This is a genomic window from Oscillibacter sp., from assembly GCF_028693505.1.
In the GTDB taxonomy this organism is placed as follows: Bacteria; Bacillota; Clostridia; order Oscillospirales; family Oscillospiraceae; genus Oscillibacter.
The window spans coordinates 80,596-163,468 of record NZ_JAQUVF010000001.1 but is presented as its reverse complement, the minus strand read 5'-3'; the positions used below and the strand labels follow the sequence as shown (position 1 = coordinate 163,468).

The window sequence follows — 82,873 nt, the reverse complement described above, 5'->3', positions numbered from 1 at the left end:
ACCGCTCCCATTTTCGAGATCGCCGACTACGGCATCTGCGGCGACCTCTTCAAGGTCGCTCCCATGCTGACCGAGGCCATCCGCGCCGCAAAGGCCGCGAAATAAGAAATCCCTTTGCATAGAAAAACCCCCGGGAGCAGCCGCTCCCGGGGGTTTTTTTACGCCCATTCCATTCACAAAAGTTACCGGTCCAGACCGTACTCCCGCTTCCACGCCGCCAGCTCCTCGGTATCCCGATCATCCAAGCCGTGAAGGCCGCCCCGGGACTCCATGTGGTGGGTCAGCTCGTGGGAAAGGGTGGTGCGCAATTCCGTCTCCCAGGTCTGGCGGTCCCAGTCCTCCTTCTCCGCCAAGGCGGTAAAGGAGCCAAAATAGAGATTGATGTATTTTCCCATCATATCTTCGCAGTATTCCCCCAGAATGTACAGCTCGCCCTCGGGAAACGCCGGGTCCGGCACCGTGTCCTCCAGCAGATTGATTCCTCCGTTGAGTCCCTCGAACAGCACCGGCGGAAAGCCGTCCGCCGCATCGTCCAGAAAGCTCCCCGCTTCGTCAAAGCTCAATTGCATACCATGCCTCCCAAAATCAGGGTTTCCAGCTCCGCTGCGGTGTCCGCCAGAGCCGTTGCGCCCGCCGCCGCCAGGGACGCCCGGGACCGAAAGCCCCATGTGACGCCGCAGGAGGAAATCCCCGCGTTGCGGGCCGTCTCCATATCCACACCGCTGTCGCCCACCAGCAGCGTCTTTGCGGGGTCTGCCCGCAGCTGCTCCAAAATACCGCGTATTCCAGCAGGGTTTGGCTTCACGGGAACCCCCTCCACCTTGCCCCGCACCAGCTGAAAGGTACTTGGAAAAAAGTGGTCGATGAGACTGCAGCTAAAGACGTCCGCCTTGTTGGAATAGACCGCCAGATCAATCCCGGCGGCCTTCAAATGCGTGAGCAGCGTCGAAATGCCGGGATAGGGCCTCGTCTGGTCCATGCTGTGGGCGCCGTAAAGGGCAGAAAACCGGGCCAGCGCCCCTTCCAGTACCAATGGCGTGCGGCGATCTTCCGGCGTGAAGCGGGAGACCAGATTGGGGATGCCGTGGCCCACCATTTCCCGAAACTGCTCCCGGGAAAATTCCGGCCAGCCGTTTTCCCGGCAGACCGCGTTTCCCGCCGCCGCCAAATCGGCAATGGTGTTGAGCAGCGTCCCGTCCAAATCAAAGATCACGGTTTCATACATCAGCGAACGTCCTCCCGCCTTTTAAAATCCCTGCCATTGTAACAGCCTTTTCCGCCTTTCACAATCCTTGATAAGGAAAAAGCACGGCGCAGCCGTGCTTTTTTGCGTTTAGCGCAGGGGACAATCCACGCAGCCGGACAGGGTCAGGAGGGTGGAGGTGCAAAATCCGGCCTGTACGGCCAGCGCGGATGCCTGCGCGTAACCGAAGGTAAGCGTGTCAGCGCTGTGGGCGTCGGCGGTCAAAATGATCCGTCCCCCCATGGCGCGCCACTCCCGCAGCAAAAAGAGAGCGGGGTAGGGCGTCTCACGGTAGCCCCGGGCGACGCCGCCGGTATTGATCTCCAAAAGCGTTTCCCGTGGGTCGGCGGCATGGAGCGCCGCCAGCGCGGCAGCGCGGTACCGGGGAGCCTGCTCGTCAAAAAAGCGACCGCCCGCGTTGAGCTTGGTGATGAGGTCCAGATGGCCCAAAATGGTGGGCTTTTTTGCTGCCACCTGCGCCACCTGCGCAAAGTACCCCTCCGCCACCGCCAGCGCGTCGCCGCCGAACAGCTCATCCCGGCAGGCGGAAAATTGCGCTTCGCCCCAGTCCGCGGCGTAGAACTTCCCATTGCCCCGCTGGTAATGGACGCTGCCAATCCAGTAGTCAACCCCCTCCGGAGAGACGTCGGCGCAGCTGTCCCATTCGAGGCCCAACAGCACCTCCATCCGCCCGCTATATGCCTCCCGCAGGCGCAGCGCGGTTTTCCGATACGCCGTCATATCCGCCGGGAGAACCGCCCCCTCGTCCGCAGAAATAGGGGTGTGGCTGTGGCAGGAGACGCCGAAATACCGCACGCCAGCAGCATACGCCGCAGCCGCCATGGTCTCCGGCGAATCCTTGCCGTCGCAGAGGGTGGAATGGGTGTGGACAGAGCAGGCAAAGGGCGTGAGGGTCATTGCATCCGCTCCTGCTTGACCTTATGATCCACCACGTGGCGGCCTTCCAGCTCCCGGGTGACGTCCTCCACGGAAATGCCCATCTGGACCATCAGCACCATCACGTGGTAGCAGAGGTCCGCGATCTCGTAGACCGTCTCCGCCCGGTCCTCCTTGCCTCCGGCAATGATGACCTCCGTGCATTCCTCGCCCACCTTCTTGAGAATTTTATCCAGTCCCTTTTCAAAGAGGTAGGTGGTATAGCTGCCCTCCTTGGGGCTGATCTTTCGGCCCTCGATCAGGCGGTACAGGCCCTCGTAGCTGAACTGCTTGAGGTCCTCGGAGAGGTACAGCTCGTTAAAAAAGCAGCTCTCTGTGCCGGTATGGCAGGCAGGACCGTCCTTGACCACCTCCACCACCAGGGCGTCGGCGTCGCAGTCCGCCGTGATGGAGACCACGTGCTGCACCGCGCCGGAGGTCTCCCCCTTGCGCCACAGCTCACCCCGGCTGCGGCTCCAAAAGCAGGTGCGGCGCTCGTCGATGGTGATGGCGAGACTTTCAGCATTCATATAGGCCAGCGTCAGGACCTCCTTGGTGTAGTGGTCCTGCACGATGGCGGGGATGAGCCCCTTTTCGTCAAATTTCAGTTCCATGGAATGTTCTCCTTTTTTGATGTGTGGGAAACTGGCTCAAAGGCGCATTTCTACGCCCCGGTCGCGCAGATATTGTTTGAGGTCCCGAATATCCACCTGCCGCGTGTGGAAGATGGAGGCGGCAAGTCCCGCGTCGATGCCGGGATGGGTGAACAGCTGCGCAAAATCCTCCATGGCGCCCGCGCCGCCGCTGGCGATGATGGGCACGCCCACCCGGGCGGCCAGCGCGTCCAGCATCGGAAGGTCAAATCCCTGCCGCACGCCGTCGGTATCGATGGAGTTGAGCACGATCTCCCCGGCCCCGGCGTGGACGCCGCGCACGGCCCACTCCATGGCGTCGATGCCGGTATCGTCCCGTCCGCCCCGGGCAAAGAGGCGAAACTGCCCGTCCACCCGCTTGACGTCCATGGACAGCACCACGCACTGGTCGCCGTATTTCCGCGCCGCCGCGCCGATGATGGAGGGGTCCGCGATAGCGCCGGAATTGACGCTGACCTTGTCCGCGCCGCATTTGAGCACCCGGTCAAAATCCTCCAGCGTGCGGATGCCGCCGCCCACCGTCAGGGGAATGAAAATTTCCGCCGCCACTTGGCGGAGGATTTCCGTAAAGAGGTTCCGCCCCTCGGCGGAGGCGGTGATGTCGTAAAACACCAGCTCGTCGGCCCCGGAGGTATTGTAGAAGCGGGCCATGTCCACCGGGTCCGCCATGTCCCGCAGGCCCTCAAAGTTGGTCCCCTTGACCACCCGTCCGTCCCGGACGTCCAGACAGGGGATGATGCGTTTTGCTAACATGCGCCCACCTCCGCGATCACGGTTTTCAAATCCAGCCGCCCGGTATAGAGGGCCTTGCCCAAAATGGCGGCGTGGGTCCCGATGGTTTGCAGCTCCCGCAGCTCTTTCAGGCTGCTCACGCCGCCGGAGGCGGTGATGGAAAGGCCGGAGATGCCCGCAAGCTCCCGGTAGAGGGCGAGGTTGGCGCCCTTTTCCGCGCCGTCCCGGCTGATATCCGTGTAGATGACGGTCTGGACGCCCGCTCCATAGAGCCGGCGGCAAAAGTCCACGCCACGCTCGCCCGACAGCTCCTTCCAGCCGTTGATGGCGACAAAGCCGTCCCGTGCGTCCACGCCCACGGCGATTTTATCGCCGTATGTCCGGGCCATGCGCTCCGTGAATGCGAAATCTTCCACGGCAACGGTGCCGAGGATGCACCGGCTCACGCCAAGGTCCAGATACTGCCGAATGCGCTCCTCCGTGCGGATGCCGCCGCCGACTTCGATAAAAAGCCCGCCTTGGGCGGCGATGGCGGCGATGGTGTCAAAATTTGCGAGGGTACCGTCTCTGGCGCCGTCCAGATCCACCACGTGGAGGTAGGCGGCCCCGGCGGCGAGAAAGTCCCGGGCCACGGCGCAGGCGTCCGCTGCGTAAACGGTCTCCCGGTCGTAATCCCCTTGATACAAGCGGACCACCCGGCCCCCCCGCAGATCGATGGCAGGAAAAATTTGCATGGTGCTCCTCCTTTACAGTTCCGCGAAGGCCCGCAGCAGCCTAAGCCCCGCGTCGCCGGATTTTTCCGGGTGGAACTGCGTTCCATAGACGTTGCCGCTGCGCACCACGCCGGTGACCGCCACGTTGCCGTACTGAGAGACGCCCAGCGTGCTTTCCGCGCAGTTTTTGGCATAGAAGCTGTGGACATAGTAGACGTATTCCCCATCGGAAACATAGCGGAACAGGGGATCGTCCCGGTTAATTTTCAGGCTGTTCCAGCCCATGTGGGGCACCTTGAGGTCCTTGTCCGCAAGATCGCTCCGCAGATCCGAAACCTGCCCGTCCACAAGACCGAGGCCCGCGTGCTCGCCGTATTCAAAGCTGCGTTCAAAGAGCAGCTGCATCCCAAGGCAGATGCCCAAAAGGGGCTTGCGGGCCGCCTCCTCCCGCAAAATTGGGACAAGGCCGGTGGCGTCCAGCTTGGCCTTGGCGTCGCCAAAGGCTCCCACGCCGGGGAGGATGATGCGCTCCGCGGCGCGCAGGCGGTCCACCGAGGAGGTGACCTCCGCCGAAAGCCCCAGCGCCTTCAGGCTGGAGGAGAGGGAAAAGAGGTTCCCTACGCCGTAATCAACAATTGCAATCATGGCGTCCTCCCCTTACAGCGTGCCCTTGGTGCTGGGAATGTCGTCCAAGTGCTTTTCGTCCATGGCCACCGCCATTTTTAATGCCCGGCCCGCGCCCTTGAAAACCGCCTCCAGAATGTGGTGGGTGTTTTCGCCGGAAAGCTGGCGCAAGTGCAGCGAACAGGGGCAAGAGCGCACGAACGCCAGAAAAAACTCCTTGGCAAGCTCCGTGTCAAAGTCGCCCACCTTGGCACAGGGCAGGTCCACGCTCCAGCCCAGATAGTCCCGGCCGGAGAGGTCCACAGCGGTCAGCACCAGCGTCTCGTCCATGGGCAGAAGGAACTGCCCGTAGCGGTTGATGCCCCGCTTTTCGCCAAGGGCCTTGGTAAACGCCAGCCCGAGGCAGATGCCGATATCCTCCACGGTGTGGTGGTAATCCACCTGCGTGTCCCCGTGGCAGGTGAGTGCCAAATCAAAGTCGCCGTGGCGGGCAAACAGCGTCAGCATATGGTCCAGAAACCCGCAGCCCGTGGCGACGGACGCTTTTCCCGTGCCGTCCAGATGCAGTTCCAGCGCGATCTGGGTTTCCAGCGTGTCCCGTTTGATGGTTGCACTACGCATAGAGCGCCTCCTTTATGATTCTTCCAGCAGCTGGCTCAGCCGCTCGATCAGCGTCTCCATCTGCTCCATGGAGCCGACGGTGATGCGCACATAGTCCCGGATGCGGTCGGCGTCAAACCACCGCACGAGAATGCCGTCCTCCTTCAGCTTGTGGTAAAGCGCCCCGCCGGAAATCCGGTCCGACTTGGCGAAGAGGAAATTGGTGAGGGAGGGCAGCACCGCAAAGCCCAAGTTAGATAGCTCCCCGGCGGTCCACTCCCGGGCCTGCACGATGGCGGCGCAGCAGGAGCGGAAATACGGCTCGTCCTCCACGGCGGCGGCCCCGGCGATCAGGGAAAGGCGGTTCACGTTGTAGGGGTTGAAGCTGTACTTCACCCGGTTGAGGTCCGCGATCAGCTCCGCCGCGCCCAGCGCGAAGCCCACTCTCCCCCCCGCCAGCGACCGGCTTTTGGACATGGTCTGGACCACCAGCAGATTGTTATAGCGAAAGAGCAGCGGCACGCAGCTCTCCGCGCCGAAGTCCACATAGGCCTCGTCCACAATGACCACCCGCCCAGGGTCGGCCTCCAGCAGGCGCTGGATGTCGGAGCGTGGCACGGCCATGCCGGTGGGCGCGTTGGGATTGGCAATGACGATGGTACCGGGGAACTCCATGTAATCGTCCACGCGGAGGGAAAAATCCTCCCGCAGGGGGATACGGGTGGCATCAAGGCCGAACAGGGGCGTCTGGGCCTGATAGAACCCGTAGGTGATGTCGGCAAAGGCAACGCCCTTTCCCGCGCCGCAAAAGGCGCGGAAGGCAAAGCCCAAAACCTCGTCGGACCCGTTGCCGGTGAGGACGTTTTCATTCCGCAGCCCGTAGCGCTTGGCGATGGCGTCGCCCAATCGGGCGCAGGTGGGGTCGGAATAGAGGTTCAGCTTCAAAAGCTCCGCCCGGGAAATGGCCTTCAAGACCTTGGGGGAGGGGGGGAAGGGGTTTTCGTTGGTGTTGAGCTTAAGATACTGGGCGTCCGTGGGCTGCTCCCCCGGGGTGTAGGGGGCCAGCGCCGCGGCCTCCGCAGAAAGAAAGGAACTCATGGCGTTACCTCCTGTTGTTTTTCCGCGCGGACGAGGACGGACCGGGCGTGGGCGTCCAGCCCCTCCCGCCGGGCAAAGTCCGCAATGCGCTCCGCCACGGGGGAGAGCGCCGCCTGATCGTAATAGAGAAAGCTGGACTTCTTCACAAAGTCGTCCACGCTTAGAGGGCTTGAAAAGCGGGCGGTCCCGGCGGTGGGCAGGGTGTGGTTGGGGCCTGCGAAATAGTCCCCCAGCGCCTCGGGGGCATAACGCCCAAGGAAGATGCTGCCCGCGTTTTTCACCCGGGGCAGCAGGGCAAACGGCTCGTCCACGCACAGCTCCAGATGCTCCGGCGCAATGGCGTTCACCGCTTCCACCGCCTTTTCAAGGCTGTTTGTGAGGAGAATTTTGCTGTTTTCCTCAATGGCCCTGCGGGCGATGTCCTGCCGGGGCAGAGCCGCAAGCTGCCCCTCCAGCTCCGCTTGCACCGCCTGCGCCAGCGCCCGACTCTCGGTCACCAGCACGGCGGAGGCGCGCACGTCGTGCTCCGCCTGACTCAAAAGGTCCGCCGCGACCCAGCGGGGATTGGACTTGCCGTCCGCCAGCACCAAAATCTCGCTGGGACCGGCGATCATGTCGATGGCCACCCGGCCAAACACCTTGCGCTTGGCAGTGGCGACGAAAATGCCGCCGGGGCCGACGATCTTATCCACCCGGGGGATGCTCTCCGTGCCGTAGGCCAGCGCCGCGACGGCCTGCGCGCCACCCACCTTAAAAATGCGCGTGGCCCCGGCGATCTTTGCCGCCGCCAGCGCGGCGGCACTGACGGTGCCGTCCTTCTCCGGCGGGGTCACCAGCACGATGCCCGAAACCCCCGCCAGCTTTGCGGGGATCACATTCATCAAAACCGTGGAGGGAAACGCCACCGGGCTGCGGGGCACGCACACGCCCACCTTTTCAATGGGGGTGTACCGCTGCCCCATCACGATACCGGGCCGGTCCGTGAGCACAAAGTCCTGATGGCGCTGCTTTTCGTGGAAGCGGCGGATATTGTCCGCCGCCTGCGCCAGCGTCTCCAGAAAGCTTGCATCCAGTGAAGCCCACGCTTGCTCCATCTCCGCCGCGCTCACCTGCAACTCCGCCACGTCCACGCCGTCAAAGCGTTTGGTATACGCCAGCACCGCCGCGTCGCCCTCGCGTCGCACCGCAGCAAGGACCTCGTCCACCGCCGCGCCCACGTCCGCCTCCGACTGAATGTCCCGGTTCAAAATCGCCTCCGGGGAGAGCTTTTCAAATTCTAAAATGGGAATCATCGCTCCGTCACCTCCGTGAGCTTTTTTAAAAGCGTCTCGATCTCCCGATGCTTAAACTGATAGCTGGCCCGGTTGGCAATGAAGCGGGCGGAGATGGGCATAAACTCCGTGAGCACCTTCAAATGGTTTTCCTTCAACGTGGTGCCGGTTTCCACAATGTCCACGATCACGTCCGAGAGTCCCAAAAGCGGGGCAAGCTCGATGGAGCCGTTGAGCTGGATGATGTCGATGTCCCGGCCCTGGGCGGCGTAATAGGCCTTGGCAATGCCCACAAACTTGGTGGCCACCCGCAGCGTCCTGCCCGGGTCGTCCACAAAGTCCTCCGGACCCGCCACGCACATGCGGCACTTGCCAAGCCCCGTGTCCAGCAGCTCGTAGACGTCCGCCCCGGACTCCGTGAGAATGTCCTTGCCCACGATGCCGATGTCCGCCGCGCCATGCTCCACATAGATGGCGACGTCGCTGGGCTTGACGAGAAAGTAGCGAATCCCGGCGGCGGGATTTTCCACCACCAGCTTGCGGGTGTCGTTGTAATTTTCCGGGCAGCCGTAGCCGACGCCCGCCAGCAGATCGTAAACCTTGTCGCCCAGCCGCCCCTTGGGCAGGGCCACATTCAGCATGGTCTGCCCGTCGGCCTCCCGGGGGGCGTCCCCCATGCGGTCCAGCTCGTCTAAGTACAGCGCAAAGCCGATGGCCTTGGTCCCGGGGCGGAACTGGGCGGAGAGGGGGTCGTACCGTCCGCCCTTTAAAACCGCCCGGGGAAGGCCCGCCAGATACCCTTGCAGCACCAGCCCGTTATAATACTCCATGTCGTTGACCAGTGACAAATCCAGCTTGATGCGCGCCGCCTGCCCCCGGGCTTCCAGCGCGGCGCACAGCGTGCGCAGCTCCGCCAGCGCGTCCCCCATGGCGGCGTTGAGAGCCAGCGGCTCCGCCGCCGTGAGCACGCTCTCCCACGCGCCGGAAAGCTCCCCCAGTCGGCGCAGCGCGTCGATGCCCTGCCGGGGAAGGCCCGCCGCCGCTGCGCAGCGCTGCAGCTCGTGGGCGTTTTTATCCCGGATGCAGGTGAGCAGCCGCGCCCGCACGCTCTCCGGCGCGCCCACGGCGTCTAAAAGGCCGGTGACAAAGCCCATGTGGCTGATCTCCAGCAGGGCGTCTTGCCCCGCCATGTCAAGGCTTTGGATGGCGAGGGACACCGCCTGCGCCGTCAAATCGTCGTCCACCGCGCCGATGCACTCCAGCCCCATCTGGCGGATCTCCCGGAAGGTGTGGCTCTCCTGACTGGGGCGGTAAACGTTTTCGCAATAGTAAAACCTGCCGCACTCGCCCGGCTCCACCTGCGCGTTTTTCGCGATGGACAGCGTCACGTCCGGCTTGAGGGCCAGCAGCCGCCCGTCCAGATCGGTGAAGGTGATGACCTGCTCGCTGGAGAGGAAGCGGCGGTTTTCCTGATACAGGCCGTATTCCTCAAACCGGCCCATGTGATACTGCCGGAAGCCCTCCCGCTCATACAGCAGCCGCAGCTGCAGCGATACCCGCTCCTGGGGCTTCAGGATATTCAGATCCAATTCCATGGGGTGCGTCCTCCTCGTGGGGCAAAAGGCCCGGTTTTTGATAAAAGCTATTTTACTTCATTTTGTTAGCAAAGTAAAGTGGTAACTCGCTACCTGCTTAAATTCTGCCATTTGCACAAATAGGACCGGTCGGAAAAAGCCGGGTACAGGAATTTTACACCCAGCACCCGGCTTTTGCAATCATTCTTCCCGCCTGATAGTGGAGGGCGCCGCCCCCACCGGGACGCCGCTTCGCTCCAGAAATTCTCTAATTTTCCCAAGGCAGTCCCCGTCGCTCTTCCGGTTTTCGAGCAGGACGGCGATGGTCCGCAGCGCCTTGCTGTACGGCTGCGGGCGGACGTAGGGTATCTCATCTTTCATAGTGTTACCTCCGTATATGGTCATTATAACAGGGTATCCTACGTATAATCAAGTTATAATTGTCTATATATGGAGGGTATTATGAATCGCAGTACGCCGAAACAACGAAATATCGGCAGAAAGGTCGCCCAGTATCGGGAGGCCCGCGGTCTGACGCAAAAGCAGCTGGCTGCACGGCTGCAAACCGTTTCCTGCGACATCACCTCTGAAATGATCTGGAAGGCAGAAAACGGACGGCGCAACCTCTCCATTTATGAAATCGACAAGCTGGCGGAGGTGCTGGGCGTGGATTACAACGCCCTGTTCGCGCAGGATTAAAAGGGCGGCTTTGCCGCCAAGAATACACCCCCCATTCTTTTTCGTCTTGCCGAAAAAGAATGCGCCGTGCACGGTCCAAAAGAAAAACGCTTTTTCGCTCCTCGCCGCGACGGCGAGGGGATGCGGAGTTTTCTGAATCGGTGCAGAGCAAAAGAGAACGCCCCTGCCGGGTGCGCTAAAAAGGATGTAAATTTGTTGGCTTGCCGCCGCAGCTGCGGAAGCTAGGTGGAAATTCGGGGTGGAAAATCGGATGGCCTTGTGTCCTATTTCCGCTGCCGCTCCCCTGCGTATTCCGCAGGCATTGCAATCTGGCACCCGCCAGCGGCAGCGACGCCAAACGCCGAGACGATACGATGACCACCCCAGACTTTAACAGCTGCGCACAAACGCGTCTATGGACTGCACCGAAGGTTTGCAGAAGGCGAAACCCCAAAGCGCCTTTTTCTTACACCGTGCACGGCCCGTTTTCTTTGGCAAGACCAAAGAAAATGGGGGGTGCATTCCATGGTAACACCGGTTTATTCCATGGTCAAAAGCCGCCGCAGCGGGTCCAGCGCGCCGCCGGGGGCCGGGATATACGGCTCTGCGCCCAGCACCTCTTTTGCAAGCGCGCCCACGGCGTTATCCCGCGTCAAATCCTCCACCGCCGCCGCCAGCGCGGCGGCAAACCGCTCCGACGCAAGGCTCTCGCTGTCCGGCCGGACCGCCGCCGCGCCGCTATAAAACCGCTCCGTCAGGGCCAGCACCGGCAGCTCCTCCCAGATGGCTCCGCTCCGGCCCAGCCCCGCCTCGCCCCGGGAATCCCGCTCCGTTTTCGCCAGCGTCCACGCCTCGGCCCAGTCGCTGCGCCCGGCATCGTCCATCGCCAGCAGATCGATCTCCCCGTTTGCCGCCGCCCCCAGCAGGGACGAAAGGTCCGCATACGCCGTCACGTCCGGCAAGTCCGCGAGAGTGTCGCCCTCATAGTGGTCCGCCAGATACAAATTCACCGCCCGGTACCCCGGCAGGGAATCCCCCTCCAGAACGCCCCAGCGGGCCCGGGAAAGCTCTTCCCAGCTCCAATCCCGCCGTCCCGCCAGATTTTTCCCGTATTCCGTGGGGGCCGCGCAAAGGAGCGTCCGACTGCCGGGGACAGCGGGCGTGTCCGCTGGCTCCCGGTTCCAGTCCTCCGCCCGCTCCCCCTGATCCCGGAATGTTGGGCCGCTGACCAGCAGCGCCTGCGGGGCGGTCTCCCCCTCCGCCAGCGCCTCCGCCGGGAGGAATGCCAGATCCACGCCGCCCTCTTCCAGCGCCTGCACCGTGGCGGCGTGGGAGGACCCCACCGTGATCTCCACACGCTCCACCGTGACGCCGTGGTTTGCCAGTGCCGCCGCCAGCGGCGCGGGGAGCTCTCGCACCGCGCTTAGCAAATCCTGCGTGGCTTGCCCCTCCTTGGAAAGCTCCACCGTGAGCGTCTCCCATGCAAGCGGCGCTTCCGGCGGCGGAGACGGCTCCGTTTCCGGCGCGGGCTTTCCTCCGCAGCCCGAAAGCGCCAGGGCCAGCGCCGCAGTTGTCAACAACAGCAAACCTCTTTTCATATACGCTCCTTTTGAAAGCAATTTCTGGACTTTCCCGCATTGCTTTGATATGATATATGATATCTGCAAAGTTATTTTACCATGCCGCCGCTTCCCGTGCAAGGGGCGGGCGGTCAAAGACACAAAGGAGGCAACTCTTCCATGTATACCACTTCTGAAAACTGCCCCCGCAAGGACGTTACCGTTTGGGGCGGCAACGGTCTGATCCACGTGAAGGACCTGACGGACAAGGAGGGCCTGTACGGACATGGCCGCCTGTTCACCCACACCGTGGTGGACCCCGGCTGCTCCATCGGCTACCACACCCATGAACATGAGACGGAATTTTACTACATCATCAAAGGCGAAGCGGTCTTTAACGACAACGGCACGGAGGTCCTGCTCCACGCGGGGGACATCGGCGCGACGGGGTACGGCGAGGGCCATGGATTGGAAAACCGCACCAACGAGCCGGTGGAGATGATCGCGCTGATCGTGATGGAGTAACCGTCTTTGCGTAGCATACAAGCTTTGCGCAGGAACCCTGTTTGCTTTTGAAATGTGATTTTACAGCAGGAGCTTTCCCACTTAGGGATTTTTCCGCTGTCTAAGAAAGGATTGTATATAGTTATGAGAGGTATTGAAGGTAAAATTACACTGGTCACCGGCGGCACCCGCGGCATCGGCAAGGGCATTGCCAAGCGCTTTTTGCAAGAGGGCGCTATCGTCATCATTGTGGGCGGCAAAAACAAAGAGGACGCCGACAAGACCGTTGCCGAGCTGAGCGAGCTGGGCAAAATCGAGGCCATGATGGTGGACCTGAGCGACGCCGCCGCCGTGGAAAAGATGGTGGACGACGTGGTCGCCAAGTACGGCCGCATTGACATTCTGGTGAACGACGCCGGTATCCAGATCCGCAAGTGGGCCACCGAGTTCCCCGTGGAGGAGTTCGACAGAGTCATCAACGTCAACATGCGGGCCTATTATCTGGCCTCCCGCACGGCTGCCCGCTACATGCAAAAGCAGGGCGGCGGCAGCATCGTGTGCATTTCCTCCGGCAACTCCCAGTGCTTCACCAGCCAGCGCTCCGCTTACAATATTTCCAAGGCGGCTGTCAACGGTCTGGTGGCCTCTTTGGGCGTGGAGTGGGCCCGCTTCAATATCCGCATCAACGCCGTGGCTCCCGGCTATGTGATGACCGAAATGATCCAAAAGGGCATCAACGAGGGCATCATCGACATTGAAAACATCATGAAGGTCATCCCCATGAAGCGCCTGCTGACGCCCGAGGAAATCGGCAACAGCGTGGTGTTCCTCGCCTCCGACGAGGCCAGCGGCATCACCGGCCAGACGCTGTTTACCGACGGCGGCTGGAGCAAGGCCGGCCTGCCCGAGGCAAAGGACCTGTAATTTTTAATTGCTTCCGGCGGAGCAACCGCCTCCTGACGTCATCAGGGGGCGGTTGCCTGTCGGAACAACGCCGCGCCTGTCACCATGGGCGGTATTTTAAAAAAATTAAAAAATTTTTGGCGGGAAGGCTTGACAAAACAGCCGACCATCTGGTATAGTAATTCGTGCCTGTTCAGGGCGTTTTCTACGGCGGCATAGCTCAGTTGGCTAGAGCATGCGGTTCATACCCGCAGTGTCCCCGGTTCAAATCCAGGTGCCGCTACCAATCCATGAAGCGCCTTTAGGCGCTTCATGGACCCCCCATTATAACTGGCCCGTTGGTCAAGTGGTTAAGACACGGCCCTTTCACGGCTGTAACATGGGTTCGAATCCCGTACGGGTCACCATCCCATAAGACGCTGTGGCACACGGCGTCTTATGGATTCCAAAATTTCATATCCATGTGGAGGCTTAGCTCAGCTGGTTAGAGCGCCTGCTTCACACGCAGGAGGTCACTGGTTCGAGTCCAGTAGTCTCCACCAAAGAAACGCTTAGCGCCGCAAGGCCCTGAGCGTTTCTTTTTATTTTGTCTTTGCTCCGCGTGACAGCGATTTAATCGCAGTCTCCTTCGGGCATACTAGTTCCGGAGGTGATTGCATGGCAAAAAAGGGCATGGCTCGTCCGAACTGGACGCACACACAGCCTCACAACGACGTTCCTCCCGTCCCGCTGATTCAGGGCAAGGCCAAACACGGAAAAGAACCCGCAAAGCCCATCATCGGGGGCACCAGCGGTCCGGAGCTCAAGGTGTATCACGAGCTGAAGGGGGACGGCTCCGTGGGCGAGACCAATCCGTAGCCTCCGCCCCATCCGGTAACGGATGCCCAGAGGCGCCGCAGCAGCGAAAGACCGATACCCACGGCAAAGCGGGTATCGGTCTTTGCTTATCGGGCGGTGGCATTCGGGTCGCAGCCCCGGGGACCAAAAAAATTCAGCCGCCGGTCCGACAGGCGCAAACGGGCTTCCTGCCAGTGGAAGCACTCGCCGTCCAGACAGGTGACAAACGGTTCTTCGCCGCGGATGGTGATCTCTCTGGCGGTGGAAACCCGGATCAGCTCCGGCGGCAGTTCCCGGTACCTTCCCGCGGAATAGGCGCCAAAGAGCCGGGCAAACGCCGCTTTGCCCACGTTTTTCACCAGAATGGTCCGCAGCACGCCGTCATCCAGCCTCGCCTCCGGGACCGGGGTGGAGCCGCCGCCATAGTAGCGCCCGTTGCACACGGACACCAGCGCAAAGGCGTCCTCCTCCGTCTGGCCGTCCAGCGTCACCGTCCACTGCCGACCAATGGGCCGGAACAGGAAGTTTGCGGCCACCGAACAAAGATAGCTGCCCCGGCCGCTGAGCAGCGGCCACCGACTGAACTGGTGGACGCTGTCGGCCACCCGGGCGTCGATCCCGGTGCAGGCGATGGTGAGGCAGAGGTGGCCGTTGCACTCGATCAGATCCAGTGGAAACACGTCCCCGTCCCACAAATTCTCAGCGTCGGAAAACTTGACGAGATCCGGGCCGAAGTTCTTGAGAAAGTCATTTCCGGTGCCTGTGGGGATGCAGGTCATGGCGGCGTTTGGAAAGCCCGCGATCCCGTTTGCGACTTCAAAAGCCGTGCCGTCGCCGCCGCAGGCGTAGATCCGCAGCGCTTCTCCGCGCTCCGCCAGCTTCCGCACCATTTCCGCCGCGCCGCCCTTTCGGTCCGTCAGCATACAGGCGCACTCCAGTGCGTGCTGCGTGCGCAGCCGGTTCGCCATGTCGTAAATGCGGGTCGTCTGATCGCGCTTTCCCGCTCTGGGGTTGATGACAAACACGTGCTTCATTCGGCGTCCTCCCGCGGTGCGTTATTTCTTTTTGTATGGCTTGGTCACTTTCCGTACATAAACAGGTCGCATTTCAGCATTCCGTTATACAGCTTGCGCTTCTTGTCCGCCATGCGGTCAAAGCTGCGCTCAAACTCCGTATGGGACGAGAGCACCAGAATGCGCCACTTGGGCGGCAGCGTTTTGCAGGCGGCGCCGAAGGAGCGGTACAGCGCCTCCGCCTCCGACTTTTCCAAAAGACGCTCTCCGTAAGGCGGGTTGGTCACCACTTGACCGTATTCGCTGTCCCGGTGGAATTTGCCCGCGTCCGCCACCTCGAAGCGAATGCAATCCTCCACGCCCGCAAGCTCCGCGTTGTGTCGCGCCAGCTCCACGCAGCTTGGGTCGATGTCGCCGCCCCAGATGTCGTAAGTGCCGTGGAATTCCCGGTCCTGCGCTTCCTCGGCGGCGCTGAGCCACAGCTTGGAGTCCATAGACTTCCAGCGCTGGGCCGCGAAGCTGCGGTCCAGACCGGGGGCGCGGTTTTTCGCGATGAGCGCCGCCTCGATGGGGATGGTGCCGCTTCCGCAGAAGGGGTCGCAGAAGGGGTCCCGCCCCCGGTAGCGGGAGAGGGTCACCAGCGCCGCCGCCATGGTCTCCCGCAAAGGCGCGCCCATGTTCTGGGCGCGGTAGCCCCGCTTATAAAGCCCCTCGCCGGAGGTATCGAGATACAGCGTCGCCACGTCCTTGATGATGGCGAACTGGATTTGATACCGGCTGCCGGTCTCCGGCAGCGTCTCACAGCCGTAAACGTTTCCCATCCGCTTAGCGGATGCTTTTTTTACGATGGCCTGACAGGCGGGAACGGAATGGAGGGCGGAGTTGATGGTATATCCCTTCACCGGAAACTCCCCGTCCCGGGGGATATAGTCCTCCCACGGCAGCGCTAAAACGCCCTGAAACAGGGCCTCGAAATCCGGCGCTGGGAAGGACCCCAGCTCCATCAGCACCCGTGCGCCGCAGCGCAGACCGATATTCAAACGGGCGATATCCGCCATTGTCCCGTCGCAGTGGACCCGGCCGTTTTCCGCCCGTACGTTTTGTAGTTGCAGGCGCTTCATCTCATCCGCCACCAGACTTTCCAGTCCGAACAGGCAGGGAACCGTCAGTGTCATGGCCCGCACCTCCTATCATCAAATTTATTTGGTAACATTCAGTATAACAGGAAAAAGAAAAATGTGCAATGCGGGGCTTTGTAACAGAAATGAAATAGTTTTTCGGAAATGAATATGATATACTGCAACTAATCGTATGAAAAAAACGTAATATCTACGGAAGGGAGGAATTTCCTGTGGATTGGATGATTTGGATTTGGCTTGGCGCGGCGGCGGTCTTTGGGATCGTGGAAGCGCTGACCGCGGGACTGGTCTCTATCTGGTTCGTGGCGGGCGCGCTGGTGGCATTGCTGGCGTCCATTTTAAAGGCGGAGCTCACGGTGCAGCTGGTGCTGTTTGTGGTGGTATCCGCGGCGGCGCTTGCGGTAACGCGGCCTTTGGTAAAACGCTTTACGGCAAACCGTCCCGTTGCCACCAATTTGGACCGGGTGATCGGTGAGACAGGAAGGGTCACGGAGACCGTGGACAATGAAAACGCCAGCGGCGCGGTGTATGTGGACGGCAAGACCTGGACCGCCCGCAGCGTGAACGGCAGCGTGATTCCTGCGGGAACGACGGTGCGGATTTTGAAAATGGAGGGCGTCAAGCTCTTTGTTGAAAAAACAGAAGTATTGGAGGAGTTGAACGTATGAATATCGGAGCCATTGCCATCATTGTTCTGCTGGTATTGGTGCTGCTGGTGGTCGTTGCCAACATCGTCATCGTGCAGCAGTCCCGGGCCTACGTGGTGGAGCGTCTGGGCGCTTTCCGCGTCGTGTGGAACGTGGGTCTGCACGTGAAGATCCCGTTTATTGAGCGGGTGGCCAAGAAGGTCTCCTTGAAGGAGCAGGTGGCGGATTTCGCGCCGCAGCCCGTCATCACCAAGGATAACGTCACCATGCAGATCGATACCGTGATCTATTTCCAGATCACGGACCCCAAGCTCTATACCTACGGCGTGGAGCACCCCATGAACGCCATTGAAAACCTGACGGCCACCACCCTGCGCAATATCATCGGCGACATGGAGCTGGACCAGTCCCTCACCAGCCGGGACATCATCAACACCAAGATGCGCATTATTCTGGACGAGGCCACAGACCCCTGGGGCATCAAGGTCAACCGGGTGGAGCTGAAGAACATCATCCCCCCCAAGGAGATCCAGAACGCCATGGAAAAGCAGATGAAGGCGGAGCGGGAACGCCGCGAGTCCATCCTGCAGGCCGAGGGCCAGAAGGCCAGCCAGATTCTGGTGGCCGAGGGCGAGAAGCAGTCCGCCATTTTGCGAGCCGACGCCGCCAAGCAGGCCTCCATTTTGAAGGCCGAGGGCGAGAAGGAAGCCCGCATCATGGCAGCCGACGCCGAGGCGCTGGCCATCGCCAAGGTCCAGCAGGCCACGGCCGACTCCCTGAAGCTGCTCAACGCCGCAGCCCCCAACGATCAGGTGGTGAAGCTCAAGGCGCTGGAGGCCATGGAAAAGATTGCCGACGGCAAGGCCACCAAGATTATCATTCCCTCCGAGCTGCAGGGCTTGGCCGGTTTGGCAGCCAGCGCCAAGACAGTTTTTGAAAGCGAGGACCCCAAGGCGGACGCCGCCCAATAACAGCGCCTAAAAAGGAGAGCGTCCGCTCTCCTTTTTATTGTGCCCTCAGAAATCCCGGACGGTTCCCCCGTCAAGGCAGCGTGAAAATTTTCGAAATGCCCGGCCTTCTATTTTCACCACTCGCTTACGAAGCCTTTCTTTGCGTAATCGTCTTTCCACGTATTTTCTGCAACTTTTTTGTGAAGTATTCTCCGTTTTTAAGCAGTGTAGGTGCAAATTTTTTACTGGACAAAGTTTCTTTCCCGTCGTATAGTAGTAATGGTAAATTGGTGGGACCAATCAATTTTTCCCATCTACTATCTCCGCTGATCGATTTGGATTCTAAAATTTTGAAGGAGGAACATCGTTATGAGTACTCTCTATCTGCCCGCGTGGAGCATTGGCCCTGATTGCTATCAGGAGGTTTATGACATTGTCCGTACATACGGCAAGAAGGTCGCCGTCATCGGCGGCCACACCGCCATGAGCAAGTCCCTGCCGAAGCTGAAGGCTGCGCTCCAAGGCACCGATCTGGAGCTGAGCGAGCCCATTTGGTTCGGCGGCGAGGCATCCTATGAAAACGCTGCCATGCTGGAAGCCCTGCCCGAGGTGAAGAACGCCGATATGGTGTTCGCCATCGGCGGCGGCCGCGCCATGGACACCGCCAAGTGCGCCGCCGGTCATCTGGATAAGCCCCTGTTCGCATTCCCCACCCTGGGCTCCAACTGCGCCAGCTGCACGACGCTGTGCGTCATGTACTATCCCGACGGCGCCATGAAGGACCTGTACTATCCCAAGCGCTGCGCCATCCACACGTTCATGGACAGCGAGATCATTGCCAACTCCCCCGCCGAGTATCTCTGGGCCGGCATCGGCGACTCCCTTGCCAAGGAGTTCGAGTCTGAGTTTGCCGCCCGCAACGATCTGGCAGACTTCAAGATTCAGCACGCGCCCCTGATGGGCACTGCCATTGCCCGCTGCTGCACCCCCGCCTTTTTGAACTACGGCGTCAAGGCCATGGAGCAGATCCGCAATCATGAGGACGGCTATGAGCTCCAGCAGGTCGTTCTGGGCATTGTCATCACCGCCGGTATGGTCTCCAACCTGACTGTGGAGACCCATAACAACGACTATTTCTACAACGACTCCATCGCTCACGGCTTCTACTACGGCTGCACCGTGTGCCCCGGCGCCCACAAGCATCTCCACGGCGAAGTGGTGTCTCTGGGCATTCTGGTCCTGCTGACGCTGGATAAGCAGTTTGCCCAGCGCGACAAGATGTTCCCCTTCTACAAGGCTCTGGGCCTGCCCATGACCATGGACGATATTGAGCTGCCCCTGTCCGACCTGCCCACGCTGGTCGACAAGTCCGCCACCATGTCCAACTGGAACTATGTTCCCACCCCCATCACCAAGGAACAGTTCACCCAGGCCATCCTCGACACCGACGCCGCCGCCAAGGCATGGCTCGCTGCCAACAAGTAATTTGCCCCTTCAAAAAGGTCCGTGCCGCGGCACGGACCTTTTTTGTGGGTTTGCGCATCAAATTGCGCGAAAAAAATTTCGTCTTTTGAAAATTGGATTTTGCACATCCGCTTTCATTCATTTTCTCCGCGTAATCGTCTTTCCTTCTTTTCTTTTGAACTTTTTTGCGGAGTAATTGTCGCTTTTTTTAATAAATCACGCAAAATTTTTACTGGACAAAGACTCCAACCTGTCGTATAGTATCACTTGTAAATTGGTGGGACCAATTATCCCGCTTACAGAAAAAATATCATAGGAGGTTGCATTATGAATTATCAGACTTTGTCTCCCGAGCTGATCCAGCAGCTGTCCGCCATCGCTCCCGGCCGCGTGTTTACCGGCAGCGACATCAACGAGGACTATGCCCATGATGAAATGCCCATTTACGGCAAATCCGTTCCCGAGGCGGTGGTGGAAGCCGCTTCCACGGAGGAGATCGCAGCGGTCATGAAGCTGTGCAACGAAAACCGGATTCCCGTGACGCCCCGCGGCGCCGGTACCGGTCTCGTCGGCGGCGCGGTGCCCATCTGCGGCGGCGTTTTGCTGGTGACCACCCGCATGAATCAGATCCTCTCCTATGATGTGGAGAATTTTACCGTCACGGTCCAGCCCGGCGTGCTTTTGAACACGCTGGCAGAGGACTCCGCGTCCAAGGGCCTTTTGTATCCCCCCGATCCCGGTGAGAAGTTTGCCACGCTGGGCGGCAACGTCTCCACCAACGCGGGCGGTATGCGCGCCGTGAAGTACGGCTGCACCCGGGACTATGTGAAGGCCATGACGGTGGTTCTGCCCACCGGCGAGATCATTCATCTGGGCAGCTCCGTCTCCAAGACCAGCTCCGGATACAGCCTGCTGAACCTGATGATCGGCTCCGAGGGCACGCTGGGCGTCATCACCGAGCTGACGCTCAAGCTGATTCCCCAGCCCAAGGAGACCATCAGCCTCATCATTCCTTATCCCGACATGGAATCCTGCATTGCCACCGTGCCCGCCTTCTTCATGCATCACCTGAATCCCCAGGCGCTGGAGTTCATGGGCAAGGACATCGTGATTTCCTCCGAGGCCTACGTGGGCAAGCAGGTGTTCCCCCGCAAGATCGACGGCGTGGAGGCCGAGGCCTACCTGCTGGTGACCTTTGACGGCAACGACGCCGACGAGCTGGACGCCGTGATTGAGAAGGCCTCCGAGGTGGTGCTGGAGGCCGGCGCTATCGACGTGCTGGTCGCGGATACGCCCGCCTTGAAGCGGGACGCCTGGGCCGCCCGCAGCAGCTTCCTGGAGGCCATTATGGCCGACACCAAGCTCCTCGACGAGTGCGACGTGGTGGTCCCTGTGACGCAGATTGCTCCCTTCCTGGGCTACGTGGAGTCTCTGGAGGAGACCGTGGGTCTGAAGGTGAGAAGCTTCGGTCACGCGGGCGACGGCAACCTGCACATTTATTGCTGCAGCAACGATCTGGAGGAGGCCGAGTTCCTCCCCCGTGCAGAGAAGTTTATGGAGGCCGTCTACATCAAGGCAACCGAGCTGGGCGGTCAGGTCTCCGGCGAGCACGGCATCGGCCGGGGCAAGGTTCCCTTCCTGGCAAAGTCCGTGGGCGATGTCAATATGCGGCTGATGGAAGAGATCAAGAAGGTGTTCGATCCCAACCTGATTCTCAACCCCGGCAAGGTCTGCTACAAGCTGTAAAATCATTTTTTGAATATAGAAAGGCGGAAACGAAACAATGGCATTTTTAATTAATCCCGAAGACCAGGACCTGCTGGACAGCGTCCGCGAATTTTGCGAAAAAGAAATCAAGGAGCAGTGCAAGGAGTACGACGTCTCCGGCGAATGGCCTGCCGAAATCTATGCAAAGGCCGCCGAGCTGGGCTATAACGGTCTGGAGGTCCCCGAGGAATACGGCGGACTGGGCCTCGAGCGCATCACCGTGGCCGCCATCATGGAGGAGTTCGCCAGAGCGGACGCCGGTTTCGTGACCACCATCACCGCCAGCAATCTGGCATTGAAGGCCGTTTTGATCGGCGGCAGTGAAGAGCAGAAGCAGCGCTGCTGCGACCTTTTGATGGAGGGCAACCACGGCGCCTTCGGCCTGACCGAGCCCATGGCCGGTTCCGACGCCGGCAACAGCAAAACCACCGCCGTGCGCGATGGCGACGAGTACATCCTCAACGGCCGCAAGTGCTTCATCACCAACGGCGGCGTGGCCTCCTTCTATGTGATCACCGCCATGACCGACAAGTCTCAGGGCATCAAGGGCATGTCCGTATTCGTGGTGGAAGCCGGCACGCCGGGCCTCTCCACCGGCAACCACGAGAACAAGATGGGCATCCGTACCTCCAACACCTGCGACGTCGTGATGGAGGACTGCCGCGTTCCCGCCTCTGCCATGATGGGCAACGAGGGCGACGGCTATAAGATCGCCATGAAGACGCTGGACATGTCCCGCACCTGGGTTGGCTGCGGCGCTGTGGGCATTGCCCAGCGCGCCATTGACGAGGCTGTGGCCTACGGCAAGCAGCGCGTCACCTTCGGCAAGCCCATTTTGAAGAATCAGGCCCTGCAATTCAAGATCGCCGACATGGAGATCCGCGTGGAGACCGCCCGCCAGATGGTGGCCCACGCCCTGAAGCTGATGGACGCGGGCCTGCCTTACAGCCGCGAGTCCGCCATTGCCAAGTGCTACGCCGGCGATGTCGCCGTGCAAAACGCGCTGGAATCCATTCAGATTCTGGGCGGCTATGGGTACAGCCGGGAATATCCCGTGGAGAAGCTGCTCCGGGACGCCAAGATCTTCCAGATCTACGAGGGCACCAACGAGATCCAGCGCATGGTCATCGGCAAGAGCGTCATCGGCAAGTTTTAATCAATTTCCAAGGGCGGAGTCCGGCGAAAAGCCGGACTCCTGCCTGTAATCTATTCTAAAACAGGAGTAAACGTGACATGGAACTTTTAGTCTGTATCAAGCAGGTGCCCGACGATACCGTCAACGTGACCATGGGCGCCGACGGCGCTCCCAAGCTGGACGATATCGCGCCTGTTGTCAACGCATTTGACACCTACGCGCTGGAGATGGCCGCCCGCTTCAAAGAGGCCAACGGCGGCTCCGTCACCGTGCTGACCATCGGCGGCGAGGGCGCTGTCCCGGCTCTGCGCAGCTGCCTTTCCGTGGGCGCGGACCGCGCCTGCCGCGTGGAGGAAGCGTCCGTCTGCGACCCGCAGGGGACCGCCTATCTCCTCTCTCAAGCCTCCAAAAAGGCGGGCGAGCAGCCCTTTGACGTGATTTTCTGCGGCAGCGAATCCACCGACGCCGCCTCCGGTCAGGTGGGCGCGCAGCTGGCGGAGACGCTGGGTCTGCCCGTCATCACCAATGTTTTGGCGCTGGAGCCCAAGGACGGCGGCATTTCCGCCAAGCAGGAGACCGAGGACGGCTACCGTGTGGTGGAAGCCGCCTGCCCCTGCGTCGTGACCATCGTAAAGCCCGACTACGAGCCCCGCTATCCCTCCATCAAGAGCAAGATGGCTGCCCGCAAAATGCCTGTTGCCGTACTCACCGCCGCCGACGCCCAAGCGGATGCGTCCAAGTTCGGCCCTGAGGCCGCCAAGGTCCAGCGCGCGGCAATTTCCGCCCCTCCCCAGCGCCAAAGCGGCGTGAAGATCCAGGAGAAGGAAGCCGCCGAAGCCGTGCGCCGCGCCATGGAGATCATGGTCGGCCAGAAGCTGATTTAAGGGGGAGAACGAAGATGGAAAATCAGGGAATTCTTGTTTATTTGGAAAGCACGGACGGTCAGATCCTGAAGGTCTCTTTGGAGGCCATGAACGCCGCCCGCAAGCTGGCGCAGCTGTCCGGTAAAAAAGTGGGCGCCGTGCTGATCGGTGACGCCTCCGCCGCCGCTGCCGCCGCTTCCTACGGCGCGGACGAGGTGCTGACCGTGGCTGCCCACGGCTATCAGCCGGACCGCTACACCGACATTCTGACCGCGCTTTGTGAGCGCTACGACGTCTCCTGCCTGCTGCTGGGTTCCACCCGGGACGGCAAGGAGCTTGCGGCCCGCGTGGCGGCCCGCACGGGCAGTGGCTGCATCTCCGACGCCATGTCCATGACGGAGAGCGGCGCATGGGTGCGCTCCGTCTACGGCGGCTCTTTGCAGGAGACGGTCTCCGCCAAGGGCAAGGCCGTTGTCACGGTCCGCTCCGGGACCTTTGGAAAGCCCGAGCTGGACGAGGGCCGCACCGCTCCCGTCACGGCGGAAACCGTGGATGCCACGCCCTTGCGCTCCGTCATTAAGGACGCTGTGCAGGAACTCAGCGAGAGCGTGAATCTGGAGGACGCTGAGATCATTGTGGCCGGTGGACGCGGCATGGGCAGTGCGGAAAACTTTCAGCTGGTCCATGAGCTGGCGACGCTGCTGGGCGGCGTGGTTGGCGCAAGCCGTCCCGCCATTGAGGACGGCTGGGTGCTTCGGAACCATCAGGTAGGCCAGTCCGGCAAGATCGTGGCCCCCAAGCTGTACATTGCCTGCGGCATTTCCGGGGCCATGCAGCACGTCTCCGGCATGTCCGGTTCCGGCTTTATTGTGGCAATCAACAAGGATGAGGACGCCCCCATCTTTGAAGTTGCCGACGTGGGCATTGTGGGCAATGTCACTGAAATTTTGCCGCTGCTGATCGAAGAAGTCAAGGCGCGCAAGAACTGATCGCATTACAAGGGGCGGGTCATGGATGGATGCCATGGCCCGCTTCCATCATTGCGATGATACGGAGGAAGTATGCAGGAAACAATCAGCAAAACGCAGGATTCCCAGCGGGCATATGTCCGGGTCATTGACTATATCAAACAGGAAATCCGCATTGGAAATCTGCACATTGGGTCCCGGCTCCCACCGGAGCGGACGCTGGTGGAGCAGCTGAACGTGGGGCGCAACTCCGTCCGCGAGGCCCTGCGTATTCTGGAGATCATGGGAACCACCGTCAGCACCCAGGGCGCCGGGCACTTTATCGCCGGAAACTTTGAAAACTCTCTGGTGGAGACCATGTCCATCATGTTTCTTCTTAAGGAGCTCAGCTTCCAGCAGGTCAGCCAGCTGCGTTACGCCATTGAAAAGCACGCTTTTGCGCTGTCCGTTGAGAATGCCACCAGCGTGGATCTCGCGGAATTGCAGACGATTATCTCCCGGTTGGACCTTGGCGTCAGCGAGGAGGAAAACGTTTTCCTGGACAAAAAGCTGCACTACACCATTGCCCGCGCTTCTGGCAATGTACTGTTTGTGGAAATTCTCCACGCGCTGTCCGACGTGATGGATCGCTTTATCGCCGATCTTCGTATGGATATCATGTCTGAGGAGGGGCGGAAGCGAAAACTCTTTGCGGCCCATCGCCGTATGGTGGAATGTATTTTTGAAAAGGATATCCCCGGCGGGTATGCCGCAGTGGACGAGCACTTCGAATTGGTCAATGAGCGCTTGGAGGTCCGCAGCAAATCTGTCCAGATATAAGTGAAACCAACTCTCTCCCCCTTATTGGAAAAGGCCGCGGAAGTTTTCTTCCACGGCCTTTTCCTGTATTTTGACAGCGCCGGAGCGCAGCAGGCTTGCAGCATCCGTCCTATTCCGCAAAAAAACCGGCCCGGAAATTTTCCGGGCCGGTTTTATGCCTATCTTGTAATAAAATCAGCTATACAAGCCGGGCAGGAACATCGCCAGAGGCTCCCAATAAGTAATCAGAATCAGGTCTAGGATCATCACGCCCAGGATAGGCAGAATGCCCTTGCAGATCTGTTCCAGCTTTGCATTGGCAACGTTGCAGGCCACGAACAGGTTGACGCCCAGAGGAGGCGTCACGAAGCCGATGGCCAGGTTGACAACCATGATGATGCCGAACTGAATGGGATCCACACCCATTGCCTGCACGACGGGCAGGAAGATGGGGGCCAGAATGATGATTGCCGCGTTGGTCTCCATGAAGCAGCCAACAATCAGCAGCAGGATGTTGATCAGCATGAGCAGCACGATGCGGCTGTCAGTCACAGAGCTGAAGAAGTTGGCAATCAGGGTCGGGACTCTCTGCAGCGTCAGGATACGGCCGAAGGTGGTCGCCGTGCCCAGAATGATCATGATGGTGGCGGTGGTCAGCGCGGCGTTGCCGAAAATACGATAGAGATCTTTCAGCTTCAGGTCGCGATAGACGAACAGGCCAACCACCAGACCGTAAGCCACAGCCACGGCAGCGGCTTCGGTGGGGGTAAAGATACCGCCGTAGATACCGCCCAGGATGATTACAGGCACCAGCAGCGCCCAGATGCCATCCTTAAAGACGTAAGCGACATTCGCCCAGGAGAAGGGAGCGGCCTCGTGATTGATATAGCCGTGCTTCTTGGAGTACCAGCTGCTGTAAATGCACAGAGAAATACCGATCAGAATGCCGGGGAGGAAGCCGCCCAGGAACATGGCGCCAACGGAAGCGCCGGTGGCCACGGAGTACATGACCATGGGGATGGAGGGGGGAATGATGACGCCGATAGAACCGGCAGCCGCGGTAATCGCGCCGGCGAAAGGCTTATCATAGCCCTGCTTAAGCATGCTGGGGATCGTCAAACCGCCGATAGCAGCCACGGTAGCCGGGCCGGAACCGGAAATGGCGGCGAAGAACATGCACGCCACCACCGTCACCAGTGCCAGACCGCCATACTTACGGCCAAGGAAGGCATCGGCAATGTTCAGCAGACGGCGGGAAATGCCGCCGGTAGCCATCAACTCGCCTGCCAGCACGAAGAACGGCACAGCCATCAGGGGGAAGGAGTCAGCGCCGGTAACAAGGCCCTGGGCCAGATAGGTGGGCTGCACCACGCCGCTGCTCAGAATGGAGACAAGGCTGGACATACCCAGGGAGATACCGATGGGGACCCGAAGAATCAGGAAAAGGGCAAAGGTGCCAAATAAAATTGCTACTTCCATAATTTCTTACTCCCCTTTCTCTTCCAGATCGCCGGACTTCATGGCTTTTACCTCGCCGCCGATGCTCTGGATCAGGCGAATCGTGGTAAGAATCATGCCCACAACTGGCGCCGCGTACACATACTGCATGGGAATGCCCATGGCGGGGGAAACCTGGCCGCTGGTGATTTGCATACCCACCACAAGGTCGCCATAGTAGACAATTGCAATGGCGAAAACCAGGAACAACCCATAGGCCACGATGGCATAAGGATGCTGTGCCTTTTTGGGCATGATGGCGTAAACAGCATCCACGCAGATGTGCTTATCCATCTTAACGCCGTAGCTGATGCCGATATAAATCATCCAAATGAACAGATAACGGGCCATTTCCTCAGACCAAGAGAGGGAGTTGTTCAAAACATAGCGGAAAAAGACCTGCACAACGATCAGGACACTCATTGTTGCCAAGCAGAGGACGCAAATCATTTTCTCAATATTCTCATCTAAAAAACGAATGACTTTCATTCCCTTCACTGACCACCTTTCTCTATAATGATACACTTGCTCATTTTAACAGTTTTTTAACAATGCCTTACTACCCGGAAGAGACTGCCATGATGGCAGTCTCTTCCCAGTGGGATACGATCATTGTTTGTTGCGAATCGCTTACTTCTGATAGTTGAAGCCGGCAGCTGCCCAGAAATCCTGTGCGTAGGTTCCGCCAGCCTTCTCGATGACCAGATCATAGATCCCGGCATCGGTACAGGCCTGAACCATTTCGCCGTGCAGCGCCTCGTTCACCTCGTAAACCTTGCTCTTGCCGGAATTGTTGATGCCCTCAATGCACTTCTGATTGTTCACAGCGCACAGCTCGCGGTTATAGGCAACAGACTCATCCACACAAGATTGAATCAGTTCCTGGGTTTTGGCGTTCAGACCGTCCCACACCGCCTTGTTGATGAAGATGATGTAGGGGGTGTAAACGTGCTGGGTCAGATAAACATGGCTTTGCACCTCATGGAGCTTATTGTTGTAAATCTGCTCGAGAGGATTCTCCTGTGCGTCGAAAGCCTTCTGCTGCAGCGCGGTATACAATTCGCCAAAGGCCAGAGGGGAGGGGTTGGCGCCCAGCGCCGTCCAGATCGCCAGATGGACTTCATTTTCCATCGTGCGGATCTTCATGCCCTTCAGATCGGCCAGCGTATTGACCTCTTTGTTGCAGGTGAGGTTCCGGAAGCCGTTTTCGTAATAACCCAGACCCTGCAAACCGGCAGAGCTCATGGAATCCAGCAGCGCCTTACCGGCATCGCTATCCATCGCCTTATACGCGGTTTCGTAGTCGGAGAACAAAAACGGTGTTTCAAACGCATTGAGGGAGGGCATCAGCGCAGCAACCGCCGCGGGAGAGGGGCTGCCCATGGTGACGTTGCCCTGTGTAGAGGCCTCTGTGAACTCACGGTCACCGCCCAGCTGCTGGTTGGGGTACAGGTCCACGGTCACGGCGCCGCCGGAACGCTCTTCGACCAGTTCCTCAAACTTCAGCCAAGACTGGTGCATGGATGTGGTCTCGGTTGCACCATGCGCCGCAATGATGTTCACAGTGTCGTAGCCGTCCGCCTGCGATGTCTCGGTAGAAGGCTTTTCGCTGGGCGCTTCTTCCTTTTTGGAACCGCCGCAGCCGGCAAGCAGTGTGGCACTCAGCCCCAAAACCAGGAGCAAGGACAGAAACTTCTTCATCTTTTTTCCTCCATCGTTCATCACTCAACATTTCTTTTGCCTGCACACGCCGTCAATTTCTGTTACGATTCAAATGGAGTCTCGTTGTAACATTGCCTCACACCGTGTCAGGCATTGTGGAAAAAGCTTACGGCTGGAAGTTTGCGGCAGCCCACAGGTCCTCGGCATAGGTGCCGCCGGCCTTCTCGATGACCATGTTATACACGTCCTTGCAGGCCGCGACCATTTCGTCATGCAGCTCGGGGCTGACTTCATAGGTCTTGCTCTTGCCGGAAGCGTTGACAGCGTCAAATGCCTTCTGCTCGTTCTCGGTGCAGATCTGGCGGCAATACTGGACAGCCTCGTCCATGCAGCTCTGGATCAGCTCCTGGGTGTTGGCGTTCAGACCATCCCACACAGCCTTGTTGATGTAAACGATGTAGGGGGTGTAGATATGGTTGGTCAGATAGACGTGGTTCTGCACCTCATAGAACTTGGTGTTGTAGATCAGCTCAGCGGGGTTCTCCTGGGCATCGAAAGCCTTCTGCTGCAAAGCAGTGTACAGCTCGCCGAAAGCCAAGGGGCCGGGGTTGGCGCCCAGAGCGGTCCAAATCGCCAGATGGATCTCGTTCTCCATGGTACGGATCTTCAGGCCCTTCAGGTCAGCCAGAGAGTTGATGTCCTTGTTGCAGGTCAACTGACGGAAGCCATTCTCAAAATAGCCCAGACCCTTCAGGCCGGCGCTCTCCAGAGAATCCAGCAGTGCCTTGCCGGCATCGCTGTCCAGCGCCGTGTACACGGTCTCACGGTCGGAGAACATGAAGGGCGTCTCGAACGCGTTCAGAGCGGGAACAAAGGGAGCGATGTTGGCGGTAGAGGGGCCGCCCATGGTCACGTTGCCCTGGGTCGCGGCCTCGGTGTACTCACGGTCGCCGCCCAGCTGCTGGTTGGGATACAGGTCCACGGTCACGGCGCCGCCGGAACGCTCTTCGAGCAGCTCCTTGAACTTCACAAAGCTGGCATGCTCGGAAGTGGCCTCGGAAGCACCGTGGGCAGCAATGATATTCAGCTTGTCATACTCTTCGGAAGTGGCGGCATCGGCTGCGGGAGCGCTGGGGTTGGCCGCGGGAGCCTCTTCCTTCTTAGAACCGCAGCCGGCCAGCAAGGTGGCGCTGAGGCCCAGGACGAGAACCAGGGATAAAAACTTCTTCATCATTCTTTCTCCTTTTTTCTTTCACAGAATAAAATGCCCTTGCGGGGAAACCCCGCTGCAAGGCAAAAGGTGCCCTTCTTCCGAACGCGGACTCCTCCACAAACAAAGCCCGCCCAGAATTGGAGCGATACTAAAATACCACATCTTTAAAAATCTTTCAAGGCAAAGCAGGATACATGAAAAATTTTTGGAACGTTTTACAGCCAGTGAAGTCCCATTTTGTACAAAAGCACAAGCATTTCCTGTCAAATTTGTCCTATCCTTGTTAAAATATAAACTTTGTGCATTCTTTTGGAAATTCGTGCTTATTGGAACCGGGAAGCGCCCAGTTCGATGTCGACAATCTTCTCCATGGCCTTCATGTACTCAAACCCGTTTTTGGCGCAGTCGTAGGCCGTGGGCAAGGGCACGCACTCGGTGGTGATGAAGCCCGTGTAACCGATCTCCTTCAAGGCGCGCACATGGGCCTTGAAATCCACGCTGCCCCCACCGGGATACAGCCGGGCCGTGTCGGAGAAGTGGACGTATTCCAGATTCTTCGCGCAGTAGCGGTAGCACCCCGCAATATCGTTGTCCTCCATGTTCATGCTGTATGTATCCAGATGCACGCCCACGTTGTCCTTCCCCAGCTCCACCACGAAGTCCTGCACCTCGCGCATGGTGTTGAGGAAGTTGCTGATATAGCTCAAAATATTTTCGATCCAGATGCGCACACCGGCGTCTTTTGCGTAGTCCGCCAGCTCCAAAACCGCGTCCCGGTGATAATTCCAGTACTTTTCCCGCTGACTCTGGTCCGGAATGTGCTTGCGCATGGAGCCAACGATCACCTGACACCCGGCCTCTTTGGCGCAGTCGATGTGCTCCTTCAGCCGCGCGACGGACGCCCGGCGCACCTTCTCGTCGTCAGAGAGCAGGCACAGCCCGTTTTCCCCCAGCTCCCGCCCGGTGGCGAAGGCGATGAGCTCCAACCCGTACTCGCCGCAGACCTTTTTGATGTGGTTCCAGTCGTACTGTCTGGGATTTGCCAGCTGGATCTCCAGGCCGTCGTACCCGATCTCCTTCGCCTGCTCGCACAGCTGCTCGATGCTTCCCCGCAAAATGATGGGGGCGGTGGTGGACACGTCGCTCAGTGAACAGGCCACGCCATACTTAAACATTGGTATCGTCCCTTTCCAAATTAAACTCCCCGAATTTAAAGAGGCCGGGGCCTCATGTCCCTCTTTTATATATGTTTAACAATATCAGTTTCTTCGTTAAAGTACAAGTAATATTTGTGCAGCTTCTCTTACATTGCCACCGCTTTTTTGTGATTTTTTTCACTATGAAATACTAACCAAATCCGCCCGCCGCAATTTGTCACATTCATAAAAAGGCGCCGGTTTTCTTGACAATCCCCTGAAATTGCCGTATTCTCAAAAAAAGTCATTTGTCATATTTGATAAGGTATGGACTTTTTAAATGCAGACATTAGATAATTTATGGAATGAGAGGATACGTTTTATGAAGCTGGAAAACAGATGCGCCATTGTCACCGGTGCGGCGCAGGGTCTGGGTTTTGCCATTGCTCAGCGCCTCAATGAGGAAGGCTGCAAGGTCGCCATGCTGGACATCAACGAAGAGAAGGTCTGCGCGGCTGCCGCTGAGCTGAAGGATTGTTTCGGCGTGAAGTGCAACGTGGGCAGTGCCGAGGATATTGGCCGCGCGGTGCGAGAGTGCGGCGAGCGCCTTGGCGGGATCGACATTTTGGTGAATAACGCCGGAATTCTTCCCAAGTCCCGGGTGTTCGACGTGACCGAGCAGGATTTTGACCGCACCATGGCCATCAACGCCAAGGGCCCCTTCTTTATGATCCAGCAGGCATTTCCCTATCTGAAGGAGTCCAAGCACCCCCGCGTCATCAACATCGGCTCTCTTGCCGGGCGCATGGGCGGGTTTGAGACCTGCATGGCGTATTCCGCCTCCAAGGGCGCCGTGGGCGCACTGACCATGGGTCTTGCCCGCCAGCTGGCCCCTTATAAGATCAACGTCAACTCCGTTTGCCCCGGCACCACGGAAACGCCGATCACCGCCGCTTTCTCCGACGAGGCGATGGCCCGGCTGCTCACCCGCATCCCTCTGGGCCGTCTGGGTCACCCCACCGACATGGCCGCTGCGGTGTGCTTCCTTGCTTCCGACGATGCCGAGTGGATCACCGGTATGCAAATGGATGTCAACGGCGGCATGTACATGGGCTAACAGCGTATTCTATAACTTTAAATCAGAATGTGAGGAACCACTATGAATTACCTGGAATGGATCAATCAATGCACGCCTACCCGCTGGTGGCATGATTCCGGCAACCCGGCCGAAATCGAGCTGGCGCTTGAGCGCGGCGCTACCGGCGTCACCACGAACCCCGTGCTGACCTTCCGCTCCTTCACCTCCGAGCCGGAGCTCTGGACACCCAAGGTTTTGGCGCTGGGCGACGATTTCCCCTCCACCGAGGCCCACGCCGAGGCCCTTTTGAAGCTGGTGGCCACTTACGCCGCCGACAAGGTCCGCCACATTTACGACGCCACCAACGGAGCCGACGGTTACGCGCTGGGTCAGCTGAACCCCGCCCGCGCCGGCGACGCCGAGGGGATGCTGGCGCAGGGCCGCCGGGTGCATTCCTGGGCGCCCAACATTGCTGTAAAGCTGCCCGCCACCGCTGCGGGCGTGGAAGTGATTGAGCATCTGGCGGAAGAGGGCATCCCCATCTGCGCCACCATCAACGTCTCCGTGGCCCAGGGCATTGCCGTGGCGCAGGCCTATGAGCGCGGCAAGAAGAAGGCCATCGCCAACGGCGTCAAGCCTCCTTTGTGCATTGTTGTCCAGCAGGTCGGCCGTCTGGACGACTATCTGCGGGACGTGGCGCAGGACATGAAGCTGGGCCTTCCGGAGGAAGTCATTACCCGCGCCGGTCTGGCCGTTGCAAAGCGGACATACGCCATCCTTGAGGACATGAAGTCCGACTGCGTCATCATGCCCGCCGGTCTGCGCGGGTCCTATCACATGACGGAGATGGCGGGCGGCAGACTGCTCTACACCATCAACACCCGGATTCAGGACATGATCCTTGCTGAGGACCCCCAGCAGGTGGAAAGAATCAACGAGCCCATGGACCCCAAGATTGTGGAACAGCTGATGCGGATTCCCGAGTTTGTCCGCGCCTACGAGCCGGACGGCATGAAGCCTCAGGAATTCATTACCTTCGGCGTGACGCAGAAGCTTCTGAGCCAGTTTATGGAAACCGGCTGGGCCCCGCTGGAGACCTATCTCTCCAATAAGACCACCGGCCGCTGGATCTGATGAAAAAAGCCGGCGCCGCTCCTGTGCTTTCTGCAGCGAGCGGCGTCGGCTTTCATTTTTTAACCACTTTCTGTCATTTTCTATCTTTTCTTTTGCCCGGTGTGGACGGCTGTTTCCCCCTCTGCTATGATGGCAAAGGAAAGAATCCCCGAAACGGAGGGGCAGCAGGATTTTATTGCATTCCCTAAATTTGAGTAATAAAGGAGCCGTTATCATGATTCAGGATTACAACAATCTCTTTTCTCTGGAGGGCAAGCACGCTCTGGTCACCGGAGGCGCGCAGGGTCTGGGTCTGAGCATCGCGGAAGCCTTTTGCGCCGCAGGCGCCGTAGTCACCGTTGCGGACATCAATGCCGAGGCTGTGGAGAAAACCGCGGAGGAGCTGCGCGCCCAGGGCGGCAAGGCCTTTTCCGTCGTCTGTGACGTCTCCAAGGAGGAGCAGGTCGCCAAGGCCATCAACGACTGCGCGGAGAAAATGGGCGGTCTGGAGATCGTGGTGGCCAACGCCGGCGTCAGCGTTCGCGCTCCCGCCGAAGAGATGACGCTGGAGCAGTGGAGCCGGGTCATCGACATCGACCTCAAGGGCGTGTTCCTGTGCGACCGGGAGGCGGGCCGTTACATGCTGGCCCACAAGGGCGGCTCCATCATCAACATGTCCTCCATTATCGGCATCGTGGGCAACACCACCGGCAACTCCAACTATGCCGCCGCCAAGGGCGGCGTGTCCTCCATGACCAAGGTCATGGCTGTGGAATGGGCCCAGCGCGGCATCCGCGTAAACGCCATCGCTCCCGGCCAGACAGCCACCAAGCTGATTGAAGGCCTGATGGAGGCCAGTCCCGACACCCGGAAGTATTTTGAGGCGCACATCCCCATGGGCCGTCTGGGCAAGCCCTGCGAAATTGCCTCCGCCGCGCTGTTTTTGGCCTCCGACGCCACCTCTTTTGTCACCGGCCAGACCATCGCCGTGGACGGCGGTATCACCATCGCCTTCTGATGAACGTAAAATAAGGAGTTTGACCGATGTATACGCTTTCTGAAAACTGTCCCGCAAGGGATTTCTGCATCCAAAACGGCAAGGGTCTGGTCCACGTGAAGGACCTCGCGGACAAGGCCGGACTGTACGGGCACGGCCGCATGTTCGCCCACGTCACCATCCAGCCCGGCTGCTCCATCGGCGACCATCCCCACGTCCACGAGACGGAGTTTTACTACATCGTCAAGGGCGAAGGCGTGTTCAACGACAACGGCAAAGAGGTCATTGTCCACACCGGGGACATCTGCGCCACCGGTTTTGGCGAAGTCCACGGCATTGAAAACCAGAGCAGCGAGGTTTTGGAAATGATTGCTCTGATCGTTTCGGAATAACCGTTTGCACAAAAAGAGCGGCGCTTCGCCGCTCCCCGCTGCCAGAAAGTTGCGGATTTACCCAAACCGACACGGTGGGTATGGGCGGCGAAAAAGCCGCGCATACCGTTTTCCCCTTGGACCACGGTCAAACAGCTGAGCCGACTCTTTCGGCACAGAAGGAGTGACGCATGAAACATTCCGTCGTTTTATTGGATGGGGCCTTAGGGACCTTTCTCTGGGAAAAAGCGCAGCAGCGCGGTCTTGAGCGGGTGCCGGTGTGGCGGTACAATCTGGAAGCGCCGCAGGTGGTCACCCAGGTGCATCAGGCGTATTTGGACGCCGGCTCGCAGATCCTGCTGACCAACACGTTCAGCGCCAATCGGAATACCGTCGCCGGCAGTCCCTATGGGGTCGACCGGGTCATTCAGGCGGGGGTGCGTCTTGCAAAAGAAGCGTCCGCCGGACGCGCCAGAGTCGCGCTGGATATCGGCCCGCTGCCCGTGCTGCTGGAGCCGTACGGCGATCTGGAGGCGCAAACCGCCCGGGATATTTACACAGAGTTGATCGGGGCGGGCATGGCAGAGCAGCCGGACCTGATCTTCCTCGAAACCTTTATGGATATTGAGATGCTGAAAATCGCGGCGCGGGCTGCCAAGCACTATTCCGTGCCGGTGTTTTGCTCCATGAGCTTTGAGCAAAGCGGGCGCACCCTGATGGGAAATTCCGTGCAGGATATGCTGGACGGGTTGACGCCTTTGGGCGTGGACGCCGTGGGACTGAACTGCTCCCTCGGCCCCGCCGCCGCCTTGCCGGTGATGGCGGAATTCCGCCGCCGCACAGAGCTGCCGCTGCTATTCAAGCCCAATGCCGGTATGCCGGAGATCGTCGGTGACGCCACACAGGCAACCGTTGCGGCGGAGCAATTCGCCCAGGACGTCCTGCCGGCAGCGGAGCTGGGCATTACCTATTTGGGTGGCTGCTGCGGCTCCGCCCCCAGCTATATCCGCCGACTCAAAGAACTACTGGAAGAATAAAAAGTAAAACGAATCCCCCGGCATAGCCGTGGGATTCGTTTCACTTTATGACGCAGGGATTTCGGTGCGCTTTCCCGCTATCTTAGTACATGCCGCCCATGTCGGGGGCAGCGGGGGCGGGGGCGGCAGGCTCAGGCTTATCCGCCACAAGGGACTCCGTGGTCAGGACCATGGAGGACACGGACGCGGCGTTTTCCAGCGCGGAACGCGTCACCTTGGCAGGATCGATGATCCCTGCGGCGACCATGTCGCAGTACTCTTCCTTATAAGCGTCGAAGCCGTAGCCGTTCTTGCCGGCGTCGCGGACCTTCTCCAGAATCACGGAGCCGTCCAGTCCGGCATTGGCGGCAATTTGGCGGATGGGAGCCTCCAGCGCCTTGGCGACGATCTGAATGCCCGTCTTTTCATCGCCGCTCACGGTATCCAGCAGCGCCTGCACGGCGGGAATGATGTTGACGAAGATGGTGCCGCCGCCGGCGACCACGCCCTCTTCCACAGCCGCGCGGGTGGCGTTCAGGGCGTCCTCGATGCGAAGCTTCTTTTCCTTCATCTCCATCTCGGTGGCAGCGCCCACCTTGATGACCGCCACGCCGCCGGACAGCTTGGCAAGGCGCTCTTGCAGCTTTTCCTTGTCGTAATCGCTGGTGGTGTTGGCAATCTGAGAACGGATCTGGGCGATCCGGTCCTTAATGGTTTGGGCATCGCCGGCGCCGTCGACGATGATGGTGTTCTCCTTGGTGACCTTCACCTGGCGCGCCCGGCCCAGCATGTCGATGGTGGCGCTCTTGAGCTCCAGACCCACCTCTTCGCTGATGACGGTACCGCCGGTCAACGTGGCGATATCCTGCAGCATCTCCTTGCGGCGATCGCCAAAGCCCGGGGCCTTGACGCAAACCACGTTCAGCGTGCCCCGCAGACGGTTGACGATCAGGGTGCTCAGGGCCTCGCCCTCCACATCCTCGGCAATGATCAGCAGCTTCTTGCCGGCCTGCACCAGCTGCTCCAGCACCGGCAGAATGTCGGCGATGACGGAGATTTTCTTGTCGGTGATGAGGATATAGGCATCGTCCATGCTGGCTTCCATCTTCTCGGTGTCGGTCACCATATAGGGCGTAATATAGCCGCGGTCGAACTGCATGCCCTCGACCACCTCGCTGTAAGTTTCAGCGGTCTTGGACTCCTCAATGGTAATCACGCCGTCGGCGGAGACCTTCTCCATGGCGTCGGCAATCAGCGCGCCGATGTTCTCGTCGCCGGAGGACACAGCGCCCACGCGGGCGATATCCTTGCTGCCGTCCACAGTCTTGGCCTGCTTCTTGACCTCGGCCACAGCCGCGGCAACGGCCTTGGCCATGCCCTTGCGCACCACAATGGGATTGGCGCCGGCGGCCAGATTGCGCAGGCCCTCGGTGATCATGGCCTGTGCCAGCAGCGTTGCGGTGGTGGTGCCGTCGCCGGCCACGTCGTTGGTCTTGGTGGCGACTTCCTTCACCAGCTGGGCGCCCATGTTCTCAAAGGGATCATCCAGCTCGATTTCCTTGGCGATGGTCACGCCGTCGTTGGTGATGAGGGGTGCGCCGTACTTCTTGTCCAGAACGACGTTGCGGCCCTTGGGCCCCAGAGTGACCTTTACGGTATCGGCCAGGGTGTCGATACCGGCCTTCAGGGCCTTACGGGCATCCTCGTCGCGTTTAATCAATTTAGACATGGTAAATTACCTCCAATAGAAGATGTGTTTTTGTGAGATACAGTCCGGACCCGTTTAGTCGACGATGGCCAGAATGTCGTTTTGCCGAACGACGACGTAATCCTCGTCCTCCAGAGAAACCTTGGTGCCGGCATACTGGCTGGTGATCACCTTATCGCCGGGCTTCACGGTCATGACGACGTCCTTGCCGTCCACATTGCCGCCGGGGCCCACGGAGATGACTTCAGCAACAGACGGCTTTTCCTTGGCGGAGCCGGTGAGGATGATGCCGCCCTTGGTGGTTTCCTCGGCTTCCACCATTTTCAAAATGACACGGTCTGCAAGCGGAGTGAGTTTCATGGGGATTCCTCCTTGTACATATAAAAAATTTGAAAAAGCAAAATCAGCGTTAGCACTCAGTTCTTTCGAGTGCTAACGCTGCTATCATAGTACACTCCCCCGGATTTGTAAAGGGGGTAATTGCGGAAAAGTTATGAAGAATTTGTAAATGTTGCCCAAAGGAGTCCTGCGGCGGCGGCATTTGGACCGCAGCCCCAGGGGAAGGCAATTCAAACGCCCTTGAGAAGATACTCCTGCACAAATTTGGACGCCACCGCGCCGTCCGCCACCGCCGTGACGATCTGGCGCAGGGGCTTGGCGCGGATGTCTCCCACGGCGAACACGCCCCCAACGCTGGTGCAGGTGGTCTCATCGGCGGCAATGTAGCCCTGCTCGTCCATTTCCAGCGCGCCGCGCACCAGCCAAGTGTTGGGCGTGCGGCCCACCGCCACAAAAACGCCGTCGCAGGCCAGGGAATACGTCTTTTTTGTCACCGTGTCCGTGATGGAGAGTCCCTCAAATTTTTCGTGGTGTAAAAACGCATCGATCCGCGCATTCCAGACAATTTCGATGTTGCCCGCGGCGCTGATGGCATCCAGATAGACCTTGTCCGCCCGCAGCATATCCCGCCGATGCACAAGATACACCTTTTTGCACAGCTTGGAAAGGGTGAGGGCGTCCGCCACGGCGGAGTTTCCGCCCCCCGCCACGGCCACCGTTTTGCCCTTGTACTGCATCCCGTCGCAGGCGGCGCAGTAGGCAACGCCTCGGCCGGTCAAAAGCTCCTCTTCGGCAAGGCCCAGCTTTTTGGGACCGGCTCCCATGGCCAGAATGACGGTTCTGGCGGAAAAGTCGCCGTCGGAGGTGTGGGCGATTTTTTCCGCGCCCTTCCATTCCAGCTTGGTGACCTCCGCAAAGCGGGTTTCCGCGCCGAAGCGTTCCGCTCCCGCGAGCATCTTTTCCCCCAGCTCAAACCCGTCAATCCCGTCGTCAAAGCCCGGGTAGTTGTCCACCTGCGGGGTGGTTGCCATCTGTCCGCCCGCGCTGAGCATCTCCAGCACCAGGGTGGAAAGGCCCGCTCTTGCGCAGTAGAGGGCGGCGGAGTAGCCCCCCGGGCCGCCCCCGATGATGAGCACGTCGTACTTCTTTTCCATACGCGACCTCACAGCACAATGCCGCCGTCCACCGGAAGGATGGCGCCGGTGGTAAAGCTGGCCTCGTCAGACGCAAGATACACATACGCCCCGGCAAGCTCAGATGGTTCCGCGCCCCGCCCCAGCGGCGTTGCACGGTTGAGTCCCTCCAGCATCTGCTCATTGACGGAAGCCTTCATCATGTCCGTCGCCACAACGCCGGGGGCCACCGCGTTCACGCGGATGCCGTAAGCCCCCAGCTCCTTGGCGCAGGATTTCGTCAAGCCGTTGATGCCGAATTTGGAGGCGGAATAGGCCGTCTGCATCCTGCCGCCGTAGGTGCCCACCATGGAGCTGGTATTCACGATGCTTCCGCCGCCCTGCGCCTTCATGACGCCCGCCACCGCCCGGATGCACCGGAAGGGGCCCACCAAGTTAATGCGGATAACAGAGTCAAAGTCCTCGTCCTCCATCTCAAAGATGGATTTTGCGGCAGTCACCCCGGCGTTGTTGACCAGAACGTCGATCCGGCCCCACCGATGCAGGACGGTTTCCACCATCCTTCCCACTGCCTCCGTGTCGGAGACGTCCGCGCCGATGGGCAGGATTTCCCGGTCCGGAAATTCCGCCCTCAGCTGCGCGGCGGCCCCTTCCGCCGACTCCTGACGGCTTCCGCAAAGGGCGAGCTTCGCGCCCTCCGCCAAAAACGCTCTGGCAACGGAAAAGCCGATTCCACGGGAAGCGCCCGTGATGATGGACACTTTATTTTCAAGTCTCATCGGACCGTCCTCACTTTCCAAGCTGCTCTTCGATCCACGCTTCCAGCTGCGCCTGAGAGGCCGGGGCCACCAGCTTTTCCCCGTGGCTGCCGTTTTGATAGACATACAGCGTGGGGATGACCTCCGCGTCCAGCTTGCGGGCAAGGTCCGGCTCCTCGTCGATGTTGATTTTCCCCACGGACAGGGAATCGCTCCGTTTTTCGCTGACCCGGTCCAGCGCCGGGGCAAGGCGGCGGCAATACACGCACCAAGGCGCCCACAGCTCCAGCAAAACGGGTCTTTCGGCCTTTTCAACCACCTGTTCAAAGTTCTCTTTTGTAATGGTATCAATCATGTTGAATTCCTCCTGCAAAGCGATTTCTTTTCGCTTTTTTCTTTTATTATGTCACCATTCTAGCACGTGCAGTCGGATTCTCCGTGATAATGTCACCATCGCCCCATTTTTTTGCTCAGACCTCCCGCAGCGCCTGCGCGGCGGCCTTCACGTCCTCCGGACGGACCGCAATGTAGTACACCCGCCGGTCGATCCAGCCGCCGGGTCCGTAATTCCGGCGGTCGATTTTCGCGCCGCAGCTGCAAAGGGGCATTTCCCCCTCCCGGGACCCGGATTCCATGATCTCGATGCCCGCCGTTTGCAAAAGCCCGCGGGCCCGCTTCCACCGCTCCCGATCTCCCGCGGTCTCAAAGACAACTTCCCGTTTTCCGAAAAGCGCCATCTCTCACGCCTCCACGGATTTCCACGCCGTCTCCAGCGCAATCTCCATCATCTCGTGGAAGGAATCCTGCCGTTCCTTGGAGGAAAGGGATTCCCCCGTAAAAATATGGTCTGAAATTGTCAGAATGGACAGGGCCTTCTTGCCCAGACGCTGGGCCGTCCAGTAAAGGCCCGCCGTCTCCATCTCCAACGCCAGAATCCCAAACTTTCGGTACATCTCCCCGGCTTCGGGGTTGTCGTTGTAAAACTGGTCCGCCGTAAATACCTGCCCCACGTCCGCCCGGACGCCCAGCTTTTCCGCCGCGTCCACCGCGTCCTTGAGGAGGGGCCACGAGGCGGTGGCGCACAGCTGGCCGGGGAAGCGGTACTGGTCCGCGAAGCGGGAGTTGGTGGAAGCGCCCATGGCGATGACCACATCCCGAACATGAACGCCCTCGCCCACGCCGCCGGCGGACCCGATGCGCAAAATGGACTCCACCCCGTAGAACTGATACAGCTCGTAGGTATACAGCCCGATAGAGGGCACGCCCATTCCGTGGCCCATGACGGAAATCTGTTTGCCCTGATACGTGCCGGTATACCCCAGCATGTTGCGCACCGTGTTGAAGCAGACGGGATTTTCCAGATAGTGCTCGGCAACAAACTTCGCCCGCAGGGGATCGCCGGGCATCAGGACCACCTTTGCAATGTGCTCCTGCTCCGCCGCAATGCAGGCGGAGGGGGATTCTTTGACTGCCATTTCGATTCCTCCCTGTTATTTTTATTGTAAATATTACTTTTCGTTGTCGAAAAGCGCCGCCAGACTCTTCGCATAGGGCGGGCGGCAGATGCCTTTTTCGGTGACGATCCCGGCGATCAGGCTGTGGTCCGTGACGTCAAAGGCGGGGTTGTAGCACTTGACGTCCGGCAGCGCCATGGGCTTTTCGTACCACAGCTCCCGGATTTCCCCGCCCTCGCGCAGCTCGATGGGGATATGGTCCCCGTCGGGGCAGCGCATGTCAATGGTGGAGGTGGGGCCCAGCACGTAAAAGGGAATTCCGTAGTGCTTTGCCAGAATCGCCACGCCGGAGGTCCCAATCTTGTTGGCGACATCGCCGTTGGCGGCCACCCGGTCGCAGCCGACAAAGCACGCCTGCACCCATCCGTTTTTCATCACCATAGAGGCCATGTTGTCGCAAATCAGGGTGACGTCCACCCCGGCGCGCTGCAGCTCATAGCTGGTGAGGCGGGCGCCTTGCAGCAGCGGGCGGGTCTCGTCCGCAAACACGCGGATGGCGATGCCCCGTTCCGCCGCCAGCAGAAGGGGACCCTGCCCGGTGCCGTACCGGGAGGTGGCCAGCGGTCCCGCGTTGCAGTGGGTCAGCACGCCGTCGCCCGCTTTTAAAAGGCTCAATCCATACTCCGAAATGGCGGTGCATTTGGCAATGTCGTCCTCGTGAATTTCCACCGCCCGGCGGTAGAGGCTTTCCAAAAGCGCGTCCCGCGCCGCCGCCGGGCAGGCCCGAGCGGTTTGCAGCATCTCCCCGATGGCCCAGCCCAGATTCACCGCCGTGGGGCGGGAAGCGCCCAGCCTCTCCCCATATTCGTGCAGCCCGGACAGGAATTCCGCCATGTCCCGAGTCTCAATGGACCGCGCCAGCACATACATACAGTACGCCGCGCAGATGCCGATGGCCGGAGCGCCCCGGATGCGCAGCTTGCGGATGGCCTCCACCATTTCCGGGAGCGTTGCGAGACGGATCTCCCGTTCCTCTCCCGGCAAAAGGGTCTGGTCGATGATATAGAGGGCTTCCGCCGCCTTGTCATAGCGGATATTTTCTACGTGGGTCACCTGCCGAATGGAATCCTTCACTGCTTTCTCCTCCGCTTACACACGAACAATATAGCCCGACTTCCGGGGTTTTGGCAGGGGGACTAGCCCGTCGGCATAGCCGAGGATGCAGTTTCCAACGCCCCGCAGCGTCTGGGGCAGCCCCCATTTTTCCAAAAGGGCCTTGCCCTCCGGCCGGTCGAACAGCTCCGTCGCCCGGTTGACCCAGCAGGAGCCAACGCCGAGGGACGCGGCGGCGGTCATCAGATTTCCCATGACCAGCGTGCCGTCCTTCATCCAGTTGGGCTTGTCGCTGTCCGCCAAAACCACCACAACGGTGGGTGCGCCGTAAAAGGGGTCCGCGTCCGGCTTTCCCATGATCTCCGCGTTCAGGCGGGCCATGGTTTGAAGGGTTTCACGGTCCTGCACGGCCACCATCACAGCGGACTGAAGGCCCATGCCGCTGGGCGCCCAGGTGCCCGCTTCCAAAATGGCGTTCAACACGGCCTCGTCCAGCTGCTCCGGTCTGTATTGACGGATGCTGCGCCGGCTGCGCAGGACTTTTTCGGTTTCATTCATGTAATACGCTTCCTTTCCTCGTCTGCGATGCCCACAGTTTTTTGATCTCACAATTTTATCATAGCACGTTTTTGGAAAACCTCCATCATTTTCTGCGCCGCAGTTCCTATATTATAAAAAGAGGCCCTCCGCCGCGCCCCGGAGCAATCCGTTTGCTTTGCGCAAGGAAACCGCCATCTCCGCTCATATCCCCGCCGCGGTTTGCATAGGATGGAGCAACAAGAGGCGGGGAGTGTTGTGTGTTGAAAGAAAACATGGAAGAGCGGGCCGAGCGCCTGGCTCTTTACATCATAGAGAACCGGACCACGGTCCGCGCCGCCGCGCAAAAATTCGGCATCAGCAAATCAACCGTACACAAAGACGCTACAAACAGGAACGGTATCTGCGTCGGCCCCCGTTTGCCTTCTCCCACCGCTCCGCCCTCCCCGCAGGATTTTCTAAGCAGAAAGGAGCCGGACAGGCCATGACCGTTCGTTTTCACCCGCCGGAAAATCAGGAGCCCTCTCTCGAACGCCTGCTAAGCCTGCTGGTGCAGTCCGCGCCGCCGGAGCTTCTTGCCGCCCTGTCCGCGCCCGCTTCCGCCGCCGTGGACGCACCCACGGGGCGCACAGGCAAGGTCCCGTGACCCATTCATTCGGAAAGGAGGCGTTTCGCCATAAAGATTGCCGCTTACTGCCGCGTCTCCACAGACAAGGCCGATCAGCTCAACTCGCTGGATACCCAAAAGCGCTTCTTTGTGGAGTACGCGCAAAAAAACCGCCACACCCTGACCCGGCTCTATGCCGACGAAGGGCTTTCCGGCACGAAGGTCAAGCGCCGCAGGGAATTTCAGCAGATGATGGCCGACGCGGAGCAGGGTCTTTTTGAGCTGGTGGTGGTGAAGGACATCTCCCGCCTCGCCCGCAACACGGTGGACCTGCTGCAAAGCGTGCGGCGGCTCAAGGCGCTGGGCATCGAGACCGTTTTCCTCACCGCCAACATGACCTCCATGGGGGAGAGTGAGTTCATCCTCACGGTGTTCGGTGCGCTGGCGCAGGAGGAATCCGCCAACATGTCCAAGCGGGTAAAGTTCGGCAAGCGGGTCAACGCGGAAAAGGGGAAGGTCCCCAATCTGGTCTATGGGTACGACAAGATTCCCGGAGACCTGTTCCACCTTTCCATCAACGCCGCGGAATCCGCCGTGGTGCGCCAAATCTACCAGTGGTATGTGGAGGATGGCTATGGCGGCGGCAAAATTGCCGCGCTTTTAAACGGGCAGGGGGTGCGGACCAAGCGGGGCTGCTGCTGGAACCAAAGCGCCGTGTGCCGCATTCTCGCAAATCCCCTCTACACCGGAAAAGTCATCAACGGCAAGCAGGAGATCGCGGATTTTCTCACCAGCGCCCGGGCCGACCGGGACGAGGAAACCTGGCTGGTGGTCAGCGCGCCGGAGCTGCGCATCCTGCCGGACGCGCTCTTTGACCGGGCCCGCGCGCTGATGGCCGACCGGAGCCGGGCGTTTCACCAAGAGCACAGGCGCGAGAGCAATCGGTACTTATTTTCCACCCTGATCCGCTGTAAGGACTGCGGCTGGTCCTTCCGCCGAGTCAGCCGCACCTACCGCAACACATACGTCCGCTGGGTTTGCAGCCGGCACAACGGGCAGGGAGCCGACAGCTGTCCCAACGCCGCCGCCGTGGACGAGCAGGCCCTTGCAGAGGCGCTGGACCGGTACTTTCTCACGCTTTTGCAAGGCCATCGCCGCCTGGAAAGCCTTCTGCGCGGGGCGCTCAGGCAGCTTTTTCGGGACCGGCAAACAGCCGACGCACACCGCAAAAGCCTGCAAGCCCAGATGAAAAAGCTTGAAACGCAGCGGGGCAAATACACCGCGCTCTATGCCGACGATCTCATCACCCGGGAGGAGCTGGAGCAGGCCCTCGGCCGGGGCAGGGCGGAGCTTTCCCGGCTGGAATCGGCGCTTTCCAAACTGCCCTCCGCCCCGCCGGACCTTGCCGCCGCGCAGCGCATTGCAAAGGGCCTTGCGCAGCGTCTGCCCGCGCTTGTCAGCGTGGAAAGGTTCAACAACGCGCAGCTGCGCCAGCTGGTGGAAAAAATTGAGGTGGACAAAGACGGCGCTGTGGACGTCTACCTTTGCCCTTGACCCGCCGTCCATTTTCCAAACCGCGAAGCGGCGGAAACCCCTTTAAAAAAGCATCCCGCCCGATCTCAAAGGAGATCAGGCGGGATGTCGGACTGTTCAAAAGTCCTTTCTTCACGCGGCGTGCACTGTTTACAGGCTGAAGCGGCGGCGGACCTCATTGCGTAGAGACGGCACGTGCCGGATGATGCGCAGGGGGATGATCAGCGCCACGCAGATCACCACCGTGGCAAGGGACCAGCCGGGGTCCCACGCGCCGTGCAGATAGCGGTCCGTAAAAAATTCCGTGCCCAGCGCCATCAGGCCCGCCGCGCCGATGGTGAGGGAAATGGCGGAGAGCCGGGAGCGCCGGTTGCCCCGCAGCAAGAAGCTTAGCAAAAACACCACCGCGCAGCAAACGCCCAAAAGGGGCAGTGCCAGAGCGCGGAACCAGTGTGTGCCGTTGAGATCGAGGGAAATCAGGTAAACGTAGATGCCGATGGCGGCCACATCCAGCGTCAGGCGCAAAAACGTGGGCATCCGGCGCAGCAGCATGGGCAGCACCAGCCAAATCCAAAGCATGACCACCGCGCCGATGACGTACAGCGACCACGGCCGCTCCGTGGGCAAAATCAAGTTGACAAGGCCGCAGCTGGCCCCCACGGAAACCAGCATACACGTGACGATCAGCGCCAGCATCCGTTTGGAAACCAGCGCCACCTCCGCGGGCTTGGTGGGGAAGTAGGGCGGGTCAATGGCCTCCGGCTGCCAGGCAGGGGTTTTGCAAAGGGGGCAGCTTTTACTCCCCGGATTCAGTTCTACGCCGCAGTTGACGCAATAGGGCATATACAGCCCCTCCTTTCAGCGGTTGCTCTCCACCCGGACGGGAATGCCCGCGCGAACGAGAAAGCGAAAAAAGTCCCGCTCCGTGTCGCTCTCCGCCTGTGTGCCGGCAAAGGTGATCTCCATGGTGTCGCCATAGCCGATGGACGCGCAGTGGCACCGGGGGACCGTGGCCTGCCCCAAAATGACCTCCATCCCCCGGATATGGGGGCGCATGGCCTCCGGCACCGTGAAAAGGCCGGGATTCGTATAGGTGCAGGAGTAGGGCAGCACACCGTGGAGCCGGTAGTTGGCGGCCATGACCGGAGTTTTCAAAAAGGCCGGGATGATCTTCAGCGCCGCCGTGGTGGTAAAGCGCACGTTGGCGGTGAAGGCCGACTGCATCTCCTGACGGTTCACGTGCAGCTTCATATAGTGGTGGACCTGCCCCACGATCTCCTCAAAGGAATACTCCCCCAGCGTGGGGTCGATGGACGGGCGGACCGTGGTGATGAAATTGCGCAGCGTCTCGGAGGGGAAGTAGGCCCGCAGGTTGATGGGCACCGCCAGCGCCACCGGACGCTGTCGGTAGGGGTGGGCCTGCCGCTGGCGCTCCAGCAAAACCCAGATCAGCACGGCCGCCAGATATTCCGTGGCGGAAACGCCGTATCCCCGCGCCTTTTCCTTCAGCGCCCCAAGGGGGACAAACCCCATGGTCACGTGGAAGGTATAAAACGGCTCCGCGGTGCCAAGATTTAAAAACGCCTTGGGCAGCAGCTTCAGCTTTCTTGCGTGGGACCCGGCATACCGGGCGTACGCGTCCTCCAGCTCCTCCGCCCGGGGTGCCTCCCCCAGGTCCAGCACGCCGTCTCCCGGCGGGATCTCCCAGCCCTTTTGGCGCAGATACTCCGCCAGCAGCGTGCGGAAAAACACCAGCGTGCCGGCCCCGTCGGACAGCGCGTGGAATACCTCCACGGAAATGCGGGTACGGTAATAATAGAAGCGGACCAGCCAGCGGTCGTCCTCGTGAAAGCGAAAGGGCTGGCAGGGATCGGAGACATCCTCTTTCAAAAAGGGGCCGGGGCTGGGATTCGGCTCCAGATAGTTCCAGAACACGCCCCGGCGAATCCGCATGGCAAAGCCGGGAAAGCGGGGCATCACCGCGTCGATGGCCCGCTGCAGCGCAGCCGGGTCCACCATGTCGCGCAGCAGGGCAGAGAAGCGGTATGTGGCGGAATATTCCTCCCGCTGCAAGGCGGAATAAAGGACTCCCGCGTTGTCCAGTTTGTACCAGCGCTTTTTTTCCATAACTGCCTCCCGCAGGCCGCGAGCAATTTTAATACCGGTATTGTATCACGGCGCGCTCTCATGCGCAAGGAAGAGCGAAGGACTTCCTTTCCGGAAATATTTATGATAGAATACCCGCAAAGCGGTTATTTTACGTGCATCCGCCCACGCCGTGGGTGGGTGTCTGAATTTAAGGCCGTGTTTTAGAGACGGCACAGGGCCGTATGAGCGCATGGCAAACACCAAACGACAGGAGGGACGCGGCATGGAAGGGCTTTTTAAAAGCGGCAAAGGGGGCGCTGCCCGGCAGGAGGCGGAGCAAAAGCGCCTTGCGCCGATGATGCGGGCGCTCAAAGCGCTGCACAGCGCCAGCACGCCGGAGGCTCTCACGCCGGAGGAGCTGGAGCGCCAGCGGCGCAATCAGGAGATTTTAGGGCGGCTGACCGCGCCGATGTCGGGCATGGCGTGGGAGGAATTCCGCCTTGGCGACATGGCGGCGGCGTGGATGCGGTTAAAAACTCCCCACGGGAACCGCCACGTGGTCCTCTACTGCCACGGCGGCGGCTATACCAGCGGAAATCTGGGCTATTCCCGGGTCCTCGCCTCCAAGCTGGCCAACGCCACCGGCTACGACGTGCTCAGCTTTGAATACCGTCTGGCGCCGGAGCACCCCTATCCCGCCGCCGTGCAGGACGCCGTGCAGGCGTGGGACTACCTGATGCTGTTGGGCTACGGCGCGGAAAACGTGGTGCTGGCGGGGGACTCCGCAGGCGGCAACCTGGCGCTGGTGCTCTGTCACCGGCTGCGCTCCGCGGCGCGGCGGCTGCCCGGCGCGCTGGTTTTGATGTCCCCCTGGACCGACATGACCATGAGCGGGGCGTCCTATGCGGAGCGGGCAACGCTGGACCCCATGCTGACGCCGGAATATATCGAAGCGGTGCGCTGCGCCTACGCAGGTGCCGCCGACCTGCATCTTCCGTCGCTTTCTCCGCTCTTTGGGGACTTTGCGGGCTTTCCGCCCGTGCTCATTCAGGTGGGGGACCACGAAATTCTCTACTCCGACGCAGAGGCGCTTTACGAAAAGCTCTGCCGCGCGGGCGTTTCCGCCCGGCTGGAGGTCAGTGAGGACATGTGGCACGTATTTCAGATGTTCCCCACTAAAAAGGCCGCTGCCGCCATGGAGAGCGTGACGCGCTTCCTGTTGGCCCAATAAGAAAAACGCTGCCATGGATTTCTCCATGGCAGCGTTTTTTGAGAGGGTGCGCTGCAAAAGAGGGAGGTCCTCCTCTGCGCGCGGGTAAAAGGGAGTCTGTTTTTTACACGTCGCGGGTCCAAAGGGACGCCATGGCGGGACCGCCGCCCACGCACAAGGAGGCGCAGCCGACCTTGTAGTCCTTGCGCTGCATCTCATAGAGCATGGAGACGATGATGCGCAGCGCGGTGCAGCCGATGGGGTGGCCCAGAGAAATACCGGAGCCGTTGACATTGATGCGGCTCATGTCCAGCTCCACGCCGCAGTCCTCCTTCAGCTTGCGCTCCACGCCGAGGAACTGGGCGGCGAACGCCTCGTTGATCTCCCAGTAATTCACATCGTCAAAGGAGAGTCCGGCGGCGCGCAGGCACTTGGGGATCGCCACGGCGGGGCCGATGCCCATGTAGTTGGGGTCCACGCCCTCGCTGCAAATATGAAGCATTTTCGCCATGGGCCGGATGCCAAGCTCCTTGGCCTTGTCGGCGGACATCACCACCACGGCAGCGGCGGCGTCGTTGATGCCGGAGGCGTTGGCGGCAGTGGTCACGCCGTCCGGGGTGAAGGCGGGCTTCATCTTGCCGATGGATTCCGCCGTGCAGCCGCGAATGGGATGCTCGTCGGTATCCACGATCTGGTCGCCCTTTTTGCTCTTGATGGTCACGGGGACGATCTCTTCCTTGAACTTGCCCCCGTCGATGGCGGCGCAGGCGCGCTGATGGCTTTGGGCGGCCAGCGCGTCGCACTCTTCCCGGGTGATGTTGTAGCGCTTTGCCACGTTGTCGGCGGTCACGCCCATGTGTCCGCCGCTGAGATCGTCGTACAGCGCGTCGTGCAGCAGGGAGTCAATGAGCTTGCTGTCGCCCATGCGATAGCCCATGCGGGCCTTTTCCAGCAGGTAGGGGGTCTGCGTCATGTTCTCCGTGCCGACCACCAGCGCGATCTCGCTCTTGCCCAGCTGGATATCGTTGCAGGCGATCTCCAGCGCGCGCATACCGGAAGCGCAGTTCTGGTTCACCGTCACGGCGTTGCTGGACTCGTCCAGACCCACGCGCATGGAAACCTGACGGGCGGGCAGGGAGCCCTGCATACCGGCGTAAACCTCGCCCATAACCATGGAATCCACGATCTTGGGATCGATGCCGGCGCGGCGGATTGCCTCGCTGCCGGCGGTGATGGCAAGCTCTCTTGCGGAAACGGCCTTGAACTGGCCCATGAACTTGCCGATGGCAGTGCGGCACGCACTGACGATCACAACTTCCTTTGTCTCCATAGGGGAAAACCTCCTGTTATTTTCAGGCATTCAGCTGCCCGTATTGAAAAATTTTACTTGGAGTAGTCGTAGAAGCCCTTGCCGGTCTTACGGCCCAGCAGACCGCCGCGAACCATCTTGCGCAGCAGCAGCGCGGGACGATACTTGGGATCGCCCGTCTCCCGGTGCAGCGTCTCCATCACGGCGAGGCACACGTCCAGCCCCACAAAGTCGCCCAGAGCCAGAGGGCCCATGGGATGGTTTGCGCCCAGCATCATGGCCTTGTCGATATCCGCCACGGAGGCCACGCCGGTTTCCACCAGACCGATGGCCTCGTTGATCATGGGGACCAGAATTTTGTTGACCACAAAGCCGGGGGCCTCGGAAACCTCCACCGGCTCCTTGCCGATGGTCTTGGTCAGTCTCTCGATAAACTCGAAGGTCTCCTGCGTGGTGTTGGCGCCGCGAATGATCTCCACCAGCGCCATGGTGGGGACGGGATTGAAAAAGTGCATGCCGATGACGGAGTGCTTCAGCCCCAGCCCCATCTCCGTGACGGAGAGGGAGGAGGTGTTGGTGGCAAACACCGTCTCGCTCTTGCACAGCGCGTCCAGCTCCGAGAGCAGAGCCTTCTTGGCGCTCATTTCTTCCTTGATGCACTCGATGACCAAATCGGCGTCCGCACAGGCGCTGGTCTCCTCGATGAGGATGTTGTCCAGAACCGCCTGCTTTGCATCAATGCTCAGCTTGCCCTTTTGCACCCGTTTTTCCAGAGAAGCGGCCAGTTTATCCTTGTGCTTCTGGGCAGAAGCGGGGTTGCTTGCAAAAAGCAGTGCCGTGTGGCCTTTTTCCGCAAAGACCTGCGCAATACCGCTGCCCATGGTACCCGCGCCAAAAATTGCTACTTTCACGCGAACTCCTCCTGTTATGTTCCATTATTTTTTCTTTCTATAAACGCCGATTTCTCAGCGATTTATAAATGGCTTATGGGGCCGCTTTTCCAGGAAAGCGGCCATTCCCTCCCGCTGATCCGCCGTTTCAAAGCATTCGCCAAAGGCGGATACCTCGATTGCCACGCCGCTGACGATATCCGTCTGGATGCCGGCGTTCATGGCCTTTTTGGACTGGCGCACCGCAATGGGCGCGTTGGCGGCAATCCGCCGGGCCAGCTTTTCCGCCTCGGCCAGCAGGCTTTCGGCGGGATACACCGCCTGCACCAGCCCGATGGAAAGCGCCTCTTCCGCCTTGACGTTGCGGGCCGTATAGATCAGCTCCTTGGCGCGGCCCATGCCGATCAGGCGGGCCATCCGCTGGGACCCGCCAAAGCCCGGCGTGATGCCCAGCTTCACCTCCGGCTGGCCGAAAACCGCCCGCTCCGAGGCCAGACGAATGTCGCAGCTCATCGCCAGCTCGCACCCGCCGCCCAGGGCAAATCCATTCACCGCGGCAATGGTGGGAATGGGATACGCCTCCACCCGCAGCATCAGATCGTTGCCGCGACGTGCATATGCCGCACCCTGCGCCTGCGTGGCGGAGGCCATCTGGGAAATGTCCGCACCGGCCGCAAACGCCTTGTCCCCGGCGCCGGTCACAATGATGCAGCGCACCTCATCCGGATCAATGCCGTCCAGCACTTCGTGAAACTGCGTCAGCACCTCGTCACTCAGCGCGTTCATCGCTTCGGGTCGGTTGATGGTGAGATAGCCAATCTGCTCTTTTACGGTAAAGTCAACAAGTGCCATCGTTTCTCCCCCTTTTTTGATTTCTTTGCCGTCATTTATCGTCAAATAATTGACAAACGGTCTATTCTACGTTAAACTCTATAAAGCACCTTTTCTGGCAGTTTGCGCCGTCAGTCCTTTATATCGTATTTTTTTCCAATATATCGCAAACCGCAACTGTTGTCAATAGCTGGAGGTTGGAATGGACATCAACTATACCGTTGCAAAAAACATTAAGGCCGCTCGCGAACAAAAGCACCTGACTTTGGACGCCGCCGCAAGACTGACGGGTGTTTCCCGCAGTATGCTGGCGCAAATTGAAAAGGGGGACGCGAACCCCACCATTTCGGTCCTCTGGAAGATTGCAAACGGCTATCGCGTTTCCTTTTCCTCGCTGGTGGATAAAAAGGAAGGCGGCTCCATCGTGATCCACAGCGAACAGACCCCCACCATGGTGGAGGGGGAGGGGAAGTTTCTCAGTTATCTGATCTTTCCCTTTCAGGAGGGCCGGATGTTTGAGGGGTACCGCATCGAAATTTTGGAGGGCGGCATCTTCCAGGCGCAGCCCCATATGGCCGGGACGGAAGAATACATCACGGTGTTCAGCGGCGCGGTGGAAATTCGGGCGGCGGACGAACGCTTTGAGCTGGGGGAAGGGGACTCCGTGAAATTCAACGCCGACGTTCCCCACTGTTATAGCAACATCGGCACGGAAACGGCAAAGCTGAGCCTGCTGATCTATTACACGGCGTAAGACGCCGCGATTCCGTTGATTCTCCACCCTCTCCCATATGCGGAGGGGGTGGGTTTTATTTTTATCGGACCCGCAAAAGCGTTCCTTTTTGTATTGTCCGTACACAAGGACATCTCCGAACGGCTGCCCCAATTCAACCGGGCGCTGTATCTGCAAGTCAAGGAGGTGCTGGACGTCAACAAGGCCCAACGGCATATCCGGGGCGGCATTGCCACCCGTAAAAAGTACCGCGGCAGCTAGAGCGGCCCTATTTTCGTCAAACTGTTCATATCGGAGGAGTGTATATGGCAAATCGTTCCTGCGGCCAAAATCGACAGGCGCGAGCCGTCCCTGTCAGGCAAACCGCCCCGGCGGAGTCTAATACGGAGCCCGTCGTCCACCGCTGGCCCCATCCGGTGTCCGGCACGGAACCACCCCGGGTGTCGGACCCGACCCTTTACTACATCCGCTGTGCCCTGTCCTATCAAAACCAGCTGCTGGCGGACATCAAAACGCTGCTGGAGCAGCTGACAGAGGCTCAAAAGGCCGAAGCTTCGTCCCACGAGACATAAAGCCCCCTGCGTCTTAAAAAAATAGCGGCACAGCCGCTATTTTTTTGCGCCTGATGCAGATTGCGGGACTTTCTGCTTGTCTTTTTATAGAGCGCGCCGTATAATATACATTATGTAAATCTTTGAGATCACACGGCGCGGTCTCCGCGCTACCGAGGAGCGTTGTTCTGATGTCCAATTCCCACCACCGCAAGCGGCGCGGCAAGGGCCGCTTGCGCCTGATTTTACTGCTGATTCTCCTGGCAGCCATTTTGTATGCGCTGCTTCGCTGCTTTGTTTTGCGCCCCCCCGAACAAAAGGAGGACCCCCCCCGCGCAGGAGGTTTCCTCCGGTGCCGTGCAGACAGGGCAAACGGCGGACACGGCTGAAGAGCAATCGTCCCACCGGGAGCGAAAGTCGGATTTTTATACAATTCTTGTCTCCGGTGTGGACGACGGAAACGGCGGCAGCGACACCAACATTCTGGTGGCGGTGGACGTCGCCAACCACTCCATCTACGGCGTCAGTATTCCACGGGACACCAAGGCGGTGTGGAACGGAAAAAGCCACAAGATCAACGCCGCCTACAACAGCGGCGGCATGGAAAAGCTCTCCGAAGTCATTGCAGGCCAGCTTGGCATTCCGGTGGACTACACGGTGCTGGTGAACCTCAAGGGCTTTGTGGCGCTAGTGGACGCCATCGGCGGCGTGGATTTTGAGGTCCCCATTGACATGGATTACGAGGACCCCTATCAGGATCTCTACATCCACATTCCAAAGGGCATGCAGCATTTGAGCGGCGCGGACGCCATCAAAGTCGTCCGCTTCCGGGAAGGGTACGCGTCTCAGGACATCGGGCGGATGCAGACCCAGCAGAATTTCCTCAAGGCTGTGGCCAGGCAGACGCTGAAGGTTTCCAATCTTGCCAGGGTAGACGCCTTTGTCAAGATTTTCGAAAAGTACGTGGAGACCGATTTGACCCTTGGCAATCTGGCATGGCTGGGCGGGCAGGCCATTTCCATCGGCTCCGACAACATCGCCTTTTCCACACTGCCCGGCGAGTGGAAATCCCCTTACATTCATCTGGACGCGGACGAGATTTTAACGCTGGTCAACGAACACCTGAATCCCTACGTGGAAGACCGGGTCCCGGCGGACCTGAACATACCGTCCTGACGCCTTGTTTTCTCACCGCTCCAAAGAAAGAAGGTATCTATGAAGCTCCGACTCTCCGCCCTGCTGCTCGCGGCAGTTTTGCTGCTGACGGCGCCCGCCGCTGCCGCTTCCAACACGACAGCCAACTTTGTCCGGGAAAAAGCCTACACCGGGCAGTTTTCCGACCTCGCCACCGCCTCCGCGTTTTACGATAACGTGGCGGCTCTGTACGAATACGGCCTGTCCGTGGGAAAGGCCGACGGGACCTTCGGTCTTACCGATTCCGTGACGCTGGGCCAGATCCTCATTTTTGCCGGCCGCATCCGCAGTCTTTACCGCACCGGCGACCCGGAATACGGCGTGGAGCCTTATCGGACAAGCGGCGGCGAGATGGCAGACGCCTACCTGCGCTATTTGCAGGAAGAGGGCGTGGTGGGCGCGGACTTTGGCACTCCGTTTTCCGCTTTTGCCACCCGCGCGCAGGTGGCCCACGTGCTCTCGGGCACCCTGCCATCCGAGGTCCTTCTCCCGATGAACGACGCCGTGGTGACGGAGGGGTATGCCACCCGCCGCTTTATCACGGATGTGACGGAGTACACCCCCTATTATCAGGATATTCTGTTCCTTTATCGCTGCGGCATCTCTCTGGGAAGCGACGCCTACGGCTCCTTCCAGCCGGACGCTCCCATTACCCGGGGCGCCGCAGCAGCCATGCTGACCCGCATGGTGGACCCCTCGCTGCGCGTCAAGCCGGACTGGAATCTCACCACCTATTCCTCCGCTGCGGGAACCACGCTTTCCAGTCTCGTGACCCCCGGTACGCTGGTCTCCGCCCCCTCCACAAGCGCGGAAATGGACGAGAGCGTCCGCTATATGCTCTCCAGCGGGGATTCCACGCTGTCTTTGCACTATGCATCCGTCACCTCCGTCAGCGCCCGGTCCAAAATGGAGGAGGCGCTGTCGATTGTGAAGAGCTACTGCGAGCAAGGCTACAACACCGTCTCCTGCACCTATCTCTCCAGCGGCGATCTTCGGCTGAGCTTTTCGGCGGCCGGGACCGGCGGCCGCACAGAGGAATACCGCACCGCCACCATGGAGTTTGCTGCCGCCGTCCACGATGAGCTTTGGAGCACCGGGCAGCTTACCGCAGACATGACGCAAACGGAGATGGCCCGGGTGTACTACACCTGGATCTGCAACAACTGTGTCTACGATTACAGCGCCACCAATACCTCCCTCAGCCACATTCCATACAGTCTCTTCGCCGACGGAACCGCCGTGTGCGACGGCTATACCGGCGCGTACAACCTGCTTTTGAAGCTGGAGGGCATCAAGTGCACCGCCCTTTCCAACGAAGGGCACATCTGGACCGTGGCCACGCTGGACGGGACGCAGTGCCACATCGACACCACGTGGGGCGACAGCGGGCGCACCATCAGTTACGATTATTTTGGCATGACGCCGGAACAGTCCTGGCGGGAACACCCCTGGTAAACGAAAAAAGAACGGTTCGGCATCACGCCGAACCGTTCTTTTTTATTTGTAATACGCCACCAGCAAATCCACAACGGTTCCGTAGGAGCGGATGCCGTTTTCGTCGCCGTAGGATTTGAGCAGCCCGTCGTAGACCTTGTTGGAAACCTTCTGTGCCGCCCTATCGCGAAACTGGTCCCAATAGGCGGTGTTGTCCCGCAGGTCCGCTTCCACCCCTTCTGGCAGCGCGCCGCGAATGGCCCAGTAGGCGTCCGGGTCCGCGAGATACAGGGCGTTGCCCAGATGGATGTAGCCCATCAGCCACCCGGCATAGGCGTAGGCCGCTTCGCCGGAGGTGGTGGAGGCGAGCACCGCCAAAAAATTGCACTCCTGCTCCGAGGCAATGCCCCGCTGATGCGCCATCTCATGGGCCGCCGTGGAGGGGAGAAGACAGGCGGGAGAGTCCACATTCACGTTGGCCTCTCCGGTATAGGGGCAGTAAAAGCCGGTGAAATCAATGGCGCTCATAAGCCGTGAAAACCGCATGGCCTTCACGCCGGTATCCTCGAAGCGCAAAAAGGGGAACTGCCCTTCCAGCGCGTCGTATACCGTTGGGCTCTTTTCCAGAATCTCAGCGCGGGAGACGGCAAAAAGGCCGTCCTCATCCCGGGGAACCTCTCCCGCCGCCGCGGTGAGCCGCCGGGCAAACAGTTCTGCCACCCGCGCCAGCTCTTCTTTTGTGACTGCCTCGGCACGGATGCCGGACCTGTCCTGAAAGCTGTCCGTCCAGTAATTGACGCCCCACAAAAGGCAAAAGCCCGCATAAATGGAAAGTCCGGCGCAGAGACCGCAAAGCGCCGCGCTGTACGCCCGCTCCCGCCGCGCTCCCTTTGCCCGCGCAACGGCAATGACGCTCCAGAGAAGGTATCCGACGCTTACCACCACCAGCGCCACGCAGAGAATCTCCATCACGGAGACCTCCGTCCGGTAGCACAGCCGCCCCAGCGCGCGGCGCAGCGGGCCCGTCACGCCGCTTGCCAGCGCGTTCATCCACCCCCGGTTTTGCCGGAAAAGGAGATAGGCAGCCAGCAGAAAAACGTCCGCCGCCAGCCAAAGATGCAGTTTTCCGTGTCTTTTCAAAAATGCCTTCATGATTCTACTCCGCCGCAGAGAGCAGCTGCCTGGTATAGGGCTCTTTGGGATGTTCAAAAATTTCCTCCACCGTGCCCCGCTCCACAATCCGGCCGGATTTCATCACCAGCACCCGGTCGCAGAGCTGATAGATCACGTTGAGATCGTGGGAGATGAAGAGGTAGCTCAGGTCCAGTTCCTGGCGCAGCGCCTTCAAAAGCGCCAGAATCTGGGATTGAATGGTCACGTCCAGCGCGCTGACCGGCTCATCCGCAATGAGAAAGCGGGGCCGCTGAATGAGGGCCGCCGCGATACTCACCCGCTGGCGCTGCCCGCCGGAAAGCTCCGCCGGCTTTGCCCGCAAACACTCCTCTGGAAGGCCCACCCGCTCCAGCATGTCACCCACCCGGCGCGCGCGCTCGGCAGCGCCATACTTGCCGTAAATCCGCAGCGGTTCTTCCAGAATCCACCCCACGGTGTAGGCCGGGTTCAGCGAGCTGTACGGGTCCTGAAAAATCATCTGAGGCCGCTTGGTAAAGTGGACCACCTCGCCACAATCCGGCGATACCATGCCGAGAATCGTCCGGGCCAGCGTGGATTTTCCGGTGCCGGACTCTCCCACAAGGCCCAAAATTTCCCCGTGCCGCACGTCAAAGGAGACGTCGTGCAGCACCTCTTGATAGGGGCCGCGGCGGAGAAGCCCGCCGCCGTGATAGCCGCTGGTGACATGGCGGAGAGAGAGGACCAATTCCTCGTTCATGGCGTCTCCTCCTTCCGCCGCCGGGTGGGAATGGCGGCAATGAGCTGTTTGGTATAGGGTTTTTGGGGATGGAAAAACACCTGATTCGTCTCCCCCTCCTCCACCATAGCGCCCCGCTGCATCACCGCCACCCGGGTGCAGAGCTTGCGCACCACATGCAGGTTATGGGAGATGAACAGCATGGAAATGCCGGACTCCCGGTTCAGCTTTTTGAGAAGCTCCAGAATCTGGGCTTGAATGGTGACGTCCAGCGCCGTGGTAGGCTCGTCCAGCAGCAAAAGCCGGGGCCGAATGACAATGGCCGCCGCGATCATCGCCCGCTGGAGCATCCCGCCGGAAAGCTCATGGGGATATCGTTCGCAGATACCCGCCGGGTCCGGCAGCTCCACCGCCGTCAGCGCCGAGAGCACCTGCTCTCGCCGCGCCTGCCGGTCAAGGCCGGTGTGGATGCGCAAGACCTCCTCCACCTGTTCGCCCACCTTCATCAGCGGGTCCATGGAGCTCATGGGCTCTTGAAACACCACGCCGATCTCCTTGCCCTGCACTCGGCGCAAAACCGTCCGATCCGCGTGGAGCAGCTCCGTGCCGTCCAGCAGGATCTGCCCGCTAAAATCGCACTGCCGGCGGGGCAGCAGGCCCGCCACGGACATGGCCGTGACGCTCTTCCCGGAGCCGGACTCTCCCACGAGACCCAGAATCTCCCCGTCGTGGATGCTGAGGGACACGCCGGAGACGGCCTCCCGGGATCGACTGTGGAATTTCACATGCAAATCGCGAATCTCCAGCATCAGACCACCCCCTTGTCCCGGCGCTGCAAGCCCTCGCCCAAAAGGCCCACGCTGAACACCAGCAGCACGATGGCGCCCCCGGTGCCCACGGCATACCACGGCGCGGCGGTAAAAAGGCTCTGCGCCTCCGAGAGCATATAGCCAAGGGACGCGTCCGGGGGCGTGACGCCAATGTCGAGAAAGCTCATGGAAGCCTCCGCCAGCACGGCGTTGTTAAAGCCGATGGTCAGGGCGGGCAGCAGCACGTGCAGGGTGTTTGGCAGCATATGCACCAGCAGGATGCGCGCCGTGGAGGCCCCCATCAGCCGGGCGCTTTTTACGTAATTGACCTCCCGCAGCGACGCGAAGGCCGTTCGGGTCACCCGGGCAAAGCTGGGGATGAACACCAGCCCCAGCGCCAAAATCACATTGTACTTGTTTCCCGGCCCCAACAGGGAGATGACCACCAGCGCCAGCAGGATGCTGGGAAAGGCGGTCAGGGCGTCGTTCAATCGCATCAGCGTCTCGTCCACCGCGCCGCCAAAATACCCCGTCAGCGCGCCCACCACAGTGCCGCAGACCGCGCCGATCGCCACGGTGGAAAGGGCGATGACAAAGGTGGCGCCCGCCCCTTGCAGCACCCGGGAAAAGATGTCCCGCCCGAAGTTGTCGGTCCCCATCAAAAAGCGCAGGGACGGAGGAGCAAACTTGGGACCCACGGACATGGCCTGGGGATCGTAGGGCGTCCACACCATGCCCAGCAAAATGAGCGCGGCCATCAGGCCCGTCAGCAGCAGACCCACCCGCAGATAGCCGTTTTTCTGTGTTTTTTTCATGACCGCCCTCCCAGCCGCAGACGGGGGTCGATCCGCTGATTGACGAGGTCCGCCACCGCGCCCGCCAGCACCACCCAAAAGGCCAGAATCACCACAATGGCCTGCACGGTGGGATAGTCCCGGCTGGAGATGGAGGCCACCAGCATCCGTCCGAGGCCCGGAATGGCAAACACCTGCTCCACCACAATGCTGCCCGCTACGATCTCCGCCATGGTCTGGGCCAAGAACGTCACCACCGGCACCAGCGCGTTTTTCAGCACATGACGCCGCAGCACGGCGCTGCGGTCGTTGCCCCGGGAGATGGCGGTGCGGACATAATCCTTTTGCAGCTCCTGACGGACCGTGCTTCGCAGCATCCGCACCGTCATGGCAATGCGGGGAATGGCGATGGCCACGGCGGCGAAGAGCAGATACTTCATCGCGCCCCAAAAATCCGCCGACAGGGCGGGAAACTGCCCGTGGATAAACCAGCGCAGGGTGGTGCTAAAGAGCCACGAGAGCAAAATGCCGGTAAAAAGCGGGGGGACCGCCATGCACAGCTGGTTTAAAACGGTCCTTGCCCCATCCAGCACGCCGCCGCTGCGCACCGCGGAGCGCAGCCCCAGCGGAATGGAGACCGCCGCGATCAGCAAAAAGCTCAAAAGGCTCAGGCACAGCGTCACCGCCACCTTGGGCGCGATGAGGTCCCACACGCTCTGGTGATAGCTGTAAGAAACGCCGAGATCTCCCGTAAAAAAGCCCAGCAGCCAAGCCCCGTAGCGCACAAGAAGCGGGCGGTCCAGCCCCAGCTCCTTTTGCAACGCCGCCACCTTTTCAGGGGTAGCCTCCGTGCCCAGCATGGCGGTGGCAGGGTCGCCGGAGATCAGGTCAAACGCCACAAACGCCAAAAGGGAGACGATCACCATAGTAACCGCCAGCATGGCAACACGCCTGCATGCGTACTTCATTGGTCTCATCTCCCTTCCGGGTGGGCGGAAAAGTGTTTCCCGCCTGTCATTTTTTATGCCGTGTAACGGATGCCGGAGAGGTCCAGCACGTAAATGGGATAGAAGGTCACGCCGGTGAGGCCCTTGCGCACTGCTACGAGGTCCGCTAAGTCCTGCAAATAGACGTTGGCGGCGTTTTCCGTCAGGTTTTTCTCCATCTCCTTGTACAGTGCGGTCTGCTTTTCGTCGTCGTAGGTCGCAAGGACCTCCCGGAAGAGACGGTCATAGTCCGCGTTGTTGTAGTTGATGAAATTCTTTCCATAGGTGGAGGTAAAGCGTTCCAGCAGCGCTCGGGCGGTCATGTTGGACGCGTCCACGCCCACCACGGTGGACTGGAACTGCCGGTTCGTATACACGTCGGACACCCAGCTCTCCCACTCGATGGGCGCTATGGTGGCCCGGACGCCCACGGCGGCCAGCTGCTGGACCAGCACCTCGGCGGTATCCATGTGGGGCTTATAGTTGGAGGGCACGGTAATGGTCATCTCAAAGCCGTCCGGATACCCGGCCTCGGCCAAAAGTCTTTTGGACCTTTCCGCGTCACAGGCGTAGTAATCCGTGAGGCTTTCGTCAAAATATTTGCCGAAGGCGGGATACATGCTGGAGCCGATGGGGCTGCCGTACCCGTCAAAGGCCAGATCGATGATGGCCTGCCGGTCCACCGCGTAGCTCAGCGCCTGCCGGACCCGCACATCGTCGAAGGGTGCCTCGGCATTGTTGAGGTAGAGCGCCTGCACCAGATTCATGGTGCCCTCCGCCACGTCAAAATCGTCCCCCAGCTGGGCGGTCTGGGTGCTGGTGAGGTGGCCGCACAGATCGATGGCGCCGCTTTGGAGACTCATCATCAAACTGTCGGCGTTCTCGATGATCTTAAAGGTGACCTGCTTGAGCTGAGCGGGCATTCCCCAATAGTCGTCAAACCGCTCCAGCACAATGGAATCCTGCGCGGTGCGAGAGACAAAGCGGAAGGGCCCGGTGCCCACGGGGGCGGTGTCCTGCTGGTCGTAGCCTGCGGGCAGGATGGCGGTGGTCAGGTAGGAGAGGAACTCGTTGCTGGGCTCCGAAATCGTGATGGAGACGGTTCGCTCGTCGGTTGCCCGAATGTCCTCCATAACAGAAAACGCCTCCACCTGAACAATTCCTGTCTCGGTGGCGGCGGCGCAGCGCTGGATGGAAGAAACTACATCCTCTGCCGTCACCGGTTCACCATTATGGAACTTCACGCCTTCTCGCAGGGAAAACGTGTAGGTTCTGTGGTCCTCGGAAACCGTGTAGCTCTCAGCAACGGCAGGGGTCAAATCTCCGTTTGGAGTGGGCTTCATCAGCCCCTCGAATACATTGAACATGACTTCTCTGGTTCCTGCCTTCACGGTTTTGTGAGGGTCAAGACTATCGTCAAGATCTTGCGCGATGCCAACGACAATGGCGTTGGCGGCCACTCGGTCCTCCGACGTCTGCGCTGCGCTGCCGTCTCCGCATCCGCTGAGTACGGCGCACACCAAAGCGACGGAGAGAAGGAGTCCCAAAAGGTTCTTCTTCATGTCGTTCTCCTTTTATCACTGCTGCCGTGGCAGTCAGTGTTGGACGGGAAGTGCCCCGCCCAGACAGTATGATCGGCTCTATTCAGTTTTAAGACCGCGGTTTCGCGTTCCCGGTGGGGCCTACGATGAATACAGCCCTGCGGGCGCTGTCGTTATTTTTATAACGAATACGCCTGCAAAGCTGTATTGTACATGATTTAAATTCCGATTGCAAGAGCTTTTTCCCGCGTTTCGAGACGTTTCGAGCCCGTCAGGGCCGCGGCTCCTCCTCCGGCGGGATCGGTTCCGCACCTCTCGGCTCCGGCATGCCGGCGCGGTAGGCCTCGATGTCCAGCGGCAAATGCTTCTTGCGCAGGCGGACCTCCAGGAAAAAGGTGACGGCGCTATACAGACACGCGCACACCGGCACGCCGAAAAACATGCCGGGCAAGCCGAAAAAGCCGCCGCCCACCAAAATGGCGATAATGACCCAGAGACTGGAAAGGCCCGTCTTGCCGCCCAAAATTTTGGGGCCGATCACGTTGCCGTCCAGCTGCTGGAGGGCAAGAATAAACAGCACAAAGTACAGCGCCTTGATGGGCGAGACCAGCAAAATCAAGAACGTGCTGGGGATCGCGCCGAGAAAGGGTCCGAAAAAGGGGATGACATTGGTGACGCCCACGATCACGGAGACCAGCGGCGTGTAGGGGAACTTTAAAATACTGCAGCAAATAAAGCACAGAATACCGATAATCAGGGAGTCCAGCAGCTTGCCCCGGACAAAGCCGGAAAAAATGCTGTCCACCTTGCGCACGCCCCGCAGCACCCAGTGGACGTTTTTGGTGGAAAACAGGCCATAGGCCATCTTCCGGGCATACGCGCCGCAGCGCTCCTTGGTTGCCAGCAGGTAAACGGACACGATCACGCCCACCAGCAGATTTTTCAAAAACACCAGCGCGGAGACAACGCCCCCGGAGAGGGCGCTCATCACGGTCTGGGCCTGAGGCAGCGCCTCTTTTTCAAGCCACGTCTGGACGTCTGCAAAATAGGTGTCCATCTGCGCCGCCACCCATCGCTCCAGCGACGGGTTCGTCTCCAAGAGCTGCTCCACCCAGCCGCTGACCGTCCGGTAATAGGTCTCGGCGTTTGCGATCAGCTGGAGAATGCTCCGGTACAGCTCCGGCAGCAGCACCGAGGCCAGCAGATAGATCAGCACGCAGATGACCGCCCACGTCAGCAGAATGCTGACCGCCCGGACGCCCGGGGAGACCGGACGGTCCTGCCCGCGACTCTTACCGGGGGCGAGGGCAAGCAGTTTTTCGTCAAAAAAATTGACCACAGGCGCCAGAAGATAGGCCATCAGCGCGCCAAAGCCGATGGGCTGGATCGCCGACATCAGCTGCGCCCACACATCGGGGAGGACCCGGCTTCCAAACAGGGTATCATAAAAGAGCAAAATGGCGCTGACGGTCACAAATGCCGCCAGGCCCAGTTTCACATGCGCATCCTGTTTCATAGCCACCACCTCATTTTGTTAAGATTATTCTACACGGCCCCCCCGGGAATTGCAATCCTCATTTTACCGTGATATACTGTCTTTTACACGTCTTAACGTTCTTTTTGAAATTCTTCCGCCCTTGTTCCCGAATGAGAGGTGTTTTCCCATGTCACAAAAAAAGCTGCTTTTTATCGTGAATCCCCGGGCCGGTCGGAACAAGTCCCGGGGACCGCTGTTTGACGCGGCCACCGTGTTTTCGGAGGCCGGGTACCTACTCTCCATCCATGAAACCAAAGCCGCCGGCGACGCCGCAGAGTACGCCGCAAAAGAGGGCCCCCACTTCCATGTGGTGGTGGCTGTCGGCGGCGACGGCACCCTCAACGAGGTCTCCCGGGGGCTGATGGAGCTGAAAAATCCGCCGATGCTTGGCTACCTTCCCCAAGGCAGCACCAACGATTTTGCCGCCAGTCTCCACATTTCCGCAAATCCCGTCACCGCCGCCTGCGCCATGACACAGGCAGCGCCCCGGCAGCTGGACGTGGGACTCTGGAATGGCCGCCACTTCCTCTATGTGGCGTCCTTCGGCGCTTTTACCAGCAGCTCCTATACCGCCTCCCAGGCCGCCAAAAACGCGCTGGGCCACTTTGCCTATATTCTTGAAGGGATGAAGGACCTGAACACCCTGCGGCCCTATCAGGTGAAGCTCACCGCCGACGGCGAGGTGCTGGACGGGGAGTATCTCTTCGGCGCCGTCTGCAACTCCACCTCCATCGGGGGCCTCATGAAGCTGGACCCGGAGCGCGTGGTGCTGGACGACGGCAAGTTTGAAATGCTGCTGATCCCAAGTCCCAAAAACCCGGTGGACCTGCAAAATCTGGTTTTGGCCCTGCTGGAGCAGCAATACGACCGGGAGGGCTTGATCTTTCGCCACGTCTCTTCCATCCATCTGGAAACGGCCACGGAGCTTCCCTGGTCTCTGGACGGCGAGTATGCGCCCAGCATGCCGGTGGTGGACATCGAAAACCGCCCCCGGGCCCTGTCCATTCTGCTATGAAAAACGAGTTGGAACTGCTGCGCCGCCGATTCGATGGCCATGTGCCGGGGCTGCTGGGCGCCCGGGACAGCTATGCCGTTTTGTGCCCGCTGCTGGAACGGCCCGACGGGCTGCACCTTCTTTTCGAGGTCCGGGCCGCCCATTTGCGCCAGGGGGGCGAGGTCTGCTTTCCCGGCGGGAAAATGGAGGCGGGGGAGACTGCCTCCGTGTGCGCGCTGCGGGAGACGCAGGAGGAGCTTTCCATTCCCCCCAGCACGGTCCGGCTTTTGGGCACACCGGATTTTATTTGTAATCAAAAGGGCTTTTTATTACAGCCCGTATTGGGCCTTGTCTCCCCGGCAGGCCTCACCGCCATGCGGCCCTCCCCGGCGGAGGTGGCGGAGGTCTTTACCGTGCCGCTGTCCTTTTTCCGGGAGACCGCGCCAGCGCTCTACGGCTACGAACTGTCCCCGCAGGTGCCGGAGAATTTCCCCTACGAGTCCGTGGGCATTCCCCGGAGCTATCCCTGGAGCCACGGGCATGTGGAGGTGCCGGTGTGGCACTATGAAGGGCATGTGATTTGGGGTATGACCGCCCGGATCGCCCGTGCCGTGGCGGAAAAATGAGTGCAAACCGCCCCCGGAATCAAAAATTCCGGGGGCGGTTTCTTTTCTGAATCAGCCTTTTACGCGATCAGCACCACCACGTAGAGGGCATACAGCGCCAGCATCAAAAATCCCTGCCAGCGGTAAAACCGGCCCTTGAACAGCGGCGGCAGCACCGCCACGCAGCAAAGCAGCAAACAGGCGGGCAGGTCCAGCGCCGTGGTCTGTGCGCCGATGGTCAGCCGTCCGCCGGACACCGCCGCGCACACCGGCAAAATCATGGTGAGATCGATCACGTTGGCCCCGATAATGTTGCCCACGGACATGGACGCCTCCCGCCGGGCAATGGCGGTGAGCGTGGTCACCAGCTCCGGCAGCGAAGTCCCGATGGCCACCATCGTCACGCCGATGATGCTGGAGGGAACGCCCAGCAGCAGCGCCAGCTCACTGCCGTAGTCGATCAGCAGGCGGGAGCCGATCACGATTGCCGTGATGCCCACGGCGAAGAGACCCAGCTTCATCCCCATCTGTCTGTGGGAGACGGTGCGCCGCCCATGCTCCTCCCGCCGCGCCGCCATGCCGGTTCTGGCGTCCGCCACATTGTTTGCAAGGTACAAAATAAACACCGCGAAAAGCGCAAGGCCGGGCAGAAACGCCAGCGTGCCGCCCCGGCACAGGGCAAACAGCAGCACTGCGCCGCCCACCATTAAAAGCGCCTTCATATTAAACTGCTTGGGACTCACCACAGAGGGCATACAGACCACGGAAATCCCCAGAATCAGACCCAGATTGGCCGTTACGGACCCCACGGCGTTTCCAACCGCCAGATCCACCTGTCCTTGCAGCACCCCGGTCACGGAAACCGTCAGCTCCGGCAGGGTCGTTGCAAGGGAGACGATGGTGGCCCCGATGATGAACCGGGGAACGCCGGTGGCCTCCGCAATCCATACCGCGCCGTTCAAAAACCAGTCCCCGCCCTTCATGATCAGCACCAATCCCACCAAAAACAGGGCAATCGTCACCCAAATCTCCATCCGCTCTCCGCCATCCTTTCCTGTGTTTGCAAACTTCTTGCCGCGCAGCCGTGTGCGATGAGGCCGGATCGGAAAAGCAGATACAAGAGCGCGCATCTCTTGTCAGCGGCAGCCCTCGCTCGGACGGGCCTTTCCGTCAAAGGCAGTATATGCGCCCCTGTCCGGGCCTATTCTCCAAGGAACTCCGGCCGAAAGCAGATGTCCTTTTCCAGCACGTCCCGCTCTCCATCCGTTTCTCCCTTTGGGTGAAACCCGTAATCGGCGAAAAACGCTCCCGCCGAACTGTCCTTGGGCAGGGCAATCCGCAGCGCCTCTCCGCCCAGCGGGCGAACATGCTGCACCGCCTGCCCGATCATCTGGACCCCGAAGCCCCGGGTCCGGTATTGGCGGCGGACGCACACGAGAGAAATCCACTCCCGGGCAGGTCCCAGCTGCAAAAGGCCCACCGGTTCTTCCCCCAGATACCCCACCAGCGTGGGCCGCCTGGCAGCGTCCGAGAGCAGCCGCTCCTTTTGGAAGGGGCGTCCTCCGCCCACCTCCGGCCAAACCTCCGCCACGCAGTCCGTCAAAAAGGAGGCCTGCTCCTCCGGCTTCAGCGGCGCAAACCACAGCCCCGGCTCCAGCGCGCTATCTCTGCTGCGGACCTTTTCCCCGGCCAGAAACTCCGGCGTTTGCAGGTGGCTGTTATCGTCCCGAAATACCACCCGCAGCGCGCCTTTCTCCGCTTCCAGCAGGGAAACCGCCGTGTTGTCCCCGTGGGGCGTATTGCCCACTTCCTCCAGCGTGCAGCCCTGCAGCGTCGCCAGCAGCAGCCGGATGGCATATCCGTGGGAAAAAACCGCCACGGTCCTGCCTTCGTTTTTTTCGGCAATTTCCCGCACGGCCCCCAAAACCCGGTCCCGGACCGCTTCCGGCCGCTCCGCCCCCGCCGTGTGCCACTGCGTCAGCCGCCGGCTGAAGTTTTCCATCTGCACCGGGTCCCGGCGATAGATCTCTCCCCAGGTTTGCTGCTCCCAGTCGCCCACGGAGATCTCCCGCAGGTCCCGCCGCCGATGGAGGGAAAGTCCCTTTGGTTTGCACAGCGCGCTGGCGGTGGCGCAGGTGCGGTAGAGATCGCTGGAATATACCGCGTCCACGGCAATGTCGGCAAATCGGCGCTCCAGCGCGTGCACCTGCCGCCAGCCCCGGTCGGTGAGAATGCTGTCATACTGACCCTGGGCAATGCGATAAAGATTTCCTTCCGCCTCCGCGTGGCGGATGAGATAAATTCTGGTCATGGTTCCTCCCCGGATCGTTTGTTTTTTTATTTTAGTATAGACCATTCGGAACATTTTGGCAAACCTCGCCGCTTTGTTTTTTTTTCAAAGTTCCGGTCATACTAGGTCCATGCCGAAAAAGGAGTGACTGAAATGAGAAGCTGTACCGGATTTTGGGTCGGTATGAGCGCCGGACTGATGGTCGGCGCGGCAGTTGGAATGATGCTGCCTTACGGCAAAGATCCCATGAAAACGCAAGTTGGGAAAAGCATTCACAAATTGGGTGTCGCCGTGGATCACGCCGTGGATAACATCGTTTCGGAAATGCGCTGATGCGCGGAACGGAGAGCGGTTTGCTCTCCGTTCTTTTTTAAAAATGGGGCTTGACTTTATCAATATCTCTGCTATAATAATAACGCTGTCGCTTTTCAACAGCAGCCCAGCGCCTCTTTTGGAAGCGCTCCGGCTTGATGGAGAAGTCGCCTAGTTGGTCGAGGGCGCATGATTGGAAATCATGTAAACCCCTAAAGGGTTTCGAGAGTTCGAATCTCTCCTTCTCCGCCAAAATAAAACCGTTGAAACATCAATGTTTCAACGGTTTTATTCTTTTTATGCAATGTCATCTTTTTTGCAGGCAGCGTGATTTTTTCTAAGAAAGCGGGTAAAGGTGTTGCGCAGTTTCCTGCCGTTTTTTTCCTGCGCCCTTGACGGAAATTTTTTGCAGGCCTATAATTATTTTGGAAACGGCGTTTGCCGCAAAAATTTGAGAGGAGCACCCAAAATGAAACGTATTGTAACCGCGTTGATCACCGCCATGCTGTTGATCGCAGCCATGTGCGTGAGCGCATCTGCCTCCGACTTTGACTCTGTGGCAGAGGATCTCTCCAAAATCGGCATGTTCCGGGGAACCGCCAGCGGCTTTGAGCTGGACCGTGCGCCCACCCGCTCCGAGGCCGCCATCATGCTGGTGAGACTCTACGGCGCGGAGGATACCGCCAAGGCCGATTACGCCGCCGGCAAGATCAGCCATCCCTTCACGGACGTCAGCGAATTTGCCTCCCCCTATGTGGCGTGGCTTACCACCAACGGCATTGCCAACGGCACCAGCGCCACCACCTTCGGGTCTTCCAAGGCGTGCAGCGCGCAGAACTATGTCACCTTTTTGCTGCGGGCGCTGGGCTATCAGGACACCGCTGATTTTGCCTATGCCGACGCCCTGACCTTTGCCCAGAGCAAGGGCTTTTATGACCCCCTGCTGTTTACCGGTGCCTTCCTGCGGGACGATCTGGCTGCCGTGACCTATCAGGCGCTGGCCGCCGATTTGAAGGACGGCAGCACCTATCTTCTCGCAAGCCTTGTCAAAAGCGGCGCCATTGACGCCAAGGCCGCCGCGGCCATGACGGAGAGAATCGAGGCCTACCGCAGCCTGAACGCCGTCTCCGCCAAGATGGACGAAACCGCCATGGACGCCGACATCAACGTGAAGATGAACATGTCCATGTCCTCCGACGGAGAAACCACCACCATCCCCACCGTCTCCACCGGCAACATGAAGTTCATCATGGACGGCTCCGACGTCCGGATGGCCTATCAAACGACCAGCGTGATGGACGGGCTGTCCGTGGACACCGGCATGTGGATGAAGGACGGCTGGGTATACATCTCCACCGCCAGCGACGGCGAGCAGAGCAACTTCAAGTATCAGGTCCCCGACGCGCTTGCCGAGCTGGAAGCGCTGGGCGGCATGGAAACCGGCGCAGTCAACATCAATGGCCTCGCCATGCTTGACTCCATTGCCGTTTCCAAGTCCGGCAGCGACACCGTCTACACCGTCGTCATCGGCAGCTCCATGAGCAAATACGCCAACGACTTGGTGGGCTCTGTTCTGGGCGAGACCCAGCTGGGCGGCATGGACCTCTCTTACGGTGACATTTCCGCCGTTTATACCGTGGGCAGGGACGGCGCGATCAAGACCATCGCCATGGTCTTTTCCGCCAGCATGTCCATGGATCTGGGCGAGGAGCTTGGCACCATCGCCGCGGATTACGACTATGACATGACCATGACCATCAAGGCCACCGGCAGCGCCGTCAAGATCACCTACCCTGATTTCTCCAAGTTCCAGGAGATCTCCGACTCCGATCTGGCCGCCTGAGAGAAGCGCACCTCCAGACCATATTGAACAAGGCGGACGGCAAATGCCGTCCGCCTTGTTATTTTCGCTTCTTAAAGCAGGGAGCCTTTGGTGGTCACTTGAACATTTTCAGCTTGCTGAAAATCAGCGTCACCACCACGCTCAGCGCCACCGACACCCCGATGATGATGGGAAAGCCCCACGCGCTCTGGGAAAACGGCATTCCCGCCACATTGACGTTCATGCCATACGCGCTGAAAATCATGGTGGGGATGGCCATGACAATGGTGATGATCGCCAACACCTTCATGACGATATTGAGGTTGTTGGAGATGACGGAGGCGAACGCATCCATCATGCCGCTGAGAATGCCGCTGTAAATATTGGCCATCTCAATGGCCTGCTTGTTTTCAACGATCACGTCCTCTAAAAGCTCCGCGTCCTCCGGATACTTCTTCACAAGGTCCGTGCGCAGCAGCTTTTCCAGCACCGCCTCGTTGGAGCGCAGCGCCGTGGTGAAATAGACCAAGCTCTTTTCCAGCTTTAAAAGCTCGATCAGCTCCCGGTTTTGCGTGGACTTATGGAGCTGCGCCTCCACCTCTTCGCTCTTTTTATCCACATTGCGCAGGTACTGGAGGTACAGCGTGTCAATCCGATACAGGAACTGCAAAATAAACCGGGACTTCATCTGGGTGTGAAAATCCCGCACCCGCCCCCGCTCGAAAGCCTGAATCACCGGGGATTCCTCGCTGCACACGGTGATGATCGCGTCCCCGGTCATCAGGATGGCCATGGGGATGGTGCTGTACAGCTCCTTGTCGCTTTGCTCCTCCACCGTGGGGATATTCACCAGCACCATGGTATATCCCTCGTCCGTGTCAATGCGGGAGCGCTCGTCCGTATCCAGCGCGGCGCGCAGAAGGTCCATATCCAGCTGATAGTGTTCCGCCAGATGGTTTAGCTCCCCCTCGTCCGGCGCCACCACGGAAACCCAGCAGCCGCTCTGGGGGGCCGGGAGCTCTTTGAGCTGCTCTTGCTCCGTCAAGTAATAATGTGTCATATCAAAGTCGTCCTTTCGCGGCGCCGGGCCGCAAAAGGCACGACGCAGTCTTATAAATGGTTCCTCTCCAATAAAGGTACGTCCGTACTTCGCTCCGGCTCCATACCATCACATCCTTTCCATGCTTGTGCCCTCACGGCCCGTCCGTCCGTTTTGCACCGCCAAAAACCGCCGGTGGCACAGGGTAAACACTTAAAATTATAGGCACACTTTCCGGGTTTGTCAACGCCAAACCGGCAACACGCCCCCTGCGGGCGGGGGCGAAAGCTTTCCCCCGCCCCCCCGGGAGATGCGGAGATTTTGATTGCGCCGACGCGGGGAATATGATATGATAATTACAGGAAAATTGTACCGCGTATGCGGCGGGGAAGCGGAGGAGAACTATGAACAAAATCATCACCATCAGCCGTGAATACGGCGCGGGCGGACACTCCATCGGCAAGCAGGTGGCGGAGAAGCTGGGCATCCCGTTCTACGACCGCGATATCGTCCGGGAGACCGTGAAGGCCAGCGGCTTTGACCCCGAGCTGGTAGAAGAGGAGCAGGAGGACGTTTCCCGAACCAATTCCTTCTTTAAAACCATTTGCTCCGCCTCCAGCATTTACTACAACGACACACAGGAGGCCATCCACGACGTGCAGCGGGCGGTGATTCTGCACTTCGCGCAGGAGGGACCCTGCGTCATTCTGGGCCGCTGCGCGGATGATATTTTGCGCCAGGCGGGGGCGGAGTGCATCAACGTCTTTATTCACGCGGACGAGACCCACCGGGCCGTCCGGGTCAGTGAGCTGACCGGCTGCACCAACGCCACGGAGCTTCAGAAAATGATTGCCAAAAAGGACGGCAGCCGCCACACCTACTATAACCACTACACCGGAAAAAAGTGGGGCGACAGCCACAATTACCACATGACCCTCGACAGCGGCGCTCTCGGCTACGACACCTGCGTGAAGCTGATCGTGGAGGCCGCGCAGGCTGAGGACTGACGCGCACGCGTCGGCCTTCTTTGCCGCAGTTGACGCCTTTTATCAAAAATCCCCGGCGGATGGATCCATCCGCCGGGGATTTTGCGCTTATTCTTTGGGCAGTCCTTCCAGATACTGGATGAACTGCTGGGCCGTCCGCCCGGAAAAGCCGCTGTGGCGGATCTCCCAAGTGTTGGCCATGGCCAGCAGCTTATCATCGTCCATGGCAATGCCATGGCGCGCCGCCAGCATCCGGACGATTTCGTGATACTCCTTTTGCGTGGGGGCGTTGAAGTTGATGGCCACGCCGAAGCGGCTGGCCAGCGACAGCTTTTCCTCCATGGTGTCGGAGCGGTGGATGTCGCCGTGGTGCTCCATGTCCGTGCGGTCGTTCCACGTCTCCCGAATGAGGTGGCGGCGGTTGGAGGTGGCGTAGATCAGCACGTTGTCCGGCCGGGTCTCCACACCGCCCTCGATGACGGCCTTGAGGAATTTGTACTCCACCTCGTTTTCCTCAAAGGACAGATCGTCAATGAAGATGATAAAGCGGTAGTTGCGGTTTTTGATCTGGGCCAGGATGGCGGAGAGGTCCCCAAACTGGTGCTTGTAGATCTCGATCATCCGCAGTCCCCGATCAAAATACTCGTTGATGAGGGCCTTGACGCTGGTGGACTTGCCGGTGCCCGCGTCGCCGTAGAGCAGGACGTTGTTGGCCCGCTTGCCGGTAAGAAACGCCTCGGTATTGCATCGCAGCTCCTGCTTTTGGTACTCGTAGCCCAAAAGGTCGTCCAGCATCACACGGTCGATATTGCTGATGGGGAGGAAGGAGACCGCCCCTTCCGCCTCCCGCCGGATGCGAAAGGCCCGGCTCATGGCAAACACGCCGTAGCCGTACTGGCGGTAATAGTCCGTCAAACGGTCAAACAGCTCGTCCGCGCTTCGGGCGCTTGCCAGCTTTCGGCGCAGCGTGCCCACCTGCTGGCTGATGTCCCGGTTGTACATCCGCTCCCGCTTGGGGATGGCCCGGTACTGGCACACCGTGGAAAAGCAGTCGATGCCAAGGTCCCGCTCGATGGGGCCGAAGTCAAAATCCATCAGGCGGCGGAACACAGCAAAATCGCTTTTGGCAAAGTGATTGACGCTGCCGTCGCTGGCGCCCACCCGCTCGCAGGTCTGGGTGAAGGAGTTGTGATTTGTCATCAGCAGCCACGTGAGATAGCACTGCCAGAGGTTTTCGTCAAAGCCGCAGACGGTGGCGAGGTCCAAAAGTCGCTTGATCTGGGCATAAATGCGGCCCACCAGCGCGTCCCGGTCCGCCGCGCCGCCCTCCCAGTCCCGGAAGATCTCACTGAGTCGGACCAGAATTTCGTCCCGTCCCAGATCGCTGTACAGCAGCAGATGCGCAAGTTCTCGGTACATATCGGTTCCTTCCTCTCAGGGCCGCGCTCCGAAAAGCGCGGCCCGATGGGTTTTATTCCAGCACGGCGCCCCGGTCCGCCGAGGACACCATTTTGGCATAGCGGGCCAGATACCCCGTTTTGATGCGGGGCTCCGGGCAGACCCACGCCGCCCTGCGCTGCGCCAGCGCCTCAGGCGACACCTGCAGCTCGATGGTATGGCCCGGAATGTCGATGGCAATGAGGTCGCCCTCCTCCACCAGTCCAATGGGTCCGCCAGAGGCGGCCTCCGGGCTGACGTGTCCGATGGACGCGCCCCGGGTAGCCCCGGAGAAGCGGCCGTCGGTAATGAGTGCCACGTCCTTGTCCAGCCCCATGCCCGCGATGGCGGAGGTGGGGTTGAGCATCTCCCGCATGCCGGGTCCGCCCTTGGGTCCTTCATAGCGGATGACCACCACGTCCCCGGCGACGATCTTGCCGTCGTAGATGGCGCGGATGGCGTCGTCCTCGCAGTCAAACACCCGGGCGGGACCGGTGTGATGCATCATCTCGCTTGCCACGGCGGACTGCTTCACCACGCATCCGTCGGGGGCCAGATTGCCCTTCAAAACGGCGATGCCGCCGGTTTTGGAGAAGGGATTTTCCACGCTTCGGATCAGCTCCGGATTCCGGTTCACCACCCCCGTGAGATTTTCACCCACCGTTTTGCCGGTGCAGGTGAGAAGGCCGGTATCCAGCAGCCCTGCCTTTTCAAGCTCCGCCATGACGGCGTACACGCCGCCGGCCCGGTCCAGATCCTCCATATAGGTGTCTCCGGCGGGGGCCAGATGGCACAGGTTCGGCGTTTTGCCGCTGATCTCGTTTGCCATGTCGAAGGAGAGGGCGATGCCGCACTCGTGGGCAATGGCGGGCAGGTGGAGCATGGTATTGGTGGAGCAGCCTAAGGCCATATCCACCGTTTCGGCATTGTGGAAGGCCGCGGGCGTCATGATATCCCGGGGGCGAATGCCCTTTTCCACCAAGTCCATGATCTGCATGCCCGCGTGCTTAGCAAGCCGCAGCCGGGCGGAGTGGACGGCGGGAATGGTGCCGTTGCCCCGCAGAGCCATGCCGATGGCCTCGGTCAGACAGTTCATGGAGTTGGCGGTGTACATGCCGGAGCAGGACCCACAGGTCGGGCAGGCGCTGTTTTCATATTCCTCCACGCCCGCCTCGTCCAGCTTGCCCGCGTAGTAAGCGCCCACCGCCTCGAACATATGGGAAAGGCAGGTGCGCCGTCCGTCGTTGAGGGTACCCGCCAGCATGGGACCGCCGGAGACAAAGATGGTGGGGATATTCACCCGGGCCGCCGCCATCAAAAGCCCCGGGACGTTTTTGTCGCAGTTGGGGATCATCACAAGACCGTCGAACTGGTGGGCCATGGCCATGGCCTCCGTGGAGTCCGCGATGAGGTCCCGGGTCACGAGAGAATACTTCATGCCCACGTGGCCCATGGCGATGCCGTCGCACACGGCGATGGCGGGGAATTCCACCGGCGTGCCGCCGGCGGCCCGGACCCCGGCCTTCACCGCCTCGGCGATCTTATCCAGATTCATATGGCCGGGGACAATTTCGTTATAGGAGGACACCACGCCGATCAGCGGCCGCTCCAGCTCTTCCTTGGTATACCCCAAGGCATACAGCAGCGAGCGGTTGGGGGCGGCGGGGACGCCCTTTTTGACTACATCACTTCTCATGGGCCGACGCGTCAGTTAGAGGCGGTATCGGGATCGGTGTCGTCGCCCCAGAGCATGTTGCGGCGCAGCTCCGCGCCCACGGTCTCCATGGGGTGCTTGGCAAGGATGGCGCGGGAGGAATTGAAGAAGGTGCGGCCATTCTTGTTCTCGGCGATCCACTTGCCGGCAAACTTGCCGTTCTGGATGTCGGTGAGGACGGCCTTCATGTTCTTCTTCGTCTCGTCGTAGGGCAGGATGCGGGGGCCGGAGACATATTCGCCGTACTCGGCGGTATCGGAGATGGAGTAGTTCATCATGGCGACGCCGCCCTTGTTGATGAGGTCGATGATGAGCTTCATCTCGTGAATGCACTCGAAATAGGCGTTCTCGGGGGCATAGCCTGCCTCCACCAGCGTCTCGAAGCCCATCTTCATCAGCTCCACCACGCCGCCGCACAAAACAGCCTGCTCGCCGAAGAGATCCGTCTCCGTCTCATCGTCGAAGGTGGTCTCCATCACGCCGCCGCGGGCGCCGCCGATACCGGCTGCATAGGCAAGACCGACGTCATAGGCCTTGCCAGTGGGATTCTGCTCTACGGCGATCAGGCAGGGCACGCCCTTGCCATTGACATAAGTGGAACGGACGGTGTGGCCGGGGCCCTTGGGGGCGATCATCACAACGTCCACGTCCTTGGGGGGGACGATCTGCTTGTAATGGATGTTGAAGCCGTGGGCGAACATCAGGGTGTTGCCGGCTTCCAAATTGGAGGCAATTTCTTTTTTGTAGACCTCCGCCTGCACCTCGTCGTTCACCAGGATCATCACGATGTCGCCCCACTTGGCGGCCTCCGCCACGGTCTTGACCTGCAAGCCCGCCTTTTCCGCGGCGGCCCAGTTCTTGCTGCCGGCACGAAGACCCACGCAAACGTCACAGCCGGACTCCTTCAGGTTCAGCGCGTGGGCATGGCCCTGAGAGCCGTATCCAATGATGGCAATTTTCTTGCCATCCAACTTTCCAAGGTCACAGTCCTTCTCATAAAACATGTTTGCCATAATCATATTCCTCCTTCAATTTATTGTCATCGTATATCGTGCTACGCCCTCTCTCGATTGCGATAGTACCGGTTTTTGCGATCTCCAGAATGCCGAAATCCGTCAGCATTCCGATGAGCGCCGTGATTTTGCTGCCGCTGCCGAAAATGCCAAGGGTCAGGGACTCCCGTCCCACGTCGATGACCTTGGCCCGGAAGATGTTTGCCAGCTGAATGACCTCGTCCCGGGCGTTGCGGTCCGCCGCGCCCACCTTCACCAGCGCGACTTCCCGCCGGATGGAGGTCTCCTCGTCCAAAATCTTCACCGCCGTCACCGGCAGGAGCTTGCTGCACTGGGCGGCAATCTGCTCGATCATGCCCTGATCCGCCAGAATGCCGATGGTAATGCGGGTGATGCCGGGCAGATCCGTCTCGCCGGAGACAATGGATTCAATGTTATACCCCTTCCGGGAAAACAGGCGGGCCACCTGACTTAAAACGCCGGGAATGTCCTGCACCAGAATGCACAGGGTGTAGAGCTTGCGCTTTGTGTCCAGCTGCCGTTTCATGCGCGTCCCTCCTCATTGAGTAAAAAGTCGGTGATGGGGGACCCTGCCGCCACCATGGGCCGCACCATCTCGTCTGCGTCCAGCACGCAGTCGATGACGGCGCCATTTCCCCCGGCAAGCGCCTGTTCCAGCGCGTCCTCCATCTCCGCCCGGTTTGTCACGCGGAAGCCCCTGAGGCCGTAAGCCTCCGCCAGCTTCACAAAATCCGGGCCACGGTCCAGCGTGGTTTCGGAAAAGCGCTTGTCGTAAATGAGGTTTTGCCACTGGCGCACCATGCCCAGCGTCCCGTTGTTAAACACCACGGACACGATGGGCAGTCCGTAATGCTCCACCGTGCACAGCTCGTGGCAGTTCATGCGGAAGCACCCGTCGCCGGTGATGTGGAGCACCCGCTTGTCGGGATTTCCCATCTGCGCGCCGATGGCGGCCCCAAGGCCGAAGCCCATGGTGCCAAAGCCGCCGCTGGTGAGCAGCTGGCCGGGATAGTCGAAATGCAGGTACTTGATGGCCCACATCTGATGCTGGCCCACGTCCGTTGCCACGATGGCGTCCTTCGGCGCGCGCTGGCGGATGATCTCCAGAATCTGCTGGGGCGTCAAATGCTCGCTCTCCGGCGCGGCGGAGGGCGCGCGCAGGGGCAAAATCCGCGTCTTCCACTCCTCGTGGTGATACTGGGGCATCTCCTCGTTTAAAAGGGAGAGCACCCTACGGGCGGAGCCGATGATGTGGTGGTCCGTCACCACGTTTTTGTCGATCTCGGCCCGGTCGATGTCGATTTGCACGATCTTGCTCTGGGCGGCAAAGGTGGCGGGGTCCAGCGCCACCCGGTCGGAAAACCTGCTGCCCACGGCGATGAGCAGATCGCACTCGTCGCAGGCCACGTTGGAGGCCCGGGAGCCATGCATTCCGATCATGCCGGTGGTGAGCGGGTGCCCGCCGGGAAAGGCGCCGCCGCCCATCAGCGTGATGGCCACGGGCGCGTCCAGCTTTTCGGCAAACGCCCGGAATTCCCGGTGGGCTCTGCCCCGGACAACGCCGCCGCCGCAAATCAAAAGCGGGCGCTTAGCCTTAGCGATCATCTCCAGCAAAATGCGGATGTCCTGCCGATCCGGCTCCGGTTTTTGGGTCCGGCGGCTTTCGTTCAACGCCTGCATTCCGCTGCTTTCCCGGTTTTCCCGGTTTTCCCGCCAGGGGATGAAGGTATAGTCGATCTCCTGACTGGGGGCAGTCACGTTTTTCAAAAAGTCGATCAAAACAGGACCGGGTCTGCCGGTGGCCGCCACGGCGAAGGCCTGCCGCATGACGTCCGGGATCTGCCGGGCATCCCGGACCAGAAAGGCCGCCTTGGTGATGGGCATGGCAATGCCGGTGGAATCCACCTCCTGAAAGGCGTCCCGGCCCAGCAGATTTTCTCCCACGTTGCAGGTGATGAACACCACGGGGGAGGAGTCCAGATAGGCGGTGGCGATGCCGGTGGTGAGGTTTGTAGCGCCGGGACCGGAGGTTGCGAAGCACACGCCCACCTTCCCCGTGGACCGGGCGTAGCCGTCCGCCGCGTGAGAAGCCCCCTGCTCGTGGGCCGTGAGCACATGGCGGATTTTTCCCTGATAGCGGTACAGCTCGTCGTAGACATTTAAAATCGTTCCGCCGGGATAGCCGAATACGGTGTCTACCTCCTGTTCCAGCAGGCATTCCATGATGGCCTGTGTTGCGCGGATCTTCAAAATGAATTCCCCCTCTTTGCCCAAGCACTCAAATTTTTCCCGCGCCCTTTTGCAGCGCGATCACGCCGGTGCGGACCACTTCCAGAATATTAAACTTTCGCATCATCTCCTGAAACGTATCCAGCCGGTCCGGCGTATCGGAGACCTCCATCGTCATGGAGGTGGTTGAAACGTCCGACACCTTGGCCCCGCAGATATCGCAAAGCGTCATGATGTCCGGACGGGTCTTGGCATTGGCGCTGACCTTCAAAATCATCAGCTCCCGGCCAATGAAGGTCCCCTCGTCCAGCGTGCGGACCTTGATGACCTCCACCAGCTTGTTCAGCTGCTTTTCCACCTGCTCCACCACGCTGTTGCCGCTTTCCACAATAATGGTGATGCGGGAGATGGCGGGGTCGTCGGTCACGCCCACCGCCAGAGAGTGGATGTTGAACGCCCGCCGGGAAAAGAGGCTGGTGATGCGGTTCAAAACACCCGCCTGATTCTCCACCAGGACGGAAATCGTCTGTTTCATGACCAAACCTCCTCAATCGTTGGTGGAAGCGGTGGGCGCCACCCGGGCGATCAGCAATCCCGCGCCCGGCGCAGCCAAAAACCGATCCAGCGTCCGCTCCACATCGCCGTCGGACTCCACGTACATACTGGGAATTCCATAGGCCGCCGCAACGGCCGCAAAGTCGGGGCTGCCATCCAGCTCCACGCCAAAGGGACCGTGGTAGGGGGGCGTGCTTTGGATCTGATTCACAAGGCCCAGCACCCCGTTTTGGATGAGCACGATCTTGAGGTCCATGCCCCCGGCGCGGACAGCCGCCAGCTCGTTCATGGCCATTTGGAAGGAGCCGTCCCCGCAGATGACCACGGTCTGCCGCTCCGGCTGCGCGGTCTTGACGCCGATGGCCGCCGGCAGCGCATAGCCCATGGTGCCAAGGCCGCCGCTGGTGAGAAAGCGGCACCCGCCCAGCCACAGGTGGCGGCAGGCCCAAATCTGGTTTTGCCCCACATCCGTGCACACCGCCGCGTCCGGCCGCAGACGCTGCCCCAGACACTTCATCAGAAGCCGGGGTGTGACGCTGCCGCTTTGAAGCGGCTCCTCCCGGGAAAGCTCCTCCTCGCGGCGGCTGCGAAGGGCGGCGACCCAGTCCTTTGCGTCCACGGAAAGGTCCCGCTCCAGCAGCTGGTTTAAAATGACCTTCGCATTTCCCACCAGCGGCAGCTCCGGCTGGATGTTCTTGCCGATCTCCGCCGGGTCCACGTCGATGTGGATGGAGGGCATCCGGCGCTTGATCTCGTCGGGGGAGAGGATGGCCCGGTCCGCCACCCGGGTCCCGATCATGATGAGCAGGTCGGACTTGGCCAGCGCCTTGTTGGCGCAGACATTGCCGTGGCTGCCGATCATGCCCATGTTCAGCGGATGATCGGTGGGCAGCAGGGAAAGGCCCATCATGGTGGTGACCACCGGAATGCCGGTGCGCTCGGCAAACGACAAAAGCTCCGCCGCCGCGTCCGCCAGAAACACGCCGCCGCCCGCGCAGATCACCGGCTGCTTTGCGCGGGAGATGGCCTCCACCACATGGGCGATCTGCTTGTCGTTTCCCCGGACGCTGGGGTGGTAGCCCCGGATGTCCACCTCGCTTGGAAAGGAGACATCCGCCATCTGCTCCTGCATGTCGATGGGGATATCGATGAGGACCGGGCCGGGCCGCCCCGAGGCCGCGATGTAAAAGGCCTCCTTCAAAATCCGGGGCAATCTGGCGGCGTCCTTTACCAGATAGCTGTGCTTGGAAAAGGCGGAGACGGCGCCGGTGATGTCCACCTCCTGAAAGATATCTCTTCCCAGCAGATGGGAGGGCACCTGCCCGGTGATCGCCACCATGGGGATGGAATCGAGATAAGCGGTGGCGATGCCGGTGATAAGGTTTGTGGCCCTGGGTCCGGAGGTCACAAGGCACACGCCGACCTTTCCGGTGACCCGGGCATAGCCGGAGGCCATATGCCCCGCGTTCTGCTCCGTCCGCACCAGCGTATAGCCGATCTCCGGCGCAGCGCGCAGTTCATCTACAATCGGGCAGATGGTGGCCCCGGCATAACCGAAAATCTGACTGACGCCCTCCCGGCGCAGCCCTTCCACCAAAATCTGTGCTCCAGTCATCTCCATTTTTTGCAGCCCCCTTTGGCATGTTTCCCTCCCCGGGGAAGGATTCGGCCCGTTTTTTTCTTGCAGTGAAAAGAAAAAAGCCTGTGGTTCGTTGGTCGAACCACAGGCTTTTGGGTGTTTTTGCAATCCTCCGGTTATGCGGCCTTTGCAGCCTCAAACCGATTGCCTTCCGCCCCGCTCCAGGTATGACCAATCGCACTATTCTCTTCCCGTACCAGAAGTACCAGGACCAGAATAATGTGCAGAGTCATAATGGAAATGAGAGCAGAGAGCATCATCATGGAAAAACCTCTTGTTTTCTTGGATGGGTTTCATTATACAAGCCGGTTCGTCAAAATACAATGAAAACCTGTTTCTATGCCGTTTCTTTGTATCCTTGCTGAAACATGTCAGAAATGCTTTTACATTCTTTGTAAGAAATATCTAAATTTTGCATGTTTTTCGCCCGTTCGTCCCCACCCGTTGTATCTTAAGACGCTCAGACAACGCACCGGCGCTTTTGCCCGGTTGCCACCGCCGGACCTTGCATTTTTTCCGTCGGGCGGATATGATAGAACCATCTATACCCGTAAAGATCATGTCCGTTAGGAGGGACCTTTTATGACCCGTGAAGAACTGAAGGCGGCGGCCACATCCATGCTGGAGCGCGCTTACTGCCCCTATTCCCACTTTCCCGTGGGCGCGGCGCTGGAGTGCGCGGACGGCAGCGTGTTCACCGGCTGCAACATTGAAAACGCCGGATATTCCCCCACCATCTGCGCCGAGCGGACCGCCGTTGCCAAGGCCGTCAGCGAAGGGCGACGGGATTTCGTCCGCATTGCGGTGGCGGGCCGCAGCGAGGATTTTTGCGTCCCCTGCGGCGTTTGCCGTCAGGTGCTGCAGGAATTTGCGCCGGACATGGAGGTCATTTGCCTCAATGGCAGCGGGGAGGAACTGGCCCTGCCCCTCAAGGCGCTGCTGCCCTATGGCTTTGACCGCTCTCTTTTGCCGGATGCAGGGAAGCCGTGAGGCCTTCGCGGAGCCGCGCGCGGCAAACCCTTTTTCGATAGTCTCAGGCGGAGCACCGCAAAACGGTGCTCCGCCTTTCTATATCCGCTCCCCCAGCACGATATCCCGGGAGGCTTCCATGTGGCGGCGAACAGCGGCAAAGGCCGACATGTCGTCTCGTCCTTCGCAGGCACACACCGCCTCCAAAATCTGGCGGTGCTCCGCAAGAGCCACCTCCCGCCGGTTGGGGCTCAGGAAGCTCTGCCTGGCGATCACGGACATGCGATAGTGATAGCTTTCAAACAGCTGGAGAAATTCCGGATTTTCCGCAGACTCCACCACCACGCGGTGAAAGTCCAGGTCCGCCGCCCAATAGTCGTCAATGGACGCACTGCGGCGCAGCGACTCCATCCGCTCCACGCCCCCACGCAGCGCCTCCACCCGGGCGCGGCCCGCGGGAGAATCCTTGCTGTGGGCAAGGTGCAGCACGCAAAACCCCTCCACCGCCGTGCGCAGCTGGTAGGTCGCCCAGATATCCTCCGCCGACATGCGATGAAGCCGAAACCCCTTGCTGGGCAATATGTCGATGAGCTTTTCCTGATTCAATCGCACCAGCGCGTCCTTCACCGGCGTCCGGGAAATTCCGATGGCAGCCGCCATCTTCGTCTCGGAGTAGATCTGATCCTCACACAGCGTCCCGCTGACGATCTGCTCTTTGATGTGGGCGTAGGCTTCCTCCTGCAAAAACCGATATCCCGCCACACGCACCCTCCTTCGCCCTGTTTTTTGACCCCCCCAGGGTCTGTCTATGGGCTATCTTACCAGAATACCGGGATACCGTTCAAGGGTAAATCTACCGAAAAGGAAACATTTTTTTGTTAAATACGCTGATTTCTTTCTATTTTATAGGGAGTCCGCTTTTTTCTCTTGACCGGTATACCGGTATACGATATACTGTCCGCAGAAAGACGCAATGTCGGCAAACGTTGCGCAACGCGCCAAATTACGCAGGCACAAAGGCCGTTTGCCCAAATGATGCAGGAGGGTACTAGAATGAGTAAGGTTGGTTTTATTGGTCTTGGCATTATGGGTCGCCCCATGGCGACGAATCTGGTGAAGGCCGGGCTGGACGTGATGGTCAGCGACCTGAATGGCGACATTGTCCGGGAGCTTTGCGCCATGGGCGCATCCACGGGCACCTATGCGGAAATCGCCACAGCGTGCGACCGCATTGTCACGATCCTGCCCACCGGCGCTATCGTCCGGGAGGTCCTGTTCGGCGAAAACGGCATTTCTGCCGCGCTGACGGCGGGCAAGGTGGTGTGCGACATGTCCAGCGTCACGCCCGGGGAGTCTCAGGAGTGCTATCGGCGGCTGAAGGCGCTGGGCGTCGGCTTTGTGGACGCCCCCGTCTCCGGCGGGGAGCCGGGCGCCATTGCCGGTACGCTGGCCATCATGTGCGGCGGCGACGAGGCCGATTTTGCGCGGATGAAGCCCGTGTTCGACGTTCTGGGCAGCAGCGCGCTGCTGATCGGCACTTCCGGCGCGGGCAGCGTCACGAAGCTTGCAAACCAGATCATCGTAAACCTGAATATCGCCGCCGTGTCCGAGGCGCTGGTTTTGGCCTCCAAGGCCGGTGTGGACCCCATGAGGGTCTATCACGCTATTCGCGGCGGCCTTGCCGGCAGCACCGTGCTGGACGCCAAGGCGCCCATGATGTGCCGGCGGGACTTTACCCCCGGCGGCACCGTGCGGGTAAACCACAAGGACATCAAAAACGTGCTGGCCACCGCCCACGAGATCGACGTGCCCCTGCCGCTGACCGCGCAGCTCTTTGAGATCCAGCAGGCGCTGAAGGTGGGCGGTCATATGGACGACGACCACGCCGGGTATGTGCAGTACTTCGAGCAGCTTGCCGGCGTCACCGTCCGGTCCGACGAGCGCTGAGTGCGGGGAGGCGGAGCCATGGAACAGACCCTTCACGCGGACATTCTCTCCTCCTTTCCCGCCGTGAACGAGGCGGCGGTGGACGCCCTTTTGCGCTCGGAAATCGCGGCGAGCTCCACGAAATTTATCGTTCTGGACGACGATCCCACCGGCGTCCAGACCGTCCACGACGTCTCCGTGTATACGGACTGGTCTGTGGAGAGCATGGAAAGCGGCCTGCGGGAGGAGGGGAAGCTTTTTTATATCCTCACCAACAGCCGGGGATTGACGGCGGCGGAAACCACCGCCGTCCACGAGGAAATCGCCGCGAATATTGCCGCAGCGGCAAAGGCCACGGGGCAGTCCTACCTCATCATGAGCCGCAGCGACTCCACCCTCCGGGGCCATTTTCCGCTGGAGACGGAGCTTTTGCGCCAGGGCATGGAGCGGGCGGGGCGACGGGTGGACGGCGAGATCCTCTGCCCGTTTTTCAAAGAGGGCGGCCGGTTTACCATCGGCAACACCCACTACGTGCGCTACGGCGACGAGCTGATCCCCGCCGCGCAGACGGAATTTGCCAAAGACCGCACCTTCGGCTATACCCACTCCGATCTCCCCGGCTATATTGAGGAAAAGACCGGCGGCCGGTTTTCCGGGCAGGATGTGGTCTGCATTTCGCTGCAGGAACTGCGGCGGCAGGACTACGACGGCATTGCCGCCAAGCTGGAGCAGGTGAAAAACTTTAACAAGGTCTGCGTGAACGCGGTGGATTACTGCGACGTGAAGGTTTTTGCCGTGGCGCTGTACCGGGCCATGGCCCGGGGAAAGACGTTCCTTTTCCGCACGGCGGCGGGCCTTGTCAAGGTGGTGGGCGGCATCAGCGACATTCCGCTGCTGCGGCGTGAGGACATGGTCAAAAGCCCCACCCGCACCGGCGGCGTGGTGGTCGTTGGCAGTCACACCCAGAAAACCACCGCCCAGCTGGAAGCGCTCTTGGCGCTTCCCTGCGTGGAGGCCATTGCGTTTCGCAGCAGTCTCGTGCTGGAGGGCGACGCGGCGCTAAACGGTGAGGTTTCCCGCTGCTTGGCGCTGGAAGAGGCCGCCATCCGCGCGGGGAAGGTCGCGGTGTGCTTTACCGAGCGGACGCTTTTAAACGTGGACAACGACACGCCGGAAAGTGCCCTGCTGCGCAGCGTCAAAATCAGCGACGCCGTGCAAAAGCTGGTGGGGCAGCTGCAGGTAACCCCCGCCTTTATCGTGGCCAAGGGCGGCATCACCTCCAGCACCGTGGGCACGCAGGCGCTCCACGTGAAAAAGGCCAACGTACTGGGCCAGATCTGCCCCGGCATTCCCGTGTGGCAGACCGACGAGGCCAGCAAATTCCCCCAGATTCCCTACGTGATCTTTCCGGGAAACGTGGGTGGTGTGGAGACGCTGCGCCAGGCGGTGGAGATTCTGACGCAAGCATAAGCACGCGCCAAACCCCCAATCTCATAAAAATATTCTCAACGGCGGCAGTCATGACGATTTTTTATGGCTGCCGCCTTTCTCTTTTAGAGGGTTCGGGAGGGGTTCCAACAAGATTGGCGTACAGCCGCCGCGCCATCGCGG

Annotated in this window: 84 protein-coding genes, 4 tRNA genes and 2 pseudogenes; 38 read left to right on the top strand and 52 right to left on the bottom strand. The window is 60.1% G+C overall.

Annotated features, from left to right (window positions below; genetic code table 11):
* Positions 1-182: 182 nt before the first annotated feature.
* From PHI30_RS00835 to PHI30_RS00780, 12 genes are all read right to left on the bottom strand, one after another.
* Positions 183-569, bottom strand: a complete 387-nt coding sequence (locus tag PHI30_RS00835; RefSeq protein ID WP_300022581.1) for a metallopeptidase family protein — start codon at positions 567-569, stop codon at positions 183-185.
* Positions 560-1,225, bottom strand: a complete 666-nt coding sequence (locus PHI30_RS00830) for an HAD family hydrolase (RefSeq protein ID WP_300022578.1) — start codon at positions 1,223-1,225, stop codon at positions 560-562. Before PHI30_RS00830 ends, PHI30_RS00835 begins: the two co-directional genes overlap by 10 nt.
* A gap of 108 nt (positions 1,226-1,333) precedes the next feature.
* The gene (locus tag PHI30_RS00825; protein ID WP_300022575.1) at positions 1,334-2,161 is read right to left on the bottom strand and encodes a histidinol-phosphatase HisJ family protein; all 828 of its coding nucleotides are present in this window, start codon (positions 2,159-2,161) and stop codon (positions 1,334-1,336) included.
* Positions 2,158-2,793, bottom strand: a complete 636-nt coding sequence (gene hisIE / locus PHI30_RS00820; RefSeq protein WP_300022572.1) for a bifunctional phosphoribosyl-AMP cyclohydrolase/phosphoribosyl-ATP diphosphatase HisIE — start codon at positions 2,791-2,793, stop codon at positions 2,158-2,160. Before hisIE ends, PHI30_RS00825 begins: the two co-directional genes overlap by 4 nt.
* A gap of 36 nt (positions 2,794-2,829) precedes the next feature.
* Positions 2,830-3,585 (bottom strand): imidazole glycerol phosphate synthase subunit HisF, encoded by a 756-nt coding sequence (hisF, locus tag PHI30_RS00815; protein WP_300022569.1) that lies wholly within the window; start codon positions 3,583-3,585, stop codon positions 2,830-2,832.
* On the bottom strand, positions 3,579-4,298 hold the full coding sequence (gene hisA / locus PHI30_RS00810; protein WP_300022566.1) for a 1-(5-phosphoribosyl)-5-[(5-phosphoribosylamino)methylideneamino]imidazole-4-carboxamide isomerase: 720 nt from the start codon (positions 4,296-4,298) through the stop codon (positions 3,579-3,581). The genes hisF and hisA overlap by 7 nt, the downstream gene beginning before the upstream one ends.
* Positions 4,299-4,310: 12 nt before the next feature.
* Positions 4,311-4,922, bottom strand: coding sequence for an imidazole glycerol phosphate synthase subunit HisH (gene hisH, locus PHI30_RS00805; protein WP_300022563.1), 612 nt, complete (start codon positions 4,920-4,922; stop codon positions 4,311-4,313).
* A gap of 12 nt (positions 4,923-4,934) precedes the next feature.
* Entirely contained in the window at positions 4,935-5,522 is a 588-nt protein-coding gene (gene hisB / locus PHI30_RS00800; RefSeq protein ID WP_300022560.1) for an imidazoleglycerol-phosphate dehydratase HisB, read from the bottom strand.
* A 12-nt stretch (positions 5,523-5,534) separates the two neighbouring features.
* Positions 5,535-6,599 (bottom strand): histidinol-phosphate transaminase, encoded by a 1,065-nt coding sequence (hisC, locus tag PHI30_RS00795; RefSeq protein ID WP_300022558.1) that lies wholly within the window; start codon positions 6,597-6,599, stop codon positions 5,535-5,537.
* Positions 6,596-7,891, bottom strand: a complete 1,296-nt coding sequence (gene hisD, locus PHI30_RS00790; RefSeq protein ID WP_300022555.1) for a histidinol dehydrogenase — start codon at positions 7,889-7,891, stop codon at positions 6,596-6,598. The genes hisC and hisD overlap by 4 nt, the downstream gene beginning before the upstream one ends.
* Complete coding sequence (gene hisG / locus PHI30_RS00785) at positions 7,888-9,465, bottom strand: ATP phosphoribosyltransferase (RefSeq protein WP_300022552.1); 1,578 nt, start codon at positions 9,463-9,465, stop codon at positions 7,888-7,890. The genes hisD and hisG overlap by 4 nt, the downstream gene beginning before the upstream one ends.
* 180 nt (positions 9,466-9,645) lie before the next feature.
* A complete protein-coding gene (locus tag PHI30_RS00780) occupies positions 9,646-9,825 on the bottom strand; it encodes a hypothetical protein (protein ID WP_300022549.1) in 180 nt (59 codons plus the stop codon).
* Between the two features lie 81 nt (positions 9,826-9,906).
* Here PHI30_RS00780 and PHI30_RS00775 point away from each other — a divergent pair, with 81 nt between their 5' ends.
* Positions 9,907-10,143: a helix-turn-helix transcriptional regulator gene (locus PHI30_RS00775; RefSeq protein ID WP_300022547.1), complete on the top strand. Its 237-nt coding sequence runs from the start codon at positions 9,907-9,909 to the stop codon at positions 10,141-10,143.
* A 518-nt stretch (positions 10,144-10,661) separates the two neighbouring features.
* Here the strand turns inward: PHI30_RS00775 and PHI30_RS00770 are convergent.
* On the bottom strand, positions 10,662-11,720 hold the full coding sequence (locus tag PHI30_RS00770; RefSeq protein WP_300022545.1) for a PhnD/SsuA/transferrin family substrate-binding protein: 1,059 nt from the start codon (positions 11,718-11,720) through the stop codon (positions 10,662-10,664).
* 141 nt (positions 11,721-11,861) lie between these two features.
* On the opposite strand from PHI30_RS00770, the gene PHI30_RS00765 reads away from it, so the two are divergent.
* The 6 genes from PHI30_RS00765 to PHI30_RS00740 all read left to right on the top strand — a co-directional run bounded on the left by PHI30_RS00765 (position 11,862) and on the right by PHI30_RS00740 (position 13,946).
* On the top strand, positions 11,862-12,206 hold the full coding sequence (locus PHI30_RS00765) for a cupin domain-containing protein (RefSeq protein ID WP_300022542.1): 345 nt from the start codon (positions 11,862-11,864) through the stop codon (positions 12,204-12,206).
* 123 nt (positions 12,207-12,329) lie between these two features.
* Positions 12,330-13,109, top strand: a complete 780-nt coding sequence (locus tag PHI30_RS00760; RefSeq protein WP_300022540.1) for an SDR family NAD(P)-dependent oxidoreductase — start codon at positions 12,330-12,332, stop codon at positions 13,107-13,109.
* Between the two features lie 188 nt (positions 13,110-13,297).
* Positions 13,298-13,374 (top strand) — tRNA-Met (locus PHI30_RS00755).
* 46 nt (positions 13,375-13,420) lie between these two features.
* Positions 13,421-13,495 (top strand) — tRNA-Glu (locus PHI30_RS00750).
* Between the two features lie 58 nt (positions 13,496-13,553).
* Positions 13,554-13,630, top strand: a tRNA-Val gene (locus PHI30_RS00745).
* Between the two features lie 115 nt (positions 13,631-13,745).
* Positions 13,746-13,946, top strand: a complete 201-nt coding sequence (locus PHI30_RS00740; protein ID WP_300022537.1) for a hypothetical protein — start codon at positions 13,746-13,748, stop codon at positions 13,944-13,946.
* Between the two features lie 86 nt (positions 13,947-14,032).
* Here PHI30_RS00740 and PHI30_RS00735 read toward each other — a convergent pair whose 3' ends face one another.
* On the bottom strand, positions 14,033-14,959 hold the full coding sequence (locus PHI30_RS00735) for a diacylglycerol kinase family protein (RefSeq protein ID WP_300022534.1): 927 nt from the start codon (positions 14,957-14,959) through the stop codon (positions 14,033-14,035).
* A gap of 44 nt (positions 14,960-15,003) precedes the next feature.
* Complete coding sequence (locus tag PHI30_RS00730) at positions 15,004-16,113, bottom strand: class I SAM-dependent RNA methyltransferase (RefSeq protein WP_300022531.1); 1,110 nt, start codon at positions 16,111-16,113, stop codon at positions 15,004-15,006.
* Positions 16,114-16,298: 185 nt separating this feature from the next.
* Here PHI30_RS00730 and PHI30_RS00725 point away from each other — a divergent pair, with 185 nt between their 5' ends.
* The 8 genes from PHI30_RS00725 (at position 16,299) to PHI30_RS00690 (ending at position 24,690) form a co-directional block, all read left to right on the top strand.
* A complete protein-coding gene (locus PHI30_RS00725) occupies positions 16,299-16,745 on the top strand; it encodes an NfeD family protein (protein ID WP_300022586.1) in 447 nt (148 codons plus the stop codon).
* Positions 16,742-17,695 (top strand): stomatin-like protein, encoded by a 954-nt coding sequence (locus tag PHI30_RS00720; protein ID WP_300022528.1) that lies wholly within the window; start codon positions 16,742-16,744, stop codon positions 17,693-17,695. The genes PHI30_RS00725 and PHI30_RS00720 overlap by 4 nt, the downstream gene beginning before the upstream one ends.
* Positions 17,696-18,043: 348 nt before the next feature.
* Positions 18,044-19,159, top strand: coding sequence for an iron-containing alcohol dehydrogenase family protein (locus PHI30_RS00715; RefSeq protein WP_300022525.1), 1,116 nt, complete (start codon positions 18,044-18,046; stop codon positions 19,157-19,159).
* A gap of 306 nt (positions 19,160-19,465) precedes the next feature.
* A complete protein-coding gene (locus PHI30_RS00710) occupies positions 19,466-20,884 on the top strand; it encodes an FAD-binding oxidoreductase (RefSeq protein ID WP_300022522.1) in 1,419 nt (472 codons plus the stop codon).
* A gap of 37 nt (positions 20,885-20,921) precedes the next feature.
* Positions 20,922-22,061: an acyl-CoA dehydrogenase family protein gene (locus PHI30_RS00705; RefSeq protein ID WP_300022520.1), complete on the top strand. Its 1,140-nt coding sequence runs from the start codon at positions 20,922-20,924 to the stop codon at positions 22,059-22,061.
* A gap of 77 nt (positions 22,062-22,138) precedes the next feature.
* The gene (locus PHI30_RS00700) at positions 22,139-22,924 is read left to right on the top strand and encodes an electron transfer flavoprotein subunit beta/FixA family protein (RefSeq protein WP_300022518.1); all 786 of its coding nucleotides are present in this window, start codon (positions 22,139-22,141) and stop codon (positions 22,922-22,924) included.
* A 14-nt stretch (positions 22,925-22,938) separates the two neighbouring features.
* Positions 22,939-23,892, top strand: coding sequence for an electron transfer flavoprotein subunit alpha/FixB family protein (locus tag PHI30_RS00695; RefSeq protein ID WP_300022515.1), 954 nt, complete (start codon positions 22,939-22,941; stop codon positions 23,890-23,892).
* Positions 23,893-23,964: 72 nt separating this feature from the next.
* Complete coding sequence (locus PHI30_RS00690; RefSeq protein WP_300022512.1) at positions 23,965-24,690, top strand: FadR/GntR family transcriptional regulator; 726 nt, start codon at positions 23,965-23,967, stop codon at positions 24,688-24,690.
* A 174-nt stretch (positions 24,691-24,864) separates the two neighbouring features.
* Here PHI30_RS00690 and PHI30_RS00685 read toward each other — a convergent pair whose 3' ends face one another.
* From PHI30_RS00685 to PHI30_RS00665, 5 genes are all read right to left on the bottom strand, one after another.
* Positions 24,865-26,148 carry a TRAP transporter large permease gene (locus tag PHI30_RS00685; protein WP_300022509.1) on the bottom strand — a complete coding sequence of 428 codons (1,284 nt, stop codon included), beginning with the start codon at positions 26,146-26,148 and terminating at the stop codon, positions 24,865-24,867.
* 6 nt (positions 26,149-26,154) lie between these two features.
* Positions 26,155-26,589, bottom strand: a complete 435-nt coding sequence (locus PHI30_RS00680; protein WP_300022505.1) for a TRAP transporter small permease — start codon at positions 26,587-26,589, stop codon at positions 26,155-26,157.
* A gap of 207 nt (positions 26,590-26,796) precedes the next feature.
* Positions 26,797-27,867: a TRAP transporter substrate-binding protein gene (locus tag PHI30_RS00675; protein ID WP_300022503.1), complete on the bottom strand. Its 1,071-nt coding sequence runs from the start codon at positions 27,865-27,867 to the stop codon at positions 26,797-26,799.
* A 127-nt stretch (positions 27,868-27,994) separates the two neighbouring features.
* A complete protein-coding gene (locus tag PHI30_RS00670) occupies positions 27,995-29,059 on the bottom strand; it encodes a TRAP transporter substrate-binding protein (protein ID WP_300022501.1) in 1,065 nt (354 codons plus the stop codon).
* Positions 29,060-29,364: 305 nt separating this feature from the next.
* Positions 29,365-30,216, bottom strand: a complete 852-nt coding sequence (locus PHI30_RS00665) for a sugar phosphate isomerase/epimerase (RefSeq protein ID WP_300022498.1) — start codon at positions 30,214-30,216, stop codon at positions 29,365-29,367.
* 343 nt (positions 30,217-30,559) lie between these two features.
* Here PHI30_RS00665 and PHI30_RS00660 point away from each other — a divergent pair, with 343 nt between their 5' ends.
* The 5 genes from PHI30_RS00660 to PHI30_RS00640 all read left to right on the top strand — a co-directional run bounded on the left by PHI30_RS00660 (position 30,560) and on the right by PHI30_RS00640 (position 34,773).
* Complete coding sequence (locus tag PHI30_RS00660) at positions 30,560-31,294, top strand: SDR family NAD(P)-dependent oxidoreductase (protein WP_300022495.1); 735 nt, start codon at positions 30,560-30,562, stop codon at positions 31,292-31,294.
* Positions 31,295-31,336: 42 nt separating this feature from the next.
* Positions 31,337-32,389 (top strand): transaldolase family protein, encoded by a 1,053-nt coding sequence (locus tag PHI30_RS00655; RefSeq protein WP_300022492.1) that lies wholly within the window; start codon positions 31,337-31,339, stop codon positions 32,387-32,389.
* Positions 32,390-32,603: 214 nt separating this feature from the next.
* The gene (locus PHI30_RS00650) at positions 32,604-33,386 is read left to right on the top strand and encodes an SDR family NAD(P)-dependent oxidoreductase (RefSeq protein WP_300022489.1); all 783 of its coding nucleotides are present in this window, start codon (positions 32,604-32,606) and stop codon (positions 33,384-33,386) included.
* 26 nt (positions 33,387-33,412) lie between these two features.
* Complete coding sequence (locus PHI30_RS00645; RefSeq protein WP_300022486.1) at positions 33,413-33,757, top strand: cupin domain-containing protein; 345 nt, start codon at positions 33,413-33,415, stop codon at positions 33,755-33,757.
* Positions 33,758-33,927: 170 nt separating this feature from the next.
* Positions 33,928-34,773 (top strand): homocysteine S-methyltransferase family protein, encoded by an 846-nt coding sequence (locus PHI30_RS00640; RefSeq protein ID WP_300022483.1) that lies wholly within the window; start codon positions 33,928-33,930, stop codon positions 34,771-34,773.
* A gap of 82 nt (positions 34,774-34,855) precedes the next feature.
* Here PHI30_RS00640 and groL read toward each other — a convergent pair whose 3' ends face one another.
* The 9 genes from groL to PHI30_RS00595 all read right to left on the bottom strand — a co-directional run bounded on the left by groL (position 34,856) and on the right by PHI30_RS00595 (position 41,815).
* Entirely contained in the window at positions 34,856-36,481 is a 1,626-nt protein-coding gene (groL, locus tag PHI30_RS00635) for a chaperonin GroEL (RefSeq protein ID WP_300022480.1), read from the bottom strand.
* A 54-nt stretch (positions 36,482-36,535) separates the two neighbouring features.
* On the bottom strand, positions 36,536-36,820 hold the full coding sequence (groES, locus tag PHI30_RS00630) for a co-chaperone GroES (RefSeq protein ID WP_300022476.1): 285 nt from the start codon (positions 36,818-36,820) through the stop codon (positions 36,536-36,538).
* Positions 36,821-37,029: 209 nt separating this feature from the next.
* Positions 37,030-37,953: a thioredoxin-disulfide reductase gene (gene trxB / locus PHI30_RS00625; protein WP_300022473.1), complete on the bottom strand. Its 924-nt coding sequence runs from the start codon at positions 37,951-37,953 to the stop codon at positions 37,030-37,032.
* 8 nt (positions 37,954-37,961) lie between these two features.
* The gene (locus tag PHI30_RS00620) at positions 37,962-38,711 is read right to left on the bottom strand and encodes an SDR family NAD(P)-dependent oxidoreductase (RefSeq protein WP_300022470.1); all 750 of its coding nucleotides are present in this window, start codon (positions 38,709-38,711) and stop codon (positions 37,962-37,964) included.
* A 10-nt stretch (positions 38,712-38,721) separates the two neighbouring features.
* Entirely contained in the window at positions 38,722-39,045 is a 324-nt protein-coding gene (locus PHI30_RS00615; protein ID WP_300022467.1) for a co-chaperone YbbN, read from the bottom strand.
* A 115-nt stretch (positions 39,046-39,160) separates the two neighbouring features.
* Positions 39,161-39,427 (bottom strand): hypothetical protein, encoded by a 267-nt coding sequence (locus tag PHI30_RS00610; RefSeq protein ID WP_300022464.1) that lies wholly within the window; start codon positions 39,425-39,427, stop codon positions 39,161-39,163.
* 3 nt (positions 39,428-39,430) lie between these two features.
* On the bottom strand, positions 39,431-40,165 hold the full coding sequence (deoD, locus tag PHI30_RS00605; RefSeq protein WP_300022461.1) for a purine-nucleoside phosphorylase: 735 nt from the start codon (positions 40,163-40,165) through the stop codon (positions 39,431-39,433).
* 33 nt (positions 40,166-40,198) lie between these two features.
* A complete protein-coding gene (mtnA, locus tag PHI30_RS00600; protein WP_300022459.1) occupies positions 40,199-41,278 on the bottom strand; it encodes an S-methyl-5-thioribose-1-phosphate isomerase in 1,080 nt (359 codons plus the stop codon).
* 15 nt (positions 41,279-41,293) lie between these two features.
* Positions 41,294-41,815 carry a nitroreductase gene (locus PHI30_RS00595; RefSeq protein ID WP_300022456.1) on the bottom strand — a complete coding sequence of 174 codons (522 nt, stop codon included), beginning with the start codon at positions 41,813-41,815 and terminating at the stop codon, positions 41,294-41,296.
* Positions 41,816-42,057: 242 nt separating this feature from the next.
* Between PHI30_RS00595 and PHI30_RS00590 the strand changes: the two are divergent.
* The 3 genes and pseudogenes from PHI30_RS00590 to PHI30_RS00580 all read left to right on the top strand — a co-directional run.
* Positions 42,058-42,189: pseudogene (locus PHI30_RS00590) on the top strand (sporulation transcriptional regulator SpoIIID); the annotation flags it as partial.
* Between the two features lie 89 nt (positions 42,190-42,278).
* Complete coding sequence (locus PHI30_RS00585) at positions 42,279-42,440, top strand: hypothetical protein (RefSeq protein WP_300022453.1); 162 nt, start codon at positions 42,279-42,281, stop codon at positions 42,438-42,440.
* A 3-nt stretch (positions 42,441-42,443) separates the two neighbouring features.
* Positions 42,444-43,955, top strand: a complete 1,512-nt coding sequence (locus tag PHI30_RS00580; RefSeq protein WP_367186313.1) for a recombinase family protein — start codon at positions 42,444-42,446, stop codon at positions 43,953-43,955.
* A 129-nt stretch (positions 43,956-44,084) separates the two neighbouring features.
* Here PHI30_RS00580 and PHI30_RS00575 read toward each other — a convergent pair whose 3' ends face one another.
* A complete protein-coding gene (locus PHI30_RS00575) occupies positions 44,085-44,777 on the bottom strand; it encodes a DUF6320 domain-containing protein (RefSeq protein WP_300022451.1) in 693 nt (230 codons plus the stop codon).
* A gap of 15 nt (positions 44,778-44,792) precedes the next feature.
* Positions 44,793-46,061: a hypothetical protein gene (locus PHI30_RS00570; protein ID WP_300022448.1), complete on the bottom strand. Its 1,269-nt coding sequence runs from the start codon at positions 46,059-46,061 to the stop codon at positions 44,793-44,795.
* Between the two features lie 244 nt (positions 46,062-46,305).
* On the opposite strand from PHI30_RS00570, the gene PHI30_RS00565 reads away from it, so the two are divergent.
* Positions 46,306-47,253: an alpha/beta hydrolase gene (locus PHI30_RS00565; RefSeq protein ID WP_300022445.1), complete on the top strand. Its 948-nt coding sequence runs from the start codon at positions 46,306-46,308 to the stop codon at positions 47,251-47,253.
* Positions 47,254-47,356: 103 nt separating this feature from the next.
* Here PHI30_RS00565 and PHI30_RS00560 read toward each other — a convergent pair whose 3' ends face one another.
* From PHI30_RS00560 to PHI30_RS00550, 3 genes are read right to left on the bottom strand one after another with little or no spacing between them, the layout of a single operon-like run.
* Positions 47,357-48,562, bottom strand: a complete 1,206-nt coding sequence (locus PHI30_RS00560; protein WP_300022442.1) for a thiolase family protein — start codon at positions 48,560-48,562, stop codon at positions 47,357-47,359.
* Between the two features lie 53 nt (positions 48,563-48,615).
* Entirely contained in the window at positions 48,616-49,452 is an 837-nt protein-coding gene (locus PHI30_RS00555; protein ID WP_300022439.1) for a 3-hydroxyacyl-CoA dehydrogenase NAD-binding domain-containing protein, read from the bottom strand.
* A 54-nt stretch (positions 49,453-49,506) separates the two neighbouring features.
* Positions 49,507-50,283, bottom strand: a complete 777-nt coding sequence (locus tag PHI30_RS00550) for an enoyl-CoA hydratase-related protein (RefSeq protein ID WP_300022436.1) — start codon at positions 50,281-50,283, stop codon at positions 49,507-49,509.
* Positions 50,284-50,464: 181 nt separating this feature from the next.
* Between PHI30_RS00550 and PHI30_RS00545 the strand changes: the two genes are divergently transcribed.
* The 5 genes and pseudogenes from PHI30_RS00545 (at position 50,465) to PHI30_RS00525 (ending at position 54,195) form a co-directional block, all read left to right on the top strand.
* Positions 50,465-51,016 carry an XRE family transcriptional regulator gene (locus tag PHI30_RS00545; RefSeq protein WP_300022433.1) on the top strand — a complete coding sequence of 184 codons (552 nt, stop codon included), beginning with the start codon at positions 50,465-50,467 and terminating at the stop codon, positions 51,014-51,016.
* A gap of 96 nt (positions 51,017-51,112) precedes the next feature.
* Positions 51,113-51,256: pseudogene (locus tag PHI30_RS00540) on the top strand (sporulation transcriptional regulator SpoIIID); the annotation flags it as partial.
* 44 nt (positions 51,257-51,300) lie between these two features.
* A complete protein-coding gene (locus PHI30_RS00535) occupies positions 51,301-51,567 on the top strand; it encodes a hypothetical protein (protein WP_300022430.1) in 267 nt (88 codons plus the stop codon).
* A gap of 336 nt (positions 51,568-51,903) precedes the next feature.
* The gene (locus PHI30_RS00530) at positions 51,904-52,722 is read left to right on the top strand and encodes an LCP family protein (protein WP_300022427.1); all 819 of its coding nucleotides are present in this window, start codon (positions 51,904-51,906) and stop codon (positions 52,720-52,722) included.
* 39 nt (positions 52,723-52,761) lie between these two features.
* The gene (locus tag PHI30_RS00525; protein ID WP_300022424.1) at positions 52,762-54,195 is read left to right on the top strand and encodes an S-layer homology domain-containing protein; all 1,434 of its coding nucleotides are present in this window, start codon (positions 52,762-52,764) and stop codon (positions 54,193-54,195) included.
* 42 nt (positions 54,196-54,237) lie between these two features.
* On the opposite strand, the gene PHI30_RS00520 is transcribed toward PHI30_RS00525, so the two are convergent.
* The 7 genes from PHI30_RS00520 to PHI30_RS00490 form a co-directional block, all read right to left on the bottom strand.
* On the bottom strand, positions 54,238-55,326 hold the full coding sequence (locus tag PHI30_RS00520) for a DUF3810 domain-containing protein (protein ID WP_300022421.1): 1,089 nt from the start codon (positions 55,324-55,326) through the stop codon (positions 54,238-54,240).
* Between the two features lie 4 nt (positions 55,327-55,330).
* Positions 55,331-56,065 (bottom strand): ABC transporter ATP-binding protein, encoded by a 735-nt coding sequence (locus PHI30_RS00515; protein WP_300022418.1) that lies wholly within the window; start codon positions 56,063-56,065, stop codon positions 55,331-55,333.
* Positions 56,062-56,853: an ABC transporter ATP-binding protein gene (locus PHI30_RS00510; protein ID WP_300022415.1), complete on the bottom strand. Its 792-nt coding sequence runs from the start codon at positions 56,851-56,853 to the stop codon at positions 56,062-56,064. Before PHI30_RS00510 ends, PHI30_RS00515 begins: the two co-directional genes overlap by 4 nt.
* Entirely contained in the window at positions 56,853-57,668 is an 816-nt protein-coding gene (locus PHI30_RS00505; RefSeq protein WP_300022412.1) for an ABC transporter permease, read from the bottom strand. The genes PHI30_RS00510 and PHI30_RS00505 overlap by 1 nt, the downstream gene beginning before the upstream one ends.
* Positions 57,665-58,615, bottom strand: coding sequence for an ABC transporter permease (locus PHI30_RS00500; RefSeq protein WP_300022409.1), 951 nt, complete (start codon positions 58,613-58,615; stop codon positions 57,665-57,667). Before PHI30_RS00500 ends, PHI30_RS00505 begins: the two co-directional genes overlap by 4 nt.
* A gap of 53 nt (positions 58,616-58,668) precedes the next feature.
* Positions 58,669-60,195, bottom strand: coding sequence for an ABC transporter substrate-binding protein (locus PHI30_RS00495; protein WP_300022406.1), 1,527 nt, complete (start codon positions 60,193-60,195; stop codon positions 58,669-58,671).
* 250 nt (positions 60,196-60,445) lie between these two features.
* Entirely contained in the window at positions 60,446-61,690 is a 1,245-nt protein-coding gene (locus PHI30_RS00490) for an AI-2E family transporter (RefSeq protein ID WP_300022403.1), read from the bottom strand.
* Between the two features lie 148 nt (positions 61,691-61,838).
* Here PHI30_RS00490 and PHI30_RS00485 point away from each other — a divergent pair, with 148 nt between their 5' ends.
* Together PHI30_RS00485 and PHI30_RS00480 are read left to right on the top strand one after the other, a co-directional pair.
* The gene (locus tag PHI30_RS00485; protein ID WP_300022400.1) at positions 61,839-62,726 is read left to right on the top strand and encodes a diacylglycerol kinase family protein; all 888 of its coding nucleotides are present in this window, start codon (positions 61,839-61,841) and stop codon (positions 62,724-62,726) included.
* Entirely contained in the window at positions 62,723-63,331 is a 609-nt protein-coding gene (locus PHI30_RS00480; RefSeq protein ID WP_300022397.1) for a CoA pyrophosphatase, read from the top strand. The genes PHI30_RS00485 and PHI30_RS00480 overlap by 4 nt, the downstream gene beginning before the upstream one ends.
* A gap of 59 nt (positions 63,332-63,390) precedes the next feature.
* Here PHI30_RS00480 and PHI30_RS00475 read toward each other — a convergent pair whose 3' ends face one another.
* Both PHI30_RS00475 and PHI30_RS00470 read right to left on the bottom strand, forming a co-directional pair.
* Positions 63,391-64,344, bottom strand: coding sequence for a calcium/sodium antiporter (locus PHI30_RS00475; RefSeq protein ID WP_300022394.1), 954 nt, complete (start codon positions 64,342-64,344; stop codon positions 63,391-63,393).
* Positions 64,345-64,511: 167 nt separating this feature from the next.
* Positions 64,512-65,621, bottom strand: coding sequence for a GNAT family N-acetyltransferase (locus tag PHI30_RS00470; RefSeq protein ID WP_300022391.1), 1,110 nt, complete (start codon positions 65,619-65,621; stop codon positions 64,512-64,514).
* A gap of 132 nt (positions 65,622-65,753) precedes the next feature.
* On the opposite strand from PHI30_RS00470, the gene PHI30_RS00465 reads away from it, so the two are divergent.
* From PHI30_RS00465 to PHI30_RS00455, 3 genes are all read left to right on the top strand, one after another.
* Entirely contained in the window at positions 65,754-65,933 is a 180-nt protein-coding gene (locus tag PHI30_RS00465) for a hypothetical protein (RefSeq protein ID WP_300022388.1), read from the top strand.
* Positions 65,934-66,072: 139 nt separating this feature from the next.
* Positions 66,073-66,164: transfer RNA gene (locus PHI30_RS00460), tRNA-Ser, on the top strand.
* 217 nt (positions 66,165-66,381) lie between these two features.
* Positions 66,382-67,755, top strand: coding sequence for an S-layer homology domain-containing protein (locus PHI30_RS00455; RefSeq protein WP_300022385.1), 1,374 nt, complete (start codon positions 66,382-66,384; stop codon positions 67,753-67,755).
* 94 nt (positions 67,756-67,849) lie between these two features.
* Here PHI30_RS00455 and PHI30_RS00450 read toward each other — a convergent pair whose 3' ends face one another.
* Positions 67,850-68,794 carry a magnesium transporter CorA family protein gene (locus tag PHI30_RS00450; protein WP_300022381.1) on the bottom strand — a complete coding sequence of 315 codons (945 nt, stop codon included), beginning with the start codon at positions 68,792-68,794 and terminating at the stop codon, positions 67,850-67,852.
* Positions 68,795-69,177: 383 nt separating this feature from the next.
* Here PHI30_RS00450 and PHI30_RS00445 point away from each other — a divergent pair, with 383 nt between their 5' ends.
* On the top strand, positions 69,178-69,780 hold the full coding sequence (locus tag PHI30_RS00445; RefSeq protein WP_300022378.1) for an AAA family ATPase: 603 nt from the start codon (positions 69,178-69,180) through the stop codon (positions 69,778-69,780).
* An 87-nt stretch (positions 69,781-69,867) separates the two neighbouring features.
* Here the strand turns inward: PHI30_RS00445 and PHI30_RS00440 are convergent, their stop codons facing one another.
* Genes PHI30_RS00440 through ilvB (PHI30_RS00410) form a run of 7 tightly spaced genes read right to left on the bottom strand, consistent with a single transcriptional unit; the run spans position 69,868 to position 78,349 of the window.
* On the bottom strand, positions 69,868-71,178 hold the full coding sequence (locus tag PHI30_RS00440; protein WP_300022375.1) for an ATP-binding protein: 1,311 nt from the start codon (positions 71,176-71,178) through the stop codon (positions 69,868-69,870).
* Positions 71,179-71,230: 52 nt separating this feature from the next.
* Complete coding sequence (gene ilvD, locus PHI30_RS00435) at positions 71,231-72,892, bottom strand: dihydroxy-acid dehydratase (RefSeq protein ID WP_300022372.1); 1,662 nt, start codon at positions 72,890-72,892, stop codon at positions 71,231-71,233.
* An 11-nt stretch (positions 72,893-72,903) separates the two neighbouring features.
* The gene (gene ilvC, locus PHI30_RS00430) at positions 72,904-73,923 is read right to left on the bottom strand and encodes a ketol-acid reductoisomerase (protein ID WP_300022370.1); all 1,020 of its coding nucleotides are present in this window, start codon (positions 73,921-73,923) and stop codon (positions 72,904-72,906) included.
* On the bottom strand, positions 73,904-74,470 hold the full coding sequence (gene ilvN, locus PHI30_RS00425) for an acetolactate synthase small subunit (RefSeq protein WP_300022368.1): 567 nt from the start codon (positions 74,468-74,470) through the stop codon (positions 73,904-73,906). The genes ilvC and ilvN (PHI30_RS00425) overlap by 20 nt, the downstream gene beginning before the upstream one ends.
* Positions 74,467-76,194: a biosynthetic-type acetolactate synthase large subunit gene (gene ilvB, locus PHI30_RS00420; protein ID WP_300022365.1), complete on the bottom strand. Its 1,728-nt coding sequence runs from the start codon at positions 76,192-76,194 to the stop codon at positions 74,467-74,469. The genes ilvN (PHI30_RS00425) and ilvB (PHI30_RS00420) overlap by 4 nt, the downstream gene beginning before the upstream one ends.
* Positions 76,195-76,222: 28 nt before the next feature.
* Entirely contained in the window at positions 76,223-76,708 is a 486-nt protein-coding gene (gene ilvN, locus PHI30_RS00415; RefSeq protein WP_300022362.1) for an acetolactate synthase small subunit, read from the bottom strand.
* Positions 76,709-76,720: 12 nt separating this feature from the next.
* On the bottom strand, positions 76,721-78,349 hold the full coding sequence (gene ilvB, locus PHI30_RS00410) for a biosynthetic-type acetolactate synthase large subunit (RefSeq protein ID WP_300022360.1): 1,629 nt from the start codon (positions 78,347-78,349) through the stop codon (positions 76,721-76,723).
* Between the two features lie 600 nt (positions 78,350-78,949).
* Between ilvB (PHI30_RS00410) and cdd the strand changes: the two genes are divergently transcribed.
* A complete protein-coding gene (cdd, locus tag PHI30_RS00405; protein WP_300022358.1) occupies positions 78,950-79,357 on the top strand; it encodes a cytidine deaminase in 408 nt (135 codons plus the stop codon).
* 78 nt (positions 79,358-79,435) lie between these two features.
* Here the strand turns inward: cdd and PHI30_RS00400 are convergent, their stop codons facing one another.
* The gene (locus PHI30_RS00400) at positions 79,436-80,098 is read right to left on the bottom strand and encodes a GntR family transcriptional regulator (protein WP_300022355.1); all 663 of its coding nucleotides are present in this window, start codon (positions 80,096-80,098) and stop codon (positions 79,436-79,438) included.
* A 291-nt stretch (positions 80,099-80,389) separates the two neighbouring features.
* Between PHI30_RS00400 and garR the strand changes: the two genes are divergently transcribed.
* A complete protein-coding gene (gene garR, locus PHI30_RS00395) occupies positions 80,390-81,283 on the top strand; it encodes a 2-hydroxy-3-oxopropionate reductase (protein ID WP_300022352.1) in 894 nt (297 codons plus the stop codon).
* Positions 81,284-81,301: 18 nt separating this feature from the next.
* The gene (locus PHI30_RS00390) at positions 81,302-82,732 is read left to right on the top strand and encodes a four-carbon acid sugar kinase family protein (protein WP_300022350.1); all 1,431 of its coding nucleotides are present in this window, start codon (positions 81,302-81,304) and stop codon (positions 82,730-82,732) included.
* Positions 82,733-82,873: the final 141 nt, after the last annotated feature.

Bases quoted from the DNA above. Each gene is read 5' to 3' on its own strand.
- PHI30_RS00835 (WP_300022581.1), bottom strand. From the start codon at position 569: ATGCAATTGAGCTTTGACGAAGCGGGGAGCTTTCTGGACGATGCGGCG.
- PHI30_RS00830 (WP_300022578.1), bottom strand. From the start codon at position 1,225: ATGTATGAAACCGTGATCTTTGATTTGGACGGGACGCTGCTCAACACC.
- PHI30_RS00825 (WP_300022575.1), bottom strand. From the start codon at position 2,161: ATGACCCTCACGCCCTTTGCCTGCTCTGTCCACACCCATTCCACCCTC.
- hisIE (WP_300022572.1), bottom strand. From the start codon at position 2,793: ATGGAACTGAAATTTGACGAAAAGGGGCTCATCCCCGCCATCGTGCAG.
- hisF (WP_300022569.1), bottom strand. From the start codon at position 3,585: ATGTTAGCAAAACGCATCATCCCCTGTCTGGACGTCCGGGACGGACGG.
- hisA (WP_300022566.1), bottom strand. From the start codon at position 4,298: ATGCAAATTTTTCCTGCCATCGATCTGCGGGGGGGCCGGGTGGTCCGC.
- hisH (WP_300022563.1), bottom strand. From the start codon at position 4,922: ATGATTGCAATTGTTGATTACGGCGTAGGGAACCTCTTTTCCCTCTCC.
- hisB (WP_300022560.1), bottom strand. From the start codon at position 5,522: ATGCGTAGTGCAACCATCAAACGGGACACGCTGGAAACCCAGATCGCG.
- hisC (WP_300022558.1), bottom strand. From the start codon at position 6,599: ATGAGTTCCTTTCTTTCTGCGGAGGCCGCGGCGCTGGCCCCCTACACC.
- hisD (WP_300022555.1), bottom strand. From the start codon at position 7,891: ATGATTCCCATTTTAGAATTTGAAAAGCTCTCCCCGGAGGCGATTTTG.
- hisG (WP_300022552.1), bottom strand. From the start codon at position 9,465: ATGGAATTGGATCTGAATATCCTGAAGCCCCAGGAGCGGGTATCGCTG.
- PHI30_RS00780 (WP_300022549.1), bottom strand. From the start codon at position 9,825: ATGAAAGATGAGATACCCTACGTCCGCCCGCAGCCGTACAGCAAGGCG.
- PHI30_RS00775 (WP_300022547.1), top strand. From the start codon at position 9,907: ATGAATCGCAGTACGCCGAAACAACGAAATATCGGCAGAAAGGTCGCC.
- PHI30_RS00770 (WP_300022545.1), bottom strand. From the start codon at position 11,720: ATGAAAAGAGGTTTGCTGTTGTTGACAACTGCGGCGCTGGCCCTGGCG.
- PHI30_RS00765 (WP_300022542.1), top strand. From the start codon at position 11,862: ATGTATACCACTTCTGAAAACTGCCCCCGCAAGGACGTTACCGTTTGG.
- PHI30_RS00760 (WP_300022540.1), top strand. From the start codon at position 12,330: ATGAGAGGTATTGAAGGTAAAATTACACTGGTCACCGGCGGCACCCGC.
- PHI30_RS00740 (WP_300022537.1), top strand. From the start codon at position 13,746: ATGGCAAAAAAGGGCATGGCTCGTCCGAACTGGACGCACACACAGCCT.
- PHI30_RS00735 (WP_300022534.1), bottom strand. From the start codon at position 14,959: ATGAAGCACGTGTTTGTCATCAACCCCAGAGCGGGAAAGCGCGATCAG.
- PHI30_RS00730 (WP_300022531.1), bottom strand. From the start codon at position 16,113: ATGACACTGACGGTTCCCTGCCTGTTCGGACTGGAAAGTCTGGTGGCG.
- PHI30_RS00725 (WP_300022586.1), top strand. From the start codon at position 16,299: ATGATTTGGATTTGGCTTGGCGCGGCGGCGGTCTTTGGGATCGTGGAA.
- PHI30_RS00720 (WP_300022528.1), top strand. From the start codon at position 16,742: ATGAATATCGGAGCCATTGCCATCATTGTTCTGCTGGTATTGGTGCTG.
- PHI30_RS00715 (WP_300022525.1), top strand. From the start codon at position 18,044: ATGAGTACTCTCTATCTGCCCGCGTGGAGCATTGGCCCTGATTGCTAT.
- PHI30_RS00710 (WP_300022522.1), top strand. From the start codon at position 19,466: ATGAATTATCAGACTTTGTCTCCCGAGCTGATCCAGCAGCTGTCCGCC.
- PHI30_RS00705 (WP_300022520.1), top strand. From the start codon at position 20,922: ATGGCATTTTTAATTAATCCCGAAGACCAGGACCTGCTGGACAGCGTC.
- PHI30_RS00700 (WP_300022518.1), top strand. From the start codon at position 22,139: ATGGAACTTTTAGTCTGTATCAAGCAGGTGCCCGACGATACCGTCAAC.
- PHI30_RS00695 (WP_300022515.1), top strand. From the start codon at position 22,939: ATGGAAAATCAGGGAATTCTTGTTTATTTGGAAAGCACGGACGGTCAG.
- PHI30_RS00690 (WP_300022512.1), top strand. From the start codon at position 23,965: ATGCAGGAAACAATCAGCAAAACGCAGGATTCCCAGCGGGCATATGTC.
- PHI30_RS00685 (WP_300022509.1), bottom strand. From the start codon at position 26,148: ATGGAAGTAGCAATTTTATTTGGCACCTTTGCCCTTTTCCTGATTCTT.
- PHI30_RS00680 (WP_300022505.1), bottom strand. From the start codon at position 26,589: ATGAGTGTCCTGATCGTTGTGCAGGTCTTTTTCCGCTATGTTTTGAAC.
- PHI30_RS00675 (WP_300022503.1), bottom strand. From the start codon at position 27,867: ATGAAGAAGTTTCTGTCCTTGCTCCTGGTTTTGGGGCTGAGTGCCACA.
- PHI30_RS00670 (WP_300022501.1), bottom strand. From the start codon at position 29,059: ATGAAGAAGTTTTTATCCCTGGTTCTCGTCCTGGGCCTCAGCGCCACC.
- PHI30_RS00665 (WP_300022498.1), bottom strand. From the start codon at position 30,216: ATGTTTAAGTATGGCGTGGCCTGTTCACTGAGCGACGTGTCCACCACC.
- PHI30_RS00660 (WP_300022495.1), top strand. From the start codon at position 30,560: ATGAAGCTGGAAAACAGATGCGCCATTGTCACCGGTGCGGCGCAGGGT.
- PHI30_RS00655 (WP_300022492.1), top strand. From the start codon at position 31,337: ATGAATTACCTGGAATGGATCAATCAATGCACGCCTACCCGCTGGTGG.
- PHI30_RS00650 (WP_300022489.1), top strand. From the start codon at position 32,604: ATGATTCAGGATTACAACAATCTCTTTTCTCTGGAGGGCAAGCACGCT.
- PHI30_RS00645 (WP_300022486.1), top strand. From the start codon at position 33,413: ATGTATACGCTTTCTGAAAACTGTCCCGCAAGGGATTTCTGCATCCAA.
- PHI30_RS00640 (WP_300022483.1), top strand. From the start codon at position 33,928: ATGAAACATTCCGTCGTTTTATTGGATGGGGCCTTAGGGACCTTTCTC.
- groL (WP_300022480.1), bottom strand. From the start codon at position 36,481: ATGTCTAAATTGATTAAACGCGACGAGGATGCCCGTAAGGCCCTGAAG.
- groES (WP_300022476.1), bottom strand. From the start codon at position 36,820: ATGAAACTCACTCCGCTTGCAGACCGTGTCATTTTGAAAATGGTGGAA.
- trxB (WP_300022473.1), bottom strand. From the start codon at position 37,953: ATGGAAAAGAAGTACGACGTGCTCATCATCGGGGGCGGCCCGGGGGGC.
- PHI30_RS00620 (WP_300022470.1), bottom strand. From the start codon at position 38,711: ATGAGACTTGAAAATAAAGTGTCCATCATCACGGGCGCTTCCCGTGGA.
- PHI30_RS00615 (WP_300022467.1), bottom strand. From the start codon at position 39,045: ATGATTGATACCATTACAAAAGAGAACTTTGAACAGGTGGTTGAAAAG.
- PHI30_RS00610 (WP_300022464.1), bottom strand. From the start codon at position 39,427: ATGGCGCTTTTCGGAAAACGGGAAGTTGTCTTTGAGACCGCGGGAGAT.
- deoD (WP_300022461.1), bottom strand. From the start codon at position 40,165: ATGGCAGTCAAAGAATCCCCCTCCGCCTGCATTGCGGCGGAGCAGGAG.
- PHI30_RS00595 (WP_300022456.1), bottom strand. From the start codon at position 41,815: ATGAATGAAACCGAAAAAGTCCTGCGCAGCCGGCGCAGCATCCGTCAA.
- PHI30_RS00585 (WP_300022453.1), top strand. From the start codon at position 42,279: ATGACCGTTCGTTTTCACCCGCCGGAAAATCAGGAGCCCTCTCTCGAA.
- PHI30_RS00575 (WP_300022451.1), bottom strand. From the start codon at position 44,777: ATGCCCTATTGCGTCAACTGCGGCGTAGAACTGAATCCGGGGAGTAAA.
- PHI30_RS00570 (WP_300022448.1), bottom strand. From the start codon at position 46,061: ATGGAAAAAAAGCGCTGGTACAAACTGGACAACGCGGGAGTCCTTTAT.
- PHI30_RS00565 (WP_300022445.1), top strand. From the start codon at position 46,306: ATGGAAGGGCTTTTTAAAAGCGGCAAAGGGGGCGCTGCCCGGCAGGAG.
- PHI30_RS00560 (WP_300022442.1), bottom strand. From the start codon at position 48,562: ATGGAGACAAAGGAAGTTGTGATCGTCAGTGCGTGCCGCACTGCCATC.
- PHI30_RS00550 (WP_300022436.1), bottom strand. From the start codon at position 50,283: ATGGCACTTGTTGACTTTACCGTAAAAGAGCAGATTGGCTATCTCACC.
- PHI30_RS00545 (WP_300022433.1), top strand. From the start codon at position 50,465: ATGGACATCAACTATACCGTTGCAAAAAACATTAAGGCCGCTCGCGAA.
- PHI30_RS00535 (WP_300022430.1), top strand. From the start codon at position 51,301: ATGGCAAATCGTTCCTGCGGCCAAAATCGACAGGCGCGAGCCGTCCCT.
- PHI30_RS00525 (WP_300022424.1), top strand. From the start codon at position 52,762: ATGAAGCTCCGACTCTCCGCCCTGCTGCTCGCGGCAGTTTTGCTGCTG.
- PHI30_RS00520 (WP_300022421.1), bottom strand. From the start codon at position 55,326: ATGAAGGCATTTTTGAAAAGACACGGAAAACTGCATCTTTGGCTGGCG.
- PHI30_RS00515 (WP_300022418.1), bottom strand. From the start codon at position 56,065: ATGAACGAGGAATTGGTCCTCTCTCTCCGCCATGTCACCAGCGGCTAT.
- PHI30_RS00510 (WP_300022415.1), bottom strand. From the start codon at position 56,853: ATGCTGGAGATTCGCGATTTGCATGTGAAATTCCACAGTCGATCCCGG.
- PHI30_RS00505 (WP_300022412.1), bottom strand. From the start codon at position 57,668: ATGAAAAAAACACAGAAAAACGGCTATCTGCGGGTGGGTCTGCTGCTG.
- PHI30_RS00500 (WP_300022409.1), bottom strand. From the start codon at position 58,615: ATGAAGTACGCATGCAGGCGTGTTGCCATGCTGGCGGTTACTATGGTG.
- PHI30_RS00495 (WP_300022406.1), bottom strand. From the start codon at position 60,195: ATGAAGAAGAACCTTTTGGGACTCCTTCTCTCCGTCGCTTTGGTGTGC.
- PHI30_RS00490 (WP_300022403.1), bottom strand. From the start codon at position 61,690: ATGAAACAGGATGCGCATGTGAAACTGGGCCTGGCGGCATTTGTGACC.
- PHI30_RS00485 (WP_300022400.1), top strand. From the start codon at position 61,839: ATGTCACAAAAAAAGCTGCTTTTTATCGTGAATCCCCGGGCCGGTCGG.
- PHI30_RS00480 (WP_300022397.1), top strand. From the start codon at position 62,723: ATGAAAAACGAGTTGGAACTGCTGCGCCGCCGATTCGATGGCCATGTG.
- PHI30_RS00475 (WP_300022394.1), bottom strand. From the start codon at position 64,344: ATGGAGATTTGGGTGACGATTGCCCTGTTTTTGGTGGGATTGGTGCTG.
- PHI30_RS00470 (WP_300022391.1), bottom strand. From the start codon at position 65,621: ATGACCAGAATTTATCTCATCCGCCACGCGGAGGCGGAAGGAAATCTT.
- PHI30_RS00465 (WP_300022388.1), top strand. From the start codon at position 65,754: ATGAGAAGCTGTACCGGATTTTGGGTCGGTATGAGCGCCGGACTGATG.
- PHI30_RS00455 (WP_300022385.1), top strand. From the start codon at position 66,382: ATGAAACGTATTGTAACCGCGTTGATCACCGCCATGCTGTTGATCGCA.
- PHI30_RS00450 (WP_300022381.1), bottom strand. From the start codon at position 68,794: ATGACACATTATTACTTGACGGAGCAAGAGCAGCTCAAAGAGCTCCCG.
- PHI30_RS00445 (WP_300022378.1), top strand. From the start codon at position 69,178: ATGAACAAAATCATCACCATCAGCCGTGAATACGGCGCGGGCGGACAC.
- PHI30_RS00440 (WP_300022375.1), bottom strand. From the start codon at position 71,178: ATGTACCGAGAACTTGCGCATCTGCTGCTGTACAGCGATCTGGGACGG.
- ilvD (WP_300022372.1), bottom strand. From the start codon at position 72,892: ATGAGAAGTGATGTAGTCAAAAAGGGCGTCCCCGCCGCCCCCAACCGC.
- ilvC (WP_300022370.1), bottom strand. From the start codon at position 73,923: ATGGCAAACATGTTTTATGAGAAGGACTGTGACCTTGGAAAGTTGGAT.
- ilvN (WP_300022368.1), bottom strand. From the start codon at position 74,470: ATGAAACGGCAGCTGGACACAAAGCGCAAGCTCTACACCCTGTGCATT.
- ilvN (WP_300022362.1), bottom strand. From the start codon at position 76,708: ATGAAACAGACGATTTCCGTCCTGGTGGAGAATCAGGCGGGTGTTTTG.
- ilvB (WP_300022360.1), bottom strand. From the start codon at position 78,349: ATGGAGATGACTGGAGCACAGATTTTGGTGGAAGGGCTGCGCCGGGAG.
- cdd (WP_300022358.1), top strand. From the start codon at position 78,950: ATGACCCGTGAAGAACTGAAGGCGGCGGCCACATCCATGCTGGAGCGC.
- garR (WP_300022352.1), top strand. From the start codon at position 80,390: ATGAGTAAGGTTGGTTTTATTGGTCTTGGCATTATGGGTCGCCCCATG.
- PHI30_RS00390 (WP_300022350.1), top strand. From the start codon at position 81,302: ATGGAACAGACCCTTCACGCGGACATTCTCTCCTCCTTTCCCGCCGTG.